Below are 113727 nucleotides of genomic sequence, written 5' to 3' on the forward strand. Positions count from 1 at the left end.
GCGCCGGCACAGCTTCAGCAATGACATGTCGCCGGCCGAGTATGAAAAGCAGTATTTTCAGCGGCTCTCGAGTGTCTAGAAAAGCCGTGGCGATTCATTGTGCCCATCGTAGGCAACAGCAACGCCGTTGATAACGTGACTCGGATCGCCTTCGGCAATCGTGCATTTGTCATGCCCCTTGATGGGACAACTGCATGCGTCACCAACGCATGCGACCGGTATTCCGTCGACCGTAAAATACGTGGCGCTCACACTTTCGACCTTGCCACCATGCGACGTAGCGTCACCCAAGCGAATCACATTGGGCATCGCTCAGCCTTTCTCATTGGGCAGGATACCTTCGCCACGGCCACCTTCCAGCCTGGGATCGGTAGCGTCTTTCGGAAGGTCATCAGAGGGAGAGATTTGCGCGATTAAGGTTGGCTGCGTCGTCATGTCTGCAAGAGAACGCGCATCATCGTAGCTGACCAGTTTCCAGACCGTCGCCGTTCGGTAGGAGGGCCGTTCCCCCTTGAGTTTTTGCCAGATCGACGGCTCACCGATCGCGACCACATGCGGCATACGGTCGCCAGCCCGGATGTGTTGACGCCGGTTGTCGCCCGCTGGCCCCGGCGCATCGTGTTCCCACCAGCCGGTCTCCGGGCAGGTGCGCCCGGTTGCGGCGAGTTCGCCCAGCGCCAGGCGCGGACCGGTGTCGGCGGATTTGGCGGGCACGGCGCGGGTCGGGCGCCCGCGGATGGTGCTGGTGATTTTGTCCCAGACTGCGATGGCTTCTTCGTCGGTCAGGCTGGCCTTCGCGGAGCCGGCTGCGTTGCCGCCGACGCCGGTTTGGAATTGGATGTCGGCGTACGGTCGGAATTGGTCATGGGGAACGCCCGTGAACTTAGCCTGGAAGTCGTGATAAGAATGGACGTGTTCTTCGTCGGGATTAAGCACGAGGACCTCGTAGCCGGTTTTCCAATCATGTATCTGGCGCGGGCTTTCGCGGAAGTATTTAATTTTGGCGATCGCTGCCTTCTCTTCGGGCGTGGCTGGGTCTTCCTTGATACGCTTCCACTGGGCTTGGAGTGAGTCGCCCTCTGGGTTGTGAGGATTCGATGGTGCGACATAAATTGAAAAATGCGCGTCGGGGAACTCTTTCAAACGAAAGCCGATACGGATGTGCTCCATAAGATCATCCTGTGTTGGATTTTGTTTATCCGACAAAAAAAAGTGTTCGATGCAGTTGCCGGGCTCGGCAGGGGCTTCGTCGTCCGCACGTTGTCGCAGGCGGCGGGCCATGCTTTTTATGTCTGCGATGACTTCGTCTTTTTGCCTTTTCAACGGACGCGCATCAATAATGACGCCGTCATTGTTTAATCTAAAGAAGCCACTAATTTTCAGCTCAGCCATCGCTTCAAAGCCTTCGTAGCCGGTGACGATTTGCCCTTCAGGCTGCCGCATCTCGTCCACTGAAATCAGCAAGGGGATGTTATTAAGGTAAATGGCCTTTTCACTTTTCAGCTCGTCGACGAACTTCTGGGCCAATCCCTTCACTTCATCCACGCTATCACGGTAGATGGTGACGCCCAGCGGGACATCCGTGCCCCCCCAGACGACGGCAGCCGATGCCGGCACGTCGACCATGAACCGGCCAAAGCAGACAGTTTTCGTTTTCTCGAACAAGGGTTGCAGGCGGGGAGTAAGGGCGGTCATGTTCGGCGTCTTCCATTCTTTCGGGTGAGGGTCGCATGCCGCGAGCAGCAGGCTCGCGGCAGCAAGCGGAATAAGGATGAGGCGTCTGATGGCGGTCGGGTACATGGTATTCCTTTCAGCATTTCCAGCTTGCCTTCTGGGCGATGCGCACGATGCTGTACAAGGTCGAGGCGATAGCCTGGGGATCCTTGTAGCTGGACTGATGTTCGTAGCCGGTCTGGCGGAACACGCCTTTGAACATGCCGCTGTGCAGCTGGTGATCGGCGGACTTGGCGGGCACCGTCTGATCGCCAGGTGCGCTTGCTGGAAGAATTGTCGCGTGAATCGATTTATTACCACTCGGGTTTGAAATCGGCGCGGCAGAAGCCTTGCTGAGATTAGAACTGGGGATGGAGGGGCTCTCTGCAAATGTCTTGCCACGGTAGTTGACATCCCAACGGACCAGTTCGAGCTTCCCTTGTTTGGTATCGCTGATAATAGGCCAGTCCTGCCACCCGCTGGGGTCGGCACAGTTCCTGATTTCCCATACCACTTCGCCAAAGCTTTGTCGCCCGCGGTCGGCACCATAATGGGCGTAACTGTTGAGGTGGTAAGTGCCCGCGATCGTCTGATGAAATTGCTGCACCCGATCCAGATACCCGCATGTCCGCTCGAACGACCCGCCCCCTTGCTTTGGCGTGCGATTGGATGGATTGATCCAGTCCTCTCGGAACAGCGCATACCATTTATCCTGCAGCTTGTAGATTTCATTGTAGGGATCGCCCTGCTTCGGCCAGTCTTCCAGGTCGCGCCCACCGTGACGCACCCGCAGCCAGCCGTTGCCGTAGGATTCGGTAGGCAACAACTGCAGTGCGCCCTGAGCGTTCGCCAGCACCGCCGTCACTTCGTCGCCATAATTGCCGGCTACCTTGGCGGCAAGGCTTTCCTGCGGCGAGCTCATCATGCCCGGATCCTCGAATCCCGCCCGCATGCGTTTGTAGGCGGCAGGCGCGCCGATCGCCGGCATCACGCCGTGCACGATGCCCAGCACCTTGTCCTGCAGATTGCCATAGGCCGGATGCACCAGCGCCCGGCCGACCAGCCCGCCCATCGAATGGGTGACGACGATCACCTGGTTGCACTCATAGCCGGCGCCGTTCAGGTCATCGATGACCTTGTTGATGCGCTTCGCGATGATTTTCGCGCTGTCACCATTCGACTGCAGCCAGTTGTAGCCGAACGAGTAAACGGCAAACCAGCAGCCAGTGACCGCCCTTTTAAGTTCGTCCTCGGTCAATACTTGCTGAGGTAGACTGGGGTCGGACCTCCATACCTGTGGATCAACGCCAATGACATCGCGCCACTCAGGCCGCATTTTGCCATTGCTGAAAGTGTTGTTCAGGCGAGATTCCAGGTGCTGCAGCAAAACGCCGTAACTCTTGAAAAATACTTCGCCCCAGCCGCGTGCTCGCGCCTTTTGGACCGCAGTACTCCCGTTCGGCGTGGTCACCGGGTCGCTCATCAATAGAGGAGAAGTAAAGTTCTCCCCCAGGGTAACATTGCCATGCCGTCCATCGCCCGTGACGTCAGGCGACCCGGAAGGATCGTAGATATCGACCGTGGTATGCAGCGGATCTAGTCGCAGTTGCCGTTCACGCGGCGGACTCTTCGCATTCGTGCTGATGTTCGACGCCCCAAGCGCATCTGGCCGCCACGCAATATTGTCGCTCTGCTTCAACTCTTTCTGCCGCTCGGTGCTCATCCGCAAATTCGACCCCATGATGCCCGGCAGAAAAATAACCGGCAACACCCGCTTCGGCAGCATCCGCGCACACTGCGGCTTCTTGTCCTGCTTCGGTCTCGCAAACCCTTCGGCTTTGCGGGCGGCGCCGGCATGATGTTGCGCAGGCAAAGGATGTTCGGCAGTCGTCATCACATGCTCCCTATGGTGTATCAGTCGTCCAGCGCCTCGATGCTGTAGCGTCCAAACGAAATGGCGCTGCTAAAACGCTCGGTCAGCCCGTTCGCGTCGGTCCGTCCCTCGAACGTCCGGCCGTCTTCAGTGGTGATGCGATAACGCTGGTTCTTCATCGGCTCATCGGTCCCGATCCAGCGCAGCACGGTCTGCTGGTCGTGCTGCGCTTCGCTCTTCGGCGACGTCACGGCCGCCGGGCTGCCGCCTCCCGGTCCGATATGCGCGAATTTCGACGATTTGATAGTGTGTTCGCCGCTGCTCTGCTGAGTGATGACGCCGGCGCCGATATCCACCTGGGCACCATGCGCCACGATGCGGATCTTGGGCGCCTGTAGCACGATCTCGTCGGTGGCAGTCAGGACGATACGTTTGGAGGAAGTGACCTCGATATCGTCGCCGTGTGTCTGCAGTTCGAGCTTGCCGCTGGCGGCAATCAGCTTGATACCGAGTCGGTGTGCAAACAGGCTGATGCTTTCCGAAACGCGCGCCAGCAGTTTCCTGCCGACTGAGAGCTGGGTATTGCCGATGCTGAGCACATCGATATGCGTCTGCGCGCCGATCGCAATGTTGTCCTGGCTGGTCATGGCGACGCCGGCCGGCGCGGACAGCGCCACCACGGGTTGGCCGCCGGCGCCGTCCTTTTCGGTATTGCTGCCGGCTTCCCACTGCTTCAGGTAGCCGATCAGTTGTTCGAGCTCCCCGTCGTCGGTACTGTCCGCGTGATGCGTCGACGCCAGTTCAGCCAGTTGCTTCTGCAGTCCCTGCAAGGCCTCGGCCAGGCCGAGAAGCTCGCTTCGATCCAGTTGCTTTCCGCTCGCATTCTGGCGTGCCGCAGCGCTAATCAAGACGCCTTGTGCGCCCCGAAGCGCAACGGCATGGTCGCTGCGCAGCTCCGCGCCTTCGCCGCGCGCCTCGCCCTTGCCGTCCTTGCGCGGGTGGGTCAGCCATCCCAGGTTCAGCTCGCTGTGACCGTACTGGGACGATAACTGGGCATTAATCTGGTCCGGCGTGTCGTCCAGCCGCAACTGGTTGTAGCGGTTGCCGCCGACCTCCTTGCTCTTGATGCCGGCCACGTATCGGTTTCCAGGCAGCGCTCCGGCATGACTGAACGCAGGGGGCGGCGCGGTGCGCCCGTAGACTTGGCCAACGATGATCGGCTTATCCGGATCGCCACCGAGGAAGCCAACCAGGACCTCATCGCCGACGCGCGGCAGCGTGATCGTTCCCCATTGATTGCTGGCCCAGGTGCTGGCGACCCGTATCCAGGCGGAGTCCCGGTCGCTGCCGCTGGCACCGGCACCTTGCGCATGCTCGTGGTCTTCGACCCTGGTGCCGGGAAAGCGTACCTTGACCCGGCCGTATTCATCGCAATGCACTTCTTCGCCGGGAGGGCCGACGACGATTGCACTTTGCAGCTGCGGACGCGGCAGATCGGTACGCGGATCGAATGCCGGCACGATCGGAACGCTGCGGCGAACGCAGGCAAAGCGGTTCGTGTAGCGCATGCCGCGTTGATCGCTCGCCTGGCGCAGAGCGCTGTCGAATTGAGCTTCATGCCACCGGTTGAGCGCAAACAGGCGCTGTATCCGATCGTCGAGTGCCTTCGGCAGGTTGTTCTCCGCATCGACCTCCAGGCGCGTGATGACAAACTCCCGTTCCTGCGGCGAGTGGGTGTCGATATCCGGATGGCCGCTCAAGGCGATCCATTCCCCGATACAAAGCGCGCGCACACTTCCTTCGCCATAAAAGCACTTGGATTCGTACTCATGGCGCTTCATGCGCAGTTCGCCAAGCTCGCGGTAATCGTCGCCGTCCTCCCCAGCATGCGGCACGTCGATCAGGTAGTCATCGAGACCGAGCGCGAAACGGTTACCGGTCGCGCCCTGGTCGATACATGACGGCGTATTGGCGGTCATCGGCCGGCCCTGCAGGTAGTCCCAGCTGAGACGGTTGAGATTGCCTGGGACGAGCTTGCGTACCGGACTCCACGCGAAGATGGTATCGCTTTGCTCGGTACCGTCGTCCCGGTGGTAGCGCACCACGCCGGAGGCATTTTGCGGCAGCGTGAATCCGTCGTTGAACAGCACCAAGGTGTGTGCTGGCATGTCCTCACCCTGTGATTCGCTGGCGAACCCTGGGCGCATGAACCACGCAATACCGCGTCGTTTCCACAAGCGGCGCAAGAAGTCGGCATCGGACTCGTTGTGCTGCATCGTGAATTCGCGGGCCGGGAAGCTGCCTTTCAGATGCGACCAGTCCACGTCGAATGCCCTGGCCAGCACCGGGTTTTTCTGGCGCCACTCGTCCACAATGACCTGAGTAATGTCCAGTTCGTTCATGTTGCGGAAGACCCGGGTACTGGTGCGCTGCTCCATCAGCGCCAGTGCATCGCGCAGCACCAGTTCATAGGTCGCCAGGCCACCATCGCTCTGGCCGGCAGCCGCTTGCGCGACAATGCCGCACACCGCGCGCATCTTGCCGCTGTCCGTTACGAACTGCAGCTCAAGGGGTAAGGCGATGAGCTCCTTCAAGGGGAGGTCTGCGCGCCCCGATACACATAGAAGCCGATATTCCAGCCCGCCGCACAGGGCTTCGCTGCCTGTGACTCGCTTGACCAGCAGGACGTCGTCGAGCACATCCTTCTCTTGGTATAGTCGTACACGAATGGGGCGATTCGCCTCGCTCAAGCCGGACGCCCACTGTAGCAGATCCTTGAGATTCATTAGAGCTTCCTAAGCAGAGCCATTCACCTGTGATATCTGTTTTTAGTACGTTCCAAAAATCAATGGTACGTACCTGAAACGGCGATATCTTTGATGCTGAACAATCTCATGCTCGGGCCTCACTTACGGCCCTGGGGACGCTCATAGTCGAACGAACAATTAACAACAGATCGGAACGTCTCAGCCACGCACTGAAACTGTTGGTACTTTGTTGGTATCTGACCGACGATGCTCAGCCCTGACCTTAGCGCTCATGCGCAATCGGAGAGGTTCGTCGATTCCAGTCGGGGGGACCAAATTCCAAGCGAATCCCTCAGAGCAAGGGATCGCTTATCGGTAACCAGCCGGACATAGCCGAGAATGGCCGCCACGATCAGGGCCGCCCCGCCAAGGAGTGCAGCAGTCCCCGTCGCTGTAAAAAGCACCAGGGCGCCACAGAGCAGCATGCACACACTGGCGGCGTATGCCGTGTCCTGTCTCCCGCTGCCGGCGCTGTCGATTTTTTCGAAAGAAATGTCGGACAAGTTGGCGCGCTCCGGATGACTATTCCCTATCGTCTCGTTTGAATATTCCAGCGTCGGTGCTGCTCTGGAAAACACGTTTCTAATATGGCGCCTCGGACGCGATGTCTTCAGCCCGAAGCATGCCTCGTGGCTTCCTCTTTAACTCAGCACTCACTTGCCGGTCGACAGACTCTTTCCACCCTCGTCCCAGTTTGTTGGCTATCGCCGAGTCCATTACCGAGTTGTAACCAGCGACGAACGCTTCCTGTTGAGATCCATTTGGCGCGATGTCATTGCACAGGTCGGCCATTACCTTGACACCCGAAGCGCAGTACAGTGCCTTTCGGATTTCATATTCCCGAATGTGCGTCCGATTCTCGAGCGCAAAGGTACAAACAGGCACGTACACTTTTAAGCTCCCAGCTTTGAGGTCTGCTTTTGCAAGCATCTCGCCTTTTGACCGATGCGCGGCCAAGTCAAGTCCAACATGGACATACACGACCGTCGGCGACGCAGCAATGCCGGGGGCGTGGTAAGAGCCGAGAAGCACGGCAGCAACGCACATCGCTGACAGGAATGGACGCATGGCAAGGCGTCTCAAGTTTCGATACTGCGACTTCATCGTTACTCCGATCATTACCTGCTCTACGAAGAACCCGAAACCGACGGTCGCGGTGCTACAAAGGCCTTTGCGATGTCGCCTCAGCGAGCAGCGCGGCATGTATCTCGTGAATCACCGGCGCACAAAAGCGGTTCATCGAATCGAGCGTCATCCTTAGCGGAAGATCGTCGAAGCTCAGAAAGAACGGCCTCCACTTGATCAGGACGATCCACATCCGATCGCCCCCTGTATCGATCCGCTTGAGCACGATCCATTAAACTTGCGCACGAAGTCGGCAGCCTGATCGGGAAAGCTTTCCCAGGCCGTGTCCTCAGTGATCGTCAGGCTGGGATTCCCCGAAGCCATGGTCTCGATGGTAGGCAGCTTCATATGCCTTTGATTAGCGAAGAAGAAAGAGGCATGAACGTCGGCTTCCTGCCGATCGCAGACGTCCGTAAAGGCTCAGTGTACGAAGCGGGTGCCATTGTGACAAGCGCCAACTGTCATGCGATACCGCCTCCGATCGCACCGGGCGTGCGGAGCCTCCGTCCCCATCCACGCTATCATCCCCACTCCCGAGCCTGTTTGGAGTGCCCGATGTTCGAGTTCATCACCAATTTCCTGGAAAAGAGCGGCTATCTCGGCGTGTTCGCGCTGATGGCGCTGGAGAACATTTTTCCGCCGATTCCGTCCGAGATGATCATGCCCTTCGCCGGCTTCGTCGCCGCCCGCGGCGACCTGAATGTGGTCGGCGTGCTGGTGGCCGGCACGGCGGGTTCCGTGGCGGGCGCCCTGCCCTGGTATTACGCGGCCAAGGTCTACGGCTGCAAGCGCCTCAAGCAGCTGGCCGAACACCATGCGCGCTGGTTGACCGTGACGCCCGAAGACATCGACCATGCGCTCGAGACCTTCCGCAAGCATGGCCGCAAGGCGGTGCTGTTCGGGCGCCTGATTCCGGCCGTGCGCACCCTGATCTCGGTGCCGGCCGGTTTGGGCAACATGTCGCTCGCGCAGTTCCTGCTGTATTCGGGGATCGGTTCGCTGGCCTGGACGGGCCTGCTGACGGCGGCCGGTTTCCTGCTCGAGAATAACTACAAGGAGGTGGCGAAGTATGTCGATCCGGTGTCGAAGGCCGTCCTCGGCGGCATGCTGGCCTGGTATCTGTACCGCGTGATCACCTACAAGAAGCGGGCCACGTCCGGCAGCCCCAAGAAGGAACACGAAACGCAATAGGCCCTCAAGAGGCCTCGAGCGCCGCGGACTGGCGCGCCACCGCGGCGCGCGCCGTGGCCAGCGCCTGCGCCGCCAGCGTGGGCCGGGGCGCCGCTTCCGCCCGCGCCAGCGCCGTGGCCGCGCCGTGCAGGCCGAGCGTGGTGCAGCCTTCGCGCAGGCGGCGCAGGCGCTCCGCCACCGCATCGGCTTCGCCGCGCGCCAGGGCGGCGTCGATAAAGGCTTCCCCCTCGTTCAGCTGGCGCGCCAGTCCGCCGAGATAGAGCGCCAGCCGATCGGGGCCGATGCCGAGGCGGCGCGCGCTGGTGGCCGGATCTTCATCGGCCGCGAGCGCCATCAGGTGCGGGCGCAGGCCCTCGATGCGGAAGGGTTTCACGACATAGCCGTTCGCGCCCAGCGCCTCGGCCTCGCCCATGGTTGCCGCATCGTTGGCGGCCGAGACCAGCACGAAGGGCAGCCCGGCCAGCTCCGTCGTGGCGCGCACGCGCGCCAGCAGTTCGGTGCCCGAGAGCCCGGGCATGCGCAGGTCGCAGAAGACGATCGCGGGCAGCGAACCCGATTGCAAGCCGGCCTGCAGCTGGCGCCAGGCGTCAGCGCCGTCCTCGGCTTCGAGGATCTCGTACTTGCCGCAGCTGTCGACCAGATGCATCAGCATCATGCGCGACACCACGTCGTCATCGACCACCAGCACCTTCATGACCGCTCCCGGAAATATGTTGCCCTGAGTGTTGCTCTGAAAACATTATACGACGACCAGCTGATCAGGCCGGCAACCCTTCGAAGGGTGCGAGCCCGGCGTCGAGGCGCGGCAAGGCGGCTTGCACGTCGCCCAGCCGGCCGCGGTCGGCCGCCGCTTCCAGCGCCGCGCACAGCTCGGCCAGCCCGGCCTCGCCCAGGTGGGCGGCACTACCGCGCAGGCCGTGCAGCACGCGCGCGCAGGCTTCGGCGTCGGCCGTGTCGAGGGCCGCACGCAGCTCGGCGCGGCGGCGCGGCAGGTCGGCGGCGAAGGCCGCACGCATGCGCGCCTGAAACGCGGCGGCGCGATCCTCGGGCGGCGGCGCCGCTGTGGCCGGGGCCATGGCGTCGCCGACGCCGAACATGGCGTCCAGCTCGGCCGTGCTGGGCGCAGCGGGCGCGCCTGGGCTTGCAGGCGCCATCGGCGGCAACGCGATGCCGCGCTGCAGCTGGCGCTCGATCGCGCGGCTCAGCTGGTAGTGCAACGCCGCCTCGTCGATCGGCTTGGCCAGGAAGCCGTCCATGCCGCAGGCCAGGTAGCGGTCGCGGTCCTCGTCGCTGGCGTTGGCGGTGAGCGCGACGATCATCAGGTGCTGATCGAGCACCGGCGCGTCCAGGGTGCCGCCGGCGCGGATCAGGCGGGTGGCGGTGGCGCCGTCGATGTCCGGCATGCGCCCGTCCATCAGGATCAGGTCGAAGCGGGTGCGCGCGCAGGCGGCGACGGCCAGCGCGCCGTTCTCGACGACCTCGATCTGGTGGCCCATCTCCTCGACCATCATGCGGGCGATGATCTGGTTGGTGGCGAAGTCCTCGGCGCACAGCACGCGCAGGCGGTGGGTGTGCGGCAGGCGCGGCGCGTGTTCGATCGTCGGCGGCTCGACGCCGTCCGCCAGCGGCAGGACGAAGCTGAAGGTGCTGCCCTTCCCCTCCACGCTGGTGACGCCGATGCTGCCGCCCATCAGCTCGACCAGCTGACGGCAAATCGCCAAGCCGAGGCCGGTTCCGCCGTAGCGGCGCGTCGTCGTGCTGTCGGCCTGCTCGAATTTCTGGAACAGGCGCGGCAGCGCGCTCGATGCGATACCGATTCCGGTGTCTTGCACCGAAAAACGTATCATGTGCCGCGTGCCTTCGGCCTGGTCTTCAGGCCGGCGTTCGATGCGCAGCGTCACCTGCCCGCTCGGCGTGAACTTGAAGGCGTTGCCGACCAGGTTGATCAGCACCTGGCGCAGGCGCGTCGGGTCGCCCAGCACGAAGCGCGGCAGGTCGTCGCCCGGTTCGATCGCGAAGCCCACGCTGTGCGCGGCCGCCTGTTCGCCGAACAAACCGACCACGTTGCCGATCGCGGCGTCGAGCGCGAAGTCGATGTTCTCGATGGTGAGTTTACCCGCCTCAATCTTCGAGAAGTCGAGCAGGTCGTTGATGATCGCCAGCAGCGACTGGGCGTTCGCCTGGCCGCGCGCGATCTGCTCGCGCGTGCTCTCGCGCACGCCGCCGTCGCGCAGGGCGAAGCCGAGCATGCCGATCACGCCGGCCAGCGGCGTGCGCATCTCGTGGCTCATGTTGGCCAGGAACTCGGACTTCTGGCGCGCCGCGTCCTCGGCGCGCTGCTTGGCCAGCTGCAGGCGCTGCTCGTTGTCGTACAGGGCGCGGTTGGCCGCGGCCAGTTCGTCGGTGTTGCGCCGCACCTCGCGCTCGCGCTCGCGCAATTCCTCGGTCTGGCGTTCCAGCAGGCGGTTCTGCAGGCCGATCTCTTCGGTACGCGCATTCACCTCGCGCTCCAGGCGCAGCTTCTGGTTCGACAGGCGCCGCACGCGCATCGTAAAGCCGGCATAGCCGGCGCCGGCCAGCAGCAAGGCGCAGGCGCTGCGGAACCACCAGGTCCCCCAGGCCGGCGGCTCGACCGTGATCGCCAGGCGCGCCGGGGTCTCGCTCCAGACCCCGTCCTTGTTGGCGGCGCGCACCAGGAACACGTACTCCCCCGGATCGAGGTTGGTGTAGGTGGCAAAGCGCTTGCCGGCGTCGGCGCTGACCCAGCCCTGGTCGAAGCCTTCGAGCTTGTAGGCGAAGCGGTTGCGCTTGGGCGCGGCGTAGTGCAGGGCCGAGAATTCGAGCGAGAAGACCGTGTGCTTCGACGACAGCGTGATCGCATGCGCGTTCTCCACCGGCCCGTCGAGCAGGCTAGGGTCGGCCTGCTGCACCGGCTGGTTGAAGATCTGGATGCCGGTGATGACCGCGCGCGGGGCGATGCGGTTGTGGCGCAGCGCCCGTGGGTCGAAGGCGGTGATGCCGTTGAAGCCGCCGAAGTACAGGGTGCCGTCCGGCGCACGCAAGGCCGAGATGTCGAAATAGGCGCCGTCGATGGTGCCGTCGGCCGCCGTGTAGCTGCGCCAGCGGTTGGTGGACGGGTCGAAACGCGACAGGCCGCTGGCGGTGCTGACCCAGATCACGCCGTCCAGGTCTTCGAGGATCGACGCCACCGAATCGTCGACCAGGCCGTCTTTAGTTGTGTAGCGCACGAAGCTGACCGAGCCGTCGGCCGCGGTCACCATCTTGTTCAGGCCGACGGCGGTGCCGACCCAGACATTGCCCCCACGGTCTTCCAGCAGCGCGTGCACCTCGTCGTGACTGAGGCTGCTCGCGTTGTAGGCGTCGTGGCGGAAATGGCGGAAGCGCTTGTTGACGCGGTCGAGCAGATCCAGGCCGTTGAAAGAGCCGACCCAGAAGCGCCCGCGCCGGTCTTCCAGCACCGGACGCACGATGTTGTCGGCCAGGCTGGCCTGGCGATTCGGGTCGTGGCGGAAGGTCTCCAGATCGCCCGTGCGCGGTTCGAGCCGGTGCAGGCCGCCGCGCGTGGAGATCCAGACCGCGCCGTCGCGCCCCAGCGTCAGCGCGCGCACGTTGTTGGCGTTGACGTCGCCCGGCACCAGCACGCGGCGCGTGAAGCGCCCGCTCGTCACGTCGAAGCGCGTGATGCCGGTGCGCCCGCCGATCCAGACGATGCCGTCGCGGTCGCGTACGACGGCATTGATCGAGGGGTCGATCGGGCTGTTCGGGTTGTCGGGCTCGTGGCGCCAGATGCGGTAGGCGGCGGCGCCGCTTTTTGACGGATCGTACAGCTGCAGGGTGCTGGCGCTGGCCAGCCACAGTTTGCCGGTGCCGTCGTTGTCGATGGCGCGCACGCGGTTGTCGGCGGGGATGCCGAAGCCGTCCTCGGCGCGCACGATGCGTGCGAAGCCGCCGCTGCCGAGATCGACGCGCGAGACGCCGCCATACCAGGTGCCGACCCAGAAGGTGCCGACGCGGTCGCGAAACAGCGAGGCGATGTGGTCGTCGGCCAGGCTGTGCTTGTCGGTGACGATGCGGCGTGTCGCCTCGAAGCGGTCGCTCGATGCGTCCCAGCGGTACAGGCCGTCGTCGTGGCCGCCGACCCAGACCTGCCCCTTGCCGTCGTCGTAGAGCACCGAGATCCAGACCCGCGGGATGCCGTCCTCGGGGCCGTAGCGGCGCGCGGGTGCGCCAGCCGCGGCCAGCGGCATGCGTTCGAGTCCGGTCAGGAGGCCGATCCAGAGATTGTCGGTGGCGTCGACCAGCAGCGCCTGCACCGCGGGCCGGTCGTTCGACGCCAGCGCGTGGTGCACGAAGCGCTGCGCGCCAGGGTCGAGGCTGTCGACGCCGGCGGCGGTGCCGATCCAGAGGCGGCCGCGGCGGTCGCGGGCGAGTGCGTTGATGTCGTCGCTGACGAGACTATGCGGGTCGCCGGGGCTATGGTGCCAGGTCGTGAAGCGCCCGCTGGCGATGTCGAAATGCTGCAGGCCGTCGGCGGTGCCGAGCCAGAGGCCCTCCTTGCCGTCGTCGATGATGGCGCGCACGTGGCGGTTGCCGTTGCCGCGCCGCGCCGGCTCCTCGGGCAGGAAATGGCGGAAGGTCTGGGTCGCCGGATCGAACAGGTCGAGGCCGCCGTCGCTGCCGATCCACAGGCGTCCGTACTTGTCCACGTGCAGCACGCGCACCCAGTTGTTGCCCAGGGTTTCGGGCCTGCCGACGGCATTGCGGTAATTGACGTAGCGGTAGCCGTCGAAGCGCGACAGGCCGTACTGGGTGCCGAACCACATGAAGCCGTCGCGATCCTGGGCCATGGCCAGCACCGATTCCTGGGCCAGGCCGTCTTCCACGCCCAGGTGTTCGAAGCGCAGGGTCGGCGCCGGCGCGGCCCAGGCCGGCGTGCCGAAACAGGCGGCCAGCAGCAACAGCAGTGCCGGCAGCAGCGTCCTCAGGTATTGCGCGGTGGATGGGAAAATAGGCAGTTGGGCGTTCACTCCGTAAGGTTATCAAACAAAGCAGAGCCCAAGGGCAATTATTGCCTTTAAGCTAAAGCTAATCGCCTTTCGCCACCCCTTCGCGTCGCGGATCCGCACCACCGAACCACCAGGGCTCGCCGTGGATCGGCAGGCGCATGATGCCGTGCAGTCCGGAATTCTGTTCGCTCTGGCGCAGCGCGTGGCCGCGTGCCTTGAGCGCGTCGATCGTCGCCTGCGGGAAGCGCCCCGCTTCCAGTTCGGTCGGGCCATTGCGGCTGCCGAAGTTCGGCAGCGCGATCGCCTGCTGCACGTTCAGGCCCCAGTCGAGGGTGCCGACCAGCACCTTGGCCACGTAATTGATGATGGCCGGGCCGCCGGGCGAGCCGACCGCCAGCACCAGCTGCCCGGTCTTCTTGTCGAACACGACGGTCGGCGACATCGCGCTGCGCGGACGTTTGCCGGGCTCGACGCGGTTGGCGATCGGGCCGTTGGCATCGCGCGAGTCGAAGGAAAAATCGGTGAGCTGGTTGTTCAGGATGAAGCCGTTGACCATCTGGCGCGAACCGAAGGCGTCCTCCACCGTCGTCGTCATCGACAGGCCGGCGCCCTTGCCGTCGACCACCACCAGGTGCGAGGTCGAGGGCGTCTCGATGGCGTTGTCCTTTCCCCAGGCCACGTCCATCCCCGGCGGCTTACCGGCCGGCGCTTCGCCCAGCGACTTCTCGCCGATCAGGCCGGCGCGCTGGGCCAGATAGCTCTTGTCGATCAGGCTCGGCAGGCCGCGGCCCGGCAGCGGGACGAAGTCGGTATCGGCCGCGTAGCGGTTGCGGTCGGCATAGGCCAAGCGCCCCACTTCCGAAAACAGGTGCACGGCGTCCGGCCCCGGCACGCCGTCCTTCGGCGCGAGGCTGGCCATGTCGCGCGTCTCGAACATGCCCAGCATCTGCGACACCGCTATGCCGCCCGAGGATGGCGGCGGCATGCCGCAGACGGTGTAGGCGCGGTAGTCGCTGCAGACCGGCTCGCGCAGCTTGGGGCGGTAGTCGGCGATGTCCTTGGCCGTCAGCAGACCCGGATTGGTCGGGTGGCCCTTGACCTTGGCCGCGATGTCGCGCGCAATGTGGCCCTTGTAGAAAACGTCCGCGCCGCCCGCGGCGATCTCGCGCAGGGTCTTGGCCAGGGCCGGATTCTTGAGGACGTGGCCGACCGGCCAGGGCTTGCCGGCAGGGTCGTAGAAATAGTTGGCGGCCGCCGGATCCTTGCGGATGTGGGCGTCCCAGGTCAGCAGGCCATTCAGGCGCGGACTGACCGCGAAGCCCCGTTCCGAGAGCCGGATCGCCGGCGCGAACAGGGTTTTCCAGGGCAGCTTGCCGTGCTGCTTGTGCGCCAGCTCCAGCATGCGCAGCACGCCCGGCGCACCGACCGAGCGGCCGCCGACCACACCCGCCGTGCGCGACAGCGGCGTGCCGTCCGGATTCTGGAACAGGCGTTCGTTGGCGGCTTTCGGCGCCGTCTCGCGGCCGTCGAAGGCCTGCACCTTCTTGCCGTCGTAATGCATGAGGAAGGCGCCGCCGCCGATGCCCGAACTCTGCGGTTCGACCAGGGTCAGCACCAGCTGGGTCGCGATCGCCGCATCGATCGCGGCGCCGCCCTGCTTCAGGATCTCGTAGCCGGCTTCCACGGCCAGCGGATTGGCGGCGGCGACCATGTACTTGCGGGCGGCCCAGCCGGCTTTTTCCTGGTAGCCGGTGGCGATTTCGGGGGCGCGCTGGGCGGTGTCCTGTGCCAGCACCGGTTGCGCGGCGCATGCCAGCAAGGCTGCGGCCGCGGCAAACATCTTCAACTTGGTCATCGGATCTCCAAATGCAAAACGGGCGTGCGAGGTGTCCGCACGCCCGATACCGTTGGCATCCTACATCAAATTGTCAGATGCTTCTTTCCGGTAGTTACTTCGGCTGCATGCGGATGGCACCGTCCAGGCGGATGGTTTCGCCGTTGAGCATCACGTTCTCGATGATCGCCTTGGCCAGGTGCGCGTATTCCTTCGGCATGCCCAGGCGCGGCGGGAACGGCACCATCTTGCCCAGCGAATCGCGCACTTCCTGCGGCATGCCCATCAGCATCGGCGTCTCGAAGATGCCCGGGGCGATCGTCATCACGCGGATGCCGCTGCGCGCCAGGTCGCGCGCCATCGGCAGCGTCATGCCGGCCACGGCCGCTTTCGAGGAACCGTAGGCCGCCTGGCCGATCTGGCCGTCGAAGGCCGCGACCGAGGCGGTGTTGATGATGATCCCGCGCTCGCCGTATTCAGCGCCTTCCGTGTTGCCCATCGCTTCGGCCGCCAGGCGCGACATGTTGAAGGTGCCGACCAGGTTGATGTTCACCGCGCGCTGGAACACGTCCAGCGGATGCGGGCCGTCCTTGCCGACGGTCTTCACGGCCGGCGCCACGCCGGCGCAATTGACCAGGCCACGCAGCGTGCCCATGGCCGTTGCGGCCGCCACGACCGCCTGGCCATCGGCTTCGGAGGTGACGTCGCACTTGACGAACTGGCCGTTCAGCTCGGCCGCCAGGGCCGTGCCGGCTTCCACCTGCACGTCGGCGATGACGACCTTGCCGCCCGCTTCCGTGATCATGCGCGCAGTGGCCGCTCCCAGGCCCGACGCACCGCCGGTGATGATGAACACATTGTTCTGAATTTGCATGGTTTTCCTTTTTGTCCCTGTTGGCGTTTCCATTGACGTTTACGTTAACGTCAACCCACGGGATTGTAGCGAACTTTTGCAAGGAATAACCACGTTTGTCGTAAAAGCCTGCCGGGCCGTCCTGCACCCAGGTTTCCTTAGAAGCACTGCACCGTCGATCCGCTGCGCGTACACAGCCGGCCCTGGCTGTTGACGGACGCATTGCCGACGCCGCCGTTGTAGGTGGCGCCGTTGGTATCGGCACAGCTGCTGCCGACGCAGCTGATCTGCGCCGGGCCGGGATTGCCCGCCGCCGGCTGGGGCGGCGGAGGCGCTGCCAGCCGGGCCGGACTGGCGGCGAGCGCGGGCACCACGTCCACCCGCTGCGGCGCCGAGCGGCGCGCGCTGCGGTTGGCGTTCTTTTTTTGCTCCTTGTTTTTTTTCACCGCCGGATCTTGCGGCTGCGGGGCGGGACGCGCCGAAGGATCAACTTCCTGCTGCCGGCCCGCCGGGGTGGCGCCGGCCTTTTCTTCCTGGGCTTGCGGGGTCTGCTCGGGCTGGGCGCCCGGCTCGGACTTGAGCGGCTGCGGGTGCAGCACCGGGCCGTAGCTGGGGCCGGCTGGGGCCGGGGTGCGCTGGTTTGCCTGCCCCTGGGACTGGGATGCCGTCTGCCCGGCCGCGGTGGCGGCGGCCAGTGCCACCAGCAGCGCCACGGCGATCTGGATAGCGCGCAGTGGTTTCGAATGTTTGGCGTGTTTCATGTTCGCCTCCGTCGGCGGCTTCATTGATACCCCATTATCCGCCGCCGTGCCCGTACACGGCGCGCGCCTTCGTCCGCCTGGCCGCGGCCTGTGTGCCTGCGCGTGTCATGTTTGCGTCAGCTTCGCGCGGTAGGCTGAGCGACAATCCGCCCGGCGAGGCGCGCGAACTCACATGAATGGAGACGGCAATGCAGACGGTTCAGGAACTCTACGCCTCAAAACGCGGCAGCGCCCTCGATGCGCTGGCCCACCTGCGCGACGACGACATGATCGTCGTGCCGACCGGCGTCGGCGAGCCGCCTACCCTGCTTACGGCCCTGTCGAACGAACGCACGCGCTGGCGCGGGGTGCGCGTGGCGCAGATCCTGGCCATGCGCAAATACGGCTATTTTGACCAGGACACGGCGCAGCATGTGCGCCACGCCGCCCTGTTCTTCGGCGGCGCCTCGCGCGCCAGCGGCCAGGGCGGCTGGTGCGATTTCATCCCCAACTATTTTTCGGAAATTCCGTCCCTGATCGAGCGCGACCTGATGCCGGCCGACGTCGTCTTCGCGATGGCCTCGAGCATGAACGCCCAGGGATATTTCGCGCTCAGCCTGGGCACCGACTACACGATGGCGGCCGTCGCCAAGGCGCGCGTGGTGGTGCTGGAGGTCAATCCGAACGTGCCCTTCGCGCATGGACACTGCCACATCCACATTTCGCAGGTGACGAGCCTGGTCGAAAGCGAGGACCCGATCCTCGAAGTCGGCCTGCCGGCCATCGGCCCGGTGCAGGAAGCGATCGGCAAGTACGTGGCCGAGATGATCGAGGACGGCTCGACCCTGCAGATCGGCTATGGCGGCATCCCGGACGCGGTCGTGCAGCAACTGACGCACAAGCACGACCTTGGCGTGCACACCGAGATGATCGGCGACGGCATCCTCACCCTGGTCGAATGCGGCGCCGTCACGAACCGCAAGAAAACCCTGCTGCCTGGGAAGATGGTCGCCACCTTCGCCCTCGGATCGCGCCGCCTCTACGAATTCATGCACCACAACCCGATGCTGGAGATGCATCCGTCGAATTTCACCAACGACCCGTACATCGCCGGCCAGAACGACAAGCTCATTTCGATCAACGCCAGCCTGCAGGTCGACCTGCTGGGCCAGTGCGGCAGCGAAAGCATCGCCCACCTGCCCTATTCCGGCACCGGCGGGCAGGTCGACTTTGTGCGCGCCGCCAACCGTTCGCGCGGCGGCAAATCCTTCATCGTACTGCCCTCGACCGCCAAGGACGGCACCGTGTCGCGCATCGTGCCCACGCTCACGCCGGGCACCCATGCGACCACCAGCAAGAACGACGTCAACCATGTGGTGACCGAATACGGCGTGGCCCAGCTGCGCGGGAAGTCGGCGAAGCAGAGGGCGCAGGCCTTGATTGCGATTGCGCATCCGGATTTTCGCGGGTGGTTGCGCGAGGAAGCCAACCGCATGTGCGTTTTTTAGCAGCGGCCGACAAAGGCCGCATGGCGGCGTTGCAGCGTCTCGCCCTGCGACCTTTGTCAACCGCTGCAAATTTCAGGGCAATCAGGCCGGCGGCGAACCGTCGTGCATCGTCCGCTTCAACTGCGTGCGCAGTTCGGGCGAATCCTGGTGGCCGTGGACGCTGACCGCGTGCTGCACCGCCACCGCCATCAATTCCTGCTCGCTGTCGGCCGCGATCGTCACCGTGCAGTTCATGTCGCTCGGAAACTCGCGGCAGTCGATGTATTTGCGTGCCATGATTGCCTCCTCAGCAGGTGTCTACGTCTTCAGTGTAGGCGGCGTGGATACCAGTTCAAGTGAGCCGGACTACAGGAGAAACGATGAGCGAGAGCATCAGGATCGAAGAGCAGGATCATCTGCGCGGGTCGCGCGAAGCCGAGGTCATGCTGGTCGAGTACGGCGATTTCCAGTGCCCTTATTGCGCCCGCGCCCATGCGGCTCTGGACGAATTGATGGAAGAGCATGACGGCCGCGTGGCCCTGGTCTACCGCCATTTGCCCCTTAGCGACCTGCACCCGTCGGCCCTGCTGGCCGCCCAGGCGGCGGAAGCGGCCGGCGCCCAGGGCAAGTTCTGGGAGATGCACGACGCCTTGTTCGAAAACCAGGATCGGCTCGATGCGGACAGCCTGCCGGCGCTGGCGCTCGATCTCGGCCTGGATGCAAAGCGTTTCAAGCGCGAACTCGACGAGGGCACCCACCGCGCCCGGGTCGAGGCCGACGCACAGCAGGCGCGCGCGCTGGGCGCCCATGGCACGCCGACCTTCTTCATCAACGGCGAGCGTTACCAGGGCGACTCGGATCACGCTTCGCTGGCCGCGGCGCTGAAAGGGGCGCTCGGGGAAGGCTGAAACCGCAGGTTCAAACGGCGGGCGAGGCGGCGGGTGCCGCCCCAGTCCTCCTCATTGTTGGCCGGAGACGCGTGGCTCCTGCGCCACCGTCGTGCGCGCAGCCGCGCTGGCCGGCGCCAGGGCCGGCTGGGCCGCCGGCTTGGCCGACCATTTCAGCTGGGCGATGTCCGGTTCCGACACCGCCACCCAGCCTGCCGCCGGCAGCAGCGGCACCATCAGCAGCGCGACGATGTTGATGATCTTGATGAGCGGGTTGACGGCGGGGCCGGCCGTGTCCTTGTAGGGGTCGCCGACCGTGTCGCCGGTGACGGCGGCCTTGTGGGAGTCCGAGCCCTTGCCGCCATAGTTGCCGTCCTCGATGTATTTCTTGGCGTTGTCCCAGGCGCCGCCGCCGGTCGTCATCGAGATCGCCACGAACATGCCGGTGATGATGGTGCCCATCAGGAGCCCGCCCAGCGCCGCCGGGCCGAGCAGCATCCCGACGGCGATCGGCACCACCACCGGCAGCAGCGAGGGGATGATCATTTCGCGGATCGCGGAGGCCGTCAGCATGTCGACCGCCTTGTGGTACTCGGGCTTGGCCGTGCCGGCCATGATGCCCTTGATGTCGCGGAACTGGCGCCGCACCTCGACCACCACGGCGCCGGCCGCGCGCCCCACCGCTTCCATCGCCATGGCACCGAACAGGTAGGGAATCAGGCCGCCGATGAACAGGCCGACGATCACCATCGGGTTCGACAGCTCGAAGGCCATCGACATCCCGGCCGTGTCGAGCGCGTGGCTGTAGTCGGCGAACAGCACCAGTGCGGCAAGACCCGCCGAGCCGATCGCATAGCCCTTGGTGACGGCCTTGGTGGTGTTCCCGACCGCATCGAGCGGATCGGTGATGGCGCGTACCGAATCGGGCATGCCGCTCATCTCGGCGATGCCGCCGGCGTTGTCGGTGATCGGGCCGTAGGCGTCGAGAGCGACGATGATACCGGCCATCGAGAGCATCGACGTCGCCGCGATCGCGATCCCGTACAGCTGGCCGAACTGGTAAGCGACCAGGATGGCGATGCAGACGACCAGCACCGGATACGCGGTCGACTTCATCGACACGCCCAGGCCGGCGATGATGTTGGTGCCGTGGCCGGTGGTGGAGGCTTCGGCGATGTGGCGCACGGGCTTGAAGTCGGTGCCGGTGTAGTACTCGGTGATGTAGACCATCAGGCCGGTCAGCACGATGCCGACGATGGCGCACCCCAGCATGCTGCCGCGCATGACGCTGTCTTCCCAGACCAGCCAGGTGACGACGACAAAGCCGAGCAGCGACAGGCCGGCGGCCCACCACAGGCCCGTGTACAGGGCCGACATGATCTTGCGGTTGGGTCGGGCGCGCACCATGGAGCAGCCGACGATGGAGCCGATGATCGAAACCGCGCCCAGCAGCAGCGGATAGACGACGGCCGCGCCGTTCTCGCCGCCGACCAGCAGCGCGCCCAGCAGCATGGTGGCGATCAGGGTGACGACATAGGTCTCGAACAGGTCGGCCGCCATGCCTGCGCAGTCGCCGACATTGTCGCCGACGTTGTCGGCGATGACGGCCGGGTTGCGCGGATCGTCTTCGGGAATGCCGGCCTCGACCTTGCCGACGAGGTCGGCGCCGACGTCGGCGCCCTTGGTGAAGATGCCGCCGCCGAGGCGCGCGAAGATCGAGATCAGCGAGGCGCCGAAGGCCAGCCCGATCAGGGGCTCGATGATGGCGTGGCGCGTCTGGCTGCTGCCGGTGGCGGTGGGAGCGGCCGTGGCGGTGAGGTACCAGTAGAACAGGGTCACGCCCAGCAGGCCGAGGCCGACCACCAGCATGCCGGTGATCGCGCCGCCTTTGAAGGCGACCGCCAGGGCCTGGTTCAGCCCGATCGAGGCGGCCTGGGCGGTGCGTACGTTGGCGCGCACCGAGACGTTCATGCCGATGAAGCCGCAGGCACCCGAGAGCACGGCGCCGGCGAAGAAGCCGAGTGCGGTGCGCGATCCGAGCAGCGCATAGATCGCGACCAGCAGAACCAGCCCGACGATGCCGATGGTGCGGTACTGGCGCCCGAGATAGGCCGAGGCGCCTTCCTGGATCGCTTGCGCGATTTCCTGCATGCGCGCGTTGCCGGCGTCCTGCCGGAGGATCCAGGTGCGGGCCCAGAGCCCGTAGAGTACCGCGATGACGCCGCATGCCACGGCAAACGCGAGATAGTTCGCAGCCATATCGTCCCCTTAGTTTTTGATCAAGTCACAACCACACATTGATGAATGCTTCACCTAACTGGCGAAGCAGTCTCGCTCACTGCGTACTGCAAAACTTTGATACAAACCTATGGTGCGAAGAGCGTGTCCAAAAATCTCCATGGCGGCGTTGCCTCGTCTCGCCGTACTAGCGTACTGTCTTCGACGATGCGCCTTGCCCCGAAGGTTTTTGCCCACGCTCGTGGCGGGTGCGTCATCCGGACAAAAAAAAGCGGACGTTGCCGTCCGCTTCCTGTCTTACTCCGAGAGCGCGGCGAAGGCCGCGTCGCGTACTTGTTCCACCGGCCCCACGCCCGTGATCTTGCGGTACTTCGGGGCGCCCGGCAGGCCCGACTGGGCCCAGTTGTTGTAGTAGCCGAGCAGCACTTCGGTCTGGTTATGGTAGACCTCGAGGCGCTTCTTGACGGTTTCTTCCTTGTCATCGTCGCGCTGCACCAGCGGCTCGCCGGTGATGTCGTCGACGTCGGCCACTTTCGGCGGGTTGAACTTGGTGTGGTACACGCGGCCCGAGGCCGGGTGCGAGCGGCGGCCGCTCATGCGCTCGACGATCAGCTCGTCGGGCACGTCGAACTCGAGCACGTAGTCGACGGTGATACCGTTGTCCTTCATGGCGTCGGCCTGGGCGATGGTGCGCGGGAAGCCGTCAAACAGGTAGCCGTTGGCGCAATCGGCTTCCTTCAAGCGGTCTTTTACGAGCCCGATCATGATGTCGTCCGACACCAGTCCCCCTGCGTCCATTACTTTTTTCGCCGCCAGGCCGAGCTCGGTGCCGGCCTTGATCGCCGCGCGCAGCATGTCGCCGGTGGAGATCTGCGGGATATTGTATTTTTCCTTGATGAAGTTAGCCTGGGTGCCTTTGCCGGCGCCAGGCGCTCCTAACAGAATGAGACGCATGAAATTTCCTAAGACGGATGTTGAAATTTGTAATTGTGTTGGCAACAAATGCGGATTGATGCATATCTGACTACCTTGGTACGAAACTTACCACAAAAGTAAGCCCCAACGCCAATCCCGGCTGTTGCAACAATGGTTTATTGATGCAGCGCAGGCAGTCTAGAAATCAATTTCCACGCAGATCAATACGCCTCATTTAAGACGCATAGTGGAGGCGTACCCGCGCCAGGTCTTCCGGCGTATCGACGCCGCCTTCGGGGGCGCTGTCGGTCACGTGCACCGCGATCGGGTAGCCGTGCCAGAGCACACGCAATTGTTCGAGTGCTTCGACCTGTTCCAGCGGCGCGGGTGCGAGACCCGGATACGCTTGAAGGAAAGCATTGCTGTAGGCATACAAGCCGATATGGCGCAGCGGCGCAAAGCCGGCCGGCAGCGCGTCGCGGCTGGCGGCAAAGGCATCGCGGTGCCAGGGGATGGTGGCGCGCGAGAAGTACAGCGCCCTGCCCGCCTTGTCGAGCACCACCTTCACGACGTTCGGATTGAACACGTCCGCCACTGCGTCGAGCGCGTGGGCGCAGGTGGCCATCGGCACCTCGGCGTTGATGCGGCCGGCGCAGGCGGCCAGCAGCGCCGGGTCGATCAGCGGCTCATCTCCCTGCAGGTTGACCACGACGGCGTCGTCGGCCAGGCCCAGTGCGCGCGCCACTTCGGCGATGCGGTCGGTTCCGGACGGATGGTCGGCGCGCGTCATGCGCGCTTCGATGCCGTGCTCGGCGCAGGCGGCCAGGATGTCGGGGTGGTCGGTGGCGACGACGATGCGGTCGGCGCCGGACGCGCGGGCGCGCTCGGCGACGCGCACCACCATCGGTTTGCCGCCGAGGTCGGCGAGCGGCTTGTTCGGCAGGCGGGTCGAGGCGAGGCGCGCCGGGATGATGACGGTGAAGCCCATGCCGGTCTTCAGACCGCTTCGATCTTGCGCGCCTGGTCGGCCCACATGATCGGAATGCCGTCGCGGATCGGGAAGGCCAGGCGGTCGGGGCGGCACGTCAGTTCCTGGGCCTTCTTATCGTATTCGAGTGGTCCCTTGCACAACGGGCAGACCAGGATATCAAGCAGGCGAGCGTCCACGACATTTCTCCACAATATGTTCGGCCAGGGCGGCGTCGATGCGCGCCGTGACCGGGACGACCCACAGCCGCGGATCGTCCTTCAGGTTTTCAAGTTGCCCACATTTTACTGCATCCTTCTCGGTGATCAGGATGACATCGGCGTCCGCGCTCGCGAACGGGTTCTCGCGGAAATCGTAGTGGTCGGGCAAGGGCAGCTCGGCAAAGCGCAAGCCGGCGCCGCGCAGCAGGGCGAAGAAGCGCCCCGGATTGCCGATCCCGGCCGCGGCCAGCACGCGCTGCCCCGCAAAGGACGCCAGCGGCCGCCGTTGACCCGAATCGCGCATTTGCTCGGCCGTATCGCCGACCAGTTGCATCCGGTAAGGCGAACCGCCGACCGCGGCGGCGAGCGCCGGCGTGATCTCGGGGGCGTTGACGAGGGTGAAGTCGCGCCTGCGCGACGGCGCTTCGCGCAGCGGCCCGGCCGGCAGCAGCCAGCCATTGCCGACCCCGCGCCCGTCGAACAGCAGCACTTCGATGTCGCGCGCCAAGGCGTAGTGCTGCAGGCCGTCGTCGGTGATCAGGACGTCGACCTCGGGATGCAGATCCAGCAGCGCCCTGCCCGCCTCGAAACGCTCCCGCGCCACCACGACCGGCACCCCGGCGCGGCGTGCGATCAGGAGCGGCTCGTCGCCGACCTCGCGCGTATCCGAGTCAAGCGTCACGGCGCGCGGCGCCTCGCCTTCGGCCCCGTGGCCGCGCGAGATCACGCCGGGCTTGAAACCGGCCTGCACCAGGGCTTGCGCCAGCCAGATCGTCAGCGGCGTCTTGCCGGTACCGCCAATAAAGATATTGCCGACCACGATGACGGGTACGGGCAGGCGCCCTGCCTTGACCACGCCGGCGCGATACAGCCCGGCGCGCAGGCCGGCGAGCATGCGGAACAGCAGCGACAGCGGCCACAGCGCGCAGGCGAGCGGGCCGCGGCGCAGCCAGGCGCGCGTCAGCGTCGATTCGAGGAAATTGTTCTTTGACATAAGACGGGAGCGCGGCGCCGCCGGCAGACTGCACCGGGCCTGCGCCGCTTCCGTGGATTACTTCTTGCCGCCGGTCTGGGCCGCGAAGGTCAGCTTGTCGTAGCCGGCCACGCGCGCCGCTTCCAGCACGTTGATCACCATCTGGTGCATCGCGAACTGGTCTGCGTTGACGATGATGACCGGATCCGCCACCGGCTGGCCGTTGGGGCCGGAACGGGCCGCGGCGCGCAGGTCGTCGGCCAGGCCGGCCACGCTCGTGAAGGAGACCGGGGTGTTGTTCACCGTGTAGTTCCCCTTGGCGTCGACCGTGACATTGATCTCGAAGGGCTTGTCGGCCACCTTCTCGGCATCGGCCGTCGGCAGCGTGATCTGCAGCTCGGTGAACTTGCTGTAGGTGGTCGAGACCATCAGGAAGATGAGCACGACCAGCAGCACGTCGATGAACGGGATCAGGTTGATTTCCGGATCCTCGCGCTTGCGGCCGCGGCGAAAATCCATCATTTGCGCGCCCCGTGCACGACGTCGACGAATTTCACGGCCTGCAGTTCCATGTCGATGATGAAGCTGTCGACCAGGGCGCGGAAGTGGCGGTAGGCGACCAGGGCCGGCATGGCGATCGCCAGGCCGAAGCCGGTGTTATACAGCGCCACCGAAATGCCGTGCGCGAGCTGGGCCGGATTGGCGCCGCCGGTGGCGTTTTGCGAGCCGAAGATCTCGATCATGCCGACCACCGTGCCGAACAGGCCCATCAGGGGCGCGAGCGAGGCGATGGTGCCGAGCGTGGTGAGAAAACGTTCCAGCGTATGCGAGACGCCGCGGCCGGCCTCTTCGATCGATTCCTTCATGACGTCGCGCGGCGCGTCCACATTGCGCAGCGCGGCGGCCAGCACGGTGCCGAGCGGCGAATTCTGTTCGAGCGTATTGATGACTTCCGGCGTGGCCTTCTTGTTGCGGTAGACCTGGATGACTTCGCCGAGCAATTGCTTCGGCAAGATCTTTTCACGGCGCAGGTAAATCAGGCGTTCGATGATCAAGGCCAGGGCGACGATGGAAGCAATCAACAATGGCCAGATGGGCCAGCCTGCGGCTTGAAGAATGGCGAACAAGTGAACTCCTGAAAACGGTGGAAAGGCTGAGCGAAATGCTGAGGTACGAATCCGGCAATGTAGCAAGTTGGCAGCAATGCGGCAAGTACAGTTCTGCACAAGTTCTGTGGATAAAATTGTGCGCAAGGCCTGGTTGCGGATCAAAGCATGTTGATTCTTAAGGGAATTTTTCCCTTGCGCAATAATGTGGCACAGAGGGAAATGGTACTTCCCTTGTAACCATACGCGCTTTTTGCCTAGTTCGAAAATGCCAGGACTTGTTAACATTTTTTGTGGATAAAATTGTGCGCAAGGGTCATATGCATGAGTTAACTCGTTGATTTAACTCAACATTACCTTGGCGATCAAAAATGCGGCACGTCAACTCTGCCGTATGCGGCCGATTGGGCGCACGAGGTTTCCCACAATTTTTGTGGACAAAATTGTGAGCAAGAACCTCGCCTCGGCACTAAGTACTTGATTTAAAACAATAAGATCCTACTGGCGCGTAAATGAGCACGTTGCGCTTATCCACATGCCCAGTACTGGCGGCCTCGGCCATATCAGAATCCAGCGGTCGCGTCTTGTCGGAAGCCGGCTTTGCACACATTCTGTGGAAAAGAATGTGCGCAAGCCGGCCTGAGCCAGCTTAAGTGCTTGATTCAACACGATTTAATGTTACTGCCGGTTTTTGTGGCAGCCTCGGCGCTCGTGATACGCACCGTGTTCTGCACATTTTCTGTGGACAAAATTGTGAGGAAGCGCCTTGATCGAGCGCAAGTACATTGATTTCAAAGGAAAAACCGGTGCTGCATAAAATCGCGGCACTCGTTTGAATGCTTGCTGCCTGGCGCTACCATACCGGCCTGTACCAACGTACCGCTCCGAAATCCAGCGCCAACCCGAAGAATCCGCGCGCCTTCTGCACACAAACTGTGGAGAACAATGTGCGCAAGCGCAGCACCATCTACGCAAGTGGCTGATTACAAATAAGAAAGCACTTCCCGCCCGCTTTCGCGGCAGTGCTCTTCTGATATGGATGAGTTCCCCACATTTTCTGTGGATAAGATTGTGCCCAACTACACCCACCGAATAACAAGTCCTTGATTTTAAACAAATCACCCCTGCTGCCACCAAATACAGCGCCTCCCTGCACCCGCGCTTCCATTCAAAAAGCCCTTGTCGCCGCGCCATGCTTATGTCATAAGCTTTCCGCTCAACTGCCTGAAACCACCATGCTGAACGTTCCCGATTCCGACGCCACCTACGCCGCCCCGCCCGTCCTCACGGTCACCGCCCTCAACGCCCAGGTGGCGCGCCTGCTCGAGCGCTCCTTCCCGCTCACCTGGATCGGCGGCGAGATCTCGAATTTCACGCGCGCCAGTTCCGGGCACTGGTATTTCACGCTGAAGGACGACGCAGCCCAGGTGCGCGCCGTCATGTTCCGCGGCCGCGCCCAGTACGCCGGCTTCGTGCCGCGCGAGGGCGACAAGGTCGAGGTGCGCGCCCTGGTCACCCTGTACGGGGCGCGCGGCGACTACCAGATCAATGTCGAGGCGATCCGGCGCGCCGGCGTCGGCCAGCTTTACGAAGCCTTCCTGCGCCTGAAGGAAAAGCTCTCCAGCCAGGGCTTGTTCGACCAGGATCGCAAGCGTCCCCTGCCCCTGTTCACGCGCAGCATCGGGATCGTCACCAGCCCGCAGGCCGCGGCCTTGCGCGACATCCTCCACGCCCTCAAGCGCCGTGCCCCGCATGTGAACATCGTGCTGTACCCGGCGCCGGTGCAGGGCCAGTTCGCGGCCCAGAAGATCGCCGAGGCGATCATGACGGCCTCACACCGTGCCGAAGTCGACGTGCTGCTGGTCTGCCGCGGCGGCGGCTCGATCGAAGACCTGTGGAGTTTTAATGAGGAAGTCGTGGCGCGCGCGATCGCCGCCTGCAGCATGCCCGTGATCGCGGGCGTGGGCCACGAGACCGACGTCACCATCGCCGACTTCGCCGCCGACATGCGCGCCGCCACGCCGACAGCCGCGGCCGAACTGGCGGCCACGCCGCGCGACGACTGGATGGGTTCGCTGGCGGCGGACACCACCGACCTGCGCCGCGCCATGCGCCGTCAATTGTCGGAAGCGAACCAGGGCCTGGACAACCTCAGCCGGCGCCTGCTCAGTCCCACGGCCCAGATTGCGCACCAGCGCCTCAAATTGCGCGCCATGGCCGCGAGCTCCACTCATGCTGTGCGCGCTCCGCTCAACCGCGGCGGCGTGCTGCTGGCCCAGCTCCAGCAGCGCTGGGCGCGCCACCGGCCCGAGGTGCGCTCGCTGCGCGCCCAGCTCCTCTCCGAAGGCCGCCACCTGAACGCAAGCCTGTGCGGTGCGGTCAAACAGCGGCGCGACGCGCTCGACGCCCTGGTGGCCCAGCTGGAACTGCTCAATCCCCAGCGCACGCTCGAGCGCGGCTATGCGATCGTCAGCAATGCCGCCGGGCACGCCCTGCGCGCGCCGGGCGAGATCAAGACGCGCCAGGTGCTGACCGTGCGTCTGGCCGACGGCAGTGCCGAAGTCAAAGTATCGAGCGTGCAGGCGCGGCTGGAGTAAGAGCGTGCGCTAAGCTTCACCGTTCAATATGCAGCGAACAAGCAAGGCCTGCCCATCCGGTTTAAAATACGCGCCGTTTCCGAAGAATTACTTCGTTTCCAACCAATAGAGGAATAAGACATGGAACACACTCTGCCACCGCTGCCGTACGCGAAAGACGCCCTCCAGCCGCACATCTCGGCTGAGACCCTGGAATACCACTATGGCAAGCACCATGCTGGCTATGTGACGAACCTGAACAACCTGATCAAGGGTACCGAGTTCGAAAACATGTCGCTGGAAGAAATCGTCAAGAAGTCCTCGGGCGGCATCTTCAACAACTCGGCCCAGGTCTGGAACCACACCTTCTTCTGGAACTGCATGACGCCGAACGGCGGCGGCGCGCCAACCGGCAAGGTCGGCGATGCGATCAACGCCAAGTGGGGCTCGTTCGACAAGTTCAAGGAAGAGTTCTCGAAGTCGGCAGTCGGCAACTTCGGTTCGGGCTGGACCTGGCTGGTGCAAAAGGCCGACGGCGGCGTCGACATCGTCAACACCTCGAACGCCCACACCCCGCTGGCAAGCGACGACAAGGCCCTGCTGACCTGCGACGTCTGGGAACACGCCTACTACATCGACTACCGCAACGCCCGCGCCAAGTTCGTGGAATCGTGGTGGAACCTGGTCAACTGGGAATTCGTGAACCAGAACATGGCGTAATGCCGGGGCGAATCGCTTCGCTCTCGTAAGCAAAAAACCCCCGGGCGTGTCGGACACCCCGGGGGTTTTTTCATTGCCGCCCCCTCGTCCGATGCACCATCTCGTACATCAGCGGCAACAGCAGCAGCGTCAGCAAGGTCGATGAGACCACGCCGCCGATCACCACCGTCGCCAGCGGCCGCTGCACCTCGGCCCCGGTGCCGGTGGCGATCGCCATCGGCAGGAAGCCGAGCGAAGCCACCAGCGCCGTCATCAAGACCGGCCGCAGACGCGTCACGGCGCCCTCATGGATCGCTGCGGCGAGCGGCATGCCGCCTTCGCGCAGGCCGCGGATGAAGGTGATCATCACCAGGCCGTTGAGCACGGCCACGCCCGACAGCGCGATGAAGCCGACCGCCGCCGAGATCGACATCGGGATGCCGCGCAGCCAGAGCGCGCAGATGCCGCCCGTGAGCGCGAAGGGAATCCCCGTGAAGACCAGCAGGCCATCCTTGACGTTGTTGAACATCACGAACAGCAGCGCGAACACCAGCAGCAGCGAGGCCGGCACCACCAATTGCAGCCGCCGCGCCGCCGCCTGCAGGTTTTCGAACTGGCCGCCCCAGGTCGTCCAGTAGCCGGTCGGCACCTTCACCTCGGCCGCGATGCGCTCCTGCGCCTCGGCCACGAAGGAACCGATATCGCGCCCGCGCACGTTGGCCGTGACGACGACGCGCCGCTTGCCCTGCTCGCGGCTGAGCTGGTTCGGCCCGGGCGCCATCTCGAAGGCGGCGATCTCGCCTAGCGTGATGAAGTGCCGGGCTCCTCCCGCAGCCCCTGCCGGCAATGGGACAGGCAGCCGCTGCAAGGCGTCGATGTCGCTGCGCACCGCCTCGGGCAGGCGCACGACGATGTCGAAGCGCCGGTCGCCCTCGAACAGGGTGCCCGCCTCGCGCCCGGCCGTCGCGGTGGCGATCATGTCCTGGACGTCGGCGATGTTCAGGCCCATGCGGGCGGCGCGCTCGCGGTCGACTTTGATCTGCAGCATCGGCAAGCCCGTGGTCTGCTCGACCGCGACCTCGCTGGCGCCCGGCACCCTGTCCAGCACCGCGCCGATGCGCGCGGCCGTCGCATTCAGCACGTCGAGATCGTCCCCGAACACCTTTACCGCGACGTCGCTGCGCACGCCGGAGATGAGCTCGTTGACCCGGAGCTGGATCGGCTGGCTGAACTCGTAGCTATTGCCCGGCAAGGTCTCGACTGTCTGCTGGATGGCGGCCAGCAGCTGCGCGCGCGTTTTCTTCGGCCTCGGCCAGGCGCTCTCCGGCTTGAGCATGATGTAGCCGTCGGCCACGCTCGGCGGCATGGGGTCGGACGCGACCTCGGCCGTGCCGATGCGGGCGAACACGCGCGCGATCTCCGGGAAGTTTTTGATCAGAGTGGTCTCGATCTGCTGCTGCATGCGCACCGACTGCGTCAGGCTCGTCCCCGGCACCCGCACCGTCAGCACGGCCAGGTCGCCCTCGTTCATGTTGGGCACGAATTCCGTGCCCAGCCGGGTCGCCAGCAGCACCGACAAGGCGAGCACGATGCCGGCAAAGGCCAGCGCCACCGGCCGGTTCGCCATCACATAACGCAGGACCGGCTCGTACTGGCGCCGCGCGGCGCCCATCAGGCGACCTTCCCTTTCCTCGACGCGCCCGCTCATGAACAGGGCCACGGCCGCCGGGACGAAGGTCACCGACAGGATCATCGCGCCCAGCAGGGCGACGACCACCGTGAAAGCCATCGGATGGAACATCTTGCCCTCCACGCCAGTGAGCACGAAGATCGGCAGGTAGACGATCATGATGATCAACTGGCCGAACAGCAGTGGACGCCGCGCTTCCTGCGCCGCCAGGAAGACCTCCTCGAAGCGTTCCTCCATGCTCAGGGTGCGGCCCTGGCGCGCCTGGGCCTGGGCGAGGCGGCGCACGCAGTTCTCGACGATGACGACGGCGCCGTCGACGATGATGCCGAAGTCGAGCGCGCCCAGGCTGAGCAGGTTGGCGCTGACCTTGTTGCCCACCATGCCCGAGAAGGTGAACAGCATCGCCAGCGGAATCACCATCGCGGTCAGCAGCGCCGCGCGCAGGTTGCCGAGGAAGAGGAAGAGCACCGCCACCACCAGCACCGCCCCTTCGAGCAGGTTGTTCCTGACCGTGCCGATCGCCTTTTCGACCAGGATGGTGCGGTCGTAGACGGTGACGGCTTTGACGCCGGGCGGCAGCGTGCGGTTGATCTCGGCCATCTTCCGATCCACCGCGCTCGACACCGCCCGGCTGTTCTCGCCGATCAGCATGAAGACGGTGCCCAGCACGACCTCCTGGCCGTTCTCGGTGGCCGCGCCCGTGCGCAGCTCGCGGCCGATCGACACCTCCGCCACGTCGCGCACCCGTACCGGCGCGCCGCCGCTGTTGGCGACGACGATGTTGCCGATGTCGGCCATCGATTCCACCTGGCCGGGCGCGCGGATCAGGTACTGCTCCCCGGCCCGCTCGATATAGCCGGCGCCGACATTGCCGTTGTTGCGTTCCAGCGCCGTGACGACGTCCGCCAGCCCCAGGCCGTAGGACGACAGTAGATGCGGATTCGGCGCGACCAGGAATTCCTTGTTGTAGCCGCCGATGGAATTGATCTCGGTGACGCCCGGCACGTTGCGCAGCTGCGGCTTGATGATCCAGTCCTGCACCTCGCGCAGGTCGGTCGGCGTGTAAGGCGCGCCATCGGGCTTCTTCGCGCCCGGCACGGTCTCGACCGTCCACAGGTAGATTTCGCTCAGGCCGGTGGCGATCGGCCCCATCGCGGGCGTGACGCCGCCAGGGAGCTGCTCGCGCGCGTCCTGCAGCCGCTGACTGACGAGCTGGCGGGCGAAATGGATGTCGGTGCCGTCCTTGAAGACGACGGTCACCTGCGACAGGCCGTAGCGCGACAGCGAGCGGAAGGACTCGAGTTGCGGCAAGCCCGCCATCAGCGACTCGATCGGGAAGGTGATGCGCTGCTCGGTCTCGAGCGGCGAAAAGCCCGGCGCGGCGGTATTGATCTGCACCTGGACGTTGGTCACGTCCGGCACGGCATCGATGGGCAGCCGCTGGTAGTTGTAGACACCGGCCGCCGCCATGAGCAGGACGAGGAACATGACGATCCAGCGGTGCGCGATGGAGGCACGAATGATTCGGTTGAACATGGTCGTGTGTCCCCTCAGTGGCCGTGCTCGGCGTCGCCCTTGGCCCCCTCGGCCTTGATCGCGAAGCTGCCGGCGCCGGCGTACTGCTCGCCCGCCTTCATGCCGCTGACGATTTCGACCAGGCGCCCGTCCGAGCGCCCGACCGCCACGCTCTGCGCCACGAAGCCCGCGCCGACGCGCTTGAAGACCACCTGGCGCCCTCCGACCGTCTGCAGCGCTTCCCTGGCGACGGCCACCGGCACCTGCGCCGAACCGGTGACGATGTCGACGTTGACGAAGAGCCCCGGCCGCCACGCGGTCTGCGGGTTGTCCAGCACGACCCGGGCCTTGGCCGAGCGCGATTCCTCGCCGATCAGGCTGCTGACGAAACTCACCTTGCCCGGCGCCGTCGTGCTCGACGCGACCGAGCGGATCACCGCTTCGGTGCCGACCCGGACGATCTCCAGATCCTTGGCCGGCACGACGACGTCGGCCCAGACGGTCGACAGATCCGAGACGGTGAAGATGCGCGTATCGGCGCCGACGACTTCGCCCTGGGCCACGTGCTTTTCGACGATCGTCCCGCCGAACGGGGCGCGTACCTGCAGGCGGTTGCTGGCGCCGGCGCCGCCCATGCCTCCCAGTGCGGCCAGTTTCTGCCGCGCGCCCTGCACGGCGATCTCGGCTTCGCGCAGCTCGCTTTCCGCCTTCAGGTAATCCTGGCGGGCGGAGATCTTCTCTTCCCACAGCGTCTTTTCCGATGTGTAGACGCTACGCGCATAGGCAAGGCGTTTCCCGGCCGCGGCCAGGTCGGCCCGCTGGCCGGCGATCTCGGCGCTGGCGATGATGGCGAGGGTGTCGCCTTTCCTGACCTCCTGGCCCAGCGTGGCGGCGACGCGCTCCACCGCGCCGGCCGCGCGCGCGGTGACGTGGGCGGTGCGATCCTCGTTGAGGGCGATCTGGCCGGGCATCCGGATGAAGGTGTCCAGATGGGCTGCGGCGGCGCTGTGCATCGTGATGCCGGCGAGTTTGACCTGCTCGTCGCTGAAGCGGATCAGACCTTCATCCGCGTGCTTTTCACCATGCTCGTCGTTGTGCTCGCCTTCGGCGTGTTCGCCGCCCTCGCTTTTTGCTTCCGTGTGCTCGGCCTGTTGCGCGCCGCCGTTGCGGCCCTTGAACAGGACGACGCCGCCGAACACGAGGGCCAGTGCCACCATGATCGCAATGACTTTTGACTGATGCTTGTTCATTCTTGCTCCTGTGCTTGCGTGGTGCCGCCGACGGGGCCGGTCGCAGCGACGAGCCGGTCGATCTCGGCCGCGGCCCGGTAGCTCTCCGCCACCGCCAGCAGATATTGGTTTTTCGATTGGAACAGGGTGCGCTGCGCGTCGAGCACTTCCAGGAAGCTGAACTTGCCCAGCTCGAAGCCGCGGCTGGCGGCTTGGTAGGCCGTCTCGGCGCCGGGCAGCATCTCGTTCGCGATCAGGGCCGCTTCATCGAGGGCGGCGGCCATGCGGGCATGGGCATCGGCCAGTTCGGCGCGCAGGCGCAGCGCCGCGGCGTCGCGCTCGTCGCGCGCCTTGTCGGTGCGGCGCAGGGATTCGAGCAGAGCGCCCTGGTTGCGGTTGAACAGCGGCAGCGGCAGCGACAGGCCCACGACGGCCTGCCGGTGGCCGACCTCGCGCTTGCTGCCGAGGGCCACCGTCACATCCGGCATGCGCCGCGCTCGCTCGAGCTCGACCACGGCCTGGCGCTGCTCGACCTGCGCGCGTGCTCGCGCCAGTTCGGGCGCACGCTCCAGTTGCGCGAGCAGCGCCGGCAAGCTTGCGACAGGCGGCGGCGCAATCGGCGACGGGCTTGCTAGCGCGATCTCGTGCGGGTCGGCGCCGACCAGCGCCGCTAGCCTGGCCCTGGCCCGCGTCAGTTCGCGCTCGGCCTGAACCGCCTCGATGCGCACGCCCGCCTGCGCCACCCTGGCGCGGGTCTCCTCGACCGGCGACAACTTCCCGGCGAGCACCCGTTTGCCGGCCGCCTCGCTCGCCTTGGCGGCGATCGCTGCGATCTCGCCGGCCAGGCGGCTGCGCTCGGTCGCCGCGACCACCTCGTAAAAAGCGGCAATCGTCTCGCCGCGTATGCGCGCACGCACGGCGCCGGCGTCCAGTGAGGCGACACGCTGCTCGCGCTCGGCCGCCCGGATGCGCGCTGCGCGTTTGCCCCCAAACTCGAGCGGGATGTTCAGCTGGACGGTCGAACTGCGGTTCGGCTCGCCGGCACCTTCGCGCAGGAGTTCGAGTTCCGGATTAGGCAGGAGCCCGGCCTGGCGCAGGGCGCCGTCCTGCGCCGCAACTTCGTTGTGCGCGGCGCGGATCTCCGGATGCACGCGCAGCGCACGCGCCACGGCCGCATCGACCGTCAGCGGGATCGCCGCCTGGGCTTGCGCAAGGGATGGCACGCAAGCCATCCCCGCCATCGCAAGCGATAACATAGTTTTCTTCAATTTGTCTCTCCGAACGAAGTGTCTATTCGGCGGCGTCGGCACCATGGCGCCGCTCGCGCGGGGCGGGTTCGATGCGCGCGACACCGCGGTGTCTAGGCGCGGAGCAGCCAGTCGGGCCGGGGAATCAGCTCGGGGATGTGGGAGGAAAAGCGGGGCGACTCAGTGCGCAGGTGCATGCTCGGACCGGGCTGCGCGCATGCCGGCGCGGCGGGGGCGATCGCATTCGAGGGGACGTGGTGGCAGTAGTCGCAGTCGGGATCCGCTTGCAGCTTCTTTGCCTCGTGCTTGCCGTCGTCTCCCGTGTCATCGTGCTTGTGCACGTGGTGGCCGAAATGGGGCGCCGCCGCTTCCTCGTGCGCGCAATACGTTCCTGCGATCGCCCAGGAAAACTGGAGCGGCAGTAGCACGAGCAGGACGATCAGGAAGATGCGTTTCATCGGTCTTTAGCGGGGAAATCAGCCCTTAGTGTAGCCGAGCTGGCAATGGTAGCTTGCAAGCGCTGTATAGTGCGTATTTAAAACCCTGTAGCCGGTGCAGGGTCAAGCGTTTGACAATCGAACAGGACGATTCCGATGAAAATTGGTGAACTCGCGGAGAAATCGGGCTGCCTGGTGGAGACCATCCGCTATTACGAGCGGATCGGCCTGCTCATGCCGCCCGAGCGGGCCATGAACAATTACCGCAGCTACACCGAGCGGCACGGCGAGCGCCTGCTCTTCATCCGCCATTGCCGGGCGCTGGACATGACCCTGGACGAGATCCGCTCCCTCTTGACCCTGCGCGACGATCCCCAGCGCGCGTGCGCGGGCGTGAACCAGCTCCTCGACGACCATATCGGCCACGTTGCCGAGCGCATCCAGGCACTGACGGCCCTGGAGGCGCAACTGCGCGAGCTGCGGGGCCGCTGTGTGACTGACGATACGACGAGTGCGTGCGAGATCTTGCGCGCCCTCGGCGCCGAAGGCAGCTGCGAGGTGTCGCTGCACCGCGTGCATGGCTGAGCGGCCGGGCGCGCTTGCCGCGCCTTACAGCCAGCGCCCCACCCTCGCGCAATACGCAGCGTAGTCCGCCCCGTGCCGCTCGCGCAGGAAGGCTTCTTCCAGCCGCACCTGGAACCCGATCAGGAGTTCGCCTGAAAGCAGCAGCGCCAGCGTGAGGGCGTTCGGCCGCAGCAGGAACAGGGACAGGAGGCAGACCCGCATTCCGAGGAAGATCGGATTGCGCGACCAGGCGAACAGGCCCGTCGTCACGAGCGCGGTGGCGTGCGCGCGGTCGATGCCGATGCGCCAGGACACGCCCATCTGCATCTGGGTCACCACCGTCCACACCAGCGCCAGCGCCAGGCCGGCCCAGGCCGCCGCCGCCAGTGCGGGATGGCGCAGCCAGGCGATCGATCCCAGCGCCGGTTCCAGCTCCGGCCAGCCCAGCTGCAGCACGGCATAGGCGCCGATTCCCGTCATCACCGCGCGCATCCCGCTCGTCACCAGGCCATAGACGTCGTCGGTCGTAGGCAGCACGTAGGGGTTCAGGCCCGTCTTCTTCCATACCCGGAAGCTTGGCCAGAGAAAGGCCGCGGCGACATAGACGAGCACGGTGAGCAGCAGGGCAAGACCTTCGGTGACGGGAATCATGGGACGCTCCTTGTGGTGGTGGACTGCGGCCGATTACACACCCCGTAGCAACTACGGGGTCAAGCACTCCTCGCCCTATTCCCTGCGCATGAAACCGGCGCCTGCCGCTGCGTACGGACAACGCTTCCCCTTCCGCAAAATTGATTCATAACAAGCCTGCATGCCGATGCGCCATGGCTGTGCGAAATCGCGCGTTTAATGGGTCGGGCATATTTCCTGACGCAAACCAACATCCCGATTTTCATCGACGAGGAAAACGCGTGAACATCCAACAATTCATCGCTTCGGCCTGCGTGGCCGCCTGCGCGCTGGCCACGAGCGGCTGCGCCAGCTTCGACATGCGCGGCAAGGAGGTGCTGTCGACCGACAAGATCTATCCGGCCATCGGCCCCTACTCGCAGATGATCGGGCACGGCAAGCTGATCTATTTCTCGGGCGTAATCCCGCTGAACAAGGCGGGCACCGCGATCGAGGGCACGACCATCGAAGAGCAGACCCGGAAGGTACTGGAATACATCGGACTGGAACTGGCCTCGCAGAACCTGGGCTTCGAAGATGTGCTGTCGAGCACGGTTTACATGAAGGACTTGAACGAGTTCGCCGCCATGAATGCCGTCTATGGCCAGTTCTTCCAGAAGGATCCGCCGGCCCGCGCCACGCTCGAGGTCGCCCGCCTGCCGCGCGACGCCAAGATCGAAATCGCCGTGATCGCGGCGCGCCGCTGAGTCCGGGCCACTGCGTTCGAATCGCTGCCCCGCCCGATCGACACATCCACCCACCGGAGACCCGCATGCAGAAACAGATCGACACCGACACCGCCGGCGGCGCCATCGCCGTCCCCGAACACTGGAGCAGCAACCGCCGCGACTTCCTGCGCATCCTCGGCTCGGGCGCGCTGGCGGCCTCGCTCGGCTCGCTGGCCGGCTGCAGCAGCGGCAACGCCAGCAGCCGCGCCGACGAATTGCGCAACCAGCTGCTGGCCGACGAGCGCTTCTGGGCCACGGTCAACGCCATGTTCCCGCTGAACCCGGCCAAGCGCTTCATGAACGTCGGCACCGCGGGTTCCATGCCGATCGTCTCGCTCGACCTGTTCGACACCGAAAACCGCGCCAAGGCGGCCGAGTGCCTGAGCGGCTATACGAACCTGCTGACCGAACGCACCCAGGTCGCGCCCGGCTTCGGCGTTGATCCGGACGAGCTGGCCTTCTCGGCCAACACCTCCTCGGGCATGTGCCACGCCATCCTCGGGCTGCAGTGGGCGCCGGGCGACGTGGTCGTCACCACCAACCACGAGCACCCGGGCGGCGACGTGCCGCTGGCGATCGCGGTGGCGCGCTACGGCATCGAAGTCTCGCGCGTCGCCCTCCCGGTCGGCAACAACCAGACGGCGCAGACCTATGTCGACCTGTTCGACAACCACATCCGCAGCCTGCGCACGCAGGGCAAGCGCGTACGCGCCATGATGTGGTCGTCTCCGACCTACAAGACCGGCACCATGCTGCCGATCGCCGAGCTGATGGAAGTGGCCAAGCGCCACGAGCTGATCAGCATCGTCGACGGCGCCCACCTGCCGGGGATGATGGCCTATAACTATGCCGACCTGGGCATGGACTTCATGTCGGGCGCCGGCCACAAGTGGCAGTGCGGCCCGGGCTCGACCGGCATCCTGGTGGTACGCAACAAGATCCGGGCGTCGAACCCGCTGCCGCTGCCGAACTGGTTCCCGATCCACACCAGCAGCTGGACGCCGCGCCCGCGCACCACCAACGGCACGGCCACCTACGACATCGGCTCGGTGATCACGTCCTGCGGCAGCCTGCACACGCCGATGTTCCGGGCGCTGGTCTCGGCCTGTGGCATCTGGGATCAGATCGGCCGCAAGAAGATCGAGACCTACGACCTGACCCTGTCGGCCTACCTGAAGGAGCGCATCGCCGAGATCTGGGGCGTGGGCAGCCTGTATTCGCCGATGGACGATCCGAAGCTGGTCTCCGCGCTGACCTCTTTCAATCCTTTCCGCAATCCCGCCGACGTGTTCAACAGCACCAAGTCGGGCCAGTTCGTCACGCGCATGCTGAGCGACTACAACCCGGGCTTCGTGATCCGCAACGTGAACGTGCCGGTGGTGGGTGCGCCGAGCGACCACTACGTGATCCGGATCTCGACCCACCTGTGGACGAGCGTGGCCGATGTCGACAAGCTGGTCGCGGCGATGGCGGATCTCACGACGAAGATGGGCTGAAACCCTTCCTACCTGTCTTCAAAGAGCCGCCGCGTGCGGCTCTTTTTTCGTTGACGAACGCGGCTATTTGTCCCGAAAATGTATTCGACTGTCGCCAGAATGTCGTCCCCGGTGCCGGCAACCGATTGCATCTATACAATATCGGTCGAGGAGAACAGCATGTACCGAGTTTTACTGGTGGAAGACGACGCGCGCCTGGCCGAGCTCGTGACCGAATATTTGTCTGGCTACGAATTCGCGGTCGAACTGGTGACGCGCGGCGACGAGGCGCTGGCGCGCTTCCAGACCTTTCAGCCGGACATCGTCGTGCTCGACCTGATGTTGCCGGGCATGGACGGCATGGTCGTCTGCCGCCGGATCCGCGAACAGTCCGAAGTGCCGATCCTGATCCTCACCGCGCGCGAGGACTCCTACGACGAAGTCTCGGGCCTCGAGCAGGGAGCCGACGATTTCGTCAACAAGCCGGTGCAGCCGCGCGTGCTGCTGGCCCGCCTGCGCGCCCTGCTGCGCCGTACCCAGCCGAAAAACGCGCCGAGGTCGGGACAGGACGGCGGCGAACTCGTCTTCGGCGCCCTGCGCATCGTCGGCGCCGACCGCACGGTCTACTGGCGCGACGAACTCTGCGTGCTGAGCAATACCGAATACAAGCTGCTGCTGGTGCTGGCCGAAGCCGCCGGCCGCGTACTCTCACGTGACGAACTCCTGAAAAAAATGCGCGGCATCGAGTTCGACGGGCTCGACCGCAGCATCGACAACTGCATCTCGAAATTGCGGCGCAAGTTCGACGATGCGAAATCGGAAAAGATCAAGACGGTGTGGGGCGAGGGTTATCTGTTCTCGCCATCGGCCTGGAACTGACCCGCGATCGTAGGGGTGGGCGATGCCATTGGCCTCGCCCACCCCTACAACAGCCCAAGCGCTTGAAGGCTGGCCTTGCCCAACGGCACCCTCTTCGCCCCTGTCTCATCGTCCGGAATATCGAGGTTGAGCGCAAAGGTGTACACCTTCCCCTCCTTCTCCACCCAGCCCACCCACCAGCCGATATCCGGCCCGCCGCCCGGCGCGCCCCAGCCGGTCTTCGCATACAGCCCGGCATGGCCTTCCTGGCGCAGGATGGCGCGCACGCCGGCCATGGCCGCCTTCGGCACCGGCAAGGCGTCGCGCACCAGCTTGTCGAGGAAGACCGTCTGCTCGACGGCGCTGATCTTCAGCGGGCCGTCGAGCCAGAAGGTATCGACCACGCTGCCCGGATCCATGTTGCCGTACTCGAACTGGCGCAGGCCGGCGCGCATGCGTTCCATGCCGATGCGGCGCGCCAGGCCCTGGTAGACCGGCACGTTCGACACCCGGATCGCGTCGCGCAGCGACATGTCCTGCGCCCATTCCGGGCGCCGCGTCGGCCCGCCGCCATACGGCAGCACCTGATCCACGTCCGCCACCACGCCGGTCGCCAGGCCGATCAGGCTGTTCGGGATTTTGTAAGTCGATGCGGGAACGTAGCGTGTTTGCGCGCGCTCGCGGTCGTGCACGGTATAGCTGTCGTTCGCCAGGTCGTGCACGACGAAGCTGCCGCGCACGTTTTCCTGCTTGAACAACTTTGCCAGGCGGGCGTCTTCCTTCCATTCGGCGGCCTGGACGACCAGGCAGGCGGGCACGAGCAGAAGGGGCAGTAGACGGCGCATGGGGAATCCTTTTAGTCGAACAGCGGCACGATGGCCAGGGGCGGATAGCTGGTGACGAGCTGTACCTTCTCGTTGCCGGCGAAGCGGTAGAGCACGGTCGGGAAGCCGTCGTCGGCGTCGCCGGCAAAGGCGATGCCCGGCGCCACCGGCAGCATCAGGTCGGAACCGTCGGGCCGGTGCAGGCGCACGCCGGCTTCGAGCGCCTTCTTGGCGAAGACGAAGCGCACGCCGCTGCACTGGCGCGTGCGCAGCGACCCGTCGCCATAGCGGGCGAAGCCGAGCGCCTGCTCGCAGGCGGCGCGCAGCTCGCCGTCCTCGTAGACGCCGTCCGGCTGGAGCGCGATCGAGACCCGCGGACGGACATTGAAGCTGCCGATCTTGCGGCTCAGCAGCAGGGCGACGTTCTCGTCGTAGGCGCCCTTGAGCAGCGGGAACGGGGTGCGCCCGAGCGGATCGAGCGGCAGGTTGACCTGGTTGGTCTTGCCGGCCAGGGTCAGCTGCACGCCCTCGAGCGAGGCGCCACGCTCCTGCGGCGCCACCTGCAGCTGGCTTTGCAGGTAATTCTTCTGCCCGCCATATTTTTCGAACACCACCATGGCGCGGTAGGCGTCGCGGTAGCTGACCCACTCGCCCGCCGCCACCGGCGCGCAAGCGGAGGCGACGAGGAAGGAGGTGCAGCAGGCGGTGAGGTGGCTGGCCAGTGGCATCGTCAGAAGCGGTAGGCGATGGCGGTGGAAACCGTCAGGTTGGTCGGCCGCTCGACTAGCGGGCTAACGCGGGCACTGCCCAGCAGGCGAGTGGCCTGCACGCTGGAGGCGAGCATCCAGGCGGGCGACCAGGCCCAGTTCCAGCGCAGGCCCAGGCGCGCGTCCTTCAGGCCGCCGCCGGCATCGAACACGGCATTGCCGCTGGCGAAGGAATCGCTCTCGCTGACGCCGAAATACGCCATGTTGTAGCGCCGGTTGGCGACAGTGATGCCGGCGTCCAGCGCCAGCCGGTGGTGGGGGCCGAGTGCGAGCGCCAGGCGCTGCACGCCCAGTTCGAGCTTCATGCCGTTACGGGCATTGCCGGCGCCGTACAGCAGGCTGCCCGTAAAACGCCATGCGGGCGTCAGGTAATAGTTGAGGAAGCCCCCGCCCTGCACCCGGCGCTCGATGGCGGGCATGCCGGCCAGGCGGTTGCCGCTGACGGTGGCCTGCGGCAAGGCGACCAGGATGCTGCGCACCTCGGCGGCACCGACCAGTCCGCCGCCCTCGCCTTCCGCGTCGCGGCCCGGCTCCAGTTCCAGCAGCGGGCCGAACTCGAGACCCGGCGCGCGCGACAGGTGGATGCCGGCGCGCATGCCGGAAATGAAGGCGCCATTGCTCCACTGCACCTGCAGCACGGGCAGCGCCCTGCGCTCGCGCTCGTCCGCCCCCTGGTAACGCGGGGTCGAGACCAGGCCCAGCCCGATATACATATCGCGGCTGCCGTCCGGCATCGGATTGGTCGCCGGCATCTGGGCACAGGCCGTGTTCGATGCGGCGGCGAGCACAAAGGCGGCCAAGGCGAAAAGCTTGGTCATGGGTGAAAGAGAAATCGAGAACCTAGGTGCCAGTATTTTACGTTGAGGCAAGCCCAGCTCCCAAGTCTTGTTTCGCGTGCGCAAATCGTCAGGATCGGCCGCCCCGGCATGGGGGCGGCGCCAGCGCCAGTGGCCGCGCGCACGACGGCGGCGACCGGAATAAAAAAGCCCACTCGACACTCGCATGTCGAGTGGGCAAACGGAAAACCTGATAGGACTAATCCTAACGGCTAAGCTGTTTCCAAGTTCTTATCAGTTGTCGAGTAATTGTCATGAATTTGTAACTCCCCGTCGATATCGCGCCTCCGCTACAATGGCATTAGGAGAAAATCAATGTTTCAGAAACAAACAGGCTGTTGCCACGCCCTGCGAGGACCCGGGTGAACCGGATTTTCTTTCGCTTCTTCATGCTGGTGATGCTGTCGATCACAGCCGCCACCTTCGTCATCTATTTCGCCATGAGCCGCCTGTTCGGCGATCCGCTGGAGGACATCGCGCGGCGCCAGGCCTCGGCCCAGATCTTCCTGGTCGAGCAGTATGTCGACGCCGCCCCCGCCGACGAATGGCTGGCGCGCCTGAACCGGGTGCGCGAAGTGTCCGACACGCGCTACGACCTGATTCCCATCACCAGGGCACGCTCCTTCCTGCCCGCCACCAGCCTCGGCGCGCTCGACCGCGGCGAGGTCGTGCTCGACGTCGACGGCAAGTCCTTCTACCGCCGCGTCGACCTCAAGGGCGAGCGCTACATCGGCAGCGAGGACGAGGTGCTGCACGTACAGGACTTGCCGATCGACGTCAGCCTGGCGCTGCAGATGGAAGCCGTGCGCTACGTGATCGTGGCGCTGGCCCTGCTGGTGCCGATTGCGCTGTGGTCGCGCTCGCACTGGCAGGGACTGCAGTCACTGTCGCGGGTGGCCGACGAGTTCGGCGCCGGCAAGCTCTCGGCACGGGCGCACATGCGGCCCTCCGCCAGCATCTATCCGCTGGCCGAGCGCATCGACCACATGGCCGACCGCATCGAAGAGCTGCTGGTGTCGCAAAAGAACCTGCTGCATTCGGTCTCGCACGAACTGCGCACGCCGATCGCGCGCCTGGAATTCGCGCTCGAACTCCTTGGCGACAAGACGGACGACCCCGCCCTCAGGAAGCGCATCGCGGCCATGGAGGGCGACCTGGCGGAGCTGAACAGCCTGGTGAACGAACTGCTCGGCATGGCAAGGCTCGACAGCGGCCAGGCGCCGCAACGCGAAGCGGTCGACGTGGCGGCCCTGCTGCGCTCGGTGGAGGCGAGCCTGCCGCCGGGCGAACCGCGCCCGGCCATCGATTGCGCGTTCGACGTCGGCACCATCGAAGCGGATTCACGGCTGCTGGGGCGGGCGCTGTCGAACCTGCTGAGGAATGCGCAGAAGTATGCGGGCGCACGCATCGAGGTCACGGCGCGCCGCGACGGCGGACGGGTGACGATCGCGGTCGAGGACGATGGCCCGGGGATTCCGGCGGAGGAACGCGAGCGCATCTTCGAGCCCTTTTATCGGCTCGACCGCAGCCGGGACCGGGCCACCGGCGGATTCGGACTGGGATTGTCGATCGCGCGCAAGGCGGTGCTGCTGCATGGCGGCAGCTTGCACGTGGAGGAGTCGGCGCTGGGTGGGGCGAAGCTGGTGGTGGTGTTGCCGCAGAGGTGAGGCAGTCGAGGTGCAGGCCTTACGCGTGGGCTCGGGGAGCCCACCCTACGTTGGCGGATGTTCAACGTAGGGCGGGCATGCCCGCGTTACAACGCATGCAAACCACAAGGTGATTACTTGACCTCCGGCCTCACATGCGTGAACCCGTACCACAGGTGCTCCCACCAGTGATCCCGCGAGCGCACCGTGTACAGGCAGGCCTTGTCGACCCCGCCCTTGAACACCGGATCCGGACATTGATTCGTCATCAGGGCATGACGCTGGTTCTCGGCATTGACGAGCGCAATGCAGAGCCAGATCACGAGACCGAGCAGGATCACCGCGAGCGACCACGCCCAGTGGTTCACGTGACTGGTCTCGAAGAGTTCCTCGTCCCGAGGGCGGGCGCCCTCGTAGAGTTCGAGGACTTTGCGTTCACCTTCGCTCATTTTTTCGTGGCGGCCGCTTTCGCGACCAGGGCATCGAGCACCTGGAAGTGCGCCTGCAGCATCTGGTTACGATCCTGGATCTTCAGCTTCTCGGCCACCAGGCCCGGCGAGGTCTGGTACTTGCCGTCGACGATCATGGTCGGCGTGCTGCTCACCTGGTAGGTGGTGGTCACTTGCGGCAGGCGGCGCAGCTTGGTCATGACGCCGAAGGAATTCCAGGTTTCCATGAACTTGGCCTTGTCGATCCCGTTCTTCGCCACCCAGTCGATGATCTGCTCGTCCTTCATCAGGCGCACGCGCTGCGCGTGCACGGCGTTGAAGATCTTGCCGTGCATCTCGGCTTCCTTGCCCATCGCCTGCAGCGTCAGGTGCAGGTGCGCTTCCGGATCGGCCGGCCCCGTGAACGGCAGGTGGATGCGGCGCAGCGTGACCTTGTCCGCATTCTTTTTGACCCATTCGTTCAGGCCAGGTTCCAGCGCGTAGCACGCCGGGCAGTGGTAAGCAAAGAATTCGACGACTTCGACCTTCTTGCCGACGGTCTGTACCGGCTGCGGCGTGGCCAGCGTGACGTATTCGACCCCGTTCTGCGGATTGGTGGGCGAAGCGAAAGCGGTGCTGGCGACCAGGCTGGCGGCAACGAGGGCAAAACGCAGGGAGCGGCGCATAGAAATCCTTGGTGTTGGAATTGAAGAAAACGACCGGGAGATTACCACTTTTTCGCCCTCTCCTCAGGCGCGGAAACGATTTTTTGCATTTGCTTACCGCTGTAACGTGCGCTTACCGCGGGCTTACCGCGGGCTTACTGCGGGCTTGCTGGACATTCAGCGCCGTGCCCGCGCCTCGTCCAGCCGCGCGCACAGTTTGGCGGCCCCGTCGACAACGCGCGGCCCCGGGCGCGTGATGAGTTCGTCGTCGAGGGTGAACAGGTTGTTGCGGCGCACCGCCTTCATGCCCTTGTACGGCGCCCATACCGTCAGGCCGCGGTCTTCCGGTGCGAATACCTTGCCGCCGACGATGGCTTCCGGATCGCGCTGCAGCACCGCCTCCACGCTGACCTGGGGCGCGATGGTCTTCAGCTCGGCGAAGATGTTCTTGCCGCGGCAGAGGCGGATCGCATCGCTGGCGATCTGGTCGCCGTTGAGCGTATAGAGCGGGTTGTCCCAGGCCTGGTAGAACACGGTCACTGGCGAACGGCTGCCGTAGCGCGTGCGCAGGTCGTTCACCTTGGCGCGGAACCGGGCCGCGGCCGCGCCGGCGGTCTTCTCGGTGCCGAGCAGGCGGCCGAAGCGCTGCAGGCTGCTCTCGACCATGTCCAGGCTGCGCGGCTCGCTGTGGAAGACCGGGATGCCGAGGCTCTGCAGCTGGGCGATCTGGCGCGCCGTGTTCCCGCTTTGCCAGACGATCAGCAGGTCGGGCTTCAGGGCGATCACGCGTTCCAGGTCGATCTGGCTGTTCGAACCGATCAGCGGGATCATGCGCGCCTCGAACGGATAGTCGCTGTAGTTCATGGCGCCGACGATGCGCGCGCCGCCGCCGGCCGCGAACACCAGCTCGGTCACGTGCGGGGCCATCGAGATCACGCGCTGGGCCGGCCGGGCCAGCACGACGCGCTTGCCGCTGTCGTCGATGACGCTGACGGCCGCCTGGGCGGAAGATGCGGTGAGCATTATCAGCGCAATCAACATTGTTTTCATTGAACTCTCCGGACGACGGGTTCCGCGGACGGCGCCGCGGGCAGGAAGATGGTACGGCCGTCATGCTCGATGACGGCGATCGGGTGGCCGAGGCAGGCGCCCAGCAGGTCGGCGCGCATGACCTCGGGCACGGGCCCGGCGCGCCAGCGGCCGTCGCCATGCAGCAGCAAGGCATGGGTGGCGCCGCTCCAGGCCAGGTTCAGGTCGTGGCCGACGCTGACCACGGCCTTGCCGCGCTCGCGGCACAGACCCGCCAGCAGCTTCGTCATCGCCACCTGGTGCGCCAGGTCGAGCGCGCCAGCCGGCTCGTCCAGCAGCAGCAGCGGCGTGTCCTGGGCCAGCAGCGCGGCGATCGCCACGCGCTGGCGCTCCCCGCCCGAGAGCGTGCGCACGTCGCGCTGGGCCAGGTGCAGCACGTCCAGCGTGCGCAGGGCTTCTTCGGCCGCCGCGTGGTCGTCGCTGCCTTCCCAGTAGCGGTCGGCGTGATACGGGTGGCGCGCCATCAGCACGGTTTCGATGACGCGGTAGGCGAAGGCGTCGCCGCGCGCCTGCGCCAGGTAGGCGCGTTCGCGCGCCAGGGCCGGCAGCGGCCAGGCCGCCAGCGGTTTGCCGGCCAGGTCGACGGCGCCGGCGTCGGGCGGGCGCAGGCCAGCCAGCGTGCGCAGCAGCGTGCTCTTGCCCGCGCCATTGGGGCCGATCACGCACCAGCTTTCGCCGGCGTTCACACGCCAGTCGAGGTGTTCGACCAGCAGGCGCGCACCGGCGCGCAGGGTGAGTTCACGGGTCTCGATCATCGGGCACGCAGATGCAGTTGGTGCAGCTGGAACAGGAAGACGGGCACGCCGATCAGCGAGGTCAGCACGCCCACCGGCAGCTGCTGGGGCGCGAGCACGGTGCGCGCCAGGGTGTCGGCCAGCACCAGGAAGCCGCCGCCGGCCAACACGGCGGCCGGCAGCAGGATGCGGTGGTCGGGGCCGAAGGCATGGCGGCAGGCATGCGGCACCACCAGGCCGACGAAGCCGATGGCCCCGCCCGTGGTCACCGCGCAGGCCGTCAGCAAGCCCGAACAGAGGAACAGGAAACGGCGCAGCGCGCCGACGTTGACGCCGAGCGTGGCGGCGCCCTCGGCATGCAGCGCCATCACGTTGAGCGCACGCGCACGGCGCAGCGCCAGCAGCAGCGCCCCGCCTAGCACCAGCCAGGGCAGCAGGCGCCAGGAACTGCCGGCCAGGTCGCCGATCATCCAGAACACCATGCCGCGCAGGCGCGACTCGGGCGCGACCGACAGCATCAGGGTCACCAGCGCCATGCAGGCCGATGCCAGCACCACGCCGGTGAGGAGGAGGACGCCAGGATCGCCCGAATGCGCGCCGCCCGCCACGGCGCCGCGCCCGCCCCCGAGATCGCGCCGCGCCAGCGCGTACAGCAGCAGCGAGATCGCCACCGCCCCCGCCAGCGCGCCCAGGTCGACCAGCCACAAGGCCGCGCCGAACAGCAGCGCCGCCAGCGCGCCGACCGCGGCGCCGGCCGAGACGCCCAGCACGTACGGGTCGGCCAGGGGATTGCGCACCAGCGCCTGCATCATGACGCCGGCCAGCGCCAGCGACGCGCCGGTGGCGAAGGCGCTGCTGGCGCGGCCCAGGCGCAGGTCGAGCAGGGTCGCCGCCATGCTGTCGGGCGCGCCGGCGAGCAGGCTCGCGACGGCGCCCGGCAGCTCGGCCAGCGGCACGCTCACCGAGCCCGCCAGCCCCGCCCCCGCCAGCGCCAGCAGCGCGCAGGCGGCCAGCAGCGCCAGTGTCGCGCGCCGGCGTGCGGGCATCGATGCGGGCGTGAAGGCGGGCACGGTGTTCACGACATCAGCTCAGGCATCAGAAGTCGTAGCGCGCCGACAGCTTCAGCTGGCGGCCGTCGCTCGGGTAGATGCCGCCGCGGCAATTGAAAGCCTGGCTGAAGTAGCGGCGGTCGGCCAGGTTCAGGCCGGTCAGGGCCACTTCCCAGGCGCCCAGCTTGATCGCGTAGCGCGCATCGAAGGTGGTGTACGAGGGAATGCGCGCGCTGCAGCCGTTGGCGAAATCGTCGCCGTAGCGCTGATCCGAGACGTACTGGGCGCCGATGTCGAAGCTCTGTCCGTTGGCCGGCAGCCAGGCCAGGCGCGTGGTCAGCACGTTCTTCGGCACCAGCACCATGTCGCGGCCGGCGTTCGGGCCGGCCGTGAATTCGGCCTGCACGTGCTGCCAGTGGCCGCTCAAGCGCAGGTCGGCGCCCAGGTCGACACCCGCGTCGAGTTCGACGCCCTGGCGGCGGGTCGGATCGAGGTTCGTATTGGCGCCGAACGGGGTCGACGGGGTGACGGTCGGATCGAAGAAGATCTCGTTTTCCAGGCGGTGGCGGAACACGCGCGCCGAGACCTGGCGCGCCTTGGCGCCGACGGTCACGCCCAGTTCCAGGTCGCGCGAGGTCTGCGCTTCGAGCAGGCCCAGGCTCGAGCGGAAGCCGTTCTCGTCGGCGTTCGGCAGGCGGTAGCTGCGCCCGGCCTTGGCGTGCACGGTCACGCCGACCATCGGGTCGATGCTGCCTTCCAGGCTCCAGCCGTTCTGCTTCTGCTCGCCGTTCGGCACGAACTGGGCCGGATTGGCTTCCTTCTTCTCGAAGCGCTCGTGGCGGCCGCCCAGCGCCAGGCGGGCATTGCGCGCGCCGGCGAAGCGCAGTTCGTCGCGCAGGTAGAGCGCTTTCGAGTCCTGGCTGGCGTTCGAGCCGAAACTGGTGTCGCGCTGCCAGTCGATCAGGTCGACGCCGGCGACGAATTCGTTGAGCAGGCCGTCGCGGCGCGCGAGCTGGCGCAGGCGCGGCGAGAACTGGGTCTGGCGGCTGCGGTACACGCCTTCCGACAGGAAGCCGCCGAAGTCATACACCGACACCACCTCGCGTTCGCGGTGCGACAGCTCGGCGGCCAGTTCGACGCTGCCGATGCGGTGCTCGGCAAAGGCCACGGCGCGGTCGCTGTCGAGGGTGCCGTAGTCGTTCGGCTTGAAGGACTGGTGCGGATTCTGCTCGAACTGCGCCAGCGACAGCGCGCCGGGGAAGCGCGCTTCCTGGCGCGCGCTCTCGACGCGCAGGCCCAGGCGCGTCGCGTCCTGCGCCCACTGGAAGCCGCCGCTGACGGTCTTCTGGCGGAAGGTGTTGTTCTCGCGGTCGTTGTCGGTTGCCTGGTGGCCGGCGGCGAGATCAAAGGAGAGTGGCCCTTCGCCGTGGCGCAGCGTGGCGCGCGCGTCGTGCTGGTCGAACTGTCCGCGCTCGAGGACGAGGGAGCCATGGTAGCCAGGCTCCGTGCCGCGCTTGGTGAAGATGTGGATCACGCCACCGGTGGCGCCTTCGCCATACAGCACGCTGCTGCCGCCGCGGGTGATTTCGATGCGCTCGACGGTGTCGACCGGGATGCTGGAGAGGACGGCGCCGGCCAGTTCGTTCTCGTTCATGCGCACGCCGTCGACCAGGATCACCAGGTTCTGGCTGCTGTTGGTGCCGAAGCCGCGCAGGTCGAGGCCGAAGTCGGGCGAGCCGTCCAGGCTCTGGCGGCCGTACACGCCGCCGATCTTGCGGATGGCGGCGTTGACGTCGCCGACGCCGGCGCTGCGGATTTCCTCCGCCGTGATGACGGTGGCGCCGACGGGCGGCAGCGCGGCATCGCTCGGGAAACGGGCGCCGGTGACGTGGACGGTGGAGATCGCCTGTTCATCGGCCAAGGCGGCGCCGGACAGCAGGGAGAAGGAGAAAGCGCAGGCCAGCGCGAGCGGCTTGAGTGCCGGCGCGCCGTTCGAAACAGCAGCAAAAGTCATGGTGTGATTCTTCGATAATGAGCACCCAGCCTGCGTCCCCGCAGCCCGGATTCAACGGACGTAACGTGTCGTTCGTCCACCTGTCCTGGCCGGTATCCGGGCTGACAAGCGGAGGCCGCACTCACCTTCCCATGCGGGGCACGGTGGTGTTCGAGGCGGCCGGTCGCCGGAGGCGACGCTTGTTTTACCGTTGCGGGGGCAGCACACGTTGGCTGGACGCCGGGGGCGTCGTGGCTTCGTGTTTCCCGTTTAACTGCGCGCGCAGATTGCGCACGCGGGCACCAAAACGGGGTGCATTATATATCGAGCAAGAGAAGCGCGAGCAAGGATTCGAGGCGTGGGGGCGTCGTCTTAGGGCGCGGGTGTTCATGCGGTGGACGCGGGCATGTCCGCCCTACGATAGGCCGCAGCCAACGACGGTGGTGCACCGTACGGGGTCATTGATGCCAATGGCATCAATGACGGGTTCACCGGGCTCCCCGAGCCCACGCGTGCAGCGCGTCCGGTTACGCAGCGAACGCGGGCATGCCCGCGTTACGTGCGTCCGATGACCTTACGTTCCGCGTTTGCCGCGCGCCGCTTCCTCGGCTTTGGCGGCCGCCTTCTCGGCGGCGATGCGCTCCTTCTCTTCCTTCTCGATCCGGTGCGCTTCAAGGCGCGCCGCTCGCGTTTCCGGGGTCTCCAGGCTGATGCGGCCGAGGGCGCCGCTGCGGTAGTCGTGCAGCAGCACGTGGGCCGCCTTTTCGACGTCGAACTCGCCGCCGCGCACGCGGAAACCGCGGCGCGCGGCCACCTGCTCGACCACGCCGATGCCGTCCAGGCCTTCGGTCTTGAAGCCGTAGCGGGCGGCCAGCAGCTGCGGATAGCGCTCGAGCAGGACGTCGCCCAGGAAGAAGGCCACCTCTTCCTCGATCAGGGCATTCGTGCCGATCGCGTGGCTGGCGGCGAGCATCAGGCCGTCGCTCGGCATCTCGATCTTCGGCCACATCAGGCCCGGGGTGTCGACCAGCACCGTGTGCTTGTCGAGGTAAAGCTTCTGCTGCACCTTGGTGACGGCCGGCTCGTCGCCGACCTTGGCCACGCGTTTTTTCAGGAGCGCGTTCATCAGCGTCGATTTGCCGACGTTCGGAATGCCCATGATCATGATGCGCAGCGGCTTGGTCGGCACGCCGCGGTGAGGCGCCAGCGACAGCGCCAGCGCCGGGAGGCGGGCCACGTCGGCCGGCTTCTTGGTCGTCATCGGATAGGCCGTCACGCCGGGCTTGGCGTCGTAATACGCCTTCCAGGCGGCGGTCGCGGCCGGGTCGGCCAGGTCGATCTTGTTGAGGACTTTCAGGAAGGGACGCTGGCGGAACTGGCGGATGCGGTCGACCAGCGGGTTGCAGCTTGCCTCGGGCAGGCGTGCGTCGAGCACTTCGACCACGAGGTCGATGAATTCCATCTGCTCCTCCGCCTGCTTCTTGGCGGAGTTCATGTGGCCCGGGAACCATTGTATCGACATGCTGTGCTTTCCAATTTCTGCGAACGAGGCGGTATTTTACGCTGGCCCGTGCATGGCGTCCTGAAGCACTGTCGTTCTATTTCCTTTAGGAATCATTTCGGCTTGATTCGTTGCAATATCGAGTCACCCCGGACAGGCAGGATGATCGAACGGCCGCTTGTGGCCGGTCAGAACGTCATGGAGAAGATCATGGGTATCGCGCGCAATGTCGAAATCTGGATTTTTGGTGCATTCGGAGCGCTGGTGCTGGCCGCCTGCCTGGAAGGCAAGCAGGACAAGCCCCAGCCCGCGAGCCAGGCGGGGGTGGCGCCGGAAGTCGAACTGGCGCAGCCGCAGCCCGGCGTGGCCGAGCCGATGTATGTGGTCTACGTGGTCGGCAAGCGGCCGAGCGCGGCGGAGAAAAAACGGATTGCGCAGGGACGCGCAGGATGACGCTGCGGTGGACGGGGGAACCCGTCCATCCACCGTATTCCTACCGCGCCAAGGCCTCCATATCCCGGCGCACCAGCGAGGTGATGCCGCTCCAGTTTCTCTCCGTGTAGTGCCCGTAATCCTCCCCGTCGTCCCGGAACACCACCGAGTGGAAACTCCACTTCGCCCGTCCGCCCTGGTTCGGGCCTGAACCGAGGGTCAGGTCGTTGCAGAACCAGTCGCCCGGATTGCAGAGCGAGCTGCCGCCGCTGCCCGAGGCGCCGCCCGAACTGTGGTAAGCGACGACTTCATCGTCCTGCCCCGGCAGCGCGAACGAATACAGGGTGCCGGCCGCGCCGGCGTAGCGGTAGAACCAGATGCCGCGCGTGTCGTTGTGGTTGTAGAGGGCGCGCGCCGTGCTCACCTTGTGCTGCTGCACCATCGGCTCGCTCGTCGTCCAGGCGCCGATGTCGGCCAGTTCGCTGCCGCCGCCCGAACCCGCCGCCACACGTACCCAGCGGATGTTCCAGCCGGTCTGCGTGCCGCCGCTGCCGGCCGTGCAGACGCCGGACGTGTTCGGCTGGGCATTCGTCACCGGCCGCGCGGAGCCGCCATAGTTGGCCAGCGTGTAGCCCATCAGCATGTCGCCGGCGCTGTGCACGGCGACATAGCACCAGTTGCCGCCAGTGCAGAAGCAGTCGAGCGCGTTGCGGACGATGCCGCTTTGCGAGGCCACCCCGCTCCTGCCATCCCAGTTGACCGATTTCTTGTTGACGCCGGCCGGCGTGCCGGCCGGGCCGAAATAGCTGAAGTCGTTGTAGTTGCCGATCGCGCCGCCGCCAGTGCGGCCGTGGATCCAGAGACTGTAGTTGGTGGCGCTGGCCATGCCGGCGGCGAGCAAACCGGGCAGGCACAGCGAAAGCGCAAGGCGCGCGGGTCGTCCCATGTCATCCTCCATCGTTCTGGTTACGGTGGGACGCCGAGACGGCCGACCGCGATCAGCCATTCTCGTGACATGGCGGCAGGCGGGTCAACCGTGCGCACCGCGGCGTGGCCGGAACGATACCGAACAGCGGAAAAGACCCGACGCTGCCCACAAGGCAAGCGCCGAGTCCAGGACGACGCCTACTTCACCGGCCCGCAGGCGCTCGGCGGCAGCGGCTGCGAGGGATCGAACTTGGCCAGTTCGGCCGCGGCGCCCTTGCGGTCTTTCGCGAACTCGGTCAGGTAGCGCTGGCGCTCTTCGCTCGTCCACTCGGCGTCCGACACGCCCTTGAGCGAGGCGGTGCGGCTGGTCAGCACCGGGCCCTCCAGGCGCGGCATCAGCTCGCGGTCGGGATCGGTGTTTTCCTTGAGCAGGTAGCCGTCGACATCGCGCAGGGTCAGCGGCAGCGCGGGCGCGCCGTCGTGCATCAGCTTGCCGAAGGCGACCAGCTTGATGTCGTTCGGCCCCGGCCCCAGCACCTCGTTGAAGGTGGCCAGCGCGAACGGGCGGCCCTTGGCGTCGTCGATGCGGCCGGTGACGACATAGCGGCCCGGCGTGCGCACCTCGGCGCGCAGGATGAAGGCGAGCGAGCCGTCTTCCAGCGCCTCGCGCGGCGCGCCGGCCCAGACCGCCGGCACCCTGGGCGAATAGATGACGTCGAAGATCGCCACGCCGTTCTTGCCGTTGACGGTGTAGCGCACTTCGGTGCGGATGGTGCCGTGAAAGCCCGCCAGTCCGGTCTGTTGCGGCGTCAGCGCGCCGGTGAAGGCGCCGTCGCCGGCCACCGCGTCGGGCCCGCCGCCGTCGTCCGTCAGGGACAATGGCACCTGCGTGGTCGGACGGGCGCCGGTGGTGACGATGCCGGCGGAAATCGCGCGCGTCACGACCAGGGGCAGCACGGCGCCCTTCGGCTCGATCGCGCGCAGCGAAAACACGACCGATTCGCCGGCCGCCAGGAACACGCGCGACTGCGCGGTCTGCAGCAGCACGTCGGGGTTGCTGCGGCGGTCGTCGCCGCGCATCGGTTTCGTTTCCAGCACCGGCCGGTTCGGATAGGCCTGGTCGGGATTGCGCGACATCGGCTGCGAGTGCGCCGGGTACATGCTGCCTTCGCGGTAGCTGCAATAGGTGTGGTCGGTGAGCGCGTACTGGTCGACCAGCTGCTGGCGCTGGCGCGCGCGCTCGCCCGGCAGGCTCGGGGCCGGCTGGCCCTCGACCTGGCCGAAGAACTGCGGCGCCGGCTGCCCGCCATCCGTGGCGACGGCGACGGCGGCGGGCGCCGGCTGCTCGTCGCCGCGCAGGGCGAGCCAGACGATGGCCGCCAGCACTGCCAGGAGCAGCGCCGGCGGCAGCCAGCGCCGCCGGCCGCTCGCGCGGCCCGGTTGTGGACGATCAGAGGGCACTGTTCACCACGGCGCTGCGCACGACCCCGACGATGCCGCCCCAGTTGCCGTTCGCATAGTGGTTGTAGGCTTCGCTATCGTCCCGGAAGCTGACCGAGTGATAGCTCCATTTGAGCGACCCGCCTTCGTTGGCCGCCGTGCCCAGCGTCAGGTCGTTGCACAGCCAGTCGCTCGGATTGCAGTAGGAACCGCCGCCGCTGCCGGCCACCCCGCCTGTGCTGTGGTAGGCCACGGCTTCGTCGTCCTGGCCCGGCAGGATGCCGGAATAGGCCGTGCCCTTGGCGCCGGCATACATGTAAAACCAGACGTTGCGTGTGGTGTTGTGGTTGTACATGGCGCGCGCGGTGGAGGTCTTCAGATCCTGCACCAGCGGCTCCGAGGTCGTCCAGGAACCGGCGTCCGACAGTTCCGAACCGCCGCCGGCGCCTGAGGCGGCACGCACCCATTTGATGTTCCAGCCGGTCTGCGAGCTGCCGTCGCTGTTGCCGCAGACGCCGGAGGAATTGGCGACGGCGTTCTTCTTGACGCGTGCCGAGCCGCCGTAATTGGCCATCGTGTAGCCCATCATCAGGTCGCCGGCGCTGTGGGTGACGACATAACACCAGTTGTTGCCGGTGCAGAAGCAGTCGAGCGCGTCGCGGATCTTGCCGCTCTGCGAAGCGATGCTGCTGCGGCCGTCCCAGTTGACCGACTTCTTGTTGACGCCGGCGGCCGTGGTGCCGGGGCCCCAGTAGGTCCAGCTGTTGTAGTTGCCGACCACTCCGCCGCCGGTGCGGCCATTGACCCAGAGCGTGTAGTTGGCTGCTGCTGCGAAGCTCGATGCGGCCATGAGACAGACCGCCATTACCATCTGTAATGCTTTCTTCACAATCTCCTCCTTCTTATTGAATGGACGCCTGTCTCGGTGCCATTGCCGGCAAAGCCAGGCGTTGCCGCGTCTTGCGGCTTCGCCGACTGTATGCCTGAGCTAGAAGAGAGTCAATTGAACACGCGTTGGAAGAATATTGCGCGTTGTTTTACCGATCACAAATACAAATGCAAAGATTATTTGCCTTTAATCAATTTCCGCTAACACTTTCAGGTGTGCGACGACACTGCGGCCGAGCGCCGACAGTTCGTAGCCGCCTTCCAGGCAGCTGACGATGCGCCCGCCCGCATGTGCGCGCGCCACCGCCATGATCTCGCGCGTGATCCAGGCGTAGTCGCTCTCGACCAGGTTCATGCCGCCCATGTCGTCGTCGCGGTGGGCATCGAAGCCGGCCGAGACGAAGATCATCTGCGGCTTGAAAGCGTGCAGCGCCGGCAGCCAGTATTCCTGCATCACCTGGCGCACGACTTCGCCGCCGCTGCGCGCCGGTACCGGCACGTTCACGTTGGTGGCCGTGATCGGCTCCGGCTCGGAATACGGATAGAAGGGATGCTGGAAGAAGCTGGCCATCAGCACGCGCGGATCGTCGCGGAAGGCGGCGGCGGTGCCGTTGCCGTGGTGGACGTCGAAGTCGACGATGGCGACGCGCTCCAGGCCGTGCGAATCGAGCGCATGGCGCGCCGCGATGGCGACGTTATTGAAGAGGCAAAAGCCCATCGGCTCGGTCGGCGTGGCGTGGTGGCCCGGCGGGCGGATCGCGCAGAAGGCGTTGGCGATGTCGCCGGCGATCACGGCGTCGGTCGCGGCCAGGGCGGCGCCGGCCGCGCGCAGGGCCGCGTCGTAGCTGGCGTGGCACAGCAGGGTGTCGGCGTCGAGCGGATAGGTCTCGCCCGGCGTCTTCGGCACGTGGTCGCGCACCAGCGCCAGCGCGCCCTCGCTATGGTTGCGCAGCACGGCGGGAATCTCGGCCAGCGGCGCCAGGCGCCGTTCGAGCAGGCCGTCCAGGCGCGCCAGGATCAGCTGGTCTTCGATGGCCTGCAGGCGGCTCGGGGATTCGGGATGCCAGTCGCCCATGTCGTGCTTCAGGCAGTCGGGGTGGCTGTAAATGGCTGTGCTCATGTTCGTGCGGGCCCGTGCAGGTTGATTGCTTGCTGCTCAGCCATACACCGGGTTTGTCCGTTCTCGCATAGAATCGTCCGGACGCGGGTGCGGCGACAACACCGCTGCATGGAGAAAATAGTTGTCAATGACGCTAATCTACCATGCCGCCCCCTGCCCCGCACCTATCACCTTTGGAACCCAACCATGTTCAACAAACTGCATGCGGCCGCGCGCCAGGTCGGCCAGATCGTGGTCGGCAAGGATCAGCAGGTACGCCTCGCTTTCACTTGCCTGCTGGCCGGCGGCCACCTCCTGATCGAGGACGTGCCGGGCGTCGGCAAGACCACGCTGGCCCATGCGCTCGCGCTCTCGCTCGGCCTGAAGTTCAACCGCGTGCAGTTCACCAGCGACCTGCTGCCGGCCGACGTGGCCGGCATTTCGGTCTACGAGCGCGAGAAGAACGGCTTCGCCTTCCACCCCGGCCCGATCTTCACCCAGGTGCTGCTGGCCGACGAGATCAACCGCGCCACGCCGAAAACCCAGTCCGGACTGCTCGAAGCCATGGAAGAGCGGCAGGTCAGCATCGACGGCATGACCCGGCCCCTGCCCGATCCCTTCTTCGTGATCGCCACCCAGAACCCGGCGCACCAGGTCGGCACCTTCCCGCTGCCGGAGTCGCAGCTCGACCGCTTCCTGATGTGTCTATCGCTGGGCTACCCGGACGCGGCCGCCGAGCGTGCGCTGCTGATGGGCGAAGACCGGCGCGCCATGCTGCGCACGATCGAGGCGGCCATGCACCCGGAAGAACTGATCGCGGCCCAGCAGGCGCTGCGCTCGATCCACGCCTCCGGCGCCCTGATCGACTACGTGCAGGCGCTGGCCCAGGCCTCACGTTCCGGCACCCTGTTCGCCGAAGGCCTGTCGCCGCGCGCGGCGATCGCCCTGCTGCAGGCGGGCCGCGCCTGGGCCGCACTCGAGGGCCGCGACCACGTGCTGCCGGAGGACATCCAGGCGGTGCTGGTGCCGGTCTGCGCGCACCGCCTGCGGCCCGTGAAATCGGCGCAGGGCATGGCGCTGGCCAGCCGCGACCTGGTGCTGCAGCTGCAGAAGTCGGTGCCGGTATAGGTACGGGCATGGCCTTTCCCAGCCTGAGCGCCGTCCTGGGCGGACGCATCCGCCGCGCCGCCGTCGACCGCGGCGAGCTGCTGCTCGGCCAGCGCCGCATCTACATCCTGCCGACCAAGGCCGGACTCGGGTTCGGCACCCTGCTGCTGGTGCTCCTGATCGGTTCCATCAACTACAACCTGGGGCTCGGCTACGCCCTGACCTTCCTCGCCCTGTCCTGCGCGCTGGTCGACATGGTGCTCACCTGGCGCAACCTGGCCTACCTGCGCCTGCTGCCGCTGCGCGCGCCGGACGTGTTCGCGGGCCAGGAAGCGGTGTTCGAACTGCAGCTGCGCGACAGCGCCAAACGCGCCCGCTACGCGATCCTGGTCGACGTCGCCGGCAGCGGCGAGCCGCGCCACGCCGTCGACGTGCCGGCCGGCGGCAGCGCCACCGTGCGCCTGGCCCTGCCGAGCGAGGCGCGCGGCTGGTTCGAGGCGCCGCGCCTGACCCTGTCGACCCGCTTTCCGCTCGGGCTGTTCCGCGCCTGGAGCCACTGGCGTCCGGATGCGCGCGCCCTGGTCTATCCCTTCCCCGAGGAGGGCGCACCGCCGCTGCCGGCGCCATCGAACGCGCGCAGCGATGGCGCCGGCCAGGCAGGCGAAGACGATTTCGCCGGCGTGCGCCCCTACCAGGCGGGCGACCCGCTGCGGCGCCTGGCCTGGCGCCAGATCGCGCGCCTCGACCCGCTCGACGGCGGCCAGCTCGCCACCAAGCATTTCGAAGGCGGCGCGCGCGCCGAACTGCTGTTCGACCTCGGCGCGCTGCCGCCCCAGCTCGACCTCGAGTTGCGCCTGTCGCGCATGACGCGCTGGGTGCTGGAAGCGGAAAGCCGCGCCCTGCCCTATGCCTTCCGCCTCGGCGCCGAACAGGTCGATGCCGCCGCCGGCGTCGCCCACCAGGCGGCCTGCCTGCGCGCGCTGGCCTTGTACGGCAAGGTGGCGCCATGAATGCGCTGCTGACGCGCTTCGCCGCCCTCCCGCGCGACAAGGCCGACACCCTGCTCCTGCTGCTCGGCGCCCTGCTGGTGCTGGCGCCGCACACCAGCCACCTGCCGCCGTGGGTGTCGATGCTGTGCGCCCTGACCCTGCTGTGGCGCGCCGCCATCACGCTGCAGGGCAAGCGCATGCCGCCCAGCCTGCTGCTCTTGCCGCTGGCGGCGGCCGCCATGTTCGGCGTCGCGCACAGCTACAACACCCTGCTCGGGCGCGATGCGGGCGTGGCCATGCTGGTGCTGCTGGTCGCCTTCAAGATGCTGGAGATGCATGCGCGGCGCGACCTGTTCGTGGTCGTCTTCCTCTGCTTCTTCCTGGTGCTGACCAACTTCTTCTACGAGCAGGGCATCGGCACGGCGCTCTTGATGGCGCTCTCGGTGCTGACCCTGCTCACGGCGCAGATGAGCTTCCAGTTCACCGGCAGCGTGCCGCCGCTGCGCCAGCGCTTCCTGATGAGCGCGAAGATGCTGGGGCTGGCCGCGCCCGTGACCCTGGCCCTGTTTTTCCTGTTCCCGCGCATCGAAGGGCCGTTGTGGGGTATGCCGGGCGACGCCAGCAGCGCGCGTTCGGGCCTGTCCGAGACCATGGCGCCGGGGACGATGGCGAACCTGGCGCAGTCGCGCGAACCGGCCTTCCGGGTGCGCTTCGAAGGCCCGGTGCCGAACCAGGAGCAGATGTACTGGCGCGGCCCGGTGCTGGGCGCCTACGACGGCCGCACCTGGACGCGGCTCGATCCGCGCCTGCGCCAGCGCACCGCGCAGCAGGGGCTGTCGCTGCGCGTCTCGCGCCAGCCGCTCAATTACGAAGTCACGCTCGAACCCTCGTACACGAATTGGCTGTTCGCGCTCGAAATGCCGCAGCGTCTGCCGGAACTGGACGGGAACATCGCCAACGTCTCGGGCGAATTCGAGCTGACGACCAGCTTCCCGGTCCAGACGCGCCTGCGCTACCGCATGGCCTCGCACCTCGACTACCGCCTGCAGGCGCAGGGGCTGCCGGAAGACGCCGGCCACTGGCTGCAACTGCCGGGCAACAGCAATCCGCGCGCCCTGCTCGCCGGCCTGGATCTGCGCGCCGAGCGCGATCCGGCAAAGCGCGTCGAGGCCGTGCTGCGCAGCTTCCGGCGCGAGGATTATGTCTACACCCTGAATCCACCGCTGCTCGGACGCGACGCCGTCGACGACTTCCTGTACGGCATCCGCGCCGGCTTTTGCGAACACTTCGCCGGCAGCTTCGTCTTCCTGATGCGCGCGGCCGGGGTGCCGGCGCGCGTGGTCACCGGCTACCAGGGCGGCGAACGCAATCCGCTCGACGGCTACGTGACGGTGCGCCAGTCCGACGCCCATGCCTGGGCCGAGGTCTGGCTGCCGCGGCGCGGCTGGGTGCGCGTCGACCCGACCGCGGCGGTGGCGCCGGAACGGGTGCGGCGCGGCCTGAACGGCGCCATCCCGCCGCGCGCGCCCTTCGGCATCGAGGGCCTGGGCCGCTTCATGCGCATGGACGGCGACAGCAACGCGTGGATCGCGCAGATGCGCTACGCGGCCGGCGCGATCAACAACGGCTGGAACCAGTGGGTACTCAATTACACGCCGCAGCGCCAGCGCGGGGTGGTCGAACGCGTGCAGTCCTCCTTCCTCGACTGGCGCTTGCCGGTCTTGCTAGCCACCCTGATAACTGTGTTGCTGCTCGTCCGAATCTTCCTGCGCCGGCGGGAAATCGACCCGGTCGATGCGTTATACTCGGCCCTGTGTTCGCGCCTGTCCCGCCTGGGCCTGGCGCGTTCGGCAGATGAGGGGCCCAGCGCCTATCGCGCGCGCATCGTCGCGGCGGGCACGCTCGCCGCGCCCGCCCAGGCCGCGGCCGCCGAGTTCCTCGGCCGTTATAGCGCCTGGCGTTACGCGCCGCGCCGCAACGACCCTCATCTGGCCGCGACCCTGAAGCGCTTACTTTCGCAAGTTAGATGAAACAGTTCGTATCACTTCTCGCAGCACTCATTTTCGCAGCACTCCCGATCCATGGCGCCGGCGCCGCCGCGAAAAACCCGCCTTCCAAAGCGAAGATCGCGAAAGCCAAGGCCGGCAAGGCCAAAGCCGGCGCACCCAAGCCGCCCGTGAAAGGCCCGAAAGCGCGCCGCGCCCTGGCTGCGGCCGCGGCCGTCGCGGCGGTGACCGCGGTCTCCACCATCGACTACGACGGCGAGCAAATCAATTTCAGCCAGTGGCAGGCGGTGCAGGAGTTCGTCGACGAGATGGTGCTCAAGCACGGTTTCGACCGCGCCGCGCTGGAGGCACAGATGCGCCAGGTGCGCTTCGTCGAATCGGCGGTGCAGCTGGTCAAACCTGCCCCGCCAGGCAAGCCGAAGAACTGGCAGGCCTATAGCGAGCGCTTCATCGAGCCGATCCGCATCAACGCCGGCCTGCGCTTCTGGAACGAGAACGCCGCCGCGCTGGCGCGTGCCGAGGCGACCTATGGCGTGCCGGCCGAGATCATCGTCGGCATCATCGGCGTCGAGACCATCTATGGCCGCGACACCGGGCGCTTCCGCGTGCTCGATACGCTGACCACCCTCGCCTTTGCCTATCCGGAAGCGCCGAACAAGGCAGCGCGCAGCGTCTTCTTCCGTGCCGAGCTGGAAAACGCCCTGCTGCTGGCCCGCCACGAGAACATCGACCCGTTCACGCTGCTGGGTTCCTTTGCCGGCGCCGTCGGCATGCCGCAGTTCATGCCGGGAAATATCCTCAAGTATGGCGTCGACTTCGACGGCGACGGCCACATCGACCTGCGCGGCTCGACATCGGATGCCATCGGCAGCGTCGCCAACTTCCTGGTCGAGCATGGCTGGAAGCCGAGCGACACCGGCCCGCATGCGATTCCCGTAGATGTCGCCGCGCACCGCGCCTGGGAACTGCTGCTCGAACGCGGCCTGACGGCCAGCCTGCGTCCCGACGAGCTGGCGGCCGCCGGCGTCGTGGCGCCCGTGGCCCTCCCGAGCGACCGTCTGTACGGCCTGGTCGACCTGCAAAACGGCGCCGAGGCGACCGAATACTGGGTGGCGAACGATAACTTCTTTGCAATCACCAAGTACAACCGCAGTTATTTCTATGCCATGTCGGTCATTGACCTGGGCCGCGCCGTACGCGAGACGCGGGCAACACAGGGCTTATAGAGATAGAAATGTTGTAACAAGTTGTAACAGCGCTGCCGCCGCTTTTCCTCTGGGCAGCGCTCCTCACGGCGGGTACTCCCCAGGGGTATCCGTGCTCGCCCGGTTTCTGTACTCTATGGAAACATTTGCGGCTACTGCATACTCCCGTTATTGTTAGTATTCAGACATATCATTCTGAAACGTGCGGCGCGCAACTTCTGTTTCCTCTACACTCGAATTTAATTAAAAAACAATTATTTTTTCAGTGAGTTTGTGAGAGAATTGCATTGCGGCTATTGTTGCGATTAGACAACAGAGCCGAGGCTTCGCACCGAATTCTATTGCTCATAAGTACTAGAGCCGAATTTAGTTGTACAATTGAGTAGATTTTTGAGAAAGAACTTCCGGAATCGAAACGCCGCAAGCAGCTTTCCGACAACCCACAATAGGAATATTTGAAATCATGACAAACCAAGTCGGCATTGATATGAGCAGCGACGCGGAGTCGGATGAACTGTTGCAATACAATCCGAACCGCCTGCTGGACACCCTGATCGAGAACCTGCGCCTGAAGAACGACGCTGCCCTGTCGCGCGCCCTGGAAGTGGCGCCGCCGGTGATCTCGAAGATTCGCCACCACCGCCTGCCGGTCGGCGCATCGCTCCTGATCCGTATGCACGAAGTGAGCGACCTGTCGATCCGCGACCTGCGCTACCTGATGGGCGACCGCCGCAACAAGTTCCGCATCAGCGACAAGCAGTTCAAGCCGAAAGAAGGCGCATCGCCTTCGGCATCGAGCGGCGAGTAATACTCACGCATTCTCGCGCGGCCACGGCTGCGCGGGACGTGAACGTGCTTCGGTAGAAACAGGGCACGAAAAAAAGGGGCGATGCGATCGCCCCTTTTGTCATGGTCGTTTCTCTCCCTCAGGCGGGAAACACGCCAGTCGACAGATAACGGTCGCCGCGGTCGCAGACGATGAACACGATCGTCGCGTTCTCCACGGTCTGCGAAATGCGCAGCGCCACTTCGCAGGCACCGGCGGCCGAGATGCCGCAGAAAATCCCCTCTTCCGCCGCCAGCCGGCGCGCCATCTGCTCGGCGGCCGCCTGGCTCACGTTCTCCACCTGATCCACGCGTGCCTTGTCGTAGATCTTCGGCAGGTAGGCTTGCGGCCATTTGCGGATGCCGGGGATCGACGAGCCCTCTTCAGGCTGGGCGCCGACGATGCGCACGGCCTCGTTCTGTTCCTTCAGGTAGCGCGAGACGCCCATGATGGTGCCGGTCGTGCCCATGGCGCTGACGAAATGGGTGACGCGGCCTTCGGTGTCGCGCCAGATTTCCGGCCCGGTCGTTTCGTAGTGGGCGCGCGGGTTGTCCTGGTTCGCGAACTGGTCGAGGATGATGCCCTTGCCTTCCTTTTGCATCTGGTCGGCCATGTCGCGCGCGTATTCCATACCGCCGGTCTTCGGCGTCAGCACGATCTGGGCGCCGTACGCGGCCATGCTCTGGCGCCGCTCGATCGACAGGTTATCCGGCATCAAGAGGATCATCTTGTAGCCGCGGATCGCGGCGGCCATGGCGAGGGCGATGCCGGTATTGCCGGAGGTCGCCTCGATGATGGTGTCGCCGGGCTTGATCTGGCCGCGCGCCTCGGCGTTCTTCAGCATCGACATCGCGGCGCGATCCTTCACGGAACCGGCGGGATTGTTGCCCTCGAGCTTGCCCAGGATGATGTTGTTGCGCGCAGCGGCATCCGCGCCCGGCACGCGCACCAGTTGCACCAGCGGCGTGTTGCCGATCGTATCTTCGATGGTTTTGTAGGCCATGCTTCTCTCTTGCAGTTCTTTAAGCTGCCATTCTAAACCGGGATGGGAGAGCGCGTATGGGGAGGGGCGAGTCGAGACGGTGATGGATCGTAGGGGTGGGCGCTGCCAATGGCATCGCCCACCCCAAACTGCGACTACGAATCAGCGCAGCGGCGCCGGATACGTCGCGACGCTGACGTTGCCGTCCTTGTCCACCGCCTGCACGCCGAAGAAGTAGTTATCCTTCGACAGGTTGACCGTGGCTTCGGTCACGTTGCCGACGAACTTCGAACCCTGCCAGCCGGCGGCGGTGGTTTCGCGCCAGACGATGCGATAGCCGGCGACGTCCGGTTCCGGATTCGCCTGCCACACCAGGGTCGAATCGTTCACCAGCTTGTCGGTGCGCACCTTGACGTCCTTCGGTGCGGCCGGCGCCAGGGCCAGCGAGGCGAGCGCGGCGGCGTTCACCTTGGCCACCTTGGCGGTGTAGTCGAAGTCGACGAACTCGGTCAGGTCGCCGTAGACTTTACCGTTCTCGGTGCGCAGGTTCTGGTGCTGGTGCGAGAAGTCCTCGTTCGGCTCCGTGAAGCGCAGCGCGGCGTAGCCCTGCTCCAGGAAGGGCATGTGGTCGCCGCCGCGCAGGTAGCGGTCGTGGCGCTGGATCACGCTGACCTTGAAACCCTTCACGTAGCGCTCGCCCTGCTCCTTGGTATGGCGTGCGAGCTGGCGCGAGATCGAATCGTTCTCGCCGCCGGTGGCGACCAGCTGGCGCACGGCGTCGCTCATTTCCTTGGTGGCCGGGATGCTTTGCGCGAACAGGCGCACCTGCTTGTTGTCGACGCGGCCGTCGTCGGCGCGCGAGCTACCGATGATGTCGTTGGTGAACATGCCGGCGACGTTCAGGTTGTTGGCGCGCGCCTGCTTGGCCCAGTGGCCGGCGCCCAGCAGGCCCTGCTCCTCGGCGGCGACGGTCATGAAGACGAGGGTCGCATCGAACTTGTGCTTGGCCATCACGCAGGCCATTTCCATGACGGCGGCGGTGCCCGAGGCGTCGTCGTTGGCGCCCGGCGCCTTGCCGACCGCATCCATCACATCGGTGTTGCGCGAGTCATAGTGGCCGCTGACGACGTACAGGCGCTCCTTCGAGGCGTCCTGGGTGCCCGGCAGCGTGGCAACGACGTTGACGATTTCGGTCGGGCGCGAGATGCGCGCCGAAACGGGGGCGATGTGGCTGTCGAATGCGACCTGCAGGCTTGTTCCGGCGCCGCAGCGCTCGAGTTCGGCCTTGATCCAGCGGCGCGCGGCACCGATGCCGGTCGTCTCGGAAGTCGTGTCCGACATCGTGTGGCGAGTCTCGAAGCTGACCAGCTTGCGCACGTAGTTCTCGATGCGCTTCGGCGAAATCTCGGCGACGATCTTGTCGATCTGCGGCTGGCGGCGCGAGACGTCGGGCGAAGCAGGTGCGGCCGGTGCGGCGAAAGAGGCGGAAGCGAACAGGCCGGCGACGAGGCCGGCAATGATAGGGGTAGCGTGACGCAGGCGAGGCATGAGTGTCCTTGGAATCGTTGCTTTTCGATTCTCTATCTTCTCATGCCGCCCCCGCTTGTTACAGTCTTTACATGCAAATATTCCTGGGCGGAACGGCCAACGTCGCCGCCCGCTGTGTTCCCTACATTGCGGCCTTGGCGCCCTCGGCCGGCTTGGCCTTGGTTTCCTTCGTTTCCTTGCTCGCCTTGGCGGTCTTCTCCGGCTTGGCAGCCGCGCTGGCGCCTTCCTTGCCCTGGCCGTTCACCTGCAGGCCGGCTTCGGACAGCTTGGCCGCCTTCTTGTCGCCGATGCCCTTGACCCGCTTCTGCAGGTCGGCCCAGTCCTTGAACTCGCCCTTGCTGCGCTCGTCCAGGATGGCTTTCGACATGCTCGGCCCGACGCCCTTCACGCCATCGAGGGCGGCGGCATCGGCCTTGTTGACGTCGACCTGGGCGAACGCGAAGCCGGTCGAAGCGACCAGCGCGGCAATGGCAAGCATCAGTTTCTTGATCATCAAAAGTCTCCATTCGGGTAAGGGACGGCGGGTGCCGGCCATCCGCGCTTAACGCGGCTGGGTGGAGAGTGTTGACGTGGTGCGGTTGAGGCGGATCAAGTACCGTTGGCGGTCGCGTAACGTAGGGCGGGCATGCCCGCGTTGTAGAGTGTGCGGATTACATTCGTCGTTTCGACCGGCGACCGCGCGTAACGCGTGGGCATGCCCACCCTACTCAACCCGGAAAGAGCTCGTCGCGCGTAACGGTGGCGGTGCCGAGCTTGCCGACGACGATCCCGCCGGCCCGATTTGCGGTGGCCAGCGCCACATCCAGCGGCGCGCCCGCGCCCAGCATCGCAGCCATCGTCGCAATGACCGTGTCGCCCGCGCCCGAGACGTCGAACACTTCGCGCGCGTCGGCATGCACGTGCAGCACTTCCTGCCCGGTGTACAGGCTCATGCCCTCTTCCGAACGCGTCAGCAGCAGCGACTCCAGTCCCAGCTCGACCCGCAGCGCCTGCGCCTTTTCGGTGAGCTGCTCCTCGCTCTTCCAGCTGCCGACGATGCGCTTCAGCTCCGATTTGTTCGGCGTGAGCATGCTGGCGCCGGCGTAGGGCGAGAAATCGTCGCCCTTCGGATCGACCATCACGATCTTGCCGGCTTCGCGCGCGGCGCGGATCATTTCGGCGACGTTGACCAGGCTGCCCTTGTTGTAGTCGGAGAAGATCAGCACGTCGTAGTCCGGCAGCAGCGCCTTGAACTGGGTGAGCTTGTCGCGCAGGACGGTCTCGGTCGGCGCGTCCTCGAAGTCGATGCGCACCATCTGCTGCTGGCGGCCGATGACGCGCAGCTTGATGATGGTGGAGATCGCCGCGTCGCGCTGCAGGTAGCTGTGGATGCTGGAGTCGTTCAGCAGGGTCTCGACCTGGGTGCCGGCTTCATCCTTGCCGACCACGCCGAGCAGGCCGCTGTGGGCGCCCAGCGCGGCGGCGTTGCGCGCCACGTTGGCGGCGCCGCCCAGGCGTTCCTCGCGCCGTTCGATACGCACCACCGGCACCGGCGCTTCGGGCGAGATGCGCGAGACGTCGCCGAACCAGTAGCGGTCGAGCATGACGTCGCCGACGACGAGCATGCGCACGTTGTCCAGGCGCGGGGCGGCGGTATGAAGATAATCAGCGCCATCGAGCAGGCGGCTTGGGGTTGCATTCGTCATCGTCGTTTGCTTGCTGTAGGGTGGGCATGCCCACGCGGAACGCGGCGTCTTGTTTGCCGTGTTCAGTTCATCACATTGAGTTCTTCGGTACGCCGCGGCGGGTAGGTCTCCCACCGGCTGCAGCCCGGGCATTGCCAGTAGTACTGGCGCGCCTTGAAGCCGCAATGGCCGCACTGGTAGCGCGCCAGCTTCGCCGTATAGCCGTGGATCAGGTTCTTCACCATCGACAGCTCTTCCCAGATATGGGCCGGCGCGTCCATCAGGCGCGCTTCCAGCAGTTTGTCCAGGCCCAGCAAGGTCGGGTTGCGGCGCAGCTCGTCCAGCACCAGCTGCTTGGCGGCGTCGACGCCGTCGAGTTCGATCACGGCCTTGAAGACGACCTCGATCAGGTCGATCGACGAGGCTTCGGCCAGATACGAGCGCAGCAAGTTGACGCCTTCCTGCGGGCGGCCAACGCGGCGGTAGCCGTCCATCAGGCGGCCCGCGACCAGCGCCACGTGCGGCACGCTCTGCTGCTCGACCCGCTTCCAGGTGCTGATCGCGCTTTCGACGTCGCCCTGGGCCAGCATGGCATCGCCCAGCAGCATGGTGGCGCGCACGCTGTTGCGGTCGGCGTGCAGGGCCTTGTCGAGCAGCGCCAATGCGTCGGGCAAATCCGTCCGCACCAGGGCGTCCTGGGCCAGCTCGCAATAGAACTGGGCGATTTCCTTCTGGCGCGCGCCGGCGCCCGAGGATTGCAGGCCGGTGGCCGCCTCGATGGCGCGGCTCCACTCCTTTTCGCGCTGGTAGATTTCCAGCAGCGCGCGCTGGGCCTGGACGCTGTAGCTGCCGTCGACCAGGCCGTTGAAGGTTTCCTCGGCGCGGTCGAGCAGGCCGGCCTTGAGGTAGTCCATGCCGAGTTCGTACTGGGCTTGCGTGCGCTGCTCGAGCGGCAGGTCGGGACGCGCCAGCAGATTCTGGTGGACGCGGATAGCGCGCTCGATCTCGCCGCGGCGGCGGAACAGGTTACCAAGCGCGAAGTGCATGTCGGCCGTTTCCGGGTCGAGCGTGACGATCTCGATGAAAGCGTCGATCGCTTTATCGGGCTGGTCGTTCAGCAGCAGGTTCAGGCCCTTGAAATAGGCCCGCGGCAGGGTGCGCGATTCGGACAGGATCTGCTTGATGTCGACCCGGGCGGCGATCCAGCCGAGGCCAAAGAAGACGGGGACGGCGAGGAGCCACCAGGTTTCAAATTCCATGGATTGTTATTCTTGGTTGAGAGGGGCGCTCAGTGCGGCGCGACCGCGACGGCATCGGCGGCCGGTTGGGCGCTGCCGGTGCCGGCGGCGCTTTGCAGGGCCTGTACGGTGTTCTTGTGCTGCGCGGCTTCGCGCCGGTGGCGGAACACCGTCGGCGACATCGCCAGGATGCCCAGCGCGGCGCCGGCCACGAAAAACGCCAGCAGCATCAGCACGAGCGGGCCCCGCAGCTCGTAGCCGAGGAAAAAGTTCAGGTCGACTTCCTGCGTGTTCTTCAGCGCGAAGCCGAAAAACAGGACGAACAGGATGATGCCTGCGATGGTGGAAACGAATTTCATCGGGTGTTCTGCCGGGGGCGGTCTGCAAAGGCGCAGTGTCGCATATCTGCTCGTTTATTTCAAAATTGATGGGTGTTTTGCGGGCGCTAGACGGGGTGGGCGCCCCGTGCCCACGCGTCCAGCCAGCACGAGATCAGCCACGCAGCTGTAGGGTGGGCGCCCCGTGCCCACCATTGCACGCACACCGACATAAAAAAACGGCGTCCGAGGACGCCGTTCTCTGTGCCTGCACGTGGCAGACGACTTCAGTCTTCGATGATCGGTTGCCCGACCATCGCGTCGACCCGTTCGCGCAACTGCTTGCCCGGCTTGAAGTGGGGCACCCGTTTTTCGGGCACCATCACCTTGTCGCCGGACTTCGGGTTGCGGCCGATGCGGGGCGGACGGCTGTTCAGCGCAAAGCTGCCGAAACCACGGATCTCGATGCGCTGCCCGGTCGCCAGGGCGTTGGTCATCGCATCGAGGATGGTCTTGACTGCGTACTCCGCATCCTTGGCGACCAGCTGAGAATAACGCTCAGCCAGTCGTGCAATCAGCTCGGACTTGGTCATCTGGTCGCCTCAGGCAGGGACTTAGTTCTTATTATCGAACTTGGCCTTGAGCAGTGCGCCCAGGCTGGTCGTGCCCGATGCGGCGCTGCTGTCGTTCGACAGCTTGCTCATCGCTTCCTGGGTGTCAGCGCTGTCTTTCGCCTTGATCGACAGCTGGATGCTGCGAGCCTTGCGATCGATGTTGATGACCAGTGCCTCGACCTTGTCGCCCACTTTCAGGTGGGTGCCGGCATCTTCCACGCGGTCGCGCGAGATTTCCGAAGCGCGCAGGTAGCCTTCGACTTCTTCGTTCAGGGCGATGACGGCGCCTTTCGGCTCAACCGACTTGACCGTACCGGTGACCAGGGAACCCTTGTCGTTCAGTGCGGCGAAGTTGTTGAATGGGTCGCCTTCGAGCTGCTTGACGCCCAGCGAGACACGCTCGCGCTCGACGTCGATCGCCAGCACGACGGCTTCCAGCTCGTCGCCCTTCTTGAAGCGGCGGACGGCTTCTTCGCCGGCTTCGGTCCACGACAGATCCGACAGGTGCACCAGACCATCGATGTTGCCTGGCAGGCCGATGAACACGCCGAAGTCGGTGATCGACTTGATCGAACCACGGACTTTGTCGCCCTTCTTGTGGGTCATGCCGAAGTCGTCCCATGGGTTCGCCTTGCACTGCTTCATGCCCAGCGAGATACGGCGACGCTCTTCGTCGATTTCCAGAACCATGACTTCGACTTCGTCGCCCAGCTGGACGACCTTGTTCGGAGCGACGTTCTTGTTGGTCCAGTCCATCTCCGACACGTGCACCAGGCCTTCGATGCCCTGCTCGACTTCGACGAACGCGCCGTAGTCGGTGAGGTTCGTGACTTTACCGAACAGGCGGGTGCCTTGCGGGTAACGACGCGACAGGCCGGTCCATGGATCGTCGCCCAGCTGCTTGACGCCCAGCGAGACGCGGTTCTTTTCCTGATCGTACTTGAGGACCTTGGCGGTGATTTCCTGGCCAACCGACAGCACTTCCGACGGGTGACGCACGCGACGCCATGCCAGGTCGGTGATGTGCAGCAGGCCGTCGATGCCACCCAGATCCACGAACGCGCCGTAGTCGGTGATGTTCTTGACGACGCCGGTGACGACCGTGCCTTCTTTCAGGGTTTCCATCAGCTTCTGGCGCTCTTCGCCCATCGAAGCTTCGATGACGGCGCGGCGCGACAGGACGACGTTGTTACGCTTGCGGTCGAGCTTGATGACCTTGAATTCCAGGGTCTTGCCTTCGAACGGGGTGGTGTCCTTGACCGGACGGGTGTCGACCAGCGAACCCGGCAGGAATGCGCGGATGCCGTTGGTCAGGACGGTCAGGCCGCCTTTGACTTTACCGTTGACGGTACCGGTGACGATCTCGCCCGATTCCATTGCTTTTTCCAGAGCCAGCCACGATGCCAGGCGCTTGGCCTTGTCGCGCGACAGGATGGTATCGCCGAAACCGTTTTCCAGCGATTCGATGGCCACGGAAACGAAGTCGCCAATTTGGACTTCCAGTTCGCCCTGGTCATTCTTGAATTCTTCGACCGGAATGAAAGCTTCCGACTTCAGGCCGGCGTTGACGATCACGAAGTTGTGATCCAGGCGCACGACTTCAGCGGAGATGACTTCGCCCGAGCGCATGTCTTGACGCGACAGCGACTCTTCGAACAGGGCGGCAAAGCTTTCCATGCCGGTATCTTGGTTGGTTGCAGTAGACATAGGTTATTTACATGTTAGCCAGCAGGACCGTCGATGGTGCGATTCTGAACTGGGTCAGGTTGAAACAACGTTCGCGGGCCAATTCGCCATCACGAACACCAAAACAAACTACAGCAGCGCGTTACAGCAAATTCTGCCAGTGGAGCACCTGCTCCACCGCCTCGTCGACCGTCATGTCCGACGTGTCGAGGATGTACGCGCCTTCTGCCGGTACCAGCGGGGCGACGGTGCGATGGGTATCGCGGTCGTCGCGCGCCTGCAAATCAGCCAGCAGACCTTCCATATTAGCAGAAAATCCTTTGTCAATCAATTGCTTATATCGCCGCTCAGCCCGCGCTTCGACACTGGCCGTCAGAAACACTTTCAGGCGCGCGTTCGGGAAGATGACGGTGCCCATGTCGCGCCCGTCGGCCACCAGTCCCGGCGCCTTGCGAAAGCCCAGCTGCAGGGCGTAGAGCGCCTGGCGCACGGCGGGAAAGGCCGCGATCTTCGAGGCGCTGTTGCCGACTTCCTCGGCGCGCAGCAGCGCCCCCACCTCCTCGCCATCGAGGAAGATGTCGCCGTCGGCGAAGGTGGCCGGCAGTTCCTGCGCCAGCCGCGCCACCGCCGCTTCGTCGTCGAGCGAGACGCCCGCGCGCATGGCGGACAGGGCCGTCAGGCGATAGAGCGCGCCCGAATCGAGCAGGTGATAGCCGAGCCGGCCGGCGACGCGCGCCGCGACCGTGCCCTTGCCGGATGCGGTCGGGCCGTCGATGGTGATGACGGGGATGTGGGAATTGGGCATTGTTTTTACCTCTTGCTTGCGCCGGGCGCGGTGTTCAAGAATACGTCGTTAAAATAATTCGTTGCGCCCGATGCTGGCGAACGCTTCGAAGTAATCGGGGAAGGTCTTGGCGACGCATTTCGGGTCGTTGATGCGCATGGCGTTGCCGCGGCGCGCCTTGCCGTCCAGGGCGGCCAGCGAGAAGCACATCGCCATCCGGTGGTCGTCGTAGGTATCGATCGTGGCCGGCAGCAGCTCCTCGGGCGGGGTGATGCGGATGTAGTCCGCGCCCTCCTCCACCTCGGCGCCGACCTTGCGCAGCTCGGCCGCCATCGCCGCCAGGCGGTCGGTCTCCTTCACGCGCCAGCTGGCGATGTTGCGCAGCGTGCTGGGGCCGTCGGCGTACAGCGCGGCCACCGCGATCGTCATCGCCGCATCCGGAATATGGTTGAAGTCGGCGTCGATGGCCTTCAATACACCGGTTCCGCGCGCTTCGATCCAGTTCTCGCCGCGCGTCACCTGGGCGCCCATGCGTTCGAGCGCGTCGGCGAAGCGCACGTCGCCCTGGATGCTGTTCAAGCCCACGCCCTCGACCCGCACCGGCCCGCCGCCGATTGCGCCCGCCGCCAGGAAGTAGGACGCCGAGGAAGCGTCGCCCTCGACGTGGATGCTGCCCGGCGACACATACTTCTGGCCCGGCTGCACGGTGAACGAGGCCCAGCCGTTCTGCTCCACCGACACGCCGAAGCGGCGCATCAGGTTCAGGGTGATCTCGATATACGGCTTCGAAATCAGTTCGCCGACGACGTCGATCGTCACCGCATGCCCGCGCGCCATCAGCGGTGCGCTCATCAGGAGGGCCGTGAGGAACTGGCTCGACACGTTGCCGCGCACCGACAGGCGGTTGGCATGGATGTGGCCGCGGCGGATGCGCAGCGGCGGAAAGCCCTGCTCCCCCGTGTACTCGATCTGGGCGCCGATCTCGTTCAATGCGTCGACCAGGTCGCCGATCGGACGCTCGTGCATGCGCGAGACGCCGTGCAGGGTGTAGTCGCCGCCGATCACGGCCAGGGCCGCGGTGAGCGGCCGGATCGCGGTGCCCGCATTGCCCATGAACAGATCGGCCTCGTGGTTGGGCAGAGTGCCGCCATTGCCGTGTACGACGACGGTGCGTTCGTCGACCTCGTCCCATCCAATGCCGAGCGAGCGCAGCGCGCCCAGCATCACCATGGTGTCGTCGGAAGCGAGCAGGTCGTGGATCGTGGTCGTGCCTTCGGACAGCGCGGCCAGCAGGAGCGTGCGGTTCGAGATGCTTTTCGAACCCGGCAGGCGCACCGTGCCCTCGACGTGCATGACGGGCTCGAGGTCGATGTGCTGCGGGTAGTGCTTCGGTTTTTGCTGCGTCATTCTGGCTCTTCCTGAGTCGGGGCTGGAGGCTCGGCTGTCTCGATGGCCTCGCTCCATGCCCGGCGGGCGCGCTGCGCATTCGTATAGATGGCTTCCAGCCCCGGCCCGTCGTTCGCGGCGAGGCGTGCGCGCAATACTGTCAATTGTGCCAGATATGCATCGAGCTCGGTGAGGAGCGCGTCGCGGTTGGCCAGGCTGATGTCGCGCCACATTTCGGGCGAGGAGCCGGCGATGCGCGTGAAGTCGCGAAAGCCGCTGGCGGCGTACTGGAACAGGCGATCCGCATGCGGCTTGTTGGCGATGTCGTCGACCAGGGCAAAGGCGAGCAGGTGCGGCAGGTGGCTCACCGCCGCGAATACCTGGTCGTGCTCTTCCGGCGCCAGCGTATGGATCAGCGCGCCGCACAGGCGCCAGGCGGCCGCCACCAGGCCGACGTCGCCCGCCGCGTTCTCCGGCAGCGGCGTGACGACGACTTTCTTGCCCTGGTAAAGGTCGCTCAGCGCCGCATCCGGGCCGTTCGATTCGCGCCCGGCGATCGGGTGCGCCGGCACGAACTGCCTGACTTTGCCGCCCAGCGCCGCGCGCGCGGCGGCCACCACGTCGGCCTTGGTGCTGCCGGCATCGGTGACCACCGTGCCCACGTCCAGGTAGGGCGCCAGCGCAGCGAGAATGGTTCCGGTCTGTGCCACCGGCGCGGCGACCAGCACCAGGTCGGCGCCGGCCAGCGCATCTTCGAAGGAATCGGTGGTGCTGTCGACGATGCCCAGTTCCAGCGCGCGTGCCAGCGCCTCCTGCGAGCGCTCCATGCCGACGATCTGGCGCGCCGCGCCGGCCGCCTTCAGGGCCAGCGCGAACGAGCCGCCGATCAGCCCGACGCCGACGACGACGACCTTGCCCAGCATTTAAGCCAGCGCCTTCTTGAGCGCCTCGATGAAGGTGGCGTTCTCCTGCGGCAGGCCGATCGACACGCGCAGCCACTGCGGCAGGCCATAGGCCGCGACCGGACGCACGATCACGCCCTGCTTGAGCAAGGCGAGATTGACGCGGGCGCCGGCGCCGTCGTCCTCGCCCACGCGCACCAGCACGAAGTTGCCGAAGGACGGCACGTACTCCAGGCCCAGCTCCTCGAAGGCGGCCGTCATCTGCTTGTAACCCTCGGCATTGTTGCGGGCGCCCTTTTCCAGGAAGGCCTTGTCGTTCAGCGCCGCGATCGCCGCTGCCTGGGCCAGCGAGTTGACGTTGAAGGGCTGGCGGATGCGGTTCATCAGGTCGGTGACGTCCGGCTGGGCGATGGCGAAGCCGACGCGCAGGCCGGCCAGGCCGTAGGCCTTGGAGAAGGTGCGCGAGACGACCAGGTTCGGGTACTTGCGCACCCAGTTGGCGGACTCGAACTGGTGCTCGGGCGCCAGGTATTCGTTGTAGGCCTCGTCCAGCACGACGATGACATTGGCGGGCACGCGCTGCAGGAAGGCTTCGATCTCTTCCGCGCCGATGAAGGTGCCGGTCGGGTTGTTCGGGTTGGCGACATACACCAGGCGGGTGTCGTCTTCGATGGCGGCCGCCATCGCGTCCAGGTCGTGGCCATACTTCACGGCCGGGACGACGATCGCACGCCCGCCCACGCCTTGCGTCGCCAGCGCGTACACGGCGAAGGAATACTGCGAGAAGACGACCGACTCGCCCTTTTGCACGAATGCGTGGGCGGCGATTTCCAGGATGTCGTTGCTGCCGTTGCCCAGCGTGATCCAGTCGGCCGGCACGTCGTAGCGCGCCGCCAGCGCCGCCTTCAGTTCGAAGCCGTTGGCATCCGGGTAGCGGCCCAGATCCGCGGCGGCTTGCGCCATCGCGGCCTTGCTCGACTCGGGTACGCCGAAGGGGTTTTCGTTGGAAGCGAGCTTGACGATGTTGGCTTCATCTAAGCCGAACTCGCGGGCGACTTCAGCAATGGGTTTACCTGCCTGGTAAGGGGCGATGGCGCGAACGTACTCTGGACCGAATTTCGACATGGGGCTGTTCTCAGGAATAAAAATTAGAGGCCGACCGGGTAGGAACCCAGCAGCTTGAAAAAGGCGGCATTCCCGTGGAGTTCTTCCAGCGCCCGCGCGACGGCCGCATCCTGGCGGTGGCCCTCGACGTCGACATAGAAGTAGTACTCCCAGGTGCCGATGCGCGCCGGACGCGACTCGAAGCGCGTCATCGACACGCCGTGGGTCGCGAGCGGCGCCAGCAGTTTGTACACGGCGCCGGCGGTGTTCGGCACGGCCAGCACCAGCGAGGTGCGGTCGCGTCCGGACGGGTTGGTTTGCAGGGTGCCGATGACGACGAAACGCGTGCGGTTGTGCGGGTCGTCCTGGATATGGGCCTGCACCACGCCCAGGCCATACTGCTGGCCCGCCATCTCGCTGGCGATCGCGGCCACGCTCGGATCCCGGCTGGCCATGACGGCCGCCTCGGCGTTGGAAGCGACGGCGCGGCGCTCGACGTGCGGGTGGTGCAGGTTCAGCCAGACCTGGCACTGGGCCAGTGCCTGCGAGTGGGCGCAGACCACGCTCACGCCATCCATGCTGCCGGTCTTGCTCATCAGGCTGTGGTGCACGGGAATCGAGACTTCGCCGGAGATGACGGTCGTCGTCGCCAGCATCAGGTCGAGGGTGCGGTTGATCGCGCCCTCGGACGAGTTCTCGACCGGCACCACGCCGAAGTCGGCGGTACCGGCCTCGGTGGCGCGGAAGACCTCGTCGATCGAGGCGCAAGGCAGTCCTGCGACGGCGCTGCCGAACTGCGCATAGACGGCCTGCTCGCTGAAGGTACCGGCCGGGCCGAGGTAGGCGACGGTGACGCGCTTTTCGAGTGCGCGGCAGGCCGACATCACTTCGCGGAAGATGGTCTGCACGTCCTCGTTCTTCAGCGGGCCGGGATTGCGCTCGGCCACGCCGCGCAGCACCTGCGCTTCGCGCTCGGGGCGGAACACGGGGGCGTCGGTCTCGGCCTTCACGTGGCCGACTTCCTGGGCGATGCGGCCACGGCGGCTCAGCAGGTCGAGGATTTGGGCGTCGATCGCGTCGATCTGTTCGCGCAGGGGGGTGAGTTTGTCTGTCATGTTAGCTAATCAATGGCTGCTATTCGTTTGTTGGCGGGTGTGCACCGTAGGGTGGGCACCCCGTGCCCACGCGCAAACGTCGCATGGTGTTGGCCACGTTTTACGAAAAACCCGGTCAACACCATGCGAGCATCAGGCGTGGGCACGGAGTGCCCGGTGAAACCGTGGGCGAGGCCATTGGCCTCGCCCACCCCTACCGCCCCGCAAACTCGTTCAAATAATCGACCAGGGCCTGCACCCCTTCGACCGGCATCGCATTGTAAATGGACGCCCGCATACCCCCGACGGACTTGTGGCCCTTCAGCTGCAGCAGCCCGCGCGCCTTCGCGCCGGCCAGGAATTGTTCATTCAATGATTCGTCGCGTAAATAGAACGGAATATTCATGCGTGAGCGACATGAAACGTCCACGCGGTTGCTGTAGAAATCGTCGGCATCGAGCGCCGCGTAGAGCAGGCGCGCCTTTTCGATGTTGCGCGCCTCCATGGCCGCGACGCCGCCTTGCGCCTTCAGGTGCGCGAACACCAGGCCGGCGATATAGATCGCATAGGTCGGCGGCGTGTTGAACATCGAGTCGTGCTCGGCCACGTTCTTCCAGTGGAAGGCGGACGGGCAAGTCGGCAGCGCGTAGTCGAGCAGGTCTTCGCGCACGATTACCAGCGTCAGGCCGGCCGGGCCGATATTTTTCTGCGCACCGGCGAAGATCACGCCGTACTGCGACACGTCGATGACACGCGACAGGATGTGCGAGGACATGTCGGCGACGACCGGCACGCCGGCCGGCGCCTGCGGCACGAAGTTGTACTCGACGCCGTCGATGGTCTCGTTGGTGCAGACGTGCAGGTAAGCCGCATCGGCACTGAGTTTCCAGGTGTCGGGCGGCGGCACTGTCGTGAAACCGGCGGCCTCGCTGGAGGCGGCCACGTTCACCTGCGCATAGCGCGCCGCTTCCTTGATCGATTTACCGGACCATGATCCCGTGTGGATGAAGTCGACCGTCGCGGGCTGGCGCACGCGGCCCAGCAGGTTCAGCGGAATGATTGCATTCTGGCCCAATCCCCCACCCTGCATGAACAGGATCCTGTAGTTGGCCGGCACGGCCAGCAGTTCGCGCAGGTCGGCTTCGGCCTGTTTATAAATCGAGATGAATTCGGGGCCGCGATGGCTCATCTCCATCACCGACATGCCGCTGCCGTGCCAGTCGAGCATTTCGCTCGCTGCCTGCTGCAGCACTTCCTTCGGAAGCACCGCCGGGCCGGCCGAGAAATTGAATACCTGGGTCACTGGCTTGCCTGCTCCTGTTAATGTTGGCTGTTCCGTTGCGGCTTACTTGCGCCGCGCGTCTTTCGGGATGACGGAGGCCAGGCGCTCCTTCACTTCGTCCTGGATCACCAGATTGACTTCCTGCGTCAGCTGCGGCAGCAGTCCCTGCAGCTTCAGCGCGGCCGGGCTCTTGTAGAAGACCAGCAGCTCGTCGATCTCGGCCGGCGTGAACTGGCGCGCATACATGGGCACGACGCGCTCCATGATGTCGTCCACCAGCTTCGGATCGGACAGCATGCGCTGGCCCGCCTGGACGTTCTTCTGGCTGTCGTTGACCGCGATGGCCAGCTCGGCCTTCTTCTGCTCCTGGGTCAGCTTCGTATTGCCGTTGATCCGGAGCGTCTGCGCCTGCAGCACGGCCTGAGGCATGGCGTTGGCCGTCTGCTGCAGGCGCGCGACCAGATGCTCGCGGTACTTCATGACCGTCAGCAGCTCGCGCACGTGTTGAAGGTGCTGCGCGGACTGCGCGGATTGCGCGATGGCGGGAGTCCCCGCCGCGGGCGCCTGGGCCAGCGCCGCTGCCGACCAGGCCAGCGCGCACATCGTTGCAACGAGACGTTTCATCATCCACCTTCCGCTTGCCACTTCAAAAAACAAAAGGAGGGCAGCGCCCTCCTTCCTTCCCGCCCTTACTCCGGCGCCGCTTCGAGCTCGACCTCTTCCAGGTCGGTCTCGACGATGCGCTGCAGACCCGACAGCTTGGTGCCGTCTTCGACCGCGATCAGGGTCACGCCTTGCGTGGCGCGGCCCATCTCGCGGATCTCGGACACGCGGGTGCGGATCAGCACGCCGCCGGTCGTGATCAGCATGATTTCGTCGAGCGCGTCGACCAGGGTCGCGGCCACCACTTTACCGTTGCGCTCCGAGGTCTGGATCGCGATCATGCCCTTGGTACCGCGGCCGTGGCGGGTGTACTCCGTGATCGGGGTACGCTTGCCGAAGCCGTTCTCGGTTGCCGTGAGCACCGACTGCTGCTCGTTCTCGGCCACCAGCAGGGCGATCACGTTCTGGCCCTCTTCCAGGTTCATGCCGCGCACGCCGCGCGCGGTGCGGCCCATCGGACGCACGTCGTTCTCGTCGAAGCGCACGGCCTTGCCGGCGTCCGAGAACAGCATCACGTCGTGCTGGCCGTCGGTCAGCGCGGCGCCGATCAGGAAGTCGCCTTCGTCGAGGTCGACCGCGATGATGCCGGCCTTGCGCGGGTTGGAGAAGTCGCGCAGCGGCGTCTTCTTGACCGTGCCGAGCGAGGTCGACATGAAGACGTAATGGTCTTCCGGGAAGCTACGGTTCTCGCCCGACAGCGGCAGGATGACCGTGATCTTCTCGTTGTCCTGCAGCGGGAACATGTTGACGATCGGTTTGCCGCGCGAGTTGCGCGAACCCTGCGGCACTTCCCACACCTTCAGCCAGTACATGCGGCCCCGGTTCGAGAAGCACAGCATGTAGTCGTGGGTGTTGGCGATGAAGAGCTGGTCGATCCAGTCTTCGTCTTTCGTCGCCATCGCCTGCTTGCCGCGGCCGCCGCGCTTCTGGGCGCGGTACTCGGCGATCGGCTGCGACTTCATGTAGCCGGTGTGCGACAGGGTCACCACCATGTCCTGCGGCGTGATCAGGTCTTCGGTTTCCAGTTCGTTGGCGTTGTGCTCGATGGCCGAGCGGCGCGCGTCCTTGCCGTTTTCCGTGTAGTCGTTCTTGATCTGCACCATCTCGTCGCTGATGATGGTGGTCACGCGTTCCGGCTTGGCCAGGATGTCGAGCAGGTCGGCGATGTGCAGCATCACTTCCTTGTACTCGTTGACGATCTTGTCCTGCTCCAGGCCAGTCAGGCGCTGCAGGCGCATCTGCAGGATTTCCTGGGCCTGCTCGTCCGACAGCTTGTACAGGCCGTCCTGCTGCATGCCGTAGTGCTTCGGCAGGTGCTCGGGACGGAAGGCCTCGATGCCGCCGGCGCCGGCGGTTTCGGTGCGGTTCAGCATTTCGCGCACGAGGGACGAATCCCAGGCGCGCTGCATCAGTTCGACCTTTGCCACCGGCGGCGTCGGCGCGGCCTTGATGATGGCGATGAAGTCGTCGATGTTGGCCAGCGCAACGGCCAGGCCTTCCAGCATGTGCCCGCGCTCGCGCGCCTTGCGCAGTTCGAACACGGTGCGGCGGGTGACCACTTCGCGGCGGTGCGACAGGAAGCATTCCAGCATCTGCTTCAGGTTCAGCAGCTTCGGCTGACCGTTCACCAGCGCCACCATGTTCATGCCGAAGGTGTCCTGGAGCTGGGTCTGCTTGTACAGGTTGTTCAGCACCACTTCCGGCACTTCACCGCGTTTCAGTTCGATGACGACGCGCATGCCCGATTTATCGGACTCGTCGCGGATGTCGCTGATGCCTTCCAGCTTCTTGTCGCGCACGTTCTCGGCGATACGCTCGAGCAGCGACTTCTTGTTCACCTGGTACGGCAGCTCGTCGATAATGATCGCGACGCGGCCGCCATCCTTGCCATACTCTTCGAAGTGGGTCTTGGCACGCATCACCACGCGGCCGCGGCCGGTGCGGTAACCGTCGCGCACGCCCGAGACGCCGTAGATGATGCCGGCGGTCGGGAAGTCCGGCGCCGGGATCAGCTCGATCAGCTCGTCGATCGTGCAGTCCGGGTTGCGCAGCAGGTGCTGGGCGCCGTTGATGACTTCCGACAGGTTATGCGGCGGGATGTTGGTCGCCATGCCGACCGCGATGCCGGACGAACCGTTGATCAGGAGGTTCGGGATCTTGGTCGGCAGGACGGTCGGCTCTTTTTCCTTGCCGTCGTAGTTCGGCTGGAAGTCGACCGTGTCCTTGTCGATGTCGGCCAGCAGTTCCGCGGCGATCTTGTCGAGGCGGCACTCGGTGTAACGCATTGCCGCCGCGCTGTCGCCGTCAATCGAGCCGAAATTGCCCTGGCCGTCGACCAGCGTGTAGCGCAGCGAGAAATCCTGGGCCATGCGCACCAGGGTGTCGTAGATCGACGAGTCGCCGTGCGGGTGGTACTTACCCATGGTGTCGCCCACCACGCGCGCGCACTTCACGTACGGACGGTTGTAATTGTAATTACTCTCGTGCATGGAGAAGAGGACGCGGCGGTGCACCGGCTTCAGGCCATCGCGCACATCCGGCAGCGCACGGCCCACGATCACGCTCATGGCGTAATCGAGGTAGCTCTTGCGCATCTCTTCTTCGAGCGAAATAGGGACTGTTTCTTTTGCGAATTGATCCATTGGGCGGGTCGACTGCTTTCAGGCTAATGGTTATGAGTTCCAACGGATGATTCTACCATGCACCTATACAGTGGGCGACATTTGCCGAAGTGACATCGAAGTCGTGTTTTCAAGCGATTGTTGATTTGACACATGCCCGTCATAAACTTCCGTCAAGCTAGCAATCTCTTCTAATGAGTTGTTGCGCAGAAACAACATCGATACTTCATGCACCACGATTGCGCAAACGCGGGTCGTGTGGATGTGGCGTATGTGGCAAAATGGCCGAGAAGTTAATTGCTTGTTTCACAATGCGAAACGAACGCGGCAGCAAAAGGTGTTAATATTCTGCCTACGTTGTCGTGAATGGAAAAAGTTTCGCAGCGAAAAGATATAAAAACCCGAAAGGATCAAAAAATATGAAGAAGATTGCAACCCTCATGCTCGCGGTCTCGGCAGCGATGGCTGGCAGCGCGTTCGCACAGAGCGCACCTCCGTACGCGCCGCTGACGACCGACATCCAGGCGAACAAGCCGTACAGCGCGTACGTCCAGGACAGCCGCGGCGTGATCGCGCGCGATCCTTTCGGCCTGTGCTGGCGTACCGGCTACTGGACCCCGGCCGACGCGGTTCCTGGCTGCGACGCGCCGCTGTGCGTCCCGCCTGAAAAACTCGAAAACGGCAAGTGCGTCGCTCCGCCGCCGCCACCTCCGCCTGCAGCGGCCCCTGCTCCGGCCCCTGCGCCAGCGCCGGCGCCAGTGCCGACCTCGGAAAAGGTGAGCTACTCGGCTGACGCCTTCTTCGATTTCGACAAGGCCGTCCTCAAGCCTGAAGGCAAAGCCTCGCTCGACGAGCTGACCTCGAAGCTGGGCGACATGAACCTGGAAGTCATCATCGCCGTCGGCCACACCGACTCGATCGGCACCGATGCCTACAACCAGAAACTGTCGATCCGCCGTGCCGAATCGGTCAAGGCCTACCTGCAGAGCAAGGGCATCGACGCCAACCGCGTCTACACCGAGGGCAAGGGCGAGAAGCAGCCTGTCGCTGACAACAAGAGCTCGGCTGGCCGCGCGAAGAACCGCCGCGTCGAGATCGAAGTCGTCGGTACCCGTACCCGCGCACAGTAATCTCGTGAGGTAGCAAAAACCCCGCTCCGGCGGGGTTTTTTTTCGTCCCTACCCATCCCGAGTATTTTGTCCGTCGCTTCCTGATATTTCCCGCTATTATTCCGACCTATGACTACGAACGCCGACCCTCTCGAAATCAACAAGTTCAGCGAGCTGGCCCACCGCTGGTGGGATCCCACCTCCGAGTTCCGCCCGCTGCATGAAATCAACCCGTTGCGCCTGGAATGGATCAACGCGCGCGCGCCCCTGGCCGGCAAGCAGGTGATCGACATCGGTTGCGGCGGCGGCGTGCTGTCCGAATCGATGGCGAAAAAGGGCGCGAAAGTGACCGGCATCGACCTGTCGAAAAAGGCCCTGAAGGTCGCCGACCTGCACGGCCTGGAGTCGGGCGTCGAGGTGCGCTACAAGATGATCGCCGCCGAGGACATGGCGGCCGAGGAAGCGGGCCAGTACGACGTCGTCACCTGCATGGAGATGCTCGAACACGTGCCCGATCCGGCCTCGATCGTGCGCGCTGCGGCCGCCCTGGCGAAACCCGGCGGCAAGCTGTTCTTCTCGACCATCAACCGCAATCCGAAAGCCTACCTGCTGGCGGTGATCGGCGCCGAATACGTGCTGCGCATGCTGCCGCGCGGCACCCACGATTACGGCAAGTTCCTGACGCCGGCCGAACTGTCGCAATTCATGCGCGCCGCCGGGCTGCAAGTCGACGGCATGAAGGGCCTGACCTACAACCCGCTGACCAAGATCTACTCGCTCAACAACGACACCGATGTGAACTACATGGTGGCCTGCACCAAGCCTCTGTAGTCAAGCCTCTGTAAGTGTAATTACGCCTTTTGAAGCCTTCCGATTCGATGACCTCCCCTGCTTCCATCCAGGCACCGCGTGCCGTCCTGTTCGACCTCGACGGCACGCTGGCCGACACCGCGCCCGACCTTGCCGCCGCCGTCAACTGGCTGCGCACCGAGCGCGGCCTCGCGCCCACGCCTTACAGCGTGCTGCGCCCGACCGCCTCGGCCGGCGCCCGCGGCATGATCGGCGCCGCCTTCGGCCTGGCGCCGGGCGACGAGGGCTACGAGGAGCTGCGCGTCCAGTGGTTCGACCGCTACCAGCACCACATGGCGGAAGAGAGCACCCTGTTCGAGGGCATCGACGTCCTCCTGCGCGGCATCGAGGACGCCGGCATGGCCTGGGGCGTGGTCACCAACAAGCCGGCGCGCTTCACCGATCCGCTGATCCCGCAGATCGGCCTGGCGCACGCCGGCTGCATCGTCTCGGGCGACACCATGCCGCACGCGAAACCGCACCCGGCGCCCCTGCTCGAAGGCGCGCGCCGCCTGGACATCTCCCCGGCCGACTGCTGGTATGTCGGCGACGACCTGCGCGACATCGAAGCCGGCCGCGCGGCCGGGATGTCGACGGTGGCCTGCGCCTGGGGCTATTGCGGCGCGATCGAGCCGCAGACCTGGGGCGCCGACTTCCTGTGCGCCACGCCGCTCGACCTGCTCGACCTGCTGCGCAGCGTGGCCAGGACTCCTGTCGCGCTCGGCACCTGAAGCGACAAGCTGCCCTTACATTTCATTACGACTGAAACGGATTTCCGTCTACCGTGTAACCGAGGCATTCCGTAATCTGCATCCATCGACAACGCAACAACAGATGGAGCAGACCATGAACACCACCGCCGCCACCACCCGCATGCATCCCCTGATGGCCACCGCAGCCGTGTCGGTGATCATCGTCAGCCTGACCGGCGCCGCCGCCATCACCGGCATGCTGCCCTCGTCGCGCAGCGCCCCGGAGCCGCAGGCCGTCATGGCCCCGACGGCCGCCGCGCCGCTGGCCCCGACCCAGCTGCAGGCGGCCATGCAGACCCAGGCGCAATACGGCACCCAGCTCGCCGCCGCGCCAGTCCAAGCCGCACCGATGGTGGTCAGCGCCGCTCCCGGCACCACGACCTACGTGCAGACCGCCAACACCCCGGCCGCACCAGTCGTCATCGTCAAGCAGGAACCGGCCCCGGTCGTGAAGCAGGCCCCGGCACCGAAGCCGCGCGTCGTCGAGCGTGTCGTCGAGCGCCGCGTCGTCGAACACCGCCCTGCCCCGCAGCCGGTGCGTTACGAGGAACCGACCTACCGCCAGGCACCGGCCCCGGCGCCCGCCCAGCCGAACTATGTCGGCATCGGCACCGGCGCCGTCATCGGCGGCCTGATCGGCAATCAGGTCGGCGGCGGCAACGGCAAGAAGCTCGCCACCCTGGCCGGCATCATCGGCGGCGGCTACCTCGGCAACGAAGTCGCCAAGCGCGCCGGGCAGTAAGCCAAGTTGTAATGGTTGCGGATCGCAAAACGTGACCGCAGATGTTGGCGGTTGCGTAACGTAGGGTGGGCATGCCCACGCGTGACGTGCCGCCGAATATCCCGTACGTTCATTTTGTCGCGCCAATCGCACAGCAGTTTGCAACAGTTCGTAACCCCACGGGCAAGCCGTACCGTGCCACTGCACACCGCCCGCGATTGGAGTACAATGGAGTTTCGTTGGGGGCGACCTGGTTTCGACGTGGGTTGCAAAGCAGCGCAGGGCATACCGAGGACTGGTTACCTCGTAAATACATCCAGAAATCAATAACTGCAAACGATAACTCGTACGCACTCGCAGCTTAATTGCTGCTAGCTCTACACTACCTCGCCTCTGGGGTGGGCCGCAAGGCAAGTAGAGTCATTTACAGAGGCTAGGACTCAACCGGGTTACTTGGTTGCTTCCGAAATTTAAGGTAACTCGCTGGTACGCAGGGTGCACATCCCCGTCGTGCCGGTCAAATTAAATGATAGTGCTAAGTATGTAGAACTGTCTGTAGAGTGCTTGCGGACGCGGGTTCGATTCCCGCCGCCTCCACCACCGCACAAAAAAAGACACCCCGCTGGCGAAAGCCAGCGGGGTGTCTTTTTTTGTGCGTTGCGTTCCGGCGTCGGGAATCGAATCCGCGGACGGCACGGACGCGGGGCGAGCGGGGGTTTCGAGCGGCGCAGCGGCGAGCCCGCGAGCGACGTTGCGCCTCCGGGCGCAACGGCTCTCCGATTCGCCTGACTTAGGAAAATCGCGCAGCGATTTTCTGCAGTGGTGCTCGCGCACCCGTCACACCACCGGCACCCCCACCGCCCGCAAGGCCTCCGCCACCCGCGCCGCCGCGATCGCATGATTTGCCCGCTTCGTCTCCCCCGCGAAATGCAGCCCGAACACCGGCATCTCCTTCCCGGCCCCGCTGGCCAAAATCGGCGAGCCCGAAGCCCCGCCGAAAGTGGTCGCATCATGCCCGAACACCCACTCCCGCGTATCGCGCTTGTCCGTCGCCATGGCCTGGGTAAAGCGTCCTGGCGCCAGGCGCTTGAAGCCGAACAGGTTGCCGAACAGCGTGGCCGTCACGAAGGCCCAGTCGACGCTGGCATTGTCCTCGGACGACCGTGGGCGGCCGGGAAAGCCGATGGTATAGACCGAGCTCACGCCGCCGGCGGCGAAGGCGGGCATGGCGTTGACCGTCACCGGGTGTTCGGGCAGCACGCTGTCGTCATCGATCGGTTCGATTCGCAGCACCGCGGCGTCCAGGAAGCCGAAACCGCGCCCGAAGCCGGCCGGTAGCCGCGCCTCGACCACCTTGAAGCGGTTGCGCGCCAGCCCGCCGGCCTCGCCGACGAAATCGATCTCCAGCCCGCCGTGGATGGTGAGCGTGGAATCCTGGCGCGTCATCGGGATGCCCAGCTTGGAGCGGGCGTCGTCGAGCACGTGGTAGTTGGTGAGGACGAAGCGCTGGTCGCGGTCGACCAGCGAACCCGTGCCAAGGAAGTTCGATGCATGGCCGCCCTTTGGCTGGATGCGTCCGATCGCGCGCGCCGTCTTCCGGATCTGGTCGCGCGCGTCCCGTATCTGCTCTTCCCAGATGCCATAGAAGGGATGGCTTGCGGGCGGCAGGCCGTCGTCGAGCAGGAAGCTGGGGCGCGAGCCGTCGGCGACGATGATCGCTTCCAGCGCGCCCAGCTCGTCGGTGTCGACGTCGTGCGACGGGTCGCGATCCATCACCAGCAGCTTGCGCAGGGCGCGGTCGCCGTGCAGGTACAGGGTTTCCAGCGCCTGGCGGAAGGCCTGCGGATCGCCTCGCTCGCGCTCGGGCACTGCGCGGGCGATCTGGTCGATCTGCGCCAGCATGGTGTCGGGATCGGGCAGCGGTGCGTCGGGCGGCAGACTGCTCTCCTCCAGCAGCATGCTCTCCAGGCCGCCACGTTCGGCGGCGGGTGCCAAGGGCAGCTGGCGCGCGGCGAGGATGCGGCGCCTTGCCTGCACCTCGGCCGGCGCGGCCGGCGGCGCTTGCAGCTTGGGCGGCAAGCGCAGTGCCGGCGCCGCCACGCGCATGGGCTCGGGCGTGGATGTGGGCGCGGGTTCGGCGATGGCCGTTGCCGTCGCCGGCGCACCTGCCGCCGGCGCCAAGGCGGCAGCCGGCGCCAGGCCCAGTGCCGCGGCCAGCGCCCGCGACGGCGCGTCGTCGGGTGCCTGGGCGCTTTCGAGCAGGGTGCCGCCGCTGCGCACGCGTCCGCGCAGCACCAGCAGGCTGGCCTCGGCGCCATGGCGCACCCAGTCGATCTGCGCCTCGGGCGGCGCGAACGCGCTCTCGAGGGCGAAGCCGCGGATCGAGCGATCCAGCGGACGCCGGCACTCGGCGATCTCCGGCCCCTCGGTGTCGCGCCCGGCATCGAAGCCGGCCTGCAGCAGGGCCAGCGCATCGACGATGCCCGGCCCCATGCTGTAGACGTCCCAGCCGTCCTGCGGCGTCCGGGCCGTGGCTTGCAGCAGGCGCCGGAACAGGTGCTGCACCGAGGTGCGCTGGGCACGCGCCGCGGCGACCACGTCGGCGCGGCCGTGGAAGGCGAGCCAGCAGGCGGCCACGCCGGCGGTCAGGGCGACGGCGAAACTGGTGCCCTGCCCCTGGCCGGCCGCTCCGTCCTGGGCAGTGGCGCGGTAGACGTTCTGCGCCGGCGCCGCGATATCGACGTCGGGCCCGCGGCAGCTGCCGCGCCAGCGCAGGTCGTCGTAGTCGGTGCCGGCCACAGCGATGCAGTCGTCGAAGCGCGCCGGCCAGACGACGAAGTCGATGCAGTTGCCGGCCGCGGCCAGCACGATGACGTCGGCCGCGACGGCGCGCTCCACCGCCCGCTGCAGGGCGAACGAATAGATACCGCCGAGCGACATGGTGATCACGTCGGCGCCCTCGTCCACCGCGCGGTCGATGGCCTGCGCCACCGTCGTCTGCGACAGGCGCATCACGCTGTGGATGGCGCGGATCGGCAGGTGGCGCGCGCGCGGCGCCGAACCGTGCACCACGCCGGGCGCGCCGCTGACGACGACGCTGGCGGTGCCGGTGCCGTGCCCGCGCGTGCCGGGATAATCCATGGGGTCGGTGGCGTCGTTCGGGCGCGCCGGATCCATCAGGTTGATGCCGCCGCCGGAAAGCACGTCGCGCAGCTCCGGATGGCCGGTCACGCCGGTGTCGGGCTGGGCGATGACGATGCCTTCGCCGCGCGCGGGCCGCGCCATGCTGTCGGCGTAGTCCCAGGCTTCGCGCGCGCGGATGCGCTTCAAGGCCCAGTCCTTCTCCGCTTCGATGCGCGGTTCCGGATCGGCCCAGCAGCCGGGCATCAGCTGCGCCGCCGATTCCTCGATATCGGGCGCGACCGGGGCGCCGGGGTCGGCCGGCATCACGGCATGGAAGATTTCCGGTTCCGCGAGCGGCAGCCCGAGTTCGCTCTCCAAGGCGCGTGCGGCATCAAAAGCCCAGGCCGAGTCGACGATCGTCCGTCCCGGAAAGCTGAGCACCAGGTCGCCCGGCGCCAGCGCCGACAGCGGCGCGACCGTGCACGGCAGCGGCGCCAGCGTGGCCGCGATCCTGGCCTTCAGCTCGGCCAGGTTGCGATCCTCGGGCACCGGCAGATAGAACCGCGCCGGCATGTCTGGCGCCGCGGCGGTCGCCGCTTCGACAGCCATGCGGGCGGACCTCGTCACCACCTGCTGGTTCATGCGCTTCTCCTTCTAGTCCGTAAAGACCCGCAAGCCGAGCAAACCGTCCATGGCCGGCGAATGGATGCCGTCGGCCCAGCCGAGCACGCTGGCCTGGCGCCTGACGAGGGCGGCGCGGGTAATCGGGCCGACCAGCCGCGAATTATCCGGCGCCAGGCCAAGGGCCGCCTGCAGCGCCGCCACGCGCTCGCCTTTGGAGCCGTGCCGCAGGCGGCGCAGCGAGGCCGGATCGGTGCCCGCGGTGCGCACGCGGGTCGCTGCCGCTGCGTCGAGTCCGGTCAGCAGCATCAGTGAAAACAGCTCGCCGTGATGCGCGCGATCCAGCCCCGAGGCGGCGCGGAAATCGCGCCAGACGCCGGAATGGCTGCCGCCGGCAAAGCGGCCCGGCAGCGTCAGGCAACCGGCCGACGAGAAGCCCTCGGATAACTGCCCCGGATGGATGTTGTCGGCGGGCGTGGCGACCAGGAAGGGATCGAAGCGGTCGTACTGCAGATCGGCGATCGAGCGCAGCACCAGCACCCGCGAGGCGCCCGTGGCGCTGTTCGAGAGCCGCAGCACGGTCGGAATCTCGCCCGCCTGCCCTGCCCTGTGCGTGCCGACCGCATAGGTGTAGCAGCCGGTCGGCAGCATGTTGCCGGTCAGGTTGGCGGGCGCCGTGCCCTGGCTGGCCAGCGTGAAGCAGCGGAACACGTAATGGGCATTCGGCACGGTCGATGCCGGGAAGGCCGACAGGCGCCGCCGGTCGCGGTCGTAGGCGCCCATCACGCAGCGGAAATTGCGGTGATCCGGGCGCTGGTCGGTGACGACGATGGACGCCGCGTCGACCTGCGCGCCGCCGGGCAGCGCCGCGCCGCGCAGTGCGAACAGCAGCCGGCCGGACTGGGTGAAGAACGCATTCGCTTCGATCAGCAGGTCGAGGTCGGCCGGGGTCAGCTCGAAGCTGCTGAAGGCGGCAGTGCGGTCGAGGTGGCGGTAGTCGGGATGCTCGTCGTCGCGCGGGTTCCAGTGCACATTGGCGGCGCTGAGCGACCCCGATTCGAGTCCGTCGTCGGGCTGGTAAGGCGGCGCGGGCGGCTGGTCTTCCTGCTCGTCGCGCTCGTCCGTTTCATCACTCGGTTCGACCGGCAGATCCTCGTGCTGTTCCGCGCTGCCGGGCGCACCTTCGAGCACGCTGCCTTCGAGCCCGCCCTCCTGCTGCTCGCGGTTCAGGCTTTCCAGCGTGCCGCGCTCCTGCAAGCCGCTTTCGAACAGCACGGCCTCGTCCTCGCGACGCCGGGCCAGGCTCGATTCGCTGCCCCAGATCCGTTTCATCGCGCGCAGCAGGCCGGGCACGCGCGCCAGTTCCCGCGGCTCGCCCGAGCGCACCGCCGCGCCGATGGCGCGCATTTCCGCGAAGCGCTCGCCCTCGGCGCGGAAGGCGGCGCCGCGGTTGAACAGCAGGCTGAGGAGCGCGGCGCGGCAGTGCGGATGCAGCGCCGCCACCTCGGGCAGCGCCCGGTACAGCTGCCCCAGCAAGCGCGGCAGCTTGGCGCCCTCGAACTGTTCGATCGCGACCGGCCAGGGCACGACGATGTCGGCCAGGCGCCGCACCAGTTCCTTGGCGCGCCCGACTTTCAGCGCGCGGTCGGGTGCGACGGTTTTAAAACCGACCACGCCGCCCAGGCGTTCGAGATCGGCCGCCCCGAGCCGGCCGCCCCACTCCTCGAGGAAGGGGCCGCGCTCGTGGTAGCCGAGGTCGAAGCCGCAGCCGATGGTGATCCCGGAGGCGTAGCCGGGCCAGATCGGCCTGCCCTTGATCACCCCCTCGTAATAGGATCGGCCGCCGGTTTCCCAGCGCACGATCAGGGTGTAGCCCGCGTTGGAGATCGCGTCGCGCCAGTCGGCCGGGGCCTGGGCGTTCTCAAGCCCGCCAGACTCAAGGACAGGCGGCGGCAAGGGAGGAGCCGGATCTTCGCGGTAGGCCGCCGATTCCTCGACCATCGCATCGGTGATACCGGCCAGCAGCCGGCACGACAGTACATCGCTTGGGGTTTGCATGATCCAGTCTCCGCGCGTGGTGGTTGGGAGGCCGGCTCATGCAGGCAAGGCCAGCGGCGGCAGCGTGCGCAGATAGGCTTTCTGGAAAGCGCCGACGCGTGTCTGGATCTCGGGATGGAGCTGCGCCAACATGTCGGGATCGATGGTGAGCGTCGTCGACAGTTTGCGCAGCGTCGCCTCGGCCAGCCTGACCTTGACGAACAAGACCTGCGTCAGCTTCGACGTGGCTTCCAGCGCGAAGGCCATCATGGCCAGCGTGCAGCCGGCGCCCGTGTCTTCCTGGGCCAGCGCGATCTGGAAGCGCCCTGCTTTGGCGTGTTGCTGATCCCGGTTGAACAGGGTAATCCAGCCATTGTCGCTGCCCAGGCCTTTCAAGGCATTGAGTGTCGCCTTGACGACGGCCAGCGCGGCCGGCGCCGGGCCCAGCAGCACTGCTGCGACGGACAGGATCGCTTCGTGCGCCTCGACGCCGCGTCCGCTCGCCTCGTGCACGCTGAAACCCCGGTTTTCGATGACCCAGCCCAGGGTCGCGAGCACGTCGAAATAGGCTTTGTACCAGTCGTCGATCCGCTCGTGATCGGGGACGCTCTGGTTGGCGACCAGCTGCGCCAGCAGCAGCGAATCGGCGATCGCACGGCGCCGCGCCGGATCGACTCCCTTCAGGAAGGAGGTGACCCCGGATCCGACCGCCACCGCCTGATCCTGGCCGGGATCGAGAAAGCCGGTAGTGGCCGATTCTTCGAAGGATTCGAGGCCGCCTTCCAATATCGACTCGCTCGGCAGTTCGACCTGACGAATGAAGTCGAGCGCGCGCGGCAGCGCCTCGGATTTTGCATCGGGCGTATCCATGCCTGTCTCCTTGCACACAGCGGTTGAACACCGAAACCATGTTGCGGGGCGCGCATCCGGCCCGGCAAAGCGGCATCTGTGTACCTCGGGACTGCGGCAGGATGAATCGGGTTAGAGCGCCGATCGGCGATATCGTTCACACCCGTTGCATCGCTTGTTTGGCGACCCATTGTTTCCGGACACTTCGTCTCAATTCGCTCCGGCCGACTGCGGATCAACCCGCTGTTCGGGACAGCCGTCACCGGTTATGATGCGGCGTCATCCTGAACGACATTGGAAACCACATGGACTTTGAATCCGCTAAACAGCTTTGCCGCAGCTTTCCCGGCGTGACCGAAGACACGAAATGGGATAACGACCTGGTGTTTTCGGTGGGCGAGAAGATGTTCGCCGTGACCAATCTCGGCGCGGCCACCGGCATGAGCTTCAAGGTCGACGACGAGCGCTTCCTCGAGCTGACCGACCGCGCGGGCATCATCCCGGCGCCCTACCTGGCGCGTGCGAAATGGGTGTACGTGGAGAGTGCCGATGCGCTCGGCGACGAGGAAGCGGCGCAGTTGCTGCGCCGCTCGTACGAGCTGGTGTTCGGGAAGCTGACGAAGAAATTGCAAAGGGAGATAGGCGGGGTCTGATACCGCCTATCGTCACGCGCCCCGCGTTTCAGGACGAGGCGCCCATGTCCGCCATGTCCGGCGAAATCATCATCGCCTTGAGCAGGGCGTCGTTGAAGGCCGGGATATCGTCCGGCTTGCGGCTGGTGATGAGCTTTTCGTCGATCACGACTTCCTGGTCGACCCATTCGGCGCCGGCCTGCTTCATGTCGTCCTGAATCTCGGGCCAGCTCGTCAGGTGTTTCGACTCGGCGATGCCGGCGTCGATCAAGACCCAGGGGGCGTGGCAAATGGCGGCGATCGGCTTGTCCTCGGCATAGAAGTCGCGGATGAAGGCGATCGATTCCGGGCTTTTGCGCAGTTCCAGCGGATTCTGCTCGCCGCCCGGCAGCAGCAAGGCATCGAAGTCGCCCGGCTTGGCGTCGACGATGCCCATTTCGACGGGGAAGGTGTCGCCCTTCTCGTCATGGTTCATGCCCTGCACGCTTTGCCCCACGCCCTTCGGCGAAATCAGGATCACCTGCGCGCCGTGCTGCTCGAGGAAGCTGCGCGGCTGCGTGTACTCGACCTGCTCGACGCCATCCGTCATCAGGACGGCAACCCGCTTCCCTTCCAGCGCCGGGCGGTTGGCCTTGATGTGCTCCGGCTCATGCACCTGTACCTGATCCAATTCCATGTGACCTCCTCGATGTGATGGTGTGTGAATAATCTGACACCGATTCTAGGAGCACGCCCGCAGCCGCGGCGCGCGCTTCATGCGCCGCAACTGCCTAGCCTTGCGCGCGCTTCAGGCGGTGCGCCAGGGCGCCGCTTCTATGCCGCGCGCGGGTTGAACGCGAGATCGCGCGCCATCGCCTGGTAGAGCGCACGCGCCTTGTCGTTGTTGGCCGGCGGCAGCACGACGTCGAGGATCACGTACAGGTCGCCCGGCGTCTTCGCCGGAATGCCCTTGCCCTTCAGGCGCAGCTTGCGCCCGCTCTGCGAGCCGGCCGGCACGGTGATTTCGACCATGCCGTCGGGCGTCGGTACCGACACGCTGCCGCCCAGCGCTGCTTCCCAGGGCGTGACCGGGACGTGTTCCGTCACGTGGGCGCCCTCGACCCGGTAGCGCGGGTCGGCGGCGAACTGCACCTCGAGATACAGGTCGCCCGCGGGCGCGCCACCGTGGCCCGGATGGCCCTGCCCCGCCAGGCGCAACTGCTGGCCGGGCGTCACGCCGCGCGGGATGGTGACGCTGAGCGTCCTGTCCTGCACGCCGCCGCGGCCCGACCCCTGCGGCATGCGCAGGCTGATCGAGCGCGTGGCGCCGTGGTAGGCATCCATCAGGTCGATGGTGATGGCCGCGTGGATATCGTCGCCGCGCATCTCGAAGCCGCGGCGCGGGCGTCCCGCCTTGGCGAACAGGTCGGCGAAGAAATCGTCGGCGCCTGCGCCGCCGAACTCGAAATTGCTCCAGTCCGGCGCCGTGCCGTAGCCGCCGTGGGCCGCGCCGAAGCCGCGGCCGCGCGCGTCGTAGGCCGCGCGCTTGTCGGCATCGCCCAGTACCTCGTAGGCTTCGTTGAGTTCCTTGGTTTTCGCGTCCGCGTCGGCATGCCCGCTGATGTCGGGATGGTATTTGCGCACCAGCTTGCGGTAAGCCTTCTTGATCTCGTCCGCGGATGCTCCCTTGTCGACGCCAAGGGTCTGGTAATAGTCCTTGTTTTCCACAAGCTTGCTCCTGGATGGGTTGATTTCTGCTTGTCTGTATATGGAGGCTGGGCGCCGATTTTCAACGCCGCCAAGGCCGCCGTACGGCTGTCGTTTTCCCCTCCTCCGCGCAAGAATGGCTTGCCGAAAATGCAAGCGCCGTCCTACACTGGCCCTTGCGGCACTGCCTCGTCCGCCAGGCGCGGACAGCGGCCGCAACGCGCCTGTGGCGCGGCGCTTGTCCGTTGTGTTGTCAAAACATGTCCTTAACATTTCTTGGGAGGCAGCATGGGCACATCAGTCAAGACTCACCTGGATCACTTTGTCGCAAGCAATCACCGGAACATGGTCGCTTTCGCCGACGCGCTCGCCAGTTTCGATGCGGCGGCGATGCGCTCCGTGATCGACCGCATCGCCGAGAGCAAGCTGGTGACCAGCACTGCCAACCTGCTCAACACCTCGTCGGCGGCCCTGGGCGAATTCATCGAGCGGTTCAAGGGCGCCAGCGACTTTACGAAAATGATCGCGGGCCTCAGCATGACCGGCGGCGGCGCCATGCTGTGGGCCGATGCCGCGGTGATCGTCATGCAGGGCGCGGTGAGTGCGGGAATCGCCGTGCTGTCGATCAAGGTGGTGGCGGCCCTCCTCATCCTGTACGGCATTTCGATCGCCCTGCCCGCGCTCTGGCGCCTGATCCGGCGCAAGCTGGACGACGAGTTCGACCGTTTCAAGGAAGCGTTGGAAAACGATTGAGACGGGGACGGCACGGCGCGTTCGCGGACTGATCAGGAAGACAGTAAAATCAGGGGTTTCGGCCCCTGTTTCATCATGACTTCCACCACGCTCCCCGTTTCGCCCTCGCCCGTCCGCACTGAAATCGCCACCCTGTGGAAGCTTTCCTGGCCGATGCTGGTCGGCCAGATGGCGACCGTCGGCATGGGCGTGGCCGACGTCGCCATGACGGGGCACGTGAGCGCCGAGGAACTGGCGGCTGTGTCGCTGGGCGCCTCGGTGTGGTCGATCGTGCTGGTGACGGTGATGGGCATCATGATGTCGATTAACACCGTGGTCGCGCACGAGATCGGCGGCGGCCGCTACGACAAGATCCCCCATTCGGTGCGCCAGGCGCTGTGGAAGGGCGCGGGCATCGGCCTGCTCGCCCTGGTCGCGACCAACCTGTGCACCCTGCTGTTCGACCACATCGGCCTCGACCGGCACGTGGCCGAGCGCGCCGCCCTGTTCCTGCACGTGACCAGCCTCGGCATGCCCGCCTTTGCCTGCTACCGCGCGCTCTACGGCTACACGACCAGCATCAACGAGACCAAGCCGATCATGATCATCGCGATTCTCGGCCTGCTGTTCGTGGTGGCCAGCAACTGGCTTCTCGTGTTCGGCAACTGGGGCTTTCCACGCATGGGCGCGGTCGGCTGTGCGGTCTCGACCGCGGCCGGCATGTGGCTGATGCTGGTGGCGATGGTGGTCTGGGTAAAGGTCTCGCCGGTGTACCGCATGACCTATCCCTTCACCGGCTGGGAAGGCCCGGACTGGAAAGAGATCCGCGAGATGCTGCGCCTGGGCCTGCCGATCGGCGTCACGTATTTTGCCGAGGTCAGCGCATTCGGCCTGATCAGCCTGCTCGTCGCGCGTTTCGGCGTGGTGCAGGTGTCGGCGCACCAGATCGCGCTGAACTTCGCTTCGCTGGTGTTCATGGTGCCGCTCAGCTTCGGCATCGGCCTGCTGACCCGCGTCGGCCAGGCCATGGGCGAAGGCAATCCGCTGCGCGCGCAGTTCGTGGCGCGTGTCGGCGTGAGCATGTCGGTCGTCTTCGGGGTGCTGTCGGCCGCCTTCATCGCCCTCTTCCGCTGGGAGATCGCGCGCGCCTACACCTCCGATCCGGCGGTGCAGGAAGCCTGCGTGCATCTGCTGCTGTTCGCGGCCCTGTTCCAGCTGTCGGATGCGACCCAGGTGGCCACCGCCTCGGCGATCCGCGGCTACCAGGTCACGCGCCCGCCGATGATCATCCAGCTGGTCGCCTTCTGGGGCTTTTCTCTGCCGCTGGGCTATATCCTCGGCATCGCACCGGGCTGGTTCCCGTATTCGCCGGCGGCGCCGATGGAATCCACCGGCTTCTGGATCGGGCTCGTGCTGGGGCTGACGATTGCCGCCGTGCTGCTGACCTGGTCGATGGAAAAACTGTCGCGCCAGAAGGTACGGGCGGCAGTGCACTGAGATTGTCGTTTTAACGAAGGCGCCGGGCCAAGTATGTACAGCTTTCAAGGCCCGACTCTGGTATCGTCTCGTCCGTTGCATAAAGCTAACTTTGAACGAGACAATCAATGCGCCTTCTCCTCTGCCTCCTGGCCGCGCTCGCGGCCGCGCCCGCTTCCGCCGAACGCCTGACGCTCGACCGCATCCACGGCGCAACCTCGCTGGCCGGCCCCGGCGTGAAAAACCTGCGCGTATCGCCCGACGGCGAACGCGTGACCTTCCTGCGCGGCCGCGACGACAACCAGTTCCAGCAAGACCTCTGGGAATATAACATGAAGGACAAGACCACGCGCCGCCTGGTCGACTCCAAGAAACTGGTTCCTAACGAAGAATTGTCGCTCGAGGAAAAGGCGCGCCGCGAACGCGCCCGTACCGCCAGCCTGTCGGGCATCATCACCTATAGCTGGTCGCCCGACGGCAAGCAGCTGCTGGTGCCGATCGCCGGCGACCTCTATCTGGTCGACGTGGCCAATCCGGACGCCGCGCGCAAGGTCGCGTCGGGCAACGTGCTCGATCCAAAGATTTCGCCGAAGGGCCGCTACGTCTCCTTCGTACGCAACCAGAACCTGGTCGTGATCGACCTCAAGACCGGCGCCGAGCGCCAGCTGACCCAGGACGGCAAGGGCACCGTACACAATGCGGAAGCCGAATTCGTGGCACAGGAGGAAATGGATCAGACGACCGGCTATTACTGGGCACCGGACGATTCCGCCATCGCCTACAAGCGCTACGACGAGGCGCCGGTGCCGGTGGTGCGCCGCTTCGAGATCTTCGCCGACCGCACCGAGGTGATCGACCAGCACTACCCTGCCGCGGGCGACCCGAACGTGCTGGTCGACTTGTTCATCGTCTCGCCGGAGACCGGCGTCGCACGCAAGGTCGACCTGGGTGCGGAAAAAGACATCTACCTGGTACGCGCCGACTGGAGCGCGGACAGCAAGACCCTGGTCTACCAGCGCCAGACGCGCGACCAGAAGCGCCTGGATCTGGTGGCCGTCAACGCGGCCACCCTGGCCCAGCGCAACCTGCTCAGCGAGACCTCGAAGACCTGGGTCAGCATCCACAACGACCTGCGTTTCCTGAAGAACCGGCCGGCCTTCATCTGGGCCTCCGAGCGCAGCGGCCGCAACCACCTCTACCTGTACGACCTGAACGGCAAGCTGCTGCACCCGATCTCGCGCGGCGAATGGGGTATCGACAACGTGCTGGCTGTGGATGAGGCCGCTGGCAAGGTATATGTCTCGTCGAACAAGGACGCCGTCATCGACAAGCAGACCTACGCGCTGGCGCTGGACGGCAGCACGGCCGGCAAGCCGGCCCGCATCACGGCCGGCGACGGCTGGCACGAGGCCGCGTTCGCGAACAACGGCAAGATTTTCGTCGACACCTATTCGAGCCCGCGCACCCCGCCGCAGGTATCGATCCGCAAGGCCGACGGCGCGATGGTGGAATGGCTCGAGAAAAACGAGCTGAACGCGAACCACCCCTTCGCCAAATACCTGCCGGATCTGCTGCCGACCGAATACGGCACCATCAAGGCCAAGGATGGCCAGACCCTGCATTATTCGATGATCAAGCCTGCCGATTTCAACCCTGCAAAGCGCTACCCGGTCTTCCTGTTCACTTATGGCGGCCCGCACTCGCAGCGCGTCACCCGCACCTGGGGCAATTACTTCAACCAGTACATGGCGCAGCAGGGCTTCGTCGTGTTCACCCTGGACAACCGCGGTTCGAGCCGGCGCGAACGCCAGTTCACCGACGTCATCTATAACAACCTGGGCAAGAACGAAGTCGAAGACCAGGTCACCGGCATCGACTGGCTGGCGCAGCAGCGCTTTGTCGATCCGAAACGGGTCGGCGTGTTCGGCTGGAGCTATGGCGGCTACATGACGCTGCGCCTGCTGGCTGCGGCCTCCGACAAGATCGCGATGGGCGTGTCGGTGGCGCCGGTGACGGACTGGGCGCTGTACGACACCCACTACACCGAGCAGTTCGTGGGCGGTACGCCGAAGTCCGATCCGCAAGCCTATGCCCGCAGCGGCGTGTTCGCCCACCTGGACGGCCTGAAGTCGCCGCTGCTGCTGGTGCATGGCATGGCCGACGATAATGTGCTGTTCACCAACAGCACGCGCCTGATCGACGAGCTGGTCAAGCGCAACGTGCAGTTCGACCTGATGACCTATCCGGGCGCCAAGCATGGCATCTCGGGCCGCACCAGTCAGCGCCATGTGTATGGCCTGATCGAATCCTTCTTCAAGAAGAACCTGGGCGGGACGCAGCCGAACTAAGCCACACCGCAAGTCACCGCGCATACAAAACCGGAAGGCTCAAAAAGCCTTCCGGTTTTGTCTTTTTAGCTCTACAGTTGCTCCTATAGACACATAATTTCTGACAACTCAACAAAAAGTCAACAGTGTCTGTCTCGTTTACGCTACGACATACAAATTTATTTTCGACGATACATTTGCTCCCAAATGCACATTTTTCCCAGGAGAATTGTGTCCTCTGAGCTCATCAGGTTAAGTTTCCAGTGACAAATTCTGTCCCCACGGAATTAATTCCTCAGGGTATTCTGCATGTTCCTGATCTAGAGACACGCTCAAGAAGAGCGGTACCCACTGAGGATATTTACAAATGCAAGCCACCCGTATCAGCCTTACCCGCACCACCATCGCCATTTCCGCCCTGCTCGTCGGCGCAGCGATCGCCGCTCCGGCCTCGGCTGCTACGCTCAGCGTCGGCGCCGGCAAGACTTACGCTACCCCATGCAAGGCATTCGCCGCCGCCAAGACCGGCGACGTCATCGACATCCAGGCTGCGACCTACTCGGGCGACGTCTGCACCATCTATGCAAGCAACTTGACCATCCGCGGCGTGAACGGCCGCCCGAAGATCGACGCCGCCGGCAAGAGCGCGCAAGGCAAGGCGATCTGGGTCGTTGCCGGTAACAACATCAATATCAGCAACGTCGAGATGTATGGCGCGAAAGTCGCCGACCGCAACGGCGCTGCCCTGCGCCTGGAAGGTACCAACTTCACCCTGCGCAATTCGTTCCTGCACGATAACGAGAACGGCATCCTGAGCGGCCAGAACCTCAGCAGCACGATCACCCTCGAAAGCAACGAGTTCGGCCACAACGGTTACGGCGACGGCTACAGCCACAACGTCTACATCGGCAAGGTCGCCAAGCTCTACTACCGCTACAACTTCTCGCACGACGCCCACGTTGGCCACAACCTGAAGACGCGCGCGGTCTACAACCTGATCACCTACAGCCGCTTCTCGAGCCTGCGCGCCGGCGAAACCGGCAGCACCGCCGCCGGCAAGCCGAGCTACGAGATCGACGTGCCGAACGCCGGCACCACCTATATCGTCGGCAACGTGATCATGCAGCCGTCTTCGCACAACAACCCGACCCTGATCGCCTACGGCGAAGAAGGCGCGATCAACGGCAAGGACGACCTGTACATCGTGAACAACACCTTCCTGAACGAAGATGCTTCGCGTGGCTACTTCGTGATGGTGGGCTCGGGCGTCGTTACCCCGGCCAAGCTGACCAACAACCTGTTCAGTGGCACCGGCACCCAGAGCACCCAGACCAAGGCCGTGCTGACGACCAACTTCCAGTCGCTGGCGCCGAGCTTCGTCAACCGCGCGGCCTACGACCTGCGTCCGCTGGTCAACCCGCTGATCACGAACGCCGGTTCGGTGCCAGGCTACGCACTGGACGGCCTGAACCTGAAGGCCGTGTACAGCTACAAGCACACCGCGTCGGCCAGCGCCCGCGGCATCCTCGGCACCAAGACCGACATCGGCGCCTACGAAGTCCAGTAAGCACCCGTCGTACAGCAGTAAAACGAAAGGCTCCGGCGTCGAAACGCCGGAGCCTTTTTTCATGCCTGCATCCGCCGCGCGGGCGGATGGCCGACGCCGCGTGTTTTACGCCTTGTCGATGCTGTCGTGGAGGGCGTCCTTGGCGTCGCCGTACTTCTCCTGGGTCTTGCCTTCGACCTGATTCTTCAGGCCCTTGACCTGTTGTTCCTGGTTGCCGACCAGCTTGCCGGCCTCTTCCTGAATCTTGCCGCCGATATCTTGCAGTTTGCCTTCGACTTGGTCTTTGTTCATGATGATCTCCTTGGACGGGTTAATGGCTTGCTTCGTTAAGGCGCGGTCGGATGACGGCGCGATGGGTACAGATTACGCCCGCCCACGGCCGCGTTCCGTGCGTGCTTTCACATAGCTCGGCAATATGCGCCGCTTGTTCGCGCGAGCTCATCCATGCGACGGTGCGGCCGAACAAGTGTTACTGTTTGATTATTCTTTTGTTAATGGAATCGATCATGCGCGAATCTGCTCCCGCCCCCATTCCCTCCCCTGCCGGCTCCTCTGGCCAGCCGCATCCCGAAAGCGGCGCCGACACCGGCGCCGCCGCGCCGCAGCGCCAGCTGATGAAGCGCACCGCCCTCGTCGACGGCATCAGCGTGCTCTTCATCCTCGGCCTGGCCGCCGTCTGGTTCGCCGCCGACGCCCTGCTGCTGATCTTCGCCTGCATCCTGTGCGCGGTGCTGCTGTATGAGCTGTCCGACATGCTGGCGCGCCGCACCAAGCTCAGGCGCCAGTTCGCGCTGGCAGCAGTGGTGCTGCTGCTGTTCGCGGCGATCGGCCTGGGCGGCTGGGCGATGGCGCCGCAGATCTCCGAACAGTCGACCAAGCTGGCCGAGGCGGTGCCGAAAGCGCTGCAGCAGCTGCAAAGCGTGGTTAACGAGCATCCGCTGCTGAAAAAGGCGATGGCCGGTTTGCCGCCGCCCGAGCAGATCGTCAAGCAGATGTCGCAGCTGGTGCCGAATGCCGGACTGTTCTTCGGCGGCGTGCTGGGCGCGATCGGCAACGTCGTGATCATCCTGTTCGTCGGCATCTATTTCGCCGCCTCGCCGCGCCTGTACACGAGCGGCATGATCAGGTTGGTGCCGCAATCGAAGCGTCCGCGCGCGCGCCAGGTGCTGCAGAAGATCGGCCATACCCTGGCGAGCTGGCTTCTGGGCAAATCGGTATCGATGCTGATCGTCGGCACGGTCACCTCGATCGGCCTGTCCGTGCTGGGCGTGCCGCTGGCGCTGATCCTCGGCATCATCGCCGGGCTGCTCGATTTCGTCCCCTATCTCGGCCCGATCATGGCGGGTGTGCCGGCAGTGCTGATCGCCTTTTCGATCAGTCCGGAGCTGGCGCTATACACGGTGCTGCTGTTCGCGGGCGTGCAGCTGGTCGAAGGCTATGTGCTGCAGCCGCTGATCGAATCGCGCGCCGTGGATCTGCCGCCGGCGCTCACCATCGTCATGCAGCTCGTGTTCGGTACCCTGTTCGGTTTTGCCGGGGTGGCGCTGGCGACGCCGCTGGCGGCTGCCTTGAAGGTGCTGGTGCAGATGCTGTATGTGGAAGATGTGCTGGGGGATAAGGTGGAGGAATCGGAGAAGGCGTAGCCGGCGCGTCGGTCGGTGTGCGTGCTTCGCGTATCACCGCGTGGGCGGCACAGCTGCCCACCCTACGTCCTTTGCAATTGACCTGTAGCGTGGGCGGGAAAACAGTCCAGTGGACTGTTTTCCCGCCCACGCGGTGATCGTTAGCGTGTGATCGGTCGCGAAAGCACCGATCACCAATAAAAAAAGCCGCGACAATGTCGCGGCTAGGTTTTTCGTTGCCAGGAAATCAGCGGTTGCCCTTGAAGATATCCTTCACATCGCCCACTTTTTCCTGCACCTTGCCTTCGGCCTGGTTCGACAGTCCCTCGGACTGCTGCTGGCGGCTGCCGACGGCTTCGCCGACCTTTTCCTGAATCTTGCCGCCGATGTCCTTGGCTTTGCCCTTGATTTGGTCGTCGTTCATGATGTGTCCTCCAGTTGAAATCGAAGCCCTACCTTAGGCCCGTTCGCCGGTCGATTCTGTACGCTGGATAACATTGGGCCGACGCCACAAACTTGCCAGCCAGGGCTGCTGCTCGCGCGGCAGGCCGGGGGGACGGTAGTAATGGTGAATCGGCAAGAACCCGGCAGCCACCAGATGGTGCTCCCAGGTCGGGTAATCGTAGTAGCTGCCGTAGCGGGGGCCGTTCCAGCCCTCCTCGTTGCCTCCGCGCGGGTTCGAACTGAACAGCACGCCACCGGGTTTCAGGCTGCCGTACAGGGCTTCCAGCACACCCGCCAGGGCCGCGCTGGGAACGTGGAAGAGCGACGCGTTCGCAAACACGCCGTCGAAGTGCTCCGGCGGCAGGTCGAGATGCAGGAAGTCCTGGTGCCAGACCTCGCAGCCGCTGTAGCCGCGCGCCATGGCGGCGAACTCGGCGGATCCGTCCAGGCCGATGGCCCGGTGTCCGAGCGTGCTGAAGGTTTTCAGGTCGCGCCCGGGCCCGCAGCCGAGATCGAGCAGCGTGAACGGCGCCGGGCCCTCGATCGCGTCGAGCAGGGCCGCGATGTTCTGGCTGACGTCGTGGTCGATGGTGCCGGCAAAGAACTGGCGCGCATGGCGCTCGTAATGCGCGAGCGTGCGTCGGGAGATGGCGTCGAAGTCGTCGGTCATGGCGGTCAGAAATGATGGAGGCGGCACGGCGCCGCCTCCCTCCTTTTACCAGATCCTGACGCGATCCTGCGGCGCCAGGTACAGCGCCTGCCCCGGCTTCACGTCGAAGGCACGGTACCAGGCGTCCAGGTTGCGCACGATGTAGGTGCGGTACTGGGACGGCGCATGGCCGTCGGTCAGCACGGCGCGCCGCAGCGAGGCTTCGCGCGCCTTGCTGCGCCAGCCCTGGGCGAAGCCGGTGAAGAACTGGCGGTCGGCCTCGACCGTCTTGCCGTTCGGCGTGGTCTTGAAGGCATCGTAGGCCGCGGCGACGCCGGCCAGGTCGGCCAGGTTTTCGCTCAGCGTGAGCTGGCCGTTGACGGCCAGATCCGGGAAGGGTTTGTAGGCGCCGTACTGGGCGACCAGCTTGCCGGAGGCCGCCTTGAAATGCGCCAGGTCTTCCTTCGTCCACCAGTCGCGCAGGCGGCCCTGGGCGTCGAACTGGGCGCCCTGGTCGTCGAAGCTGTGGCTGATCTCGTGGCCGATGATCGAGCCGATCGCGCCGTAGTTGGCGGCGTCCGAGCCTTTCGGGTCGAAGAACGGCGGCTGCAGGATGGCGGCCGGGAAGTTCATCGCGTTCTGCAGCGGCAGGTTGACGGCATTGACCAGCTGCGGCGGCATGGCCCAGTCGGTGCGCTCCGGCTTGCGGCCGAGCTTGGCGAGTTCCTGCTGGTAATGGTATTCCTCGGCGCGAACCGTGTTGCCGAAGGCGTCGCCGGCGACGATGCGCAGGCCGTCGTAGGACTTCCAGCGCTCCGGATAGCCGATGCCGACATACATCGAGGTCACCTTGGCCTTGGCCTGGGCGCGGGTGGCCGGCGCCATCCAGTCGAGCTTGTCGATGCGGCGGCTGAAGGCGTCGATGATGTTCGCCACCATGGCCTGCACGCGTGCCTTGTTTTCGGCCGGGAAATAGCGGGCGACATAGATCTTGCCCACGGCCTCGTCCATCGCCGCATTGGTGGCGCCCAGGGCGCGCTTCCAGCGAACCGACTGCTGCGGCGTGCCGCTGAGGGTCTTGCCGTTGAACTCGAAACGCTGGTCGGCGAAGGCCTTCGGCAGCAGGCTGGCATATTGGTTCAGCTTGTGGAAGGCCAGGTAGTCGCGCCAGGTGGCCACATCCGCATCGGCCAGCAGCTTGGCCGCGCCGATGACGGCGCTCGGGTGGTAGACCTGGAAGCGCTCCTGGCCGGACAAGCCAGCCGCCTTGAAAAAGGCGCTCCAGTCGATGCCGGGCGCCTTGGCGGCGAACTCTTTCGCCGTCCAGACATTGTTCGATCTCTGGATGTTGGCCGAATCCTCGCGCGTGGCATGGGTTTGCGCCAGCGCCAGCTCGAGTTCGAACACGCGCGCGGCGCGTTCGTCGGACTTGTCCATGCCGGCCAGCTTCAGCATGGCGGCGATGTGCTGCTGGTACTTCGTGCGCAACTCGGCCATGCGCGCATTGTTCTCGAGATAGTAGGCCCGATCCGGCAGGCCGAGGCCGCCCTGCAGCAGGTAAGGCAGGTTGCACGACGGGTCAAGTAGCCCCTGCGCGACCCACAGGCCGAACAGGTTCTCGGTATGGAAATTGGTGGCATTCAGCGGGTCGACGTCGGCGCGGATGGAAGCGCCCAGCGCGCGCACCAGCGCCGCCTTGTCCTTGATGCCGGCGATGCTCGCCAACATCGGCTTGATGGGGGCCAGGCCGCGCTTCTCGATGCCGGCCTCGTCCATATAGGCGGCGTAGAAGTCGGCCACCTTGCGCGCTTCGCCGCTCGTCGCCTTGTCGGCGCCCAGTTCCTCGATCATCTTGGCGATGCGGGCATTCGTCTCCTCGGCCAGCGCGCCCATCGCGCTCCAGGAGCCGCGGTCGGCCGGGATCTCGGTCTTGGCGAGCCAGTCGCCGTTGGCATAGGTGAAGAAATCCTCGCCCGGCAGCACCGTCATGGCGGGGGTTTTGGTCGCGGCGGGTTTCTCGGCGGGGCCCTTGACCTGGGCGGCGTCCTGGGCCGAGGCGGCGGGAAGCAGGCCCGCGCACAAGGCAAGCGCGACGGCGGTCTTGGAGAGTGTCCAGCAAGTCTTCATGCGTTTCCTTTGGTTTTTCATTACTGTTGCGCCGCCTGCAATGCAGCCCGTACCTGCGGCAGCAGGCGCGCCTTTTGCGCTGCGCGCACGCGGATGCCGTTTCCGACCCGACGTGCTTCGACCAGCGCATCCGGGCCGAAGTTCTGGCCTACGTACTGTTCCATCATATCCGCATGACGCGCGTCAGAGGAGCCGGCGACGACGGAGGCGAGCGCGCGGTTGCGGCCGACGGCGTCGGTGCTTTTCAGCAGGGTGTCACGGTTGGCGACGGCAAAGGCCCAGGCCTGATCCGGATGCTCGCGCCCGACGCCGGCCACGATCACGCTCGACAGGTTGGCCGGCATTTCCGGCGAGATCGCCATGCGCAGCGCGTCGGCGGCCAGGGCCGGATCGCGCACAAGGGTCATGGCGCCGCCGAAGCGGTTGCGCTCCTCGTCGGTGGCGGCGGCCGCTGCCTGCTTGCCGAGTGCGGCATAGGTGGCGCCGTCGGCATAGCGGCCCACCGTGTTGACGACGAAGTCGAGCATTTCCGGGCTGATCGAATCCGGATCGGCCTGGAAACGGGCGAAGCGCCGGCGCGCCTCGTCGATGGCCCGCTCGTCGCCGGAACGCGCCAGGCTGGCCGCCAGCAGCGCGCGCAGCTGGCGATCCTCGGCGGATTCGCCCGCCTTGGGCTCCCAGCCGAGCGCGGCGAAGCGCGGCGCCAGGAAGCGCAGCACGAACTGGCGGATCAGGGCCTGCTCGGGTTCGCCGCGGGCGAGGTTGTCGAGGCTGCCCAGGTTCGACAGGATCGAGGTCCATACGGCCAGGCGCGGCTCGTTGCCGTACTTGGCCACCAGGCTCATGTAGGCGTCGAGCGGCATGCGTCCGGCCGTGACCAGGCTCCAGGTGTCGGTCAAGAGTTTCAGGCGGGTCGGGTCGGGCAGGCGCGCCGCGTCGCGCGCCAGGGCGTCGAAGCTGGCGCGGTCGTACTGGATGCGGAAGAAGCCGACGCTGTGCGGATCGACCACCAGCGTGCCCTCGCAGCTGCCCTGCACGACCGTGGTGTCGCGCCCTGCCAGCAAGGTGTACCAGGCCTTGCCGTTGACGGTGCCGACCTGCAGCGGCACGTTCCACAGGCGGTTCTCCGGCGCCGGTTCGTCGAGGCGGAACTGTTCCTGCGATAAGGTGACCTTGCGCTTGCCGTCCTCGCAGGCCTGGCGCACCGAGATCAGCGGGTAGCCGGGCTGGGTCGTCCAGTCGGCCGCCAGCTTGCTCACCGGCTTGCCAGAGGCCTTTTCGATCGCCGCCCACAGGTCGGCCGTGGTCGTGTTCGAGTACTGGTGCTTGGCCATGTAGGCGCGGATGCCCTTGCGGAAGTGATCCTCGCCCACATAGGCTTCCAGCATGCGCAGGAAGCCCTGCCCTTTCACATAGGTGATGGCATCGAATGCCCCGGCGGCCTGCTCCTCGTTGTCGATGCGGGTCTGGATCGGGTGCGTGGTCTTGCGCGCATCGAGGTTGAGCACGCCCTCGCGCTCGGCGATGCCGTCGAGATAGGGACGCCATTCCGGGTGGAAGTGCTCGGTGGCCTTGGCCGCCATCCAGGACGCAAAGCCTTCGTTCAGCCACAGGTTGTCCCACCAGGCCATGGTGACCAGGTTGCCGAACCACTGGTGCGCCACCTCGTGGGCATTGACCTCGAAAGTGAGTTTCTTGACGTCTTCCGGGCTCCGCTTCGGGTCGTACAAGAGCGTCGATTCGTTGTAGACGATGCCGCCCCAGTTTTCCATCGCCCCGTTGAAACCGCCGGGAATCGCGATCTGGTCGAGCTTGGCGAGCGGATACGGCACGCCAAAGTAATTATTGTAGTAGCGCAGCAGATCCTTGGTGGCCTGCAGCGGGAACGCGGTCGAGCCAAGCTTGCCGGCGGTGGTGACGATGCCGATCTCGACGCCGTCCTGACGCGCCGCCACGCGCTCCATCTCGCCCGCCACCAGCACCACCAGGTAGCTCGGCATCTTCGGCGTCGACGCGAACGAGATGCGCTGCAGGCCGCCGGCGAGCTTTTCCTGCTTCTCGACGGGCGTGTTGGAATAGGCCTTGAAGCTGCCCGGCACGTCCACCGTCAACTTGAAACGCGCGCGGAATGCGGGTTCGTCCCAGGTCGGCAGCATGCGCCGCGCATCCGAAGGTTCCATCGTGGTGGCGATCAGCTTCTTGCTGGCCCCGCCGGCCTTGTAGCCGACCTGGAACAGGCCGCGGCCTTCGCGGTTGATCTGGCCGGAAAAGTTCAGTGCGAGCGTATAGCGGCCGGGTGCCAGCGGCGCGCCGAGCTCGAAAGCGAGCGTTTCCTGTTCCTTGTCGAGGATCGGGGTCAGGACGCGTTCGGGCATGCCGCGTCCGCTCAGGACGGCGCGCTCGATATCGAGGTTGGCGGCATTCAGGACGATGCGCCGCGTCGGCTGCAGCACCTCGATCTCGACGCGCTGGCGGCCGCGGAAGGTGTCGGCGGCGATGTCGGGCACGAGGTGGGCGTCGTACAGCAGGGGGATAACGTCCTTGGGCAGCTTGCCGGGAGTGGTGGCGAACGCGAACGGGACTTCGGCCTGGGCGGCGGCGCCGGCCAGCGCCAGCGTCAACGCAACGGCGGTGCCAACGGCGCCCCTTGCTCGGTGGTCTCTCATGATTTCCTCTTTACTTTTATTATATTGGCGCCGCGCCTGGCGCAGCGACCCAGCACGCACTCTAAGGGAAGCGGCGCGGCGCCGGTCGAGGAATGCGACAGACGGCAAAAACAGCCGCTGGAATGCAAAAAAACGGCACTGCGACGCAGGGCAAACGGGGAAGAGAAAAATTTTCAATTATTTTTGCAAACAACCCTAAAGTTCCAGCGGACTCTGCCGTAAAAGGAGGACAACCGGCAATCCGGCCGGAAAATCATTGCAGTGGTGTCAACATGACCTCCAACGAAGTCCTCGCTATGTACGAAAATATCGCCGGCCTGACGGGCAAGATGGCCGCGGCGGCGCAAGCGGGCGACTGGAACGGTTTCGATAACCTGCAGGCGCAATGCGCCACCCAGGCGAGCGCGACTGCCACCGGCGTTCCTGCCCTGGACGGCGCCAAGCGCCTGCGCAAGATCGACCTGCTCAAGCAGATCATGGCCAACGACCGCGCCGTGCGCGACGTGACCGAACCGTGGATGGGCCAGCTGGATCGCGCGATGCGCGCGCACTGAGTTTCCGTCCCTTTGTAAAAAAAAGCGCCTGCGGGCGCTTTTTTTTATTGCTCACATCCGCCATTAAATCGACAGGCAACAAAAAGGCGCCCGAAGGCGCCTGTCTGCTACGGGAGACCCGTATGAATTCGGAGAGCAACACCAGGTAATCCGGGTGCTGCCTCTTTGCCGGTTGCATCCGGCGTCCTCTGCCGCTGTTGGCAGCATGACCGCTTCCGGAAACAGGCGCCTTGCGGCGTACATCCGGTACCCGCGCCACGCTATCGGTGGTGGCTGCGCCGGACTCTGTTCCGTTTTGTGGTTTTGATAACCAACAAATCCAGTATAGCGCAAATTTTGCAGTTGTGTAGACGATTCGTGCGCGCCTCATTCCGGCTGCGCTACCGCCTCTTCAAGCACCGGTTCGGCGGCCTCTGGCGCCCGGGCGGGCTTGGCACGGTTCGGCATCAGGCGCGCCTTCACGGCCGCCATGAAGTGCGGTTTCGGCTCGCCCTCGCCCGCCGCTCCGGCCTTCGGCACCCGCGCCGGCTTGTGCGCCGCCTGGATCTTGCCGACGCCCGCCTGCTTGCGGCGTTTCAGCAGCACCAGCAGCAGGGCGGCGAGCGCGGCCACGATGCCGGCGCCGGTGCCGATCAGCAGCCATGGCGTTTCCGCGGCCGGCGGCTCGGGCTTTTTCGGTTTGCGGTGGATGCGCGGTGCGCCTTTCGGATGATCCTGCTGGGCTTCGGCCTTGGCGGGCGCCGGAGCCGGGATCGCGGGCGCAGTGGCGGACGCGCCTTGCAGCACTTGCACCTTTTCTTCGAGCTTGCCCAGCTGCTGGTGCAGGGCCGCGTTCTTTTCGCCGAGCGCGACGCAGGCGTTCAGGGGAGCACTGGCCGGCTGCGGGGCGCAGCTGGGGGCGTTGGCGGGCACAGCGAGAGCTGGCGCTTCCACCTTCTTCGGCGGCGCGGGCTTCGGTTGTACGGGCTTCGGTTGTACGGGCTTGAGTTGCACCGGCTTCGGCGGCGCCTTGGGCGCGGCCTTGCGCGGCGCGGATGCGGCCGGCTGGCCGTTCGCTTCCACATATTCCTCGCCCGCGTGCAGGGCGGCGGCCGGGCGCGGTACCGGTGCCGGGCTGCGGAGCGATGCAGCCGGCAGCACGGCCGGCTGCGGAGCCACGGCCTCGCGCACGGGCATCGGCGCCGGTGCAGGCGCCGGATTCGGATCCGGCGTCAGCCACAGCGTGACGAGACGGACATTGCGCCCGCCGCCGTCGGTCAGCTCCAGATAGACGTGCAGGTGGCGGCTCTCCACCGGTTTGAGCGAGGTCAGGTGCAGGAACTGACGGCCGTCGCGGCGCGTCACACTCATGTTCAAGCTCGAGAGTACCGGCGGCATCGCGATGTTCGCGCCGCGGTAGACGTCCGGGTGGGCCAGGCGCACCTTGACCGGCGTAGCAGGATCCTCGATCAGGTTCAGCTCGACGTCGGCCACCAGTGCCTGGCCGATGTGGCTGCGCACCTGGGCGTCGCCCAGTTCGGCGGCGTGGGCGGACGCCATGGCGCCTGCGGCAAGCAATGCGGGAAGGAGGAAAAATGAGCGACGCGCCATGGGATGGAAGAATTTGTAGCCTAAGCGTAATTAACGGGTGTTCGGATACACTCTTTAGCTCCCGCTTCGAAATAAATAACAGGACAAGTTCATGGAAAACCGGATAGAAAAAGACAGTTTCGGCCCGATCGACGTCCCGGCCGCGCGCCTCTGGGGTGCCCAGACCCAGCGCTCCCTGCACCATTTCCACATTTCGACCGAACGCATGGCGCCCGAGCTGGTGGCCGCGCTAGCCCAGGTCAAGCGCGCCGCGGCGGCCGTCAACCGCTCGCTGGGCAAGCTGCCGCGCGACAAGGCCGACGCCATCATCGCCGCCGCCGACGAAGTGCTCGAGGGCCGCCATCCGGACGAATTCCCGCTCGCCGTCTGGCAGACCGGTTCCGGCACCCAGAGCAACATGAACATGAACGAAGTGCTGGCCAACCGCGCCTCGGAACTGATCGGTGGCGAACGGGGCGAAGCGCGCCTGCTGCATCCGAACGACCACGTCAACATGGGCCAGTCCTCGAACGACATCTTCCCGACCGCAATGCACGTGGCGGCCGCGCTGGCGGCGTCGAAAGGCGTGCTGCCCGCGCTGGCGCGCCTGCGCGGCACGCTGCTAGCCAAATCGCGCGACTTCGACGATATCGTCAAGATCGGCCGCACCCACCTGCAGGACGCCACGCCGCTGACGCTCGGCCAGGAATTCTCGGGTTACGTCGCCCAGCTCGAATTCGCCGAAAGCGCGATCAAGGCTTCTCTGCCCGGCCTGCTGTCGCTGGCTGCCGGCGGCACGGCGGTCGGCACCGGCCTGAACGCGCACCCCGATTTCGCGCCGCGCATCGCCGCCGAAATCGGTTCGCGCACGGGCCTGGCCTTCAAGACCGCGCCCAACAAGTTCGCGGCGCTGGCCGGCCACGACGCGCTGGTGTCGGCGCACGGCGCCTTTAAAACGCTCGCCACCGCGCTGATGAAGATCGCCAACGACGTGCGCTGGATGGCCTCCGGCCCGCGCTCGGGCCTGGGCGAAATCACGATTCCGGAAAACGAACCGGGCAGTTCGATCATGCCGGGCAAGGTCAATCCGACCCAGTGCGAAGCGCTCACCATGCTGTGCTGCCAAGTCTTCGGCAACGACGTCGCGCTGACGGTCGGCGCCTCGCAGGGCAATTTCGAATTGAACGTGTTCAAGCCCATGATCGCCCACAATTTCCTGCAAAGCGCGCGCCTGCTGGCCGACGGCATGCGCTCCTTCGACGAACACTGCGCCCATGGCATTGAGCCGAACCGCGCCCGCATCGGCGAGCTGATGGAGCGCTCGCTGATGCTGGTGACCGCACTGGCCCCGCACATCGGGTATGATCGCGCCGCGCAGATCGCCAAGCACGCGCAGCACGAGGGCATCACCCTGCGCGAAGCGGCCCGGCAGTCGGGCCATGTCAGCGAAGAACAGTTCGATCAGTGGATCGTTCCGATGGACATGACCCGCCCCGATCCGGAATGAGCGCCGCGGCGGCACGCTCCGGCGCCCTCCCCCCTTGCGCCGGGCCCAAGCGTGCGCCCTACAATTTTTCCTGAGGATAGTATGCAAAAGACAACATTCGAACTGACATCCGAGTTCGTCGAACTCAACCAGCTGCTGAAACTGGTCGGCCTGTGCGACAGCGGCGGCGCCGGCAAGAACATGGTGGCCAGTGGCGTGGTGTCGGTCGATGGCAAGAAAGAGCTGCGCAAGACTGCAAAGATCCGCACCGGCCAGACCGTGACCGTGGGCGACGTGCGGATCTCCGTGCAGTAGGACTACCGGACTCGACGGCGCACGTTTGCGCGCAGACAAACGCGACCGGTAGCCCTTGTGTAAATTTTAAGACGTGATCAACCGGCTTAAGGTGAAGGCAATGGAAACCCCGGAAGAAAACCCGCAAACGCAGGAAAGGCTGATCGGCGACCTGCGCCTCGTCATCGAGAACGCGCAAGAGCTGCTGAAAAACACCGATCAGTACACGAGCGTCCTTTACCAGAACGCGCGTGCCAAGCTGGCGATGGCGCTCAACGCCGCCAACGAAGAACTGGAACGCTTCGAAGACGCGCAGTTGACCCGCATGATGGAAGCGACCCGCCTGGCTACCGAGGGCTGCGCCGGCCTGAGCGGCGAAGAGCGCATCCTGCGCGCTTTCCATTGAGTTCACGCGGCGCCGCCCTGGCGCCGCGGCTTTCCTTCGAGCGCATGCCAGCGTCTCGAACGGCCTTGCCTGATTCCACTTCCCTGCTCGGCACCTCTGAACGCAAAAAACCCGCACGCGGCGCGTCACGGGTTCGTAGGGGTCATTGAGGCAATGGCCTCAATGACGGGTTCACCGGACTCCCGAGTCCACGCGGTACACCAGCCGAACATCAGCCGGTGACGGGAAACGCTACAGCCGAATCAGGCCGTCGTATTGATCTTGCTGCCCAGGTGCGCCGGCAGGTTCTGCACCGGCTGCGGCGGCTGCAGGCCGTCGAGGATCTGGGTCATGGCCGACTTCTGCATGTCCTGCTGCTTCTTCAGCATGGTCACCGCGACCTCTTCCTTGCGGCCGGTCTCGGCGATGGTGGTAGACAACTTGGCGATGCTGGTGACGTCCATGACGGTCTCCTGATGAGGGTTATCCTCTGTTATCGGCTTGTTTTTCGGAAACTTTAGGATTTGCCAGCATCCATTCGCTGAGCCAGCCCAGGACGTCCTGCGGGCGGTTCAGGTCGAGCCAGGCTGCAGCCACGCCGTCGGGCGCCGCCGCGTCCGAAGCGACGGCGACGACCAGCGGATCGTGGGGATACAAGGGCGCACGTCCCAGCGCCGGCCGGAAGACTTCGAGTTTCGGCAACGGCTCCCATTTGTAGCCCTCGACCAGGGTCAGGTCGGCCGGCGCCAGGCGCGCCAGCTGTTCCGCCAGCGGCGGCTCTTCCATCCCGCGCAGTTCGCGCAGGATGGCGTAGCGGTAGGGCGAGGCGATCATCACCTCGGCCGCCCCGGCCATGCGCAGGCGCGCGCTGTCCTTGTGCGGCGGTTCGAGTTCGATGTCGTGGTGGCTGTGCTTGACGACGTTCACGCGCAGGCCGCGCGCGGCCAGTTGCGCCACGAGGAATTCGAGCAGCGTGGTCTTGCCGCTGCCCGACCAGCCGACCACGGCCAGCACGGCGGGCGCGGGAGCGGGATCAATAACCGACACGGTAGCGGGTGCCCCGGTAATTCATCACGGCATATTTCGGCATCAGGCGTTCCAGCACCAGGCCGGGCGCGACCTCCTCGCCTTCGCGGCGCAGCGTCTTGTCGATCAGCAGCAGGCGGTCGGCGGGATTCGGCGAATAGATGTAGCCGCCGACGGCGACTTTCGGCACCTCGCGCTGGATGGCCTCGGGCAGCTGCTGCAGGGTGCGCAGGTTTTCTTCGGGTGCCGGCTCCGGGGCGCGGACGGGCGCAGGCTCGGGCGTGCGTTGCGGCGTGGGCGCCGGCAGGTAGACCGCTTCCGGCACGGCGTCGCGCGCGGACGCCGGCGCCGGCGCCGGGGCAGGCTTCGGCGTCGCGGTGCGCGGCGTCTCGACAGGCCTGACGGCCGGCGGCGGTGCGGGCGGCGCGCTGGCACCTGGCGCCTTGCTGGCGGGCGGCGCGGGCGGCTCTACCGCGAGCGTGGGCGCCTCGGTGACAGCCGGACTCGGCGGCGCAGCCGAAGCAGGCGCCGGCGCGGCAACCGTGGCCGTCACGGGCGGAGCGCTCGGGCTGACCGGCACGTCCGCGCGCGCCAGCACGGCAGGCTGCGCAGCCGGCGTATTCGCCCGCCACACGATGCCTGCCACCGCAGCCGCGGCGACGACGCCCGCGCCCAGGCCGATCAGCAGCAGCTTGCGGTCGACCGCCGCGGCGGCGGCCGGCACGGGCACCGCCGCCGGGGTATGGATATCAGGCGCATGGCCCAGCTGGCGTTCGGCTTGCGCCTTCTTGAGTGCTTCGAGGATGTACGACATCGATTAACTTCCCGTCCCGGCAGCGGCGAGCAGGCGCGGCTCGGCGACCCCGGTCAGCTGGTTGAGGCGCATGTAGGTGCGCGGCCCGGCGACGCCGTCCGCCTTCAGATTGTGTTTGGCCTGGAAGCTGCGCAGCAATTCCTGGGTGCGCGCGTTGAAGGGCTGCTGCGGCGCCGGCGCGGCCGCGCCCCCGAGCTGCGCCACCCGCGCCGCCAGCCAGTCGACGTCCGGCCCCTGGTCGCCTGTCGTCAGATGGTCGCGGAAGGCGCGCGGCATCTTCCAGAAGGTCGTGTATTCGCCCGTGAAACGCAGCGCCAACGCAGCCAGGTCGACCCGCTCGCGCTTGCCGCCCTTGCCGGCGGTAAGCACGGTCGCGCTGCGCTCGTCCATGCCGACCAGGACGGCATGCGTGGTGGCGCGTTCGTCGCGCAGCGTGATGACGGCCGGACGATCGAGCTGGCGCAATTCGTAGATGCCGCCGCGCCCGGCGTGGCAGCGCAAATCGAGCCGGAAGGCGACCTGGCACGGGTCGCCTTCCGGCAGCGAGGCGCCCCAGAGCACGGCCAGGGCGCGCAGGGCCGATGCCTCGTCGGCATGCGCGCGCGGCAAGACGGCGACCACAGCCGGCGCCTGGACTTGTCCAGGTAGCTGTACAACTTCGGCCTTCGTAGGTGAGGCACGCTGCGGCAGCACCTGCCAGGCCGCGGCCGCGGAGAGCGCCGCCCCCGCCAACAGGCCGCCCGTCACCAGCGGCCAGCGCGGTTTGCGCGCAGGCTGGGCGCTCTCGCCGGCGAATACCTCGTCGGCCGCGCGGCGCAGGATGGTGCGCGTCACCTCGCGGCTGTTCTCGACATAGGCGCCCAGCAGCGCGCGGTCGCACAGCAGGTTGATGCGGCGCGGCACGCCGCCGGTGATGGCATGCACGAGCGGCACGACGGCGGCCGGGAACACGGGCGCGCCCACGCTGCCCGCGACCGCCATCCGGTGCGCGATATAGGCGCCCGTCTCCGGCTCGGACAAGGGCCCCAGGTGGTAGCGCGCGATCACGCGCTGCGCCAGCTGTTCCAGTTCCGGTCGCGCCAGCATGGTGCGCAGTTCCGGCTGGCCGATCAGGATGATCTGCAGCAGCTTGCGCTCGCTCGTCTCCAGGTTGGTCAGCAGGCGCAGTTGCTCGAGCACGTCCGGCGCCAGGTTCTGGGCCTCGTCGATGACGAGCACGTTGTTACGTCCCTGCGCGTGCGACGCCAGCAGGTAGGCATTGATGGCGTCGACATAGCCTTTGACGCCGCCAACCTCCCCGCCCGGCGCGTCGATGCGGAACTCCTCGCACACCGATTGCAGCAGTTCGCCCACGCTCAGCTTCGGGTTGAAGATATAGGCGAAGCGGCAGTTGTCGGGAATCTGCTCGATGAAGCAGCGGCAGACGGTCGTCTTGCCGGCGCCGATCTCGCCGGTCAGCAGCACGAAGCCGCCGCCGCTGTTGATGCCGTACAGCAGATGCGCCAGCGCTTCGCGGTGGCGTTCGCTCATGAACAGGTAGCGCGGATCCGGGGCGATCGAGAACGGCGCCTGCTTCAGGTTGAAGAAATTGGTGTACATGAAACTAGCGGCCCGGCGGGAGAGGTTTATA

General features: G+C 65.8%; 99 protein-coding genes, 1 other RNA gene and 1 riboswitch (1 of these 101 only partly in view). Of the genes, 31 read left to right on the forward strand and 69 right to left on the reverse strand.

The window, feature by feature from the left end:
* Positions 1-75 precede the first annotated feature (75 nt).
* From ASF77_RS23865 to ASF77_RS21070, 5 genes are all read right to left on the reverse strand, one after another.
* A complete protein-coding gene (locus tag ASF77_RS23865) occupies positions 76-309 on the reverse strand; it encodes a PAAR domain-containing protein (RefSeq protein ID WP_082493966.1) in 234 nt (77 codons plus the stop codon).
* Between the two features lie 3 nt (positions 310-312).
* Positions 313-1800: a T6SS immunity protein Tli4 family protein gene (locus ASF77_RS21050; protein WP_056344253.1), complete on the reverse strand. Its 1488-nt coding sequence runs from the start codon at positions 1798-1800 to the stop codon at positions 313-315.
* A gap of 10 nt (positions 1801-1810) precedes the next feature.
* On the reverse strand, positions 1811-3607 hold the full coding sequence (locus ASF77_RS21055; protein WP_056344258.1) for a triacylglycerol lipase: 1797 nt from the start codon (positions 3605-3607) through the stop codon (positions 1811-1813).
* A gap of 20 nt (positions 3608-3627) precedes the next feature.
* Complete coding sequence (locus ASF77_RS21060) at positions 3628-6372, reverse strand: type VI secretion system Vgr family protein (RefSeq protein WP_056344263.1); 2745 nt, start codon at positions 6370-6372, stop codon at positions 3628-3630.
* Between the two features lie 603 nt (positions 6373-6975).
* Positions 6976-7461, reverse strand: coding sequence for a hypothetical protein (locus tag ASF77_RS21070; protein ID WP_156648970.1), 486 nt, complete (start codon positions 7459-7461; stop codon positions 6976-6978).
* A gap of 612 nt (positions 7462-8073) precedes the next feature.
* On the opposite strand from ASF77_RS21070, the gene ASF77_RS21075 reads away from it, so the two are divergent.
* Positions 8074-8709: a DedA family protein gene (locus ASF77_RS21075; RefSeq protein WP_056344271.1), complete on the forward strand. Its 636-nt coding sequence runs from the start codon at positions 8074-8076 to the stop codon at positions 8707-8709.
* A gap of 4 nt (positions 8710-8713) precedes the next feature.
* On the opposite strand, the gene ASF77_RS21080 is transcribed toward ASF77_RS21075, so the two are convergent.
* The 5 genes from ASF77_RS21080 to ASF77_RS21100 form a co-directional block, all read right to left on the reverse strand.
* Positions 8714-9403, reverse strand: coding sequence for a response regulator (locus ASF77_RS21080; RefSeq protein ID WP_056344274.1), 690 nt, complete (start codon positions 9401-9403; stop codon positions 8714-8716).
* A gap of 64 nt (positions 9404-9467) precedes the next feature.
* The gene (locus tag ASF77_RS21085) at positions 9468-13757 is read right to left on the reverse strand and encodes a hybrid sensor histidine kinase/response regulator (protein WP_229445535.1); all 4290 of its coding nucleotides are present in this window, start codon (positions 13755-13757) and stop codon (positions 9468-9470) included.
* Positions 13758-13815: 58 nt separating this feature from the next.
* Positions 13816-15591, reverse strand: a complete 1776-nt coding sequence (gene ggt / locus ASF77_RS21090) for a gamma-glutamyltransferase (protein WP_056344276.1) — start codon at positions 15589-15591, stop codon at positions 13816-13818.
* A 94-nt stretch (positions 15592-15685) separates the two neighbouring features.
* Entirely contained in the window at positions 15686-16444 is a 759-nt protein-coding gene (locus tag ASF77_RS21095) for a 3-hydroxyacyl-CoA dehydrogenase (RefSeq protein WP_056344279.1), read from the reverse strand.
* A gap of 137 nt (positions 16445-16581) precedes the next feature.
* On the reverse strand, positions 16582-17184 hold the full coding sequence (locus ASF77_RS21100; protein WP_156648971.1) for a hypothetical protein: 603 nt from the start codon (positions 17182-17184) through the stop codon (positions 16582-16584).
* 188 nt (positions 17185-17372) lie between these two features.
* Between ASF77_RS21100 and ASF77_RS21105 the strand changes: the two genes are divergently transcribed.
* Positions 17373-18671, forward strand: a complete 1299-nt coding sequence (locus ASF77_RS21105; RefSeq protein ID WP_056344285.1) for an acetyl-CoA hydrolase/transferase family protein — start codon at positions 17373-17375, stop codon at positions 18669-18671.
* Positions 18672-18752: 81 nt separating this feature from the next.
* On the opposite strand, the gene ASF77_RS21110 is transcribed toward ASF77_RS21105, so the two are convergent.
* Positions 18753-18947 carry a DUF1059 domain-containing protein gene (locus ASF77_RS21110; RefSeq protein ID WP_056344288.1) on the reverse strand — a complete coding sequence of 65 codons (195 nt, stop codon included), beginning with the start codon at positions 18945-18947 and terminating at the stop codon, positions 18753-18755.
* 83 nt (positions 18948-19030) lie between these two features.
* On the opposite strand from ASF77_RS21110, the gene ASF77_RS21115 reads away from it, so the two are divergent.
* Positions 19031-19558: a DsbA family protein gene (locus ASF77_RS21115; RefSeq protein WP_056344293.1), complete on the forward strand. Its 528-nt coding sequence runs from the start codon at positions 19031-19033 to the stop codon at positions 19556-19558.
* Positions 19559-19609: 51 nt separating this feature from the next.
* Here the strand turns inward: ASF77_RS21115 and ASF77_RS21120 are convergent, their stop codons facing one another.
* The 7 genes from ASF77_RS21120 to ASF77_RS21145 all read right to left on the reverse strand — a co-directional run bounded on the left by ASF77_RS21120 (position 19610) and on the right by ASF77_RS21145 (position 25978).
* The gene (locus ASF77_RS21120) at positions 19610-21796 is read right to left on the reverse strand and encodes a sodium-translocating pyrophosphatase (protein ID WP_056344295.1); all 2187 of its coding nucleotides are present in this window, start codon (positions 21794-21796) and stop codon (positions 19610-19612) included.
* Positions 21797-22072: 276 nt separating this feature from the next.
* Complete coding sequence (gene adk, locus ASF77_RS21125; RefSeq protein WP_056344298.1) at positions 22073-22729, reverse strand: adenylate kinase; 657 nt, start codon at positions 22727-22729, stop codon at positions 22073-22075.
* A gap of 196 nt (positions 22730-22925) precedes the next feature.
* On the reverse strand, positions 22926-23678 hold the full coding sequence (gene kdsB, locus ASF77_RS21130; RefSeq protein ID WP_056344302.1) for a 3-deoxy-manno-octulosonate cytidylyltransferase: 753 nt from the start codon (positions 23676-23678) through the stop codon (positions 22926-22928).
* Between the two features lie 8 nt (positions 23679-23686).
* Positions 23687-23857, reverse strand: coding sequence for a Trm112 family protein (locus tag ASF77_RS23870; RefSeq protein WP_082493967.1), 171 nt, complete (start codon positions 23855-23857; stop codon positions 23687-23689).
* A complete protein-coding gene (lpxK, locus tag ASF77_RS21135; RefSeq protein WP_056344305.1) occupies positions 23838-24872 on the reverse strand; it encodes a tetraacyldisaccharide 4'-kinase in 1035 nt (344 codons plus the stop codon). The genes ASF77_RS23870 and lpxK overlap by 20 nt, the downstream gene beginning before the upstream one ends.
* Before the next feature lie 57 nt (positions 24873-24929).
* Positions 24930-25370: a biopolymer transporter ExbD gene (locus ASF77_RS21140; protein ID WP_056344308.1), complete on the reverse strand. Its 441-nt coding sequence runs from the start codon at positions 25368-25370 to the stop codon at positions 24930-24932.
* Positions 25370-25978 (reverse strand): MotA/TolQ/ExbB proton channel family protein, encoded by a 609-nt coding sequence (locus tag ASF77_RS21145; protein ID WP_056344313.1) that lies wholly within the window; start codon positions 25976-25978, stop codon positions 25370-25372. Before ASF77_RS21145 ends, ASF77_RS21140 begins: the two co-directional genes overlap by 1 nt.
* A 1214-nt stretch (positions 25979-27192) precedes the next feature.
* Here ASF77_RS21145 and xseA point away from each other — a divergent pair.
* Both xseA and ASF77_RS21155 read left to right on the forward strand, forming a co-directional pair.
* The gene (gene xseA / locus ASF77_RS21150; protein ID WP_056344316.1) at positions 27193-28554 is read left to right on the forward strand and encodes an exodeoxyribonuclease VII large subunit; all 1362 of its coding nucleotides are present in this window, start codon (positions 27193-27195) and stop codon (positions 28552-28554) included.
* Positions 28555-28674: 120 nt separating this feature from the next.
* The gene (locus tag ASF77_RS21155; protein WP_056344319.1) at positions 28675-29253 is read left to right on the forward strand and encodes a superoxide dismutase; all 579 of its coding nucleotides are present in this window, start codon (positions 28675-28677) and stop codon (positions 29251-29253) included.
* A 70-nt stretch (positions 29254-29323) separates the two neighbouring features.
* On the opposite strand, the gene ASF77_RS21160 is transcribed toward ASF77_RS21155, so the two are convergent.
* From ASF77_RS21160 to ASF77_RS21175, 4 genes are all read right to left on the reverse strand, one after another.
* The gene (locus ASF77_RS21160) at positions 29324-32458 is read right to left on the reverse strand and encodes an efflux RND transporter permease subunit (protein WP_056344323.1); all 3135 of its coding nucleotides are present in this window, start codon (positions 32456-32458) and stop codon (positions 29324-29326) included.
* A 14-nt stretch (positions 32459-32472) separates the two neighbouring features.
* Entirely contained in the window at positions 32473-33687 is a 1215-nt protein-coding gene (locus ASF77_RS21165) for an efflux RND transporter periplasmic adaptor subunit (protein WP_056344326.1), read from the reverse strand.
* Positions 33684-34922 (reverse strand): TolC family protein, encoded by a 1239-nt coding sequence (locus ASF77_RS21170; protein ID WP_056344329.1) that lies wholly within the window; start codon positions 34920-34922, stop codon positions 33684-33686. Before ASF77_RS21170 ends, ASF77_RS21165 begins: the two co-directional genes overlap by 4 nt.
* A gap of 104 nt (positions 34923-35026) precedes the next feature.
* The gene (locus tag ASF77_RS21175; protein ID WP_056344332.1) at positions 35027-35371 is read right to left on the reverse strand and encodes a hypothetical protein; all 345 of its coding nucleotides are present in this window, start codon (positions 35369-35371) and stop codon (positions 35027-35029) included.
* Positions 35372-35506: 135 nt separating this feature from the next.
* On the opposite strand from ASF77_RS21175, the gene cadR reads away from it, so the two are divergent.
* Positions 35507-35935 carry a Cd(II)/Pb(II)-responsive transcriptional regulator gene (gene cadR, locus ASF77_RS21180; RefSeq protein WP_056344335.1) on the forward strand — a complete coding sequence of 143 codons (429 nt, stop codon included), beginning with the start codon at positions 35507-35509 and terminating at the stop codon, positions 35933-35935.
* A gap of 24 nt (positions 35936-35959) precedes the next feature.
* Here cadR and ASF77_RS21185 read toward each other — a convergent pair whose 3' ends face one another.
* Positions 35960-36565, reverse strand: coding sequence for an isoprenylcysteine carboxylmethyltransferase family protein (locus ASF77_RS21185; RefSeq protein ID WP_056344337.1), 606 nt, complete (start codon positions 36563-36565; stop codon positions 35960-35962).
* A 260-nt stretch (positions 36566-36825) separates the two neighbouring features.
* Here ASF77_RS21185 and ASF77_RS21190 point away from each other — a divergent pair, with 260 nt between their 5' ends.
* The 3 genes from ASF77_RS21190 (at position 36826) to ASF77_RS21200 (ending at position 39665) form a co-directional block, all read left to right on the forward strand.
* Positions 36826-37290: a Rid family detoxifying hydrolase gene (locus ASF77_RS21190; RefSeq protein WP_056344340.1), complete on the forward strand. Its 465-nt coding sequence runs from the start codon at positions 36826-36828 to the stop codon at positions 37288-37290.
* A gap of 65 nt (positions 37291-37355) precedes the next feature.
* Complete coding sequence (locus ASF77_RS21195) at positions 37356-38807, forward strand: aminotransferase class V-fold PLP-dependent enzyme (protein ID WP_056344345.1); 1452 nt, start codon at positions 37356-37358, stop codon at positions 38805-38807.
* 159 nt (positions 38808-38966) lie between these two features.
* Complete coding sequence (locus ASF77_RS21200; RefSeq protein ID WP_056344348.1) at positions 38967-39665, forward strand: response regulator transcription factor; 699 nt, start codon at positions 38967-38969, stop codon at positions 39663-39665.
* Between the two features lie 44 nt (positions 39666-39709).
* On the opposite strand, the gene blaOXA is transcribed toward ASF77_RS21200, so the two are convergent.
* The 3 genes from blaOXA to ASF77_RS21215 are packed head-to-tail and all read right to left on the reverse strand — an operon-like array spanning position 39710 to position 42053.
* Positions 39710-40489 (reverse strand): class D beta-lactamase, encoded by a 780-nt coding sequence (blaOXA, locus tag ASF77_RS21205; RefSeq protein WP_056344351.1) that lies wholly within the window; start codon positions 40487-40489, stop codon positions 39710-39712.
* Positions 40490-40500: 11 nt separating this feature from the next.
* Entirely contained in the window at positions 40501-41196 is a 696-nt protein-coding gene (locus ASF77_RS21210) for a hypothetical protein (RefSeq protein WP_056344354.1), read from the reverse strand.
* A gap of 2 nt (positions 41197-41198) precedes the next feature.
* Positions 41199-42053: a MipA/OmpV family protein gene (locus ASF77_RS21215; protein ID WP_056344359.1), complete on the reverse strand. Its 855-nt coding sequence runs from the start codon at positions 42051-42053 to the stop codon at positions 41199-41201.
* A 380-nt stretch (positions 42054-42433) separates the two neighbouring features.
* On the opposite strand from ASF77_RS21215, the gene ASF77_RS21220 reads away from it, so the two are divergent.
* Complete coding sequence (locus ASF77_RS21220; protein WP_056344364.1) at positions 42434-43738, forward strand: ATP-binding protein; 1305 nt, start codon at positions 42434-42436, stop codon at positions 43736-43738.
* 113 nt (positions 43739-43851) lie between these two features.
* Here ASF77_RS21220 and ASF77_RS21225 read toward each other — a convergent pair whose 3' ends face one another.
* From ASF77_RS21225 to ylqF, 7 genes are all read right to left on the reverse strand, one after another.
* Positions 43852-44166: a hypothetical protein gene (locus ASF77_RS21225; protein ID WP_056344367.1), complete on the reverse strand. Its 315-nt coding sequence runs from the start codon at positions 44164-44166 to the stop codon at positions 43852-43854.
* A complete protein-coding gene (locus tag ASF77_RS21230) occupies positions 44163-44831 on the reverse strand; it encodes a thiol:disulfide interchange protein DsbA/DsbL (RefSeq protein WP_056344373.1) in 669 nt (222 codons plus the stop codon). The genes ASF77_RS21225 and ASF77_RS21230 overlap by 4 nt, the downstream gene beginning before the upstream one ends.
* 156 nt (positions 44832-44987) lie before the next feature.
* Complete coding sequence (locus tag ASF77_RS21235; RefSeq protein ID WP_056344376.1) at positions 44988-45860, reverse strand: cobalamin-binding protein; 873 nt, start codon at positions 45858-45860, stop codon at positions 44988-44990.
* Positions 45857-46654, reverse strand: coding sequence for an ABC transporter ATP-binding protein (locus tag ASF77_RS21240; protein WP_056344379.1), 798 nt, complete (start codon positions 46652-46654; stop codon positions 45857-45859). The genes ASF77_RS21235 and ASF77_RS21240 overlap by 4 nt, the downstream gene beginning before the upstream one ends.
* Complete coding sequence (locus ASF77_RS21245) at positions 46651-47679, reverse strand: iron ABC transporter permease (RefSeq protein ID WP_156648985.1); 1029 nt, start codon at positions 47677-47679, stop codon at positions 46651-46653. Before ASF77_RS21245 ends, ASF77_RS21240 begins: the two co-directional genes overlap by 4 nt.
* A gap of 49 nt (positions 47680-47728) precedes the next feature.
* The gene (locus ASF77_RS21250; protein WP_082493970.1) at positions 47729-49696 is read right to left on the reverse strand and encodes a TonB-dependent receptor; all 1968 of its coding nucleotides are present in this window, start codon (positions 49694-49696) and stop codon (positions 47729-47731) included.
* A 69-nt stretch (positions 49697-49765) separates the two neighbouring features.
* Positions 49766-49997, reverse strand: a riboswitch (cobalamin riboswitch).
* Positions 49998-50249: 252 nt separating this feature from the next.
* Complete coding sequence (gene ylqF, locus ASF77_RS21255) at positions 50250-51170, reverse strand: ribosome biogenesis GTPase YlqF (protein ID WP_056344382.1); 921 nt, start codon at positions 51168-51170, stop codon at positions 50250-50252.
* Between the two features lie 168 nt (positions 51171-51338).
* Here ylqF and ASF77_RS21260 point away from each other — a divergent pair, with 168 nt between their 5' ends.
* On the forward strand, positions 51339-51629 hold the full coding sequence (locus ASF77_RS21260) for a hypothetical protein (RefSeq protein ID WP_056344383.1): 291 nt from the start codon (positions 51339-51341) through the stop codon (positions 51627-51629).
* A gap of 40 nt (positions 51630-51669) precedes the next feature.
* Here the strand turns inward: ASF77_RS21260 and ASF77_RS21265 are convergent, their stop codons facing one another.
* From ASF77_RS21265 to ASF77_RS21280, 4 genes are all read right to left on the reverse strand, one after another.
* On the reverse strand, positions 51670-52554 hold the full coding sequence (locus tag ASF77_RS21265; RefSeq protein WP_229445536.1) for a hypothetical protein: 885 nt from the start codon (positions 52552-52554) through the stop codon (positions 51670-51672).
* Positions 52555-52733: 179 nt separating this feature from the next.
* Positions 52734-53996 carry a choice-of-anchor X domain-containing protein gene (locus ASF77_RS21270; protein ID WP_156648972.1) on the reverse strand — a complete coding sequence of 421 codons (1263 nt, stop codon included), beginning with the start codon at positions 53994-53996 and terminating at the stop codon, positions 52734-52736.
* Positions 53986-54864, reverse strand: coding sequence for a hypothetical protein (locus ASF77_RS21275; protein ID WP_229445537.1), 879 nt, complete (start codon positions 54862-54864; stop codon positions 53986-53988). Before ASF77_RS21275 ends, ASF77_RS21270 begins: the two co-directional genes overlap by 11 nt.
* Positions 54865-55050: 186 nt before the next feature.
* Positions 55051-55983, reverse strand: a complete 933-nt coding sequence (locus ASF77_RS21280; protein WP_056344398.1) for a histone deacetylase family protein — start codon at positions 55981-55983, stop codon at positions 55051-55053.
* A 186-nt stretch (positions 55984-56169) separates the two neighbouring features.
* On the opposite strand from ASF77_RS21280, the gene ASF77_RS21285 reads away from it, so the two are divergent.
* The 5 genes from ASF77_RS21285 (at position 56170) to ASF77_RS21305 (ending at position 62077) form a co-directional block, all read left to right on the forward strand.
* Positions 56170-57090 (forward strand): MoxR family ATPase, encoded by a 921-nt coding sequence (locus ASF77_RS21285; RefSeq protein ID WP_056344401.1) that lies wholly within the window; start codon positions 56170-56172, stop codon positions 57088-57090.
* Positions 57091-57098: 8 nt separating this feature from the next.
* Positions 57099-58079: a DUF58 domain-containing protein gene (locus ASF77_RS21290; protein WP_056344406.1), complete on the forward strand. Its 981-nt coding sequence runs from the start codon at positions 57099-57101 to the stop codon at positions 58077-58079.
* On the forward strand, positions 58076-60088 hold the full coding sequence (locus ASF77_RS21295) for a DUF3488 and transglutaminase-like domain-containing protein (RefSeq protein ID WP_056344410.1): 2013 nt from the start codon (positions 58076-58078) through the stop codon (positions 60086-60088). Before ASF77_RS21290 ends, ASF77_RS21295 begins: the two co-directional genes overlap by 4 nt.
* Positions 60085-61290: a lytic murein transglycosylase B gene (gene mltB, locus ASF77_RS21300; protein WP_056344414.1), complete on the forward strand. Its 1206-nt coding sequence runs from the start codon at positions 60085-60087 to the stop codon at positions 61288-61290. Before ASF77_RS21295 ends, mltB begins: the two co-directional genes overlap by 4 nt.
* 442 nt (positions 61291-61732) lie before the next feature.
* Entirely contained in the window at positions 61733-62077 is a 345-nt protein-coding gene (locus tag ASF77_RS21305; protein WP_056344418.1) for a hypothetical protein, read from the forward strand.
* A gap of 118 nt (positions 62078-62195) precedes the next feature.
* Here the strand turns inward: ASF77_RS21305 and cysM are convergent, their stop codons facing one another.
* From cysM to gyrA, 16 genes are all read right to left on the reverse strand, one after another.
* Positions 62196-63098 carry a cysteine synthase CysM gene (cysM, locus tag ASF77_RS21310; RefSeq protein WP_056344421.1) on the reverse strand — a complete coding sequence of 301 codons (903 nt, stop codon included), beginning with the start codon at positions 63096-63098 and terminating at the stop codon, positions 62196-62198.
* Positions 63099-63239: 141 nt separating this feature from the next.
* Positions 63240-64625 carry a M28 family peptidase gene (locus ASF77_RS21315; RefSeq protein ID WP_056344424.1) on the reverse strand — a complete coding sequence of 462 codons (1386 nt, stop codon included), beginning with the start codon at positions 64623-64625 and terminating at the stop codon, positions 63240-63242.
* A 121-nt stretch (positions 64626-64746) separates the two neighbouring features.
* The gene (locus ASF77_RS21320) at positions 64747-65118 is read right to left on the reverse strand and encodes a helix-hairpin-helix domain-containing protein (protein ID WP_056344427.1); all 372 of its coding nucleotides are present in this window, start codon (positions 65116-65118) and stop codon (positions 64747-64749) included.
* A 214-nt stretch (positions 65119-65332) separates the two neighbouring features.
* Positions 65333-66310, reverse strand: coding sequence for a D-glycero-beta-D-manno-heptose-7-phosphate kinase (gene rfaE1, locus ASF77_RS21325; RefSeq protein ID WP_056344432.1), 978 nt, complete (start codon positions 66308-66310; stop codon positions 65333-65335).
* A 62-nt stretch (positions 66311-66372) separates the two neighbouring features.
* Complete coding sequence (gene lapB, locus ASF77_RS21330) at positions 66373-67548, reverse strand: lipopolysaccharide assembly protein LapB (protein WP_056344436.1); 1176 nt, start codon at positions 67546-67548, stop codon at positions 66373-66375.
* A 29-nt stretch (positions 67549-67577) separates the two neighbouring features.
* A complete protein-coding gene (locus ASF77_RS21335; protein WP_056344438.1) occupies positions 67578-67886 on the reverse strand; it encodes a lipopolysaccharide assembly LapA domain-containing protein in 309 nt (102 codons plus the stop codon).
* Positions 67887-68131: 245 nt separating this feature from the next.
* Entirely contained in the window at positions 68132-68437 is a 306-nt protein-coding gene (locus ASF77_RS21340) for an integration host factor subunit beta (RefSeq protein ID WP_056344442.1), read from the reverse strand.
* Between the two features lie 21 nt (positions 68438-68458).
* Positions 68459-70165: a 30S ribosomal protein S1 gene (gene rpsA, locus ASF77_RS21345; protein ID WP_082493974.1), complete on the reverse strand. Its 1707-nt coding sequence runs from the start codon at positions 70163-70165 to the stop codon at positions 68459-68461.
* A 121-nt stretch (positions 70166-70286) separates the two neighbouring features.
* Entirely contained in the window at positions 70287-70949 is a 663-nt protein-coding gene (cmk, locus tag ASF77_RS21350; protein ID WP_056344446.1) for a (d)CMP kinase, read from the reverse strand.
* A 48-nt stretch (positions 70950-70997) separates the two neighbouring features.
* A complete protein-coding gene (aroA, locus tag ASF77_RS21355; RefSeq protein WP_056344448.1) occupies positions 70998-72335 on the reverse strand; it encodes a 3-phosphoshikimate 1-carboxyvinyltransferase in 1338 nt (445 codons plus the stop codon).
* A complete protein-coding gene (locus ASF77_RS21360; RefSeq protein WP_200934219.1) occupies positions 72332-73237 on the reverse strand; it encodes a prephenate dehydrogenase/arogenate dehydrogenase family protein in 906 nt (301 codons plus the stop codon). Before ASF77_RS21360 ends, aroA begins: the two co-directional genes overlap by 4 nt.
* Entirely contained in the window at positions 73238-74341 is a 1104-nt protein-coding gene (hisC, locus tag ASF77_RS21365) for a histidinol-phosphate transaminase (RefSeq protein WP_056344453.1), read from the reverse strand.
* 23 nt (positions 74342-74364) lie between these two features.
* Positions 74365-75435 carry a prephenate dehydratase gene (gene pheA, locus ASF77_RS21370; RefSeq protein WP_056344455.1) on the reverse strand — a complete coding sequence of 357 codons (1071 nt, stop codon included), beginning with the start codon at positions 75433-75435 and terminating at the stop codon, positions 74365-74367.
* 193 nt (positions 75436-75628) lie between these two features.
* Complete coding sequence (serC, locus tag ASF77_RS21375) at positions 75629-76717, reverse strand: 3-phosphoserine/phosphohydroxythreonine transaminase (RefSeq protein WP_056344458.1); 1089 nt, start codon at positions 76715-76717, stop codon at positions 75629-75631.
* Between the two features lie 42 nt (positions 76718-76759).
* Complete coding sequence (locus ASF77_RS21380) at positions 76760-77320, reverse strand: DUF2059 domain-containing protein (RefSeq protein WP_229445538.1); 561 nt, start codon at positions 77318-77320, stop codon at positions 76760-76762.
* 65 nt (positions 77321-77385) lie between these two features.
* Complete coding sequence (gene gyrA, locus ASF77_RS21385) at positions 77386-80001, reverse strand: DNA gyrase subunit A (RefSeq protein ID WP_056344464.1); 2616 nt, start codon at positions 79999-80001, stop codon at positions 77386-77388.
* A gap of 398 nt (positions 80002-80399) precedes the next feature.
* Here gyrA and ompA point away from each other — a divergent pair, with 398 nt between their 5' ends.
* The 5 genes from ompA to ssrA all read left to right on the forward strand — a co-directional run bounded on the left by ompA (position 80400) and on the right by ssrA (position 84011).
* Positions 80400-81110, forward strand: coding sequence for an outer membrane protein OmpA (gene ompA / locus ASF77_RS21390; protein WP_056344468.1), 711 nt, complete (start codon positions 80400-80402; stop codon positions 81108-81110).
* Between the two features lie 108 nt (positions 81111-81218).
* The gene (gene ubiG, locus ASF77_RS21395) at positions 81219-81920 is read left to right on the forward strand and encodes a bifunctional 2-polyprenyl-6-hydroxyphenol methylase/3-demethylubiquinol 3-O-methyltransferase UbiG (RefSeq protein ID WP_056344471.1); all 702 of its coding nucleotides are present in this window, start codon (positions 81219-81221) and stop codon (positions 81918-81920) included.
* Between the two features lie 47 nt (positions 81921-81967).
* Positions 81968-82669 (forward strand): HAD family hydrolase, encoded by a 702-nt coding sequence (locus tag ASF77_RS21400; RefSeq protein ID WP_056344476.1) that lies wholly within the window; start codon positions 81968-81970, stop codon positions 82667-82669.
* 115 nt (positions 82670-82784) lie between these two features.
* Entirely contained in the window at positions 82785-83432 is a 648-nt protein-coding gene (locus tag ASF77_RS21405; protein ID WP_056344867.1) for a hypothetical protein, read from the forward strand.
* A gap of 220 nt (positions 83433-83652) precedes the next feature.
* Positions 83653-84011, forward strand: a transfer-messenger RNA (tmRNA) gene (gene ssrA / locus ASF77_RS23880).
* A gap of 237 nt (positions 84012-84248) precedes the next feature.
* Here the strand turns inward: ssrA and ASF77_RS21410 are convergent.
* The 3 genes from ASF77_RS21410 to ASF77_RS21420 are packed head-to-tail and all read right to left on the reverse strand — an operon-like array spanning position 84249 to position 90062.
* Positions 84249-87176 carry a S8 family serine peptidase gene (locus ASF77_RS21410; protein WP_056344479.1) on the reverse strand — a complete coding sequence of 976 codons (2928 nt, stop codon included), beginning with the start codon at positions 87174-87176 and terminating at the stop codon, positions 84249-84251.
* 12 nt (positions 87177-87188) lie between these two features.
* A complete protein-coding gene (locus tag ASF77_RS21415; protein WP_056344482.1) occupies positions 87189-89213 on the reverse strand; it encodes a hypothetical protein in 2025 nt (674 codons plus the stop codon).
* Positions 89214-89249: 36 nt separating this feature from the next.
* Positions 89250-90062 (reverse strand): hypothetical protein, encoded by an 813-nt coding sequence (locus tag ASF77_RS21420; protein ID WP_056344489.1) that lies wholly within the window; start codon positions 90060-90062, stop codon positions 89250-89252.
* A 284-nt stretch (positions 90063-90346) separates the two neighbouring features.
* On the opposite strand from ASF77_RS21420, the gene ASF77_RS21425 reads away from it, so the two are divergent.
* Positions 90347-90694, forward strand: coding sequence for an MmcQ/YjbR family DNA-binding protein (locus ASF77_RS21425; protein ID WP_056344492.1), 348 nt, complete (start codon positions 90347-90349; stop codon positions 90692-90694).
* A gap of 28 nt (positions 90695-90722) precedes the next feature.
* On the opposite strand, the gene ASF77_RS21430 is transcribed toward ASF77_RS21425, so the two are convergent.
* Positions 90723-91349: a type 1 glutamine amidotransferase domain-containing protein gene (locus tag ASF77_RS21430; RefSeq protein WP_082493980.1), complete on the reverse strand. Its 627-nt coding sequence runs from the start codon at positions 91347-91349 to the stop codon at positions 90723-90725.
* A gap of 137 nt (positions 91350-91486) precedes the next feature.
* Entirely contained in the window at positions 91487-92380 is an 894-nt protein-coding gene (locus ASF77_RS21435) for a DnaJ C-terminal domain-containing protein (protein WP_056344495.1), read from the reverse strand.
* 267 nt (positions 92381-92647) lie between these two features.
* Here ASF77_RS21435 and ASF77_RS21440 point away from each other — a divergent pair, with 267 nt between their 5' ends.
* The 4 genes from ASF77_RS21440 (at position 92648) to ASF77_RS21455 (ending at position 98461) form a co-directional block, all read left to right on the forward strand.
* A complete protein-coding gene (locus tag ASF77_RS21440) occupies positions 92648-93112 on the forward strand; it encodes a hypothetical protein (protein ID WP_156648973.1) in 465 nt (154 codons plus the stop codon).
* Between the two features lie 75 nt (positions 93113-93187).
* Positions 93188-94588 (forward strand): MATE family efflux transporter, encoded by a 1401-nt coding sequence (locus tag ASF77_RS21445; protein WP_056344501.1) that lies wholly within the window; start codon positions 93188-93190, stop codon positions 94586-94588.
* Positions 94589-94695: 107 nt separating this feature from the next.
* Positions 94696-96915: a S9 family peptidase gene (locus ASF77_RS21450; RefSeq protein ID WP_056344504.1), complete on the forward strand. Its 2220-nt coding sequence runs from the start codon at positions 94696-94698 to the stop codon at positions 96913-96915.
* 346 nt (positions 96916-97261) lie between these two features.
* On the forward strand, positions 97262-98461 hold the full coding sequence (locus ASF77_RS21455) for a hypothetical protein (protein ID WP_156648974.1): 1200 nt from the start codon (positions 97262-97264) through the stop codon (positions 98459-98461).
* Positions 98462-98566: 105 nt separating this feature from the next.
* Here the strand turns inward: ASF77_RS21455 and ASF77_RS21460 are convergent, their stop codons facing one another.
* Positions 98567-98752 carry a CsbD family protein gene (locus tag ASF77_RS21460; protein WP_056344507.1) on the reverse strand — a complete coding sequence of 62 codons (186 nt, stop codon included), beginning with the start codon at positions 98750-98752 and terminating at the stop codon, positions 98567-98569.
* Between the two features lie 215 nt (positions 98753-98967).
* Between ASF77_RS21460 and ASF77_RS21465 the strand changes: the two genes are divergently transcribed.
* Positions 98968-100104, forward strand: coding sequence for an AI-2E family transporter (locus ASF77_RS21465; RefSeq protein WP_082494003.1), 1137 nt, complete (start codon positions 98968-98970; stop codon positions 100102-100104).
* A 226-nt stretch (positions 100105-100330) separates the two neighbouring features.
* Here the strand turns inward: ASF77_RS21465 and ASF77_RS21470 are convergent, their stop codons facing one another.
* From ASF77_RS21470 to ASF77_RS21485, 4 genes are read right to left on the reverse strand one after another with little or no spacing between them, the layout of a single operon-like run.
* Positions 100331-100507 (reverse strand): CsbD family protein, encoded by a 177-nt coding sequence (locus ASF77_RS21470; RefSeq protein WP_056344510.1) that lies wholly within the window; start codon positions 100505-100507, stop codon positions 100331-100333.
* 33 nt (positions 100508-100540) lie between these two features.
* Positions 100541-101197, reverse strand: a complete 657-nt coding sequence (locus ASF77_RS21475) for a bifunctional 2-polyprenyl-6-hydroxyphenol methylase/3-demethylubiquinol 3-O-methyltransferase UbiG (RefSeq protein ID WP_056344512.1) — start codon at positions 101195-101197, stop codon at positions 100541-100543.
* Between the two features lie 45 nt (positions 101198-101242).
* Entirely contained in the window at positions 101243-103303 is a 2061-nt protein-coding gene (locus ASF77_RS21480) for a M13 family metallopeptidase (protein ID WP_056344876.1), read from the reverse strand.
* Between the two features lie 20 nt (positions 103304-103323).
* Positions 103324-105969: a M1 family metallopeptidase gene (locus ASF77_RS21485; protein ID WP_082493982.1), complete on the reverse strand. Its 2646-nt coding sequence runs from the start codon at positions 105967-105969 to the stop codon at positions 103324-103326.
* Between the two features lie 272 nt (positions 105970-106241).
* On the opposite strand from ASF77_RS21485, the gene ASF77_RS21490 reads away from it, so the two are divergent.
* Entirely contained in the window at positions 106242-106523 is a 282-nt protein-coding gene (locus ASF77_RS21490) for a flagellar protein FliT (RefSeq protein WP_056344519.1), read from the forward strand.
* A 366-nt stretch (positions 106524-106889) separates the two neighbouring features.
* Here ASF77_RS21490 and ASF77_RS21495 read toward each other — a convergent pair whose 3' ends face one another.
* Positions 106890-108062, reverse strand: coding sequence for a FimV family protein (locus ASF77_RS21495; RefSeq protein WP_056344522.1), 1173 nt, complete (start codon positions 108060-108062; stop codon positions 106890-106892).
* Between the two features lie 142 nt (positions 108063-108204).
* On the opposite strand from ASF77_RS21495, the gene fumC reads away from it, so the two are divergent.
* The 3 genes from fumC to ASF77_RS21510 all read left to right on the forward strand — a co-directional run bounded on the left by fumC (position 108205) and on the right by ASF77_RS21510 (position 110278).
* Positions 108205-109599 (forward strand): class II fumarate hydratase, encoded by a 1395-nt coding sequence (gene fumC / locus ASF77_RS21500; RefSeq protein WP_056344525.1) that lies wholly within the window; start codon positions 108205-108207, stop codon positions 109597-109599.
* Between the two features lie 81 nt (positions 109600-109680).
* Positions 109681-109893 (forward strand): RNA-binding S4 domain-containing protein, encoded by a 213-nt coding sequence (locus tag ASF77_RS21505; protein WP_056344529.1) that lies wholly within the window; start codon positions 109681-109683, stop codon positions 109891-109893.
* A 100-nt stretch (positions 109894-109993) separates the two neighbouring features.
* A complete protein-coding gene (locus ASF77_RS21510) occupies positions 109994-110278 on the forward strand; it encodes a DUF883 domain-containing protein (protein WP_056344533.1) in 285 nt (94 codons plus the stop codon).
* Positions 110279-110520: 242 nt separating this feature from the next.
* Here ASF77_RS21510 and ASF77_RS21515 read toward each other — a convergent pair whose 3' ends face one another.
* The 5 genes in view from ASF77_RS21515 to ASF77_RS21535 are tightly spaced (at most 19 nt apart) and all read right to left on the reverse strand, a layout consistent with a single transcriptional unit that may run on beyond the window.
* Positions 110521-110721, reverse strand: a complete 201-nt coding sequence (locus ASF77_RS21515; protein ID WP_056344534.1) for a YjfB family protein — start codon at positions 110719-110721, stop codon at positions 110521-110523.
* A gap of 19 nt (positions 110722-110740) precedes the next feature.
* Positions 110741-111304: a molybdopterin-guanine dinucleotide biosynthesis protein B gene (gene mobB / locus ASF77_RS21520; protein WP_056344537.1), complete on the reverse strand. Its 564-nt coding sequence runs from the start codon at positions 111302-111304 to the stop codon at positions 110741-110743.
* The gene (locus ASF77_RS25135; RefSeq protein WP_056344540.1) at positions 111291-112097 is read right to left on the reverse strand and encodes a general secretion pathway protein GspB; all 807 of its coding nucleotides are present in this window, start codon (positions 112095-112097) and stop codon (positions 111291-111293) included. The genes mobB and ASF77_RS25135 overlap by 14 nt, the downstream gene beginning before the upstream one ends.
* Before the next feature lie 3 nt (positions 112098-112100).
* Positions 112101-113696: an AAA family ATPase gene (locus tag ASF77_RS21530; RefSeq protein ID WP_056344543.1), complete on the reverse strand. Its 1596-nt coding sequence runs from the start codon at positions 113694-113696 to the stop codon at positions 112101-112103.
* A 4-nt stretch (positions 113697-113700) separates the two neighbouring features.
* Positions 113701-113727, reverse strand: partial view of a hypothetical protein gene (locus ASF77_RS21535; protein ID WP_056344546.1) — the end only. 438 nt of this gene lie beyond the right edge of the window; the window shows 27 of its 465 coding nt (coding positions 439-465); its start codon lies off the right edge, out of view; the stop codon is at positions 113701-113703.

The organism is Massilia sp. Leaf139 (genome assembly GCF_001424165.1).
Classification (GTDB): Bacteria; Pseudomonadota; Gammaproteobacteria; order Burkholderiales; family Burkholderiaceae_D; genus Telluria.

Bases quoted from the DNA above. Each gene is read 5' to 3' on its own strand.
- ASF77_RS23865 (WP_082493966.1), bottom strand. From the start codon at position 309: ATGCCCAATGTGATTCGCTTGGGTGACGCTACGTCGCATGGTGGCAAG.
- ASF77_RS21050 (WP_056344253.1), bottom strand. From the start codon at position 1,800: ATGTACCCGACCGCCATCAGACGCCTCATCCTTATTCCGCTTGCTGCC.
- ASF77_RS21055 (WP_056344258.1), bottom strand. From the start codon at position 3,607: ATGACGACTGCCGAACATCCTTTGCCTGCGCAACATCATGCCGGCGCC.
- ASF77_RS21060 (WP_056344263.1), bottom strand. From the start codon at position 6,372: ATGAATCTCAAGGATCTGCTACAGTGGGCGTCCGGCTTGAGCGAGGCG.
- ASF77_RS21070 (WP_156648970.1), bottom strand. From the start codon at position 7,461: ATGCGTCCATTCCTGTCAGCGATGTGCGTTGCTGCCGTGCTTCTCGGC.
- ASF77_RS21075 (WP_056344271.1), top strand. From the start codon at position 8,074: ATGTTCGAGTTCATCACCAATTTCCTGGAAAAGAGCGGCTATCTCGGC.
- ASF77_RS21080 (WP_056344274.1), bottom strand. From the start codon at position 9,403: ATGAAGGTGCTGGTGGTCGATGACGACGTGGTGTCGCGCATGATGCTG.
- ggt (WP_056344276.1), bottom strand. From the start codon at position 15,591: ATGACCAAGTTGAAGATGTTTGCCGCGGCCGCAGCCTTGCTGGCATGC.
- ASF77_RS21095 (WP_056344279.1), bottom strand. From the start codon at position 16,444: ATGCAAATTCAGAACAATGTGTTCATCATCACCGGCGGTGCGTCGGGC.
- ASF77_RS21100 (WP_156648971.1), bottom strand. From the start codon at position 17,184: ATGAAACACGCCAAACATTCGAAACCACTGCGCGCTATCCAGATCGCC.
- ASF77_RS21105 (WP_056344285.1), top strand. From the start codon at position 17,373: ATGCAGACGGTTCAGGAACTCTACGCCTCAAAACGCGGCAGCGCCCTC.
- ASF77_RS21110 (WP_056344288.1), bottom strand. From the start codon at position 18,947: ATGGCACGCAAATACATCGACTGCCGCGAGTTTCCGAGCGACATGAAC.
- ASF77_RS21115 (WP_056344293.1), top strand. From the start codon at position 19,031: ATGAGCGAGAGCATCAGGATCGAAGAGCAGGATCATCTGCGCGGGTCG.
- ASF77_RS21120 (WP_056344295.1), bottom strand. From the start codon at position 21,796: ATGGCTGCGAACTATCTCGCGTTTGCCGTGGCATGCGGCGTCATCGCG.
- adk (WP_056344298.1), bottom strand. From the start codon at position 22,729: ATGCGTCTCATTCTGTTAGGAGCGCCTGGCGCCGGCAAAGGCACCCAG.
- kdsB (WP_056344302.1), bottom strand. From the start codon at position 23,678: ATGGGCTTCACCGTCATCATCCCGGCGCGCCTCGCCTCGACCCGCCTG.
- lpxK (WP_056344305.1), bottom strand. From the start codon at position 24,872: ATGTCAAAGAACAATTTCCTCGAATCGACGCTGACGCGCGCCTGGCTG.
- ASF77_RS21140 (WP_056344308.1), bottom strand. From the start codon at position 25,370: ATGGATTTTCGCCGCGGCCGCAAGCGCGAGGATCCGGAAATCAACCTG.
- xseA (WP_056344316.1), top strand. From the start codon at position 27,193: ATGCTGAACGTTCCCGATTCCGACGCCACCTACGCCGCCCCGCCCGTC.
- ASF77_RS21155 (WP_056344319.1), top strand. From the start codon at position 28,675: ATGGAACACACTCTGCCACCGCTGCCGTACGCGAAAGACGCCCTCCAG.
- ASF77_RS21160 (WP_056344323.1), bottom strand. From the start codon at position 32,458: ATGTTCAACCGAATCATTCGTGCCTCCATCGCGCACCGCTGGATCGTC.
- ASF77_RS21165 (WP_056344326.1), bottom strand. From the start codon at position 33,687: ATGAACAAGCATCAGTCAAAAGTCATTGCGATCATGGTGGCACTGGCC.
- ASF77_RS21170 (WP_056344329.1), bottom strand. From the start codon at position 34,922: ATGTTATCGCTTGCGATGGCGGGGATGGCTTGCGTGCCATCCCTTGCG.
- ASF77_RS21175 (WP_056344332.1), bottom strand. From the start codon at position 35,371: ATGAAACGCATCTTCCTGATCGTCCTGCTCGTGCTACTGCCGCTCCAG.
- cadR (WP_056344335.1), top strand. From the start codon at position 35,507: ATGAAAATTGGTGAACTCGCGGAGAAATCGGGCTGCCTGGTGGAGACC.
- ASF77_RS21185 (WP_056344337.1), bottom strand. From the start codon at position 36,565: ATGATTCCCGTCACCGAAGGTCTTGCCCTGCTGCTCACCGTGCTCGTC.
- ASF77_RS21195 (WP_056344345.1), top strand. From the start codon at position 37,356: ATGCAGAAACAGATCGACACCGACACCGCCGGCGGCGCCATCGCCGTC.
- ASF77_RS21200 (WP_056344348.1), top strand. From the start codon at position 38,967: ATGTACCGAGTTTTACTGGTGGAAGACGACGCGCGCCTGGCCGAGCTC.
- blaOXA (WP_056344351.1), bottom strand. From the start codon at position 40,489: ATGCGCCGTCTACTGCCCCTTCTGCTCGTGCCCGCCTGCCTGGTCGTC.
- ASF77_RS21210 (WP_056344354.1), bottom strand. From the start codon at position 41,196: ATGCCACTGGCCAGCCACCTCACCGCCTGCTGCACCTCCTTCCTCGTC.
- ASF77_RS21215 (WP_056344359.1), bottom strand. From the start codon at position 42,053: ATGACCAAGCTTTTCGCCTTGGCCGCCTTTGTGCTCGCCGCCGCATCG.
- ASF77_RS21225 (WP_056344367.1), bottom strand. From the start codon at position 44,166: ATGAGCGAAGGTGAACGCAAAGTCCTCGAACTCTACGAGGGCGCCCGC.
- ASF77_RS21230 (WP_056344373.1), bottom strand. From the start codon at position 44,831: ATGCGCCGCTCCCTGCGTTTTGCCCTCGTTGCCGCCAGCCTGGTCGCC.
- ASF77_RS21235 (WP_056344376.1), bottom strand. From the start codon at position 45,860: ATGAAAACAATGTTGATTGCGCTGATAATGCTCACCGCATCTTCCGCC.
- ASF77_RS21240 (WP_056344379.1), bottom strand. From the start codon at position 46,654: ATGATCGAGACCCGTGAACTCACCCTGCGCGCCGGTGCGCGCCTGCTG.
- ASF77_RS21245 (WP_156648985.1), bottom strand. From the start codon at position 47,679: ATGCCCGCACGCCGGCGCGCGACACTGGCGCTGCTGGCCGCCTGCGCG.
- ASF77_RS21250 (WP_082493970.1), bottom strand. From the start codon at position 49,696: ATGACTTTTGCTGCTGTTTCGAACGGCGCGCCGGCACTCAAGCCGCTC.
- ylqF (WP_056344382.1), bottom strand. From the start codon at position 51,170: ATGAACTCCGCCAAGAAGCAGGCGGAGGAGCAGATGGAATTCATCGAC.
- ASF77_RS21260 (WP_056344383.1), top strand. From the start codon at position 51,339: ATGATCGAACGGCCGCTTGTGGCCGGTCAGAACGTCATGGAGAAGATC.
- ASF77_RS21265 (WP_229445536.1), bottom strand. From the start codon at position 52,554: ATGGGACGACCCGCGCGCCTTGCGCTTTCGCTGTGCCTGCCCGGTTTG.
- ASF77_RS21280 (WP_056344398.1), bottom strand. From the start codon at position 55,983: ATGAGCACAGCCATTTACAGCCACCCCGACTGCCTGAAGCACGACATG.
- ASF77_RS21285 (WP_056344401.1), top strand. From the start codon at position 56,170: ATGTTCAACAAACTGCATGCGGCCGCGCGCCAGGTCGGCCAGATCGTG.
- ASF77_RS21290 (WP_056344406.1), top strand. From the start codon at position 57,099: ATGGCCTTTCCCAGCCTGAGCGCCGTCCTGGGCGGACGCATCCGCCGC.
- ASF77_RS21295 (WP_056344410.1), top strand. From the start codon at position 58,076: ATGAATGCGCTGCTGACGCGCTTCGCCGCCCTCCCGCGCGACAAGGCC.
- mltB (WP_056344414.1), top strand. From the start codon at position 60,085: ATGAAACAGTTCGTATCACTTCTCGCAGCACTCATTTTCGCAGCACTC.
- ASF77_RS21305 (WP_056344418.1), top strand. From the start codon at position 61,733: ATGACAAACCAAGTCGGCATTGATATGAGCAGCGACGCGGAGTCGGAT.
- cysM (WP_056344421.1), bottom strand. From the start codon at position 63,098: ATGGCCTACAAAACCATCGAAGATACGATCGGCAACACGCCGCTGGTG.
- ASF77_RS21315 (WP_056344424.1), bottom strand. From the start codon at position 64,625: ATGCCTCGCCTGCGTCACGCTACCCCTATCATTGCCGGCCTCGTCGCC.
- ASF77_RS21320 (WP_056344427.1), bottom strand. From the start codon at position 65,118: ATGATCAAGAAACTGATGCTTGCCATTGCCGCGCTGGTCGCTTCGACC.
- rfaE1 (WP_056344432.1), bottom strand. From the start codon at position 66,310: ATGACGAATGCAACCCCAAGCCGCCTGCTCGATGGCGCTGATTATCTT.
- lapB (WP_056344436.1), bottom strand. From the start codon at position 67,548: ATGGAATTTGAAACCTGGTGGCTCCTCGCCGTCCCCGTCTTCTTTGGC.
- ASF77_RS21335 (WP_056344438.1), bottom strand. From the start codon at position 67,886: ATGAAATTCGTTTCCACCATCGCAGGCATCATCCTGTTCGTCCTGTTT.
- ASF77_RS21340 (WP_056344442.1), bottom strand. From the start codon at position 68,437: ATGACCAAGTCCGAGCTGATTGCACGACTGGCTGAGCGTTATTCTCAG.
- rpsA (WP_082493974.1), bottom strand. From the start codon at position 70,165: ATGTCTACTGCAACCAACCAAGATACCGGCATGGAAAGCTTTGCCGCC.
- cmk (WP_056344446.1), bottom strand. From the start codon at position 70,949: ATGCCCAATTCCCACATCCCCGTCATCACCATCGACGGCCCGACCGCA.
- aroA (WP_056344448.1), bottom strand. From the start codon at position 72,335: ATGACGCAGCAAAAACCGAAGCACTACCCGCAGCACATCGACCTCGAG.
- ASF77_RS21360 (WP_200934219.1), bottom strand. From the start codon at position 73,237: ATGCTGGGCAAGGTCGTCGTCGTCGGCGTCGGGCTGATCGGCGGCTCG.
- hisC (WP_056344453.1), bottom strand. From the start codon at position 74,341: ATGTCGAAATTCGGTCCAGAGTACGTTCGCGCCATCGCCCCTTACCAG.
- pheA (WP_056344455.1), bottom strand. From the start codon at position 75,435: ATGACAGACAAACTCACCCCCCTGCGCGAACAGATCGACGCGATCGAC.
- ASF77_RS21380 (WP_229445538.1), bottom strand. From the start codon at position 77,320: ATGAAACGTCTCGTTGCAACGATGTGCGCGCTGGCCTGGTCGGCAGCG.
- gyrA (WP_056344464.1), bottom strand. From the start codon at position 80,001: ATGGATCAATTCGCAAAAGAAACAGTCCCTATTTCGCTCGAAGAAGAG.
- ompA (WP_056344468.1), top strand. From the start codon at position 80,400: ATGAAGAAGATTGCAACCCTCATGCTCGCGGTCTCGGCAGCGATGGCT.
- ubiG (WP_056344471.1), top strand. From the start codon at position 81,219: ATGACTACGAACGCCGACCCTCTCGAAATCAACAAGTTCAGCGAGCTG.
- ASF77_RS21400 (WP_056344476.1), top strand. From the start codon at position 81,968: ATGACCTCCCCTGCTTCCATCCAGGCACCGCGTGCCGTCCTGTTCGAC.
- ASF77_RS21405 (WP_056344867.1), top strand. From the start codon at position 82,785: ATGAACACCACCGCCGCCACCACCCGCATGCATCCCCTGATGGCCACC.
- ASF77_RS21410 (WP_056344479.1), bottom strand. From the start codon at position 87,176: ATGAACCAGCAGGTGGTGACGAGGTCCGCCCGCATGGCTGTCGAAGCG.
- ASF77_RS21415 (WP_056344482.1), bottom strand. From the start codon at position 89,213: ATGCAAACCCCAAGCGATGTACTGTCGTGCCGGCTGCTGGCCGGTATC.
- ASF77_RS21420 (WP_056344489.1), bottom strand. From the start codon at position 90,062: ATGGATACGCCCGATGCAAAATCCGAGGCGCTGCCGCGCGCGCTCGAC.
- ASF77_RS21425 (WP_056344492.1), top strand. From the start codon at position 90,347: ATGGACTTTGAATCCGCTAAACAGCTTTGCCGCAGCTTTCCCGGCGTG.
- ASF77_RS21430 (WP_082493980.1), bottom strand. From the start codon at position 91,349: ATGGAATTGGATCAGGTACAGGTGCATGAGCCGGAGCACATCAAGGCC.
- ASF77_RS21440 (WP_156648973.1), top strand. From the start codon at position 92,648: ATGGGCACATCAGTCAAGACTCACCTGGATCACTTTGTCGCAAGCAAT.
- ASF77_RS21445 (WP_056344501.1), top strand. From the start codon at position 93,188: ATGACTTCCACCACGCTCCCCGTTTCGCCCTCGCCCGTCCGCACTGAA.
- ASF77_RS21450 (WP_056344504.1), top strand. From the start codon at position 94,696: ATGCGCCTTCTCCTCTGCCTCCTGGCCGCGCTCGCGGCCGCGCCCGCT.
- ASF77_RS21455 (WP_156648974.1), top strand. From the start codon at position 97,262: ATGCAAGCCACCCGTATCAGCCTTACCCGCACCACCATCGCCATTTCC.
- ASF77_RS21460 (WP_056344507.1), bottom strand. From the start codon at position 98,752: ATGAACAAAGACCAAGTCGAAGGCAAACTGCAAGATATCGGCGGCAAG.
- ASF77_RS21465 (WP_082494003.1), top strand. From the start codon at position 98,968: ATGCGCGAATCTGCTCCCGCCCCCATTCCCTCCCCTGCCGGCTCCTCT.
- ASF77_RS21470 (WP_056344510.1), bottom strand. From the start codon at position 100,507: ATGAACGACGACCAAATCAAGGGCAAAGCCAAGGACATCGGCGGCAAG.
- ASF77_RS21475 (WP_056344512.1), bottom strand. From the start codon at position 101,197: ATGACCGACGACTTCGACGCCATCTCCCGACGCACGCTCGCGCATTAC.
- ASF77_RS21480 (WP_056344876.1), bottom strand. From the start codon at position 103,303: ATGAAGACTTGCTGGACACTCTCCAAGACCGCCGTCGCGCTTGCCTTG.
- ASF77_RS21485 (WP_082493982.1), bottom strand. From the start codon at position 105,969: ATGAGAGACCACCGAGCAAGGGGCGCCGTTGGCACCGCCGTTGCGTTG.
- ASF77_RS21490 (WP_056344519.1), top strand. From the start codon at position 106,242: ATGACCTCCAACGAAGTCCTCGCTATGTACGAAAATATCGCCGGCCTG.
- ASF77_RS21495 (WP_056344522.1), bottom strand. From the start codon at position 108,062: ATGGCGTCCGCCCACGCCGCCGAACTGGGCGACGCCCAGGTGCGCAGC.
- fumC (WP_056344525.1), top strand. From the start codon at position 108,205: ATGGAAAACCGGATAGAAAAAGACAGTTTCGGCCCGATCGACGTCCCG.
- ASF77_RS21505 (WP_056344529.1), top strand. From the start codon at position 109,681: ATGCAAAAGACAACATTCGAACTGACATCCGAGTTCGTCGAACTCAAC.
- ASF77_RS21510 (WP_056344533.1), top strand. From the start codon at position 109,994: ATGGAAACCCCGGAAGAAAACCCGCAAACGCAGGAAAGGCTGATCGGC.
- ASF77_RS21515 (WP_056344534.1), bottom strand. From the start codon at position 110,721: ATGGACGTCACCAGCATCGCCAAGTTGTCTACCACCATCGCCGAGACC.
- ASF77_RS25135 (WP_056344540.1), bottom strand. From the start codon at position 112,097: ATGTCGTACATCCTCGAAGCACTCAAGAAGGCGCAAGCCGAACGCCAG.
- ASF77_RS21530 (WP_056344543.1), bottom strand. From the start codon at position 113,696: ATGTACACCAATTTCTTCAACCTGAAGCAGGCGCCGTTCTCGATCGCC.